97 protein-coding genes and 2 pseudogenes (1 of these 99 running past the window's edge) are annotated in these 115,343 nt (G+C 40.8%); 54 read left to right on the forward strand and 45 right to left on the reverse strand.

Annotated features, from left to right (window positions below):
* The first annotated feature begins 366 nt into the window (after positions 1–366).
* From RMY00_RS24080 to RMY00_RS24090, 3 genes are all read left to right on the forward strand, one after another.
* Positions 367–504, forward strand: a complete 138-nt coding sequence (locus tag RMY00_RS24080) for a hypothetical protein (protein WP_322649958.1) — start codon at positions 367–369, stop codon at positions 502–504.
* Between the two features lie 315 nt (positions 505–819).
* A complete protein-coding gene (locus tag RMY00_RS24085) occupies positions 820–1,077 on the forward strand; it encodes a DUF2281 domain-containing protein (RefSeq protein WP_322649959.1) in 258 nt (85 codons plus the stop codon).
* On the forward strand, positions 1,077–1,445 hold the full coding sequence (locus RMY00_RS24090) for a type II toxin-antitoxin system VapC family toxin (RefSeq protein ID WP_322649960.1): 369 nt from the start codon (positions 1,077–1,079) through the stop codon (positions 1,443–1,445). Before RMY00_RS24085 ends, RMY00_RS24090 begins: the two co-directional genes overlap by 1 nt.
* Before the next feature lie 40 nt (positions 1,446–1,485).
* On the opposite strand, the gene RMY00_RS24095 is transcribed toward RMY00_RS24090, so the two are convergent.
* Together RMY00_RS24095 and RMY00_RS24100 are read right to left on the reverse strand one after the other, a co-directional pair.
* Positions 1,486–2,100 carry a type II toxin-antitoxin system PemK/MazF family toxin gene (locus RMY00_RS24095; RefSeq protein ID WP_322649961.1) on the reverse strand — a complete coding sequence of 205 codons (615 nt, stop codon included), beginning with the start codon at positions 2,098–2,100 and terminating at the stop codon, positions 1,486–1,488.
* Positions 2,101–2,109: 9 nt separating this feature from the next.
* Positions 2,110–2,595: a type II toxin-antitoxin system antitoxin SocA domain-containing protein gene (locus RMY00_RS24100; protein WP_322649962.1), complete on the reverse strand. Its 486-nt coding sequence runs from the start codon at positions 2,593–2,595 to the stop codon at positions 2,110–2,112.
* A 510-nt stretch (positions 2,596–3,105) separates the two neighbouring features.
* On the opposite strand from RMY00_RS24100, the gene RMY00_RS24105 reads away from it, so the two are divergent.
* The 4 genes and pseudogenes from RMY00_RS24105 to ylqF all read left to right on the forward strand — a co-directional run bounded on the left by RMY00_RS24105 (position 3,106) and on the right by ylqF (position 4,903).
* Complete coding sequence (locus tag RMY00_RS24105; protein ID WP_322649963.1) at positions 3,106–3,429, forward strand: DUF3370 family protein; 324 nt, start codon at positions 3,106–3,108, stop codon at positions 3,427–3,429.
* Positions 3,396–3,548: pseudogene (locus tag RMY00_RS24110) on the forward strand (DUF3370 family protein); the annotation flags it as partial. The gene RMY00_RS24105 and the pseudogene RMY00_RS24110, both read left to right, overlap by 34 nt.
* 31 nt (positions 3,549–3,579) lie before the next feature.
* Positions 3,580–3,990 carry a VOC family protein gene (locus tag RMY00_RS24115; RefSeq protein WP_322649964.1) on the forward strand — a complete coding sequence of 137 codons (411 nt, stop codon included), beginning with the start codon at positions 3,580–3,582 and terminating at the stop codon, positions 3,988–3,990.
* A gap of 31 nt (positions 3,991–4,021) precedes the next feature.
* Positions 4,022–4,903, forward strand: coding sequence for a ribosome biogenesis GTPase YlqF (ylqF, locus tag RMY00_RS24120; RefSeq protein ID WP_322649965.1), 882 nt, complete (start codon positions 4,022–4,024; stop codon positions 4,901–4,903).
* Positions 4,904–4,924: 21 nt separating this feature from the next.
* Here the strand turns inward: ylqF and RMY00_RS24125 are convergent, their stop codons facing one another.
* Positions 4,925–6,409 (reverse strand): VanZ family protein, encoded by a 1,485-nt coding sequence (locus tag RMY00_RS24125; RefSeq protein WP_322649966.1) that lies wholly within the window; start codon positions 6,407–6,409, stop codon positions 4,925–4,927.
* A gap of 772 nt (positions 6,410–7,181) precedes the next feature.
* Between RMY00_RS24125 and RMY00_RS24130 the strand changes: the two genes are divergently transcribed.
* Both RMY00_RS24130 and RMY00_RS24135 read left to right on the forward strand, forming a co-directional pair.
* The gene (locus RMY00_RS24130) at positions 7,182–8,831 is read left to right on the forward strand and encodes an adenylate/guanylate cyclase domain-containing protein (RefSeq protein WP_322649967.1); all 1,650 of its coding nucleotides are present in this window, start codon (positions 7,182–7,184) and stop codon (positions 8,829–8,831) included.
* Positions 8,832–8,951: 120 nt separating this feature from the next.
* Positions 8,952–12,908 (forward strand): EAL domain-containing protein, encoded by a 3,957-nt coding sequence (locus RMY00_RS24135; protein WP_322649968.1) that lies wholly within the window; start codon positions 8,952–8,954, stop codon positions 12,906–12,908.
* 44 nt (positions 12,909–12,952) lie between these two features.
* Here the strand turns inward: RMY00_RS24135 and RMY00_RS24140 are convergent, their stop codons facing one another.
* The gene (locus RMY00_RS24140) at positions 12,953–13,651 is read right to left on the reverse strand and encodes a Uma2 family endonuclease (RefSeq protein WP_322649969.1); all 699 of its coding nucleotides are present in this window, start codon (positions 13,649–13,651) and stop codon (positions 12,953–12,955) included.
* Between the two features lie 223 nt (positions 13,652–13,874).
* On the opposite strand from RMY00_RS24140, the gene RMY00_RS24145 reads away from it, so the two are divergent.
* Both RMY00_RS24145 and RMY00_RS24150 read left to right on the forward strand, forming a co-directional pair.
* Positions 13,875–15,242 (forward strand): NAD-dependent succinate-semialdehyde dehydrogenase, encoded by a 1,368-nt coding sequence (locus tag RMY00_RS24145; protein ID WP_322649970.1) that lies wholly within the window; start codon positions 13,875–13,877, stop codon positions 15,240–15,242.
* 103 nt (positions 15,243–15,345) lie between these two features.
* Positions 15,346–16,989: an acetolactate synthase large subunit gene (locus tag RMY00_RS24150; protein ID WP_322649971.1), complete on the forward strand. Its 1,644-nt coding sequence runs from the start codon at positions 15,346–15,348 to the stop codon at positions 16,987–16,989.
* A 570-nt stretch (positions 16,990–17,559) separates the two neighbouring features.
* Here the strand turns inward: RMY00_RS24150 and RMY00_RS24155 are convergent.
* The gene (locus RMY00_RS24155) at positions 17,560–17,874 is read right to left on the reverse strand and encodes a hypothetical protein (RefSeq protein WP_322649972.1); all 315 of its coding nucleotides are present in this window, start codon (positions 17,872–17,874) and stop codon (positions 17,560–17,562) included.
* Between the two features lie 445 nt (positions 17,875–18,319).
* On the opposite strand from RMY00_RS24155, the gene RMY00_RS24160 reads away from it, so the two are divergent.
* Positions 18,320–19,402: a class I fructose-bisphosphate aldolase gene (locus tag RMY00_RS24160; protein WP_322649973.1), complete on the forward strand. Its 1,083-nt coding sequence runs from the start codon at positions 18,320–18,322 to the stop codon at positions 19,400–19,402.
* A 107-nt stretch (positions 19,403–19,509) separates the two neighbouring features.
* Here RMY00_RS24160 and RMY00_RS24165 read toward each other — a convergent pair whose 3' ends face one another.
* Entirely contained in the window at positions 19,510–20,178 is a 669-nt protein-coding gene (locus RMY00_RS24165) for a ribonuclease T2 family protein (RefSeq protein ID WP_322649974.1), read from the reverse strand.
* A gap of 216 nt (positions 20,179–20,394) precedes the next feature.
* Between RMY00_RS24165 and RMY00_RS24170 the strand changes: the two genes are divergently transcribed.
* Positions 20,395–21,561 (forward strand): pyridoxal phosphate-dependent aminotransferase, encoded by a 1,167-nt coding sequence (locus RMY00_RS24170; RefSeq protein ID WP_322649975.1) that lies wholly within the window; start codon positions 20,395–20,397, stop codon positions 21,559–21,561.
* Between the two features lie 135 nt (positions 21,562–21,696).
* Here RMY00_RS24170 and RMY00_RS24175 read toward each other — a convergent pair whose 3' ends face one another.
* Positions 21,697–22,077, reverse strand: a complete 381-nt coding sequence (locus RMY00_RS24175; RefSeq protein ID WP_322650076.1) for a transcriptional regulator — start codon at positions 22,075–22,077, stop codon at positions 21,697–21,699.
* A gap of 13 nt (positions 22,078–22,090) precedes the next feature.
* Positions 22,091–22,384: a type II toxin-antitoxin system HigB family toxin gene (locus RMY00_RS24180; protein WP_322649976.1), complete on the reverse strand. Its 294-nt coding sequence runs from the start codon at positions 22,382–22,384 to the stop codon at positions 22,091–22,093.
* A 59-nt stretch (positions 22,385–22,443) separates the two neighbouring features.
* Between RMY00_RS24180 and RMY00_RS24185 the strand changes: the two genes are divergently transcribed.
* Positions 22,444–23,118 carry a hypothetical protein gene (locus tag RMY00_RS24185; RefSeq protein WP_322649977.1) on the forward strand — a complete coding sequence of 225 codons (675 nt, stop codon included), beginning with the start codon at positions 22,444–22,446 and terminating at the stop codon, positions 23,116–23,118.
* On the opposite strand, the gene RMY00_RS24190 is transcribed toward RMY00_RS24185, so the two are convergent.
* The 3 genes from RMY00_RS24190 to RMY00_RS24200 form a co-directional block, all read right to left on the reverse strand.
* Positions 23,099–24,049: a tetratricopeptide repeat protein gene (locus RMY00_RS24190; RefSeq protein WP_322649978.1), complete on the reverse strand. Its 951-nt coding sequence runs from the start codon at positions 24,047–24,049 to the stop codon at positions 23,099–23,101. The two genes, RMY00_RS24185 and RMY00_RS24190, sit on opposite strands and share 20 nt — an antisense overlap.
* Positions 24,050–24,391: 342 nt before the next feature.
* Entirely contained in the window at positions 24,392–24,958 is a 567-nt protein-coding gene (locus RMY00_RS24195; RefSeq protein ID WP_322649979.1) for a Uma2 family endonuclease, read from the reverse strand.
* Between the two features lie 58 nt (positions 24,959–25,016).
* Entirely contained in the window at positions 25,017–26,204 is a 1,188-nt protein-coding gene (locus RMY00_RS24200) for a glycosyltransferase (RefSeq protein WP_322649980.1), read from the reverse strand.
* 798 nt (positions 26,205–27,002) lie between these two features.
* Here RMY00_RS24200 and RMY00_RS24205 point away from each other — a divergent pair.
* From RMY00_RS24205 to RMY00_RS24245, 8 genes are all read left to right on the forward strand, one after another.
* The gene (locus tag RMY00_RS24205) at positions 27,003–28,289 is read left to right on the forward strand and encodes a proton extrusion protein PcxA (protein ID WP_322649981.1); all 1,287 of its coding nucleotides are present in this window, start codon (positions 27,003–27,005) and stop codon (positions 28,287–28,289) included.
* A gap of 90 nt (positions 28,290–28,379) precedes the next feature.
* Positions 28,380–28,862: a hypothetical protein gene (locus tag RMY00_RS24210; RefSeq protein ID WP_322649982.1), complete on the forward strand. Its 483-nt coding sequence runs from the start codon at positions 28,380–28,382 to the stop codon at positions 28,860–28,862.
* Positions 28,863–29,055: 193 nt separating this feature from the next.
* Positions 29,056–29,925, forward strand: coding sequence for a polyphosphate kinase 2 family protein (locus tag RMY00_RS24215; RefSeq protein ID WP_322649983.1), 870 nt, complete (start codon positions 29,056–29,058; stop codon positions 29,923–29,925).
* Positions 29,926–30,063: 138 nt separating this feature from the next.
* Entirely contained in the window at positions 30,064–30,690 is a 627-nt protein-coding gene (locus RMY00_RS24220; RefSeq protein ID WP_322649984.1) for a chemotaxis protein CheB, read from the forward strand.
* A gap of 394 nt (positions 30,691–31,084) precedes the next feature.
* A complete protein-coding gene (locus RMY00_RS24225; protein ID WP_322649985.1) occupies positions 31,085–32,980 on the forward strand; it encodes a CheR family methyltransferase in 1,896 nt (631 codons plus the stop codon).
* A gap of 1,537 nt (positions 32,981–34,517) precedes the next feature.
* Positions 34,518–35,480 carry an orange carotenoid protein N-terminal domain-containing protein gene (locus RMY00_RS24235; RefSeq protein ID WP_322649986.1) on the forward strand — a complete coding sequence of 321 codons (963 nt, stop codon included), beginning with the start codon at positions 34,518–34,520 and terminating at the stop codon, positions 35,478–35,480.
* Between the two features lie 312 nt (positions 35,481–35,792).
* Positions 35,793–36,437, forward strand: a complete 645-nt coding sequence (locus RMY00_RS24240) for a pentapeptide repeat-containing protein (protein ID WP_322649987.1) — start codon at positions 35,793–35,795, stop codon at positions 36,435–36,437.
* 157 nt (positions 36,438–36,594) lie between these two features.
* Positions 36,595–37,287: a hypothetical protein gene (locus tag RMY00_RS24245; protein WP_322649988.1), complete on the forward strand. Its 693-nt coding sequence runs from the start codon at positions 36,595–36,597 to the stop codon at positions 37,285–37,287.
* Positions 37,288–37,696: 409 nt separating this feature from the next.
* Here RMY00_RS24245 and RMY00_RS24250 read toward each other — a convergent pair whose 3' ends face one another.
* The gene (locus tag RMY00_RS24250; RefSeq protein WP_322649989.1) at positions 37,697–38,152 is read right to left on the reverse strand and encodes a nuclear transport factor 2 family protein; all 456 of its coding nucleotides are present in this window, start codon (positions 38,150–38,152) and stop codon (positions 37,697–37,699) included.
* Between the two features lie 165 nt (positions 38,153–38,317).
* On the opposite strand from RMY00_RS24250, the pseudogene RMY00_RS24255 reads away from it, so the two are divergent.
* Positions 38,318–38,905 (forward strand): annotated as a pseudogene (locus RMY00_RS24255) (Uma2 family endonuclease).
* Between the two features lie 518 nt (positions 38,906–39,423).
* Here the strand turns inward: RMY00_RS24255 and RMY00_RS24260 are convergent.
* The gene (locus tag RMY00_RS24260; RefSeq protein ID WP_322649990.1) at positions 39,424–40,320 is read right to left on the reverse strand and encodes an alpha/beta hydrolase; all 897 of its coding nucleotides are present in this window, start codon (positions 40,318–40,320) and stop codon (positions 39,424–39,426) included.
* A gap of 699 nt (positions 40,321–41,019) precedes the next feature.
* Here RMY00_RS24260 and RMY00_RS24265 point away from each other — a divergent pair.
* The gene (locus RMY00_RS24265; protein WP_416212097.1) at positions 41,020–41,598 is read left to right on the forward strand and encodes a hypothetical protein; all 579 of its coding nucleotides are present in this window, start codon (positions 41,020–41,022) and stop codon (positions 41,596–41,598) included.
* Between the two features lie 415 nt (positions 41,599–42,013).
* Complete coding sequence (locus tag RMY00_RS24270) at positions 42,014–42,811, forward strand: armadillo-type fold-containing protein (RefSeq protein WP_322649992.1); 798 nt, start codon at positions 42,014–42,016, stop codon at positions 42,809–42,811.
* 65 nt (positions 42,812–42,876) lie between these two features.
* Here RMY00_RS24270 and ftsE read toward each other — a convergent pair whose 3' ends face one another.
* Entirely contained in the window at positions 42,877–43,623 is a 747-nt protein-coding gene (ftsE, locus tag RMY00_RS24275) for a cell division ATP-binding protein FtsE (RefSeq protein ID WP_322649993.1), read from the reverse strand.
* 259 nt (positions 43,624–43,882) lie between these two features.
* A complete protein-coding gene (locus tag RMY00_RS24280; protein ID WP_322649994.1) occupies positions 43,883–44,638 on the reverse strand; it encodes a WecB/TagA/CpsF family glycosyltransferase in 756 nt (251 codons plus the stop codon).
* 323 nt (positions 44,639–44,961) lie between these two features.
* Between RMY00_RS24280 and RMY00_RS24285 the strand changes: the two genes are divergently transcribed.
* From RMY00_RS24285 to RMY00_RS24295, 3 genes are all read left to right on the forward strand, one after another.
* On the forward strand, positions 44,962–45,681 hold the full coding sequence (locus RMY00_RS24285) for a response regulator transcription factor (protein ID WP_322649995.1): 720 nt from the start codon (positions 44,962–44,964) through the stop codon (positions 45,679–45,681).
* Positions 45,682–45,830: 149 nt separating this feature from the next.
* Complete coding sequence (locus RMY00_RS24290; RefSeq protein WP_322649996.1) at positions 45,831–47,504, forward strand: SpoIIE family protein phosphatase; 1,674 nt, start codon at positions 45,831–45,833, stop codon at positions 47,502–47,504.
* Positions 47,505–47,507: 3 nt separating this feature from the next.
* Positions 47,508–47,933 carry an ATP-binding protein gene (locus RMY00_RS24295; protein WP_229552295.1) on the forward strand — a complete coding sequence of 142 codons (426 nt, stop codon included), beginning with the start codon at positions 47,508–47,510 and terminating at the stop codon, positions 47,931–47,933.
* 98 nt (positions 47,934–48,031) lie between these two features.
* Here RMY00_RS24295 and RMY00_RS24300 read toward each other — a convergent pair whose 3' ends face one another.
* On the reverse strand, positions 48,032–48,451 hold the full coding sequence (locus tag RMY00_RS24300) for a ketosteroid isomerase family protein (protein ID WP_322649997.1): 420 nt from the start codon (positions 48,449–48,451) through the stop codon (positions 48,032–48,034).
* Positions 48,452–48,988: 537 nt separating this feature from the next.
* Here RMY00_RS24300 and queG point away from each other — a divergent pair.
* Both queG and RMY00_RS24310 read left to right on the forward strand, forming a co-directional pair.
* The gene (gene queG / locus RMY00_RS24305; RefSeq protein ID WP_322649998.1) at positions 48,989–49,963 is read left to right on the forward strand and encodes a tRNA epoxyqueuosine(34) reductase QueG; all 975 of its coding nucleotides are present in this window, start codon (positions 48,989–48,991) and stop codon (positions 49,961–49,963) included.
* Entirely contained in the window at positions 49,938–50,576 is a 639-nt protein-coding gene (locus RMY00_RS24310) for an HAD-IA family hydrolase (protein ID WP_322649999.1), read from the forward strand. The genes queG and RMY00_RS24310 overlap by 26 nt, the downstream gene beginning before the upstream one ends.
* 113 nt (positions 50,577–50,689) lie before the next feature.
* Here the strand turns inward: RMY00_RS24310 and RMY00_RS24315 are convergent, their stop codons facing one another.
* Complete coding sequence (locus RMY00_RS24315; protein WP_322650000.1) at positions 50,690–51,064, reverse strand: hypothetical protein; 375 nt, start codon at positions 51,062–51,064, stop codon at positions 50,690–50,692.
* A gap of 222 nt (positions 51,065–51,286) precedes the next feature.
* On the opposite strand from RMY00_RS24315, the gene RMY00_RS24320 reads away from it, so the two are divergent.
* Positions 51,287–51,817 (forward strand): orange carotenoid protein N-terminal domain-containing protein, encoded by a 531-nt coding sequence (locus RMY00_RS24320; protein ID WP_322650001.1) that lies wholly within the window; start codon positions 51,287–51,289, stop codon positions 51,815–51,817.
* Between the two features lie 142 nt (positions 51,818–51,959).
* Here RMY00_RS24320 and RMY00_RS24325 read toward each other — a convergent pair whose 3' ends face one another.
* The gene (locus RMY00_RS24325; RefSeq protein ID WP_322650002.1) at positions 51,960–52,724 is read right to left on the reverse strand and encodes an ABC transporter ATP-binding protein; all 765 of its coding nucleotides are present in this window, start codon (positions 52,722–52,724) and stop codon (positions 51,960–51,962) included.
* 569 nt (positions 52,725–53,293) lie between these two features.
* Here RMY00_RS24325 and RMY00_RS24330 point away from each other — a divergent pair.
* From RMY00_RS24330 to RMY00_RS24345, 4 genes are all read left to right on the forward strand, one after another.
* Complete coding sequence (locus RMY00_RS24330; RefSeq protein ID WP_322650003.1) at positions 53,294–53,896, forward strand: Uma2 family endonuclease; 603 nt, start codon at positions 53,294–53,296, stop codon at positions 53,894–53,896.
* A 926-nt stretch (positions 53,897–54,822) separates the two neighbouring features.
* Entirely contained in the window at positions 54,823–56,292 is a 1,470-nt protein-coding gene (locus RMY00_RS24335) for an efflux RND transporter periplasmic adaptor subunit (RefSeq protein ID WP_322650004.1), read from the forward strand.
* Positions 56,293–56,419: 127 nt separating this feature from the next.
* Positions 56,420–57,637 (forward strand): ABC transporter permease, encoded by a 1,218-nt coding sequence (locus RMY00_RS24340; RefSeq protein WP_322650005.1) that lies wholly within the window; start codon positions 56,420–56,422, stop codon positions 57,635–57,637.
* Positions 57,638–58,287: 650 nt separating this feature from the next.
* A complete protein-coding gene (locus tag RMY00_RS24345) occupies positions 58,288–62,565 on the forward strand; it encodes a filamentous hemagglutinin N-terminal domain-containing protein (RefSeq protein ID WP_322650006.1) in 4,278 nt (1,425 codons plus the stop codon).
* 271 nt (positions 62,566–62,836) lie between these two features.
* On the opposite strand, the gene RMY00_RS24350 is transcribed toward RMY00_RS24345, so the two are convergent.
* The 5 genes from RMY00_RS24350 to RMY00_RS24370 form a co-directional block, all read right to left on the reverse strand.
* Positions 62,837–63,499, reverse strand: coding sequence for a hypothetical protein (locus RMY00_RS24350; RefSeq protein ID WP_322650007.1), 663 nt, complete (start codon positions 63,497–63,499; stop codon positions 62,837–62,839).
* A 45-nt stretch (positions 63,500–63,544) separates the two neighbouring features.
* Positions 63,545–64,570, reverse strand: coding sequence for a glucokinase (locus RMY00_RS24355; protein WP_322650008.1), 1,026 nt, complete (start codon positions 64,568–64,570; stop codon positions 63,545–63,547).
* An 85-nt stretch (positions 64,571–64,655) separates the two neighbouring features.
* Complete coding sequence (locus tag RMY00_RS24360; protein ID WP_322650009.1) at positions 64,656–65,303, reverse strand: histidine phosphatase family protein; 648 nt, start codon at positions 65,301–65,303, stop codon at positions 64,656–64,658.
* 217 nt (positions 65,304–65,520) lie between these two features.
* Positions 65,521–66,084 carry a Uma2 family endonuclease gene (locus tag RMY00_RS24365; RefSeq protein WP_322650010.1) on the reverse strand — a complete coding sequence of 188 codons (564 nt, stop codon included), beginning with the start codon at positions 66,082–66,084 and terminating at the stop codon, positions 65,521–65,523.
* 33 nt (positions 66,085–66,117) lie between these two features.
* A complete protein-coding gene (locus tag RMY00_RS24370; protein ID WP_322650011.1) occupies positions 66,118–66,849 on the reverse strand; it encodes an ABC transporter ATP-binding protein in 732 nt (243 codons plus the stop codon).
* A 160-nt stretch (positions 66,850–67,009) separates the two neighbouring features.
* Here RMY00_RS24370 and RMY00_RS24375 point away from each other — a divergent pair, with 160 nt between their 5' ends.
* The gene (locus tag RMY00_RS24375; RefSeq protein WP_322650012.1) at positions 67,010–67,849 is read left to right on the forward strand and encodes an Rpn family recombination-promoting nuclease/putative transposase; all 840 of its coding nucleotides are present in this window, start codon (positions 67,010–67,012) and stop codon (positions 67,847–67,849) included.
* A 59-nt stretch (positions 67,850–67,908) separates the two neighbouring features.
* Positions 67,909–68,790 (forward strand): Rpn family recombination-promoting nuclease/putative transposase, encoded by an 882-nt coding sequence (locus RMY00_RS24380; RefSeq protein ID WP_322650013.1) that lies wholly within the window; start codon positions 67,909–67,911, stop codon positions 68,788–68,790.
* A 15-nt stretch (positions 68,791–68,805) separates the two neighbouring features.
* Here the strand turns inward: RMY00_RS24380 and RMY00_RS24385 are convergent, their stop codons facing one another.
* Genes RMY00_RS24385 through RMY00_RS24405 form a run of 5 tightly spaced genes read right to left on the reverse strand, consistent with a single transcriptional unit; the run spans position 68,806 to position 73,645 of the window.
* Positions 68,806–69,597, reverse strand: a complete 792-nt coding sequence (locus tag RMY00_RS24385; protein WP_322650014.1) for an ABC transporter ATP-binding protein — start codon at positions 69,595–69,597, stop codon at positions 68,806–68,808.
* Positions 69,598–69,651: 54 nt separating this feature from the next.
* Entirely contained in the window at positions 69,652–70,608 is a 957-nt protein-coding gene (locus tag RMY00_RS24390) for a branched-chain amino acid ABC transporter permease (protein ID WP_322650015.1), read from the reverse strand.
* Positions 70,609–70,657: 49 nt separating this feature from the next.
* Positions 70,658–71,425 carry a Uma2 family endonuclease gene (locus RMY00_RS24395; protein ID WP_322650016.1) on the reverse strand — a complete coding sequence of 256 codons (768 nt, stop codon included), beginning with the start codon at positions 71,423–71,425 and terminating at the stop codon, positions 70,658–70,660.
* Positions 71,426–71,439: 14 nt separating this feature from the next.
* Positions 71,440–72,390, reverse strand: a complete 951-nt coding sequence (locus RMY00_RS24400; RefSeq protein WP_322650017.1) for a branched-chain amino acid ABC transporter permease — start codon at positions 72,388–72,390, stop codon at positions 71,440–71,442.
* A gap of 7 nt (positions 72,391–72,397) precedes the next feature.
* Entirely contained in the window at positions 72,398–73,645 is a 1,248-nt protein-coding gene (locus tag RMY00_RS24405) for an ABC transporter substrate-binding protein (RefSeq protein ID WP_322650018.1), read from the reverse strand.
* Positions 73,646–74,305: 660 nt separating this feature from the next.
* On the opposite strand from RMY00_RS24405, the gene RMY00_RS24410 reads away from it, so the two are divergent.
* Positions 74,306–75,322: a hypothetical protein gene (locus RMY00_RS24410; protein ID WP_322650019.1), complete on the forward strand. Its 1,017-nt coding sequence runs from the start codon at positions 74,306–74,308 to the stop codon at positions 75,320–75,322.
* Between the two features lie 145 nt (positions 75,323–75,467).
* Here the strand turns inward: RMY00_RS24410 and RMY00_RS24415 are convergent, their stop codons facing one another.
* The 3 genes from RMY00_RS24415 to RMY00_RS24425 all read right to left on the reverse strand — a co-directional run bounded on the left by RMY00_RS24415 (position 75,468) and on the right by RMY00_RS24425 (position 77,478).
* Positions 75,468–75,794, reverse strand: a complete 327-nt coding sequence (locus RMY00_RS24415) for a DUF6464 family protein (protein ID WP_322650020.1) — start codon at positions 75,792–75,794, stop codon at positions 75,468–75,470.
* Between the two features lie 224 nt (positions 75,795–76,018).
* On the reverse strand, positions 76,019–76,513 hold the full coding sequence (locus tag RMY00_RS24420; RefSeq protein WP_322650021.1) for a hypothetical protein: 495 nt from the start codon (positions 76,511–76,513) through the stop codon (positions 76,019–76,021).
* Between the two features lie 347 nt (positions 76,514–76,860).
* Positions 76,861–77,478, reverse strand: a complete 618-nt coding sequence (locus tag RMY00_RS24425; RefSeq protein WP_322650022.1) for an isochorismatase family protein — start codon at positions 77,476–77,478, stop codon at positions 76,861–76,863.
* A 119-nt stretch (positions 77,479–77,597) separates the two neighbouring features.
* On the opposite strand from RMY00_RS24425, the gene RMY00_RS24430 reads away from it, so the two are divergent.
* Together RMY00_RS24430 and RMY00_RS24435 are read left to right on the forward strand one after the other, a co-directional pair.
* The gene (locus RMY00_RS24430; RefSeq protein WP_322650023.1) at positions 77,598–77,951 is read left to right on the forward strand and encodes a helix-turn-helix domain-containing protein; all 354 of its coding nucleotides are present in this window, start codon (positions 77,598–77,600) and stop codon (positions 77,949–77,951) included.
* A gap of 214 nt (positions 77,952–78,165) precedes the next feature.
* The gene (locus RMY00_RS24435; RefSeq protein ID WP_322650024.1) at positions 78,166–78,627 is read left to right on the forward strand and encodes a GNAT family N-acetyltransferase; all 462 of its coding nucleotides are present in this window, start codon (positions 78,166–78,168) and stop codon (positions 78,625–78,627) included.
* Positions 78,628–78,733: 106 nt separating this feature from the next.
* Here RMY00_RS24435 and RMY00_RS24440 read toward each other — a convergent pair whose 3' ends face one another.
* Positions 78,734–79,351 (reverse strand): Uma2 family endonuclease, encoded by a 618-nt coding sequence (locus RMY00_RS24440; protein ID WP_322650025.1) that lies wholly within the window; start codon positions 79,349–79,351, stop codon positions 78,734–78,736.
* A gap of 433 nt (positions 79,352–79,784) precedes the next feature.
* Complete coding sequence (locus tag RMY00_RS24445) at positions 79,785–80,840, reverse strand: 1-acyl-sn-glycerol-3-phosphate acyltransferase (protein ID WP_322650026.1); 1,056 nt, start codon at positions 80,838–80,840, stop codon at positions 79,785–79,787.
* 490 nt (positions 80,841–81,330) lie between these two features.
* On the opposite strand from RMY00_RS24445, the gene RMY00_RS24450 reads away from it, so the two are divergent.
* Together RMY00_RS24450 and RMY00_RS24455 are read left to right on the forward strand one after the other, a co-directional pair.
* On the forward strand, positions 81,331–81,585 hold the full coding sequence (locus RMY00_RS24450) for a helix-turn-helix domain-containing protein (RefSeq protein ID WP_322650027.1): 255 nt from the start codon (positions 81,331–81,333) through the stop codon (positions 81,583–81,585).
* Position 81,586: 1 nt separating this feature from the next.
* Positions 81,587–85,261 (forward strand): PAS domain S-box protein, encoded by a 3,675-nt coding sequence (locus RMY00_RS24455; RefSeq protein ID WP_322650028.1) that lies wholly within the window; start codon positions 81,587–81,589, stop codon positions 85,259–85,261.
* Positions 85,262–85,353: 92 nt separating this feature from the next.
* Here the strand turns inward: RMY00_RS24455 and RMY00_RS24460 are convergent, their stop codons facing one another.
* From RMY00_RS24460 to RMY00_RS24475, 4 genes are all read right to left on the reverse strand, one after another.
* The gene (locus RMY00_RS24460) at positions 85,354–85,905 is read right to left on the reverse strand and encodes a hypothetical protein (protein ID WP_322650029.1); all 552 of its coding nucleotides are present in this window, start codon (positions 85,903–85,905) and stop codon (positions 85,354–85,356) included.
* A 315-nt stretch (positions 85,906–86,220) separates the two neighbouring features.
* Positions 86,221–87,453 (reverse strand): aspartate aminotransferase, encoded by a 1,233-nt coding sequence (locus RMY00_RS24465; protein WP_322650030.1) that lies wholly within the window; start codon positions 87,451–87,453, stop codon positions 86,221–86,223.
* Positions 87,450–88,640 (reverse strand): iron-containing alcohol dehydrogenase family protein, encoded by a 1,191-nt coding sequence (locus RMY00_RS24470; RefSeq protein WP_322650031.1) that lies wholly within the window; start codon positions 88,638–88,640, stop codon positions 87,450–87,452. Before RMY00_RS24470 ends, RMY00_RS24465 begins: the two co-directional genes overlap by 4 nt.
* Positions 88,641–89,283: 643 nt before the next feature.
* Positions 89,284–89,805, reverse strand: a complete 522-nt coding sequence (locus RMY00_RS24475; protein WP_322650032.1) for a Ycf51 family protein — start codon at positions 89,803–89,805, stop codon at positions 89,284–89,286.
* Positions 89,806–89,969: 164 nt separating this feature from the next.
* On the opposite strand from RMY00_RS24475, the gene RMY00_RS24480 reads away from it, so the two are divergent.
* Both RMY00_RS24480 and RMY00_RS24485 read left to right on the forward strand, forming a co-directional pair.
* Positions 89,970–90,146, forward strand: a complete 177-nt coding sequence (locus RMY00_RS24480; protein WP_322650033.1) for a DUF6888 family protein — start codon at positions 89,970–89,972, stop codon at positions 90,144–90,146.
* Positions 90,139–90,327 carry a DUF6887 family protein gene (locus RMY00_RS24485; RefSeq protein ID WP_100897830.1) on the forward strand — a complete coding sequence of 63 codons (189 nt, stop codon included), beginning with the start codon at positions 90,139–90,141 and terminating at the stop codon, positions 90,325–90,327. Before RMY00_RS24480 ends, RMY00_RS24485 begins: the two co-directional genes overlap by 8 nt.
* A gap of 111 nt (positions 90,328–90,438) precedes the next feature.
* On the opposite strand, the gene RMY00_RS24490 is transcribed toward RMY00_RS24485, so the two are convergent.
* The 3 genes from RMY00_RS24490 to RMY00_RS24500 all read right to left on the reverse strand — a co-directional run bounded on the left by RMY00_RS24490 (position 90,439) and on the right by RMY00_RS24500 (position 93,450).
* Positions 90,439–90,951, reverse strand: coding sequence for a hypothetical protein (locus RMY00_RS24490; RefSeq protein ID WP_322650034.1), 513 nt, complete (start codon positions 90,949–90,951; stop codon positions 90,439–90,441).
* 292 nt (positions 90,952–91,243) lie between these two features.
* On the reverse strand, positions 91,244–92,626 hold the full coding sequence (locus RMY00_RS24495) for an O-antigen ligase family protein (protein WP_322650035.1): 1,383 nt from the start codon (positions 92,624–92,626) through the stop codon (positions 91,244–91,246).
* Positions 92,608–93,450: a YaaW family protein gene (locus tag RMY00_RS24500; RefSeq protein ID WP_322650036.1), complete on the reverse strand. Its 843-nt coding sequence runs from the start codon at positions 93,448–93,450 to the stop codon at positions 92,608–92,610. Before RMY00_RS24500 ends, RMY00_RS24495 begins: the two co-directional genes overlap by 19 nt.
* Before the next feature lie 144 nt (positions 93,451–93,594).
* Here RMY00_RS24500 and RMY00_RS24505 point away from each other — a divergent pair, with 144 nt between their 5' ends.
* From RMY00_RS24505 to RMY00_RS24525, 5 genes are all read left to right on the forward strand, one after another.
* A complete protein-coding gene (locus RMY00_RS24505) occupies positions 93,595–94,659 on the forward strand; it encodes an NAD(P)/FAD-dependent oxidoreductase (protein ID WP_322650037.1) in 1,065 nt (354 codons plus the stop codon).
* Positions 94,660–95,414: 755 nt separating this feature from the next.
* On the forward strand, positions 95,415–95,819 hold the full coding sequence (locus RMY00_RS24510) for a VOC family protein (protein ID WP_322650038.1): 405 nt from the start codon (positions 95,415–95,417) through the stop codon (positions 95,817–95,819).
* Positions 95,820–96,401: 582 nt separating this feature from the next.
* Complete coding sequence (locus RMY00_RS24515; protein ID WP_322650039.1) at positions 96,402–97,322, forward strand: bestrophin family protein; 921 nt, start codon at positions 96,402–96,404, stop codon at positions 97,320–97,322.
* Positions 97,323–97,444: 122 nt separating this feature from the next.
* On the forward strand, positions 97,445–98,281 hold the full coding sequence (locus RMY00_RS24520; RefSeq protein WP_322650077.1) for an alpha/beta hydrolase: 837 nt from the start codon (positions 97,445–97,447) through the stop codon (positions 98,279–98,281).
* Positions 98,282–98,434: 153 nt separating this feature from the next.
* On the forward strand, positions 98,435–100,159 hold the full coding sequence (locus RMY00_RS24525; protein ID WP_322650040.1) for a serine/threonine-protein kinase: 1,725 nt from the start codon (positions 98,435–98,437) through the stop codon (positions 100,157–100,159).
* A 100-nt stretch (positions 100,160–100,259) separates the two neighbouring features.
* On the opposite strand, the gene RMY00_RS24530 is transcribed toward RMY00_RS24525, so the two are convergent.
* The 4 genes from RMY00_RS24530 to RMY00_RS24545 all read right to left on the reverse strand — a co-directional run bounded on the left by RMY00_RS24530 (position 100,260) and on the right by RMY00_RS24545 (position 105,113).
* Complete coding sequence (locus tag RMY00_RS24530) at positions 100,260–101,048, reverse strand: ABC transporter permease (protein ID WP_322650041.1); 789 nt, start codon at positions 101,046–101,048, stop codon at positions 100,260–100,262.
* A 64-nt stretch (positions 101,049–101,112) separates the two neighbouring features.
* On the reverse strand, positions 101,113–102,093 hold the full coding sequence (locus RMY00_RS24535; RefSeq protein ID WP_322650042.1) for an ATP-binding cassette domain-containing protein: 981 nt from the start codon (positions 102,091–102,093) through the stop codon (positions 101,113–101,115).
* A gap of 101 nt (positions 102,094–102,194) precedes the next feature.
* A complete protein-coding gene (locus tag RMY00_RS24540) occupies positions 102,195–103,841 on the reverse strand; it encodes an AarF/ABC1/UbiB kinase family protein (protein WP_322650078.1) in 1,647 nt (548 codons plus the stop codon).
* Between the two features lie 207 nt (positions 103,842–104,048).
* The gene (locus RMY00_RS24545) at positions 104,049–105,113 is read right to left on the reverse strand and encodes a mannose-1-phosphate guanylyltransferase (RefSeq protein WP_322650043.1); all 1,065 of its coding nucleotides are present in this window, start codon (positions 105,111–105,113) and stop codon (positions 104,049–104,051) included.
* 115 nt (positions 105,114–105,228) lie between these two features.
* Here RMY00_RS24545 and RMY00_RS24550 point away from each other — a divergent pair, with 115 nt between their 5' ends.
* Together RMY00_RS24550 and RMY00_RS24555 are read left to right on the forward strand one after the other, a co-directional pair.
* Positions 105,229–106,749 (forward strand): LCP family protein, encoded by a 1,521-nt coding sequence (locus RMY00_RS24550; RefSeq protein ID WP_322650044.1) that lies wholly within the window; start codon positions 105,229–105,231, stop codon positions 106,747–106,749.
* A gap of 85 nt (positions 106,750–106,834) precedes the next feature.
* Entirely contained in the window at positions 106,835–107,341 is a 507-nt protein-coding gene (locus RMY00_RS24555) for a pentapeptide repeat-containing protein (protein ID WP_322650045.1), read from the forward strand.
* A 33-nt stretch (positions 107,342–107,374) separates the two neighbouring features.
* On the opposite strand, the gene RMY00_RS24560 is transcribed toward RMY00_RS24555, so the two are convergent.
* A complete protein-coding gene (locus RMY00_RS24560; RefSeq protein WP_322650046.1) occupies positions 107,375–110,392 on the reverse strand; it encodes a GAF domain-containing protein in 3,018 nt (1,005 codons plus the stop codon).
* A gap of 432 nt (positions 110,393–110,824) precedes the next feature.
* On the opposite strand from RMY00_RS24560, the gene murJ reads away from it, so the two are divergent.
* The 3 genes from murJ to RMY00_RS24575 all read left to right on the forward strand — a co-directional run.
* The gene (gene murJ / locus RMY00_RS24565) at positions 110,825–112,429 is read left to right on the forward strand and encodes a murein biosynthesis integral membrane protein MurJ (RefSeq protein ID WP_322650047.1); all 1,605 of its coding nucleotides are present in this window, start codon (positions 110,825–110,827) and stop codon (positions 112,427–112,429) included.
* Positions 112,430–112,723: 294 nt separating this feature from the next.
* Entirely contained in the window at positions 112,724–112,840 is a 117-nt protein-coding gene (locus RMY00_RS24570) for a photosystem II reaction center protein I (protein WP_015114068.1), read from the forward strand.
* 197 nt (positions 112,841–113,037) lie between these two features.
* Positions 113,038–115,343 carry the 5' portion of a DUF3769 domain-containing protein gene (locus RMY00_RS24575; protein ID WP_322650048.1) on the forward strand. The gene runs 541 nt beyond the window's last position, so the window shows 2,306 of its 2,847 coding nt (coding positions 1–2,306); it begins with the start codon at positions 113,038–113,040; its stop codon lies off the right edge, out of view.

Raw genomic sequence — 115,343 nt, forward strand, 5'->3', positions numbered from 1 at the left:
TTTGTTATTTCGGAGTACTCATTTGTTATTTCGGAGTACTCATTTGTTATTTCGGCGTGTCCATAACGCACCATACGAAAGAATGTCACTGAAATAACGTGGATTTAGATCCCCGACTTCTTGAAGAAGTCGGGGATCTGAGCCTCAACTTTTGCTTAAGTAAGTGACATTCTACCCTATGAAACTACTAAAAGAGTTGAAACCTCTGCTGGTCATACTTGTGTGTACACCCTAGCCTACAAGGAGAGAGGCTTTAAGGCTTACTTCCCAACGCTAGTAGAGAAGGGGTTGGGGGTTAGGTCTGGTAAAATTGTGATTCACACAACTGAAAACTGCTGTAAGCGTCAAGGAGAAAGTGTAAAATTAATGTCTGATAGAACTAAAAATCAGATTATTCATATTTTAGAACAGTTAACCAGTGACTATCAAACCACAAAATCAGAACGCGAGGGAATCGCCGCCAATTTTCCCACATCTCATTATGAGTTTTCGATTTTAGAATAACTTAAACTATTAACAGTTAATATCAGAGGATATGCCAGTCAAATTCAAGTCAAGGGTGAGATAGAAAATCAACAGCAAGCAATTGATAACTTAAATCACCTGGCAGTTTTTGATGTTCCTGCTGTTGCTCAATTTTACTTTGGTAGTAATGGAGAATATCAGGGTACAAAAGCTTATTTACGGATGTTAGACTATTTACGCTTGCTGATTATTGAGTATTTAAGTTTGTCTGCAATGACTATTAGAGTGTAAGTTGCTAAAATTTAAATCAACTATATCTGTTTTCTCATTTTTATTTTTATCCAGGATACAGCAATGACTCAAGCAATTGATAAGCAACAAATGATAATTGATGAATTGAAAAAGTTATCTCCTGATAAGCAACAAGAGGTATTAAATTTTATTGAGTTTTTGCAGTTTAAGGATATGCAAAAGCAGGAGACACTTAAGGATAAGGAGGAGGAAAAAGAAGTTTCATTTTTAGAAGCCGCTAAGGAGTTTATTGGATGTGTTGATGGAGGCCCAGGAGATTTGGCGACTAATAAAAAGTATTTAGAAGGGTTCGGCAGGTAGTGAAGCAAAATATCATTATTGATACTGGCCCCCTAGTTGCTTTAATTAATAATCGGGAACAATATCATAGTTGGGCTACTAAAGAAGTCGCTAATCTAGCTTACCCTTTCTTTACTTGTGAAGCAGTAATTACTGAGGCGTGTTTTATACTGCAAAATTTTTATGGTGGTGAAGATGCTGTAATGGAATTAGTTAGTAGTAGTAATATTCAAATTTCATTTCGTCTCAGTGATGAAATAGGAACGGTTAGAGAGTTGCTGAAACGGTATCAGAATGTGCCAATGTCTTTAGCTGATGCGTGTTTAGTGAGAATGAATGAGTTGATTAATGTTTTATGTATGCCTATCTTCCTAATTGGGAAGAGTTAGAGATAAAATTACAGAAAAATTGTCAGCAATGACTACTGATTTACGAGCGGCCTAAATTATTTATTAATTCTTCTATGGCTCTATTTTTTGTATTTTCGTCAGGCAGAAAATAAAAAACTTTTTGTAAAAGCTCTATAGTTGCATTTTGAGCAAACCAATCATCACTAGGATTGTCTAGAATATTTAAAAAATACTTTAAACGCTGCTCTATAGCATCTTTATCTGCTTTAGCTAGTTGTCCCATGCGTTCCAACCAATTTCCTGCTGAGTCTTTGAAGCAATTAGCATCAACAGTACACAGTTGATGAACCAGGACATAAGAATTTTTCTCAAGACCGTTTTGGCTAGTTGGGTTAATTGGATACGTTGTTGGTAAACCGTTAGATGTTGTTTGTGAGGTTAGAGGAATAACAGAAAAAGTTGCTATATAACCTGACTCATCCTGAAACTGATCACCTGTCCAAACTACATAAGGATGCGTTCCTCTAAAAACTCTACTAGAATTGATGTTTTCAGTGCAAGAGATAGTCTGACATTGTACTTCACCTGGCTCATCCAAATCATAAATATGAGTGTGTCCAACTCTGCAACGTAGAGATACCCTATAGGGATTAATAAAATAGATCCAACCTTGTCTAGGTTTTTGTCCAGCCACCTGATAATCCTAATTGCCTAATTCATTGATTAATCTATCTCTTTCTGCTTGTAAGTTAAGTTTAACTTTTTCTTCAGGTCTGTGGGTATCTTTTACTTCCATCATGGGAGCAGTGTTATATACATACTCTAGTAACTGAGTAAGTTTATCTTGTCCTGCACCAGCCCATTCTCTCCTAATATTATCCAGTACTAACGTCAAACTTATAGGCAATTCTAAATCATCTACATTACCTGCTTGGGCACCAAGTTTGATAAGTATTGTATCTCCCTGAGATTCTTGAGATATTTCTTTACCATCCATTTGATTTAAAGTATTATCTATATCCTCATTCCAAGGGCCATAGTAATAATAACGCCAATCTAAATGTGTCAGCTGCTTTGCTGTCCATTTGACAGAGTAAAGATCAGCTAAATACAAAAACTTTATTAGCTGTGTTTTTGTAATATAACCTTTTGTCGCGTAGACAAAATATTTTATGAGCTTCTCCAACATCGTTCTCTCTCTTTGCTAACTCCCATAAGACTTTTGTCTAAATTTAATAAATATTAATAGATAAAATCATTCCATTAATAACTCTACTGTTTGAGAGCTTTTCATGGATTGATATCGCTTTATTATAGTGAGTTGTATTCAGCCCTTGACACTTTCAGGTTTGGATGCCAAGATGAATAGTTCTTATGTACTATCTATTTTAGTACATGATGCAGTTTATGTAATCACAAAATTTGTAACTAGCATTTAATCTGTTGGTGACAGTTAATAAAAGTGTTGTGGGTAGGTAGACAGCCTTCTGCAACTTTATCATTTCTTTGACGGGCAAAAACACTACAGACATAACCCATCTTTCAACCTTACTCACGGTTAGGACACTTTGCTCCCAAGTGTAATTTCTGGCGATGTCTGCGACGGGCTATGCTTACGCACGATCGGAAATTCCCTTCAAGGAACTTGTAGTAATAATTTCCAATCTTTGACACTACAGCTTTCTTAATGCTTAAATTTATGCTGGCTAAATTCCCATTATCTGTATTCACACTTTTATTAGGATTTGCCATAACTCAAAACTTTGGATGTACAACTCAAAAAGATAATTCAGCGATCGCTCAAACTTCACCGAAGCCAACGCCTCAAGAAATTGTGCAACCAGGAGAAGTTCTGGCTCTACCAGGTAAGTTGGATAACATACCCGTTTTTAACAGCAATAGCCCAGAATGGATTAAAATTGAAGGTATTTTACTTTCTTTCGTGGTCTACGCTACTTTGATGGCCAAGGTCAACAAAAGACACGCTATGTACATCTATGGCACAGAACTGGTCAGGTGTTAGAAACATTGGTGCAGCTTATACTTCCACCTTCAACTAAGCGAATAGTACAGGTAGATGTAATTTATCCACCAGATTCGACACTACCGCAAGTCCTGAGTGTAAGAACTTTAGAAAAGTGATCTCAAAAAAATCAAATAACTTAAGGCTTATATGGTTTTCCAGTACACTAACGCATTTGTCACCATAGCATCGGTTAATTGTGAGGAGTTAGTGAATTTCTATACTAGATTTCTGGAGCAAAAGCCAGTTATTTTGATTCCAAATATCTATGCTGAGTTTAATTTAGTTGGTATGCGATTAGGTATTTTTAAACCTAAGAACACAAATGAATCAGAATTTGAAGCGATGTCTGACGACAAGCCACTTTGGGTTTACGCCAAAAGTAAGATAAGTTTGTGTTTAGAGGTGAGTAATTTAGAAGATGCGATCGCTCACCTAACAACATTAGGTTATCCCCCACCAGGAGACATTTCCATTGCTTCCCACGGCAGAGAAATTTATGCCTATGATCCTGATGGTAATCGGATAATTTTACATCAAGCCCCAGTGAATGATAATTAATAAGTGATAATAATTTATTTGGTAATTGATTATGGCTATAACTCAAAACTATAGATTAAACCTGATTCAATGGTATCCGGGTCACATTGCGAAAGCTGAAAGGAAGCTCAAAGAACAGCTGAAGCGGGTAGATGTGGTGTTTGAAGTACGAGACGCACGGATTCCCTTAGCGACTCACCATCCCCAAATCGGTGAGTGGGTGGAGGGTAAGACACGGGTGTTGATACTTAACCGAGTAGATATGATTACGCCGCAAATGCGATCGCTGTGGATAGATTGGTTTAAACGTCAAGGAGAAGTCCCTTATTTTACCAACGCTCAACATGGTAAAGGTATAGCAGAAGTGGCACGGGCAGCACAAGCTGCTGGAGTAGAACTTAATAAAAGAAGAAGCGATCGCGGCATGTTACCCCGTCCAGTGCGAGCTGTGGTGATTGGTTTTCCCAATGTCGGAAAATCAGCTTTGATTAACCGCCTGTTGGGACGGCGAGTAGTAGAAAGTGCAGCTCGTCCTGGGGTGACGCGCCAACTGCGCTGGGTGCGAATTTCCGAACATTTAGAATTGCTAGATGCTCCTGGTGTCATCCCTTTAAGATTAGAAGACCAAGATGCAGCATTGAAATTAGCCATTTGTGATGATATCGGTGAAGCCTCTTACGATAACCAGCTAGTAGCAGCAGCCCTAGTGGATTTACTCAACTATTTGGAAGCTGTAGCCACAGATTTGTTACCTAAGAAACCATTAGAGTCTCGTTACCAACTCGACTCGACATCAGACACCGGAGATACCTATTTGCACGCCTTGGCGGAGCATCGTTACAAAGGTGATATAGAGCGAGCAGCAAGGCAACTTTTAACAGATTTTCGCAAGGGTTCGTTAGGTGAAATTAGTTTAGAATTACCTCCTAATTAAATAAGGATAAAAGAAAATTTGTTAATTTCTCATTTTTAATCGAGCAGCCCGCATCCTTAAAATCAACATAGTTCCTCCTGTAAATAGCATACCCAGTAACAAGGTTTTTAGACTAAGATTTTTTCCGCTCTCACTTACTAAAATACCTTCCAATACTAGAGAAGGTATTAATATCCCTCCATAAATCAAGAAATTAGAAAGTATCAATTTTCTTTTTGCTAGAAGAGTTAATATCGTTAAGCCAAACCCTAGAGGAATAAAAGTTAGCGCATAGTAAAAAATTTTCTGATTTTTAGGCATTAATTCCAATAAATTCAAAGAGTAAAAATTCTGTAAATTATCTACATATACTTGGATAGTTGCTCTGGAATAAGTGATGACTATATGGTGAAGTTTAGTGTCTTTAAAAATATTAGGTATATTCAGTCTTAAATCTGCTCCATTTTCTCCAGTTATCGGCGTTCGTAATCGTAAATCTAAGTCATTTCCCTGCTGTCCTAGTGTCAAATTGCGACGTAGGGAAGTGCCGGAAATTGAAATAATACGGGCAGGGCCAAACTGCTCTAAGTTAGTAGTAGCAAGGGTAGTACTAAGTGTAAATTCAGATGTTTTACTAATTCTTTTGCTGAGAGTTGTGACAGGAGTAGCTGTTTGTAGCCAATGACTAGAACTCAAAAAAACACCTTTACCTTCTTGAGCGTCTGAAGGCTGTCCTTGCCACAATAGTTCTGGCAATTGTCCAGTCTGTTCTTTATAGCAACATTTTCCTTTAAATTGATAATTCGCTATTAAAGAATTACCAAGATTATTAAAGTAACTGGAATCAGCTAATCCTTGTACTACCCCATTTTTCGAGATGGCTCGATCAGCAATATAAATTTCAGATATGTATCCTTGCCAAGGTCTATCTCTCGTCTGCTCGTTCCCAATCAGTAGGGGATAATTTCTATCCCAATTACTCAAAATTATCGTATTTTGCCACAACAGCGAAATCAGGAATGTTAAAAATATATATCCAATAAAAAATATTATTATCTGTTTATTTGAGCGGCTAGCTCTACTATTTTCTATCTGTGCAATAGTTTTTTTAAAGCTTTGATTATTCCATAGGTAAAAACAAATGAAACCAATAAATCCACCAATACTATTGTTCATAATATCTGATGGAGTAGGCATTCTTGAAGGTAGAAATATTTGCAATCCTTCAACTGTAAACGATAAGCTAGCACTTACCAAAGTAACTATGAAAACTTGTACTCCTGTTTTTATCTTTCTTTTCTGCAAGAGTCTAGTCAAGCCAAACCCTAAAGGCATAAACAGCAAAAAATTATTTACTTGGTCTTGAAAATTACTAGCATTGTTAAAATTAGCAAAAAACTTTGGGATGGAAAAACTATCTGGGATGGAAAAATTAAATGGATAAAGTGTAGCTAATAGTACTAAAACAATGCTGATGATGACAATCAGTAAATTAAATATTTGAGCGGAAACTGGGTATTTATTCATAAGTTATTCTGTGATTACTATGACTACTAATGGATAGCAATAAAGTTACTTTCAATATATAGTATTGAACAAAGCCGTTAAAACAAGCCGATGCTAGACACTTTTAACAAGCGTGTATTGTAACTTTATTATTGTCCTAAGTTTTCTGTCCGTTACTATATCAATGATTGTTGAGAGTAAGTAACTAAAAACTTTTCTTACTGTTTTGCCCTAAGTATGAATTATTAATTACCACTAATAGATGCTTAAAGCTACTTTTGAACTGCACACAATATCAACGCTGCTTTTATATTATTTACTAGTAGATAATTATGAGCAGTAAATTATGAAGAAATCATCAAGGTATTCTAAAAACTACATATAGTTGGGTTTGGGTTTAAGTTGACACTAATGGCGGATATACGCTCTTACTGAGGGTTTTATCAAGAAAGGCAGGAGGTGAAGCAGTGCGGTTTGGATAAGAAGATACTCTCGTCTGCGGCAGCGCCCTTAAAAAGGGGTAAAGGAGGAGAAAATTAGCCTTGTAATTTATCGGGGGTTGGAGGGATCTTTGCAGGGTAAACAGCCGCAATCTGAACTTACCGTACTGGCTCACAAAATTGAAAATTTGCGAACTGAATCTCCAGCAAAGTTGTCTCTTTCAATGTAATATCTGTCACATGCAGTTGTCGGAATGCAGTTAACAGTGTCATAAAGAAAAGGTGAAGGTTAACCTGTAGTGTATAACTTACCTTAGAGTTGCTTGCACCTCTAGCTTCGATGGATCACACTCATGACTGAACTGACGCTACGCCTACAAGAGGGAGATACCGAGACAACGATCGCAGTTGATCAAGATATATTCACAATTGGCCGTTTGCCGGAATGTAACCTGTACTTACCTTTTGCTGGAGTATCTCGCAACCATGCCCGCTTGATGAAAACAGCTGAAGGTGTGTGGACTATTGAGGATCTGGGCAGCAAAAACGGGACGCAAGTAAATAAATATCTTGTTAACTTCCCCCAAGAGTTACATCACGGCGATATCGTTTGGCTGGGCAATGTTAGCCTGGTAGTGCTGCTCACAAGCCCGATTTCACAACCGACAGGGCATCATGGAACTTCGGATATTAATGAACAAAGAACAATCCTTCACAATGTCGAACAATTACAACAGCAATGGATCGCAGCCGATAGCAAAGATGGCAACATCAATAATAAAGACAAAACCATTGCCCGTCTCAAAGACTTAGTGGACATAGCGAAAAATCTTTGTGCGGCGGCATCTATAGAAGAAATTTTTTCTCAGGTGCAGCAAGTGGTTTTTCGTTACCTTGATAGTATTGATCGCTTGGCATTATTAATTGATGTTAATGGTTGCGGTCAATTAGAATTAGTTAATTCTGCTACTAGAAATATTTCCCAACAAAAACATCTCCCCTCTGATGGAAGTTGGATTAGTCGTAGTATCTGTCAAAAGGTATTTGACGAAAAAGTTGTTATTCAAACAGCCGATACCCAGCAGGATGAACGGTTTGCTAGTGAACAGAGTATTTTGGTTAAAGGCATTCGCAGCGCGATGGCAGTGCCTTTATGGGATGAAAATAAAGTTGTGGGCGTATTGTATGCCGATGCTAATCTTTCTTCTTACCATTGGGCAAATGAAGGCGAAGAAGAACTCAGCTTTTTTTCAGCTTTAGCAAACATTGTAGCTTCTAGCGTCCAGCGTTGGTTACTGGTAGAGAAACTCAAAACTGAAGAAATGATTCGTCACCGACTAGAACGCTATCATTCTCCAGCCGTTGTGCAGCAGTTGATCTCTGTAGGTGCATTACCGGGTGGTCGTTTAGCTCCCACCGAGAGCGAAATCAGTATTTTGTTTGCAGATTTGGTTGGCTTTACAGCAATTTCTGAACGGTTAACACCAACAGCGATCGCTCAATTATTAAATAATTTATTTGAAGAAATGCTAAAAGAAGTTTTTACTTGGGGCGGCACTTTAGATAAATATATTGGCGATTGTATTATGGCATTTTTTGGCGCTCCAGAACCGCAACCAGATCACGCCGATCGCGCTGTTAATGCTGCTAAAGGAATGCTGACTCGTCTGGAACATCTTAATGCCAACGGTTTTTGGCACGAACCCCTTCAATTACGTATTGCGATTAATAGCGGTAAGGCTGTTGTAGGAGATGTCGGTAGTTCCCAAAGGGTAGATTATACGGCATTAGGCGCGACGATTAATCTTGCTGCTCGGATGGAAGCAGTTTGTCCTCCTAGTGAATGCGTGATTAGTGAAGCCACTCATAAAATGCTTTCACTGCCTTCAGACTTTGAAGAAATGGGAGATTATCGTTTCAAAGGTATTGAGCGATTAGTTAAAGTTTATCAGACAAAATTGCAGCCAATGCCAACAATTCTTACTCCATTTATTAATCTTTAATTTGAATATGGCGACTTCAAATATTTGTTGAATCACCTTCAATGGCAATTTGAGTAATTTTGTGCCAAGAAGGGAATACTGAGTATAAATGAAAAATAATATTGTGCAATCAGGAAGGCTATGGCTGATTCATCCGCTTTAAAAATGATTGCTAAAGCGCCCCAAATCATGGTATTGTTCACTGGAGGGTTCAGTGCCATTTTGGGATTTTTGGTGATGCTTGCGTGGCATACTCACTTCAGTGCCATCATTCAAGTCCTGCCAAATTCGCCTCCCATGCGCTACAACACTGCTCTAGCGTTTTTCTTCAATGGCTGGGCATTGCTGACTCTAATCAAAAAGTGGCGACTACTTGCAGCCGGATTTAGCTTAGTGGTTGTTCTGATTGGTGGCTTGACTTTAGCACAATATATCTTTCAGGTAAACTTTGGTATCGACCAACTTTTTATACAGGACTATCTGACAAACAATCTTCTTACTTCTACCGAAACTTTAGGGAGCGATAAATCTATCCACCAATTTGTGATTAAAGTTGGTACTCCCTTACCTGGCCGCCCTTCTCTGAATACAGCACTAGCTTTTACTCTATTAGGTATAGCATCGCTATGCTTATCTCTAGTCAAGATGAGCAAACGTTTATTAATTGTTGCTGGATTGTTATCAGCAGGAGCGATCGCCATTGCACTTGTAGCATTATTCGGCTACGTTAGCGGTCTAGAAACAGCTTACAAATACAAAGGGGGATATCTAACAGGTGTAGCACTTCCAACAGGGCTGGGTTTGCTGATGATTGGGGTTAGCGTCCAACTTTTAGCTTTTGAGGGAATCGATCGCCTACCACGATGGTTTCCCCTGAGTATTGGTTTTGGAGTTTTGACTGCAAATCTATTACTTTGGCAAGCGATAAATAGTTGGAACAATATACTTGTTAAGCAGCTATCAAATACTAGCCCAAAAGTTCAATTGCTACTATCTCCGGTAGCCCAGCTAGTGCTGGTAGAAGGACTGTTCTTAAGCTTACTGGTGACGCTAGTTTTCTATTTTTCTCAACTTACCCAAAAACAAGCAGCGCGGTTGAAACTGACGAATAATGACTTGCTAAAGTCTAACTCATTACTTCAGGCAACCTTAGAATCTACAGCTGATGGTATTTTGGTTCTTAATGCTCAGGGAATAAAAATTAACTTCAATACTCAATTTCTTGAGATGTGGCAAGTTCCAGACTCAGTTATTAAAGCGATGAAATGGGGACAGGATCAGCCAATATTGTTATTTATTGCTAGTCAACTCCAAGATCCAGAAGCGTTTTTGGAAGCGACTAATCAAATGCTTAACCGCCCAGAGAAGGAGACTTACGATATTTGCCAATTTCAAGATGGGCGAGTTTTTGAATTATATACTCGTCCGCAGTGGATTAGCGATCGCCCCATCGGACGAGTTTTCAGCTTTCGGGACATCACGAAGCGGATACAGGGAGAAGCCGCTCTCCAAAAAAGTGAAGAAAGGCTAAAACTCGCATTGGAAGGTTCTGGCGATGGTTTATGGGACTGGAAAATTTCTACTGGCGAAGTTTATTTGAGTCCCCTCTGGCTGGAAATGCTAGGATACAGCGTCGGAGAACTCCCAGGTCATGTTAGGACTTGGGAGCGGTTGATTCATCCAGAAGACCAGCCTTGGGTAATGGAAACCTTGAATGCTCATCTTCAAGATAGTTCCCATGCTTATAACTTTGATTATCGAGTCTTGACTAAATCCGGCCAGTGGAAATGGATTGCCAATTACGCAAAGGTTGTCACACGGGATGAAGATGGGAACCCACTGCGGATGACAGGGACTCATCGAGACATTAACGATCGCAAACAAGCACAAGAGCAACTCCGCTTCCTGAAAACAATCGCATTTGCGATCGCCGAGTCCCCAAATTTCAACTCGGCATTAGGGCAAGTTTTGCAATTAGTCTGTCAAACAACTCATTGGGACTATGGCGAAGCCTGGATTCCTTCTGCGAATAGTCATGTTTTACAGTGTAGTTCAGCTTGGTACATCAATGACCATGAGCATGAGAATCATCTACCCCAAATCGAGGAATTTCGGGCGGTGAGTGAAAAATTGACCTTTGCTTTAGGCGTTGGTTTACCTGGAAGAGTGTGGGCATCACAGCAACCAGAGTGGCATGAAGATATTTCCAAACAACCAGAAACTATTTTTCTCCGTCAAGATACAGCTTTAGAAAATGACATCAAAGCTGGGTTGGGAATTCCTGTGGTTGTCAACCAGCAAGTTCTGGCAGTGCTAGTATTTTTTAAGTTGGCAATTGCCACTCAGGATAAGCAGACGGTAGAAAATATTTCAGCTATTGCTGCCCAATTGGGTTTATTGCTGCAACGTAAACAAATGGAAGAAGAACTCTTTCATGAAAAAGAATTAGCGCAAGTTACGTTACATTCTATTGGTGACGGGGTGATCACTACAGATGCAGCTGGCAAAATTGAGTATTTCAACCCCGTTGCTGAAATGCTCACAGGTTGGAGTCAGCAACAAGCAAAAGGTTTACCATTAAAAGAAGTCTTTAGAATTTTCCATGAAACCACGCGAGAACCAGCAGAAAATCCGGTAGAAAAAGCTTTAAAATCAGGGCAGATCGTCGGTCTAGCAAATCACACAGTTTTAATTACCCGTGACAACAAAGAAATTGCTATTGATGACTCTGCTGCACCAATTCGCGATCGCTACAATCAAATTGTCGGTGTAGTTATGGTGTTTCATGATGTTAGCCAAAACCGTAGCCTCTCCCGTCAACTCTCTTGGCAAGCAAGCCACGATTTCTTAACGGGGCTAGTCAATCGCTACGAATTTGAACAATGTTTAGAACAAGCGGTGAGCAACGCCAAAACACACAACCTAGAACACGCTTTGTGCTATCTGGATTTGGATCAATTCAAAATTGTCAACGATACCTGTGGTCATGCGGCTGGTGATGAACTTTTACGGCAAATCACAAGACTATTGCAAACTAAGATCCGTCAAACAGACGTATTAGCTAGACTAGGCGGCGATGAATTTGGCGCATTGCTTTACCAATGTTCTTTAGAGCAAGCTATGCGGATTGCTAATATTTGGCGCGAAACTATTCAAGAGTTTCGGTTTATTTGGCAAGACAGTATTTTTTCTATTGGAGCCAGTATTGGGTTAGTAAAAATTAATGCAATTAGTGATAACAGAGCCAGTCTGTTGAGCTACGCAGATGCCGCTTGCTATGCTGCTAAAAATAAGGGACGTAATCGCGTTCATATTTTTCAGCTTGACGATGAAGAACTTTTACAACAGCGTGGAGAAATGCAGTGGGTTTCACGGATTACCAAGGCGCTAGCAGAAAATCGTTTTTGCTTATATTCCCAAGCCATTACAGCGATCGCTCCCACAGAAACACAGGAAACTCATTACGAAATCTTGCTGCGCTTGAGAGATGAGAAGGGAAATTTAGTTGTACCGATGGCATTTATTCCGGCAGCTGAACGCTACAATCTGATGCCGACAATTGATCGCTGGGTGATCGAAACCCTGTTTAAGTCTTGGTCATTAACAGAACATCATAGTAAAGCTATTTATGCCATCAATCTTTCAGGCACTAGTATCAACGACGATCAGTTTATTAGCTTTTTGCGTGAGCAATTTCCATTGTATCAAGTTCCACCACAGTCAATTTGCTTTGAAATTACCGAAACCGTAGCGATCGCTAACTTAACAAAAGCCAGTCAGTTTATTAGCGAACTCCAGGGCTGGGGCTGCCATATTGCCTTAGATGATTTTGGTAGTGGTATGTCCTCTTTTGCCTATCTTAAAACCCTCCCAGTAGACTATTTGAAAATTGATGGCGGATTTATTAAGAACATTATCGAGAATTCTGTAGATGATGCAATGGTGGAAGCGATTAACCGCATTGGGCATGTAATGGGGATAAAAACAATCGCTGAGTTTGTCGAAAATGATGCTATCTTACAACGACTCAAACAACTTGGAGTCGATTACGCTCAAGGTTATGGAGTGGGGAAACCAAGTCCATTAATATTTACTTAAAGCTTAATGGTGAATCGTGAATGGGAATAATTACGAATTACGAATTACCTGATGCCAACTTGAAAAATTTGCTCTGCGGTCAAATTCAACTCTGGAAAAGTTGACGACTCGATTCGGTCATCTCCTCGAAATTTACTAATACGATACTCACCTTCTTCTAAAGAGCAAACCAAAAGAGTAGGTTGTTTAGGTTTGCCAATAAATTCTCTACCACCCAATGCACCATAATCTACAATCCAATATTCAGGAATTCCCATTTCTTCTCTTCGAGACGCTACGCGAACATAGTCAGCGTATTTTTTCAGATAATCATCACGCCAGTTTGTACTTACCCTTACGGGTTCGTCAGTTGCTTCAACGTGGGGAACCCGCGCAACGCACTGACTTACTACCTCAATTACTAAAGGAATTGATGCTGCTTGAGTAACAGTTGATTCTTTTTTCCACCGAGGTTCATTAACTAAATTAGGGAGATTTAAAAGTAATACATCTGGCGAATAAGCTGATTCGTTTTCAAGTGGTTTAACTAATACTGTTTTTGGTATACCATACCGCAGTCCGAGGCGACTATATTCTAAAGTTATTTTTGTAGATAAAAATACAATAATCTCTTCATGGTCGCCTGTTGGTTGGGGCATTTCTATTACTACTCCATCATATAGTTCGTAACGTTGTCCTGTGTTATCTGGATATTTAGCAACAAATTCATCAAATGTAACTACTTTGCGTAAGACTTGAGTCATAGCTTGATTCCTCGATTGTGCTATAACAACTTCAATTGGATTTAATTTATCAATATTAATACTTATTGATTAGTATAGTTTAGTTCAATTAAAGTTGCGAAATTGTAATATTGGGCAGCTAATTCTTAGCTAAAAGATTAGAATTTGGGTAGTAGCTTCCTCAATTTATATGTATAACATTAGGAAGCCAGCTTCAAGCTATTTTTTAACGGGAGGTCAGGTAATGGCGATCGCCACCATTAATCCCGCCACTGGGGAAACGCTCAAAACCTTTGAGCCACTCAATGATGCAGAAATTGCCGCTAAACTCGATTTAGCTAATCAGACTTTTGAAAAGTATCGTCAGACAAATTTCTCTGAGCGATCGCACTGGCTTTCAAAAGCTGCTGATATTTTAGAGCAAGACAAAGCAGAATTTGCTAAGTTAATGACTCTAGAAATGGGTAAGCCATTTAAAGCTGCGATCGCGGAAGTCGAAAAATGTGCCGTCGTCTGCCGCTATTATGCCGAACATGCCCCTGATTTTTTGGCTGATGTCAGTATAAAAACGGATGCCAGCCAGAGTTTTATACGTTATCAACCAATGGGTGCGATTCTCGCGGTGATGCCGTGGAATTTCCCCTTTTGGCAAGTGTTCCGCTTTGCTGCACCAGCGCTAATGGCGGGAAATGTCGGTTTACTCAAACATGCTTCCAACGTGCCGCAGTGCGCCTTGGCAATTGAAGATATTATCCGACGGGCAGGTTTTCCTGAAGGTGCGTTTCAAACTCTATTAATAGGCGCTGCTAAAGTTGCCGATTTAATGGCTGATGACCGCATAAAAGCTGCTACCTTGACCGGAAGCGAACCAGCAGGTGCATCCCTCGCCGCCGCCGCCGGTAAACAAATCAAAAAAACCGTTTTGGAATTAGGAGGAAGTGACCCGTTTATTGTGTTAGAAAGTGCTGACTTAGAGACAGCAGTTGTCACAGCTACTACAGCGCGGATGTTGAATAACGGGCAATCATGTATTGCAGCGAAACGTTTTATTGTCGTAGAAGCGATCGCAGACAAATTTGAAAAATTACTTTTAGAAAAATTTGAGGCGCTCAAAGTTGGCGATCCCATGCAACCAGATACCGATTTAGGCCCATTGGCAACTCCTGGTATTCTCCAGGATTTAGATCAACAAGTTCAAAATGCTATTAACAGTGGTGGTAAAGTCCTCACCGGTGGAAATCCTTTATCAGATCGTTCTGGAAACTTTTATCCACCAACGATTATCATAGATATCCCGCCTGAAGCACCAATTGCCAAAGAAGAATTCTTTGGCCCGGTAGCCTTGTTATTCCGGGTTCCAGATATCGATACTGCCATTAAACTCGCTAATGACATCCCCTTTGGCTTAGGTGCAAGTGCTTGGACAACCAACAACCAAGAGAGCGATCGCTTGGTTGAGGAAATTGAAGCAGGTGCCGTGTTTATTAACAGTATGGTCAAATCCGATCCTCGGTTGCCCTTTGGTGGCATCAAGCGTTCTGGATATGGCAGAGAATTGAGTATCCAGGGTATACATGAGTTTGTCAATCTTAAAACCGTGTGGGTTAAATGATTAGTCATTGGTCATTGGTCATTGGTCATTAGCCAAAAAAATGACAAATGACTAATGACGAAGGACAAAGGACAAATGACTAAATAAATAGTTAGGAAATAAAATGAATACAGCAGAATTATTGGTGCAGTGCCTAGAAAATGAAGGAGTGCAATATATTTTTGGACTCCCTGGCGAAGAAAACCTGCACGTTTTGGAAGCACTAAAACATTCTTCGATTAAATTTATTACAACTCGTCATGAACAGGGTGCAGCATTTATGGCGGATGTCTACGGACGCCTGACAGGAAAAGCCGGAGTATGTCTTTCTACTCTTGGCCCTGGGGCAACCAACTTGATGACTGGGGTAGCAGATGCTAACCTCGATGGTGCGCCCTTAGTGGCGATTACCGGTCAAGTGGGAACAGATAGAATGCATATTGAATCCCATCAATATTTAGATTTGGTGGCAATGTTTGCACCTGTTACCAAGTGGAACAAGCAGATTGTACGACCGAGTATTACACCAGAAGTAGTCCGGAAAGCATTTAAGCGATCGCAATCTGAAAAACCTGGTGCAGTTCACATCGATTTACCAGAAAATATTGCTGCTATGCCCGTCGAAGGCAAACCTTTGCGTAAGGATAATAGCGAAAAAACTTATGCATCTTTTGCTAGCATTCGGGCCGCCGCCGCCGCAATTTGCCAAGCAGTAAACCCATTAATCTTAGTAGGAAATGGGGCAATTCGCGCTCAGGCAAGTGATGCTGTAACACAATTTGCCACATTGCTGAATATACCTGTTGCTAATACCTTCATGGGTAAAGGTGTGATTCCCTACACACATCAATTAGCTTTGTGGTCAGTGGGATTACAGCAAAGAGATTACATTACTTGTGGCTTTGATAACACAGATTTAGTAATTGCGATCGGCTATGATTTGATTGAGTTTTCCCCCAAAAAATGGAATCGTAATGGTGAAATTCCCATTGTGCATATTGGGGTAAGTCCGGCGGAAATTGATAGTAGTTATATTCCCAACGCCGAAGTTGTGGGAGATATTTCAGATTCCCTCTATGAAATCTTAAAATTAGCAGACAGACAAGGTAAACCCGATCCTTTTGCCATTAGCTTAAGATCAGAGATTCGGGCTGATTACGAACAGTACGCCCATGATGACGGATTTCCGATTAAGCCGCAAAAGTTAATTTATGACTTACGGCAAGTGATGGGCCCAGATGATATCGTCATCTCAGATGTTGGCGCACATAAGATGTGGATGGCCCGTCATTATCATTGCCATAGCCCTAATACTTGCATTATTTCTAACGGCTTTGCGGCTATGGGTATTGCCATTCCCGGCGCTTTAGCAGCAAAACTCGTTCATCCTAAGCGCAAAGTTGTTGCTGTAACAGGCGATGGCGGCTTTATGATGAATTCCCAAGAATTAGAAACAGCCTTGCGTGTCGGTACATCTTTTGTCACCATAATTTTCAATGATGGTGGCTATGGATTAATTGAGTGGAAGCAAGAAAATCAATTTGGCAAAGGAAACTCATCTTTTGTACATTTCAGTAATCCTGATTTTGTCAAATTAGCCGAAAGCATGGGTTTAAAAGGCTACCGAGTTGAATCGGCTTTAGATTTGATTCCGGTACTCAAAGAAGCCCTCGCTCAAGATGTGCCCGCCGTGATAGATTGTCCCGTAGATTATCGAGAGAATCACCGCTTCAGTCAAAAAGCCGGCGAGTTGAGTTGTGCGTTGTAAAAATTAGAGACGCGATTAATCGCGTCTGTACAAGAGTTAGGAGTTAGAAGTTATTTATTATTCCTAATTCCTTTAGTGTTTTGTTAGGGTGCGTTACGCTATAGGCTAACGCACCGCTTTACTTCACTTCATTTCATTTATAGAGATATTTCTTTTTCTTCTCCTTCTTCGTGTCCTTCTCTGACGAGACGCTGCGCGAATGCATCCTTAGTGGTTCGTTAAAAAACTACGAGTATCAAAGACTCATTCACGAGTATCAAAGACTCGTTCACGAGTATCAAAGGCTCGTTCACGAGTATCAAAGACTCGTAGGGGACTTCCAGAAAATAAATTATCCAATTTACTCAGATCATATTTTTCTTTCTCCCCCAGCAAGAACTGCTCCCTGCCCCCCTGCCTACACCACGATAGAATATTTTTTTAGTTGGAAGTCTCTAGAGCAAAATATATTATGCCCCTACAATGATTTTGAATCCTAGAAGTTAGTACAGTGGTGCGTTACGCCAAAGGCTAACGCACCCTACTAAAAATAGAAGTTAGAATATACGTACATCAGGCTTAGGTGGATCTTTACCGCTTGTGCTGGCGTAATTGCTCTACTATATAGTCTTCCAATTCTTGCCTTTCTCTCTTACTGGCATTTCGTTGATAAGTTCTTCCTGTTTCTTGCATAAACTTGCGTTTCTCGTTTAGAGAAGATTTGATACCTCCAGTGCCTTGCAGCTTTTGCTGTAATTCTTCCCAAGTCTTTTCACCTACACTTTCGCCTAGTTTTACTAGTACCTTTGGTAGTAATGTTTTTGCCTCTCTTTGAAAATCTTCTTCTGTCTCAAGGGAAGCTAAATCTATATTGCTGAAGTCGATATCGATTTGAAACTTACTCATAGAATTATCTTGTTCTTTTAACTATTATTACCACTATAGGGGGAAGATAGGTTTTACTTTACTGCCAATGCTAGTACAGTATGGCGTAAATCCAGATACCATCTAAATTAACAAGGACAAGCTGCTTTAAGCAAATTACCCTTGTCAATGATTGCAGGAAGGAACTCTGTTAAAGACCATCAACATACATTGGATAAAAATTCTGCTCTTGAGTGTGCTATTATCACCTTGCATCTTTGTTAAAAAATCATTTGTTTGGGATAAAACGCAAATTCTGACGATTAAATCTCACGTTTAATCAGTAAAATAAGTTTTTACAAGTGATTTCAGATTGCTAGATCATAAGGTTTTTAAATATAGTTAATACCTGCACAGCCAGGTTAGGAATATTAAAAATGCTATCTTAAAGGCAAAGGTCATTTGCTCAATTATTGAGGAAAAAACTATGACTACAGCGCTCATAGAGGCTAATTCTATCGAGTCATTGCTAGGTAAAGAGGCTGAAGACTTGCTTACCTACAAAGCAAAAGTTCCTACTGATTTACTACATTTGCCTGGGCCAGACTTTGTAGATCGCATCTGGCTCAACAGCGATCGCAACCCGCAAGTAATACGTAATCTTCAATTACTTTATTCTACTGGTCGTCTTGCATATACTGGGTATCTGTCTATTTTACCGGTAGACCAAGGGATTGAACACTCAGCAGGTGCGTCTTTTGCGCCCAATCCGATTTACTTTGACCCAGAAAATATTATCAGGCTAGCGATCGCCGCAGGTTGCAATGCGGTTGCTACCACTTTGGGGACATTAGGTATCGTTTCGCGCAAGTATGCCCACAAAATCCCCTTTATTGCCAAAATCAACCACAACGAATTGCTAACTTTCCCCAATCAATTTGACCAGGTATTGTTTGCTGATGTAGAACAAGCTTGGAATTTAGGAGCAGCTGCCGTTGGTGCAACAATTTACTTTGGTTCAGAGCATTCTACCAGACAAATTCAGGAAATCAGCAAAGCTTTTAAACGCGCCCATGAACTGGGGATGGTGACAATTCTCTGGTGCTATCTGCGGAACAATGCTTTTAAGCAAGATAAAGATTATCACCTTGCGGCTGACCTCACCGGACAGGCGAATCATTTGGGTGTGACGATTGAAGCCGACATTATCAAACAAAAGTTAGCTGAAAATAACAATGGTTACGGAGCAATTGCTAAAGCTACTGGCAAGAGTTACGGCAAAACCGATGAGCGGATTTACACAGAATTGACAACCGATCACCCAATTGATTTAGCTCGTTACCAGGTACTAAATTGCTACGCTGGGCGTGTAGGACTGATTAATTCTGGTGGCGCGACTGGTAAAAATGACTTCGCAGAAGCAGTTCGCACGGCTGTAATTAATAAACGCGCTGGTGGTTCAGGATTAATTTCTGGGCGAAAGACCTTCCAACGCCCCTTTGAAGAAGGTGTAAAACTGTTTCATGCCATTCAAGATGTTTATTTGTCGCCAGATGTGACGATAGCTTAGGGAGTGGGGAGTGGGAAAGAGGCAGAGGGGCAGGGTGCGGGGGGCAGAGGGGAAAATTCTTCTCCCCTGCTCCCTGCTCCCTTGCTTCTTCCCCTGCCTCCCCATTCTTATCTAACGTTTCTCAATAAGAAATCTGGCTGACCACAACTTTTTCGCGATCGCTTCAAAATCTCGGCGCTACAAATACTAGGTTCGCCGTTTTTGGAATAACAAAAGAAGACTTCTTGCAAAAATCTTCCTGAACCAGAACAAAAAGGTGCTATACCATCAGCAGTAATTTGATTATTCGCGCTCACAAATGAATTTTTAAAATTTGTAATTGTGGTACGCACGGGTTTATTAGGGCGATTGTAAGCTGCGGGAATAGCGATCGCATCTTTTAAATTTTTACTCAATGCCAAGTATTCCGCAGGAGTTTTCCCCGAACAAGTACCATGTTTTTCCCATTCATGATCGTAAAGTTTATTACTAGGATATAAATTGGGAAATTGCCGCCTTACTTCCGATGGTAATTTTTGTGTGGAACAATTAGCGGGATAACCAGTTTGATACTGTGGCCACAAACCATGTAGTACAAAACCAAGTTTCTTTCCAGAACCGCACTGCTGTTGGTCACGGCTACCATTTGCTGCACAATAATCCGGCGACCAAGAGAGTGTCAGTACATAAAAATCAAATTTGCCTGGAGTACCGCGATTTTGAGCAACAGCAGCATTAGGTATAAAAAGACTAGTAATTAACAGAGAAGATGTGACAAAAAGTTTCTTAATCTGCATATAAACAATTAATTTATTCTAAAAGTAAAGTTATACATAATACATGGTTAAGAGTCAAGAGATGAAACCACTTCGCGGAGTTATTAGTCATTAGTAACTCTCCCTTGCTCCCTTATCTCCCCACTCCCCAATTCCTAACGAATTCAGAAAAGCAAATCTTGGTAGGAATTCTGGGATATCCTTAGATTAGTGAAAGATTTGCCAAAAATAGTAAGAATGAAGCTGGCAGCAAGAGTAAGTCAGGTAACACCTTCATTAACCTTAGCGATCGCAGCCAAGGCTAAGGCACTGAAGGCGGAAGGAATAGATGTTTGTAGTTTTAGTGCTGGAGAACCAGATTTTGATACTCCAGCGCATATTAAAGCCGCAGCAGTCAAAGCTTTGGAAGAAGGCAAAACCAAGTATGGTGCAGCAGCCGGAGAACCAAAGTTAAGGGAAGCGATCGCCCATAAGCTTAAAATTGATAACGGTCTTGATTACAAGTCAGAGAATGTCATCGTCACCAATGGCGGTAAGCATTCTCTGTACAACTTAATCGTGGCATTGATCGATCCAGGCGATGAAGTCATCATCCCCGCACCTTACTGGCTAAGTTATCCAGAAATGGTGACATTAGTCGGCGGAGTTTCCAAAATTGTCCCTACAGATGCAAGTACGGGCTATAAAATTACTCCCGAACAACTCCGTAAAGCCATCACCCCCAAGACAAAGTTATTTATCCTCAACTCTCCATCTAATCCTACGGGGATGGTTTACACGCCAGATGAAATCAAAGCACTGGCGCAGGTAGTAGTTGATGCAGATATCTTTGTCGTCTCTGATGAGATTTACGAAAAGATTCTCTACGACGGTGCAGAACATATCAGCATCGGTTCTCTTGGGAAGGAAATTTTTGACCGCACTTTGATTAGTAATGGGTTTGCGAAAGCTTATTCTATGACTGGGTGGCGTCTCGGCTATTTAGCGGGGCCTGTGGAAATCATTAAAGCAGCGAGTTCCATCCAAGGACATAGTACATCTAACGTGTGTACCTTTGCCCAATATGGTGCGATCGCAGCCCTACAAAGTCCTCAAGATTGTGTCGAAGAAATGCGCCAAGCCTTCGCCAAACGCCGACAGGTAATGTTAGACAGACTCAACGCCATTCCCGGATTGAGTACTGCAAAACCAGATGGCGCTTTTTATCTGTTTCCTGATATCAGCAAAACCGGTCTAAAATCTTTAGAATTTTGTGACGCTTTGCTAGAAAAACATCAAGTTGCAGTTATTCCCGGAATTGCTTTTGGCGCTGATGACAACATTCGCCTTTCCTACGCCACAGATATGGCGACGATTGAAAAGGGAATGGATAGATTAGAGAAATTTGTCAAGTCGCGTATTTAGTTAGTTGTCATTTGTGAGGAGAATTTAGCAACTCTCCAATTTTTCACTCCACCTTTTCCGATTCAGAAGAAAGGGTGGAGTTCATTTTTAAACCCGAAGTTCCGAGTTCTGAAATTTAAATTAATTCCAGTACCATCAAGCTGAATTTTGCATCAAAGAGTATGGTTGAATCAAAATCTGTACCGGAATCCCCAATTGTTGATGCAAACCTCGAATCATCTCCAAGGTTAGCGCCTGCTTGCGATGCAAAATGTCGGCAATTTCTGCTTTACTGCCAATAACAGGCTCTAATTCATCTACAGACAACCCACGAGATTCGAGATAATATAAGATTGCTTCAATAGGATCTGGTGCTTCAATTGGGTAATGCCTTTGCTCGTATGCTTCCACCAGCGTAGTTAAAACTTCCAATCGGTCAGACTCTGGTGTATTTAGTTCTGCATCAAACAATTTTTCAATTTCATCAAGCGCAGCACGATAATCAGCTTCGGTGCGAATTGGACGAGTTTCAAGCATAGGTATTACTGTCTCAGAAACTTGTTGCATCTACGTTATCGTATTCTTTATGCGTTCCCAGAAAACGAATAAAAATAATTCCAATATCATAACGAATGTAAACAATTAAGCAGTAATCATTACCTTTGATATTAAAAACAACACGATTATTAGCAATAATACTGGCATTGCGATAAGTACTTTTGATATCTGCCGGACTATCCCATTCTGCACGAGCTGCTTCATCAAACCAAGCCTTTAATGACTGTTCGGCATCGGGATATGCTTCCCAAAATTTTCGTAACGTGCTGCGGGCAATGATTCGCATAATCAGGTAATTACAGCGTTACGATACATAAATATACTTAAAATCTTTACCAATGACAAATGACAACTGAACGTCACCGTCCCCCGATACTTAAACCAAATGAATTCTACACATTCCGCAGCTATTTCCAAATGAAATTCGCTCCTGCTGATATTTTGCGGGAATTAGGAGTAACTTTAACTAAATCTTCAATCAATTTACCTGTCGCTGCTTCAGAATTACTGACTCGACTACTAGATTTACACCAACGCCTAGAAGAAGCGATCGCTCGTGTTAGTCTAACTAGTGAAGCCGCTAGACGAGAGGTACTAATTGCACCCATTTTATTAGAAGTAGCGCACATCACAAAAGCAATAGTTAATATTGAGTACCCTATTGAAGTAAACCAGTATCTTAGAGGTGACTTAGACTACTATCTTCAGTCAAAACACAATATCTTAGTGGTAGAAGCAAAACAAGCAGACTTAACACGGGGATTTACCCAGTTAGCAACAGAGTTGATTGCTTTAGATACATGGGTAGAATCAGATGAGCCAATTTTGTATGGTGCTGTGACTACTGGGGATATTTGGCAGTTTGGTAGTTTTGATCGTCAAGAACGGAAAGTAACTCAAGATTTAATGTTGTATCGCGTGCCAACTGATTTAGAAATTTTGATGCAGATTTTAGTGGGAATTTTGATACAAAGCGAAACAGATGCGACGCCTCAAGCATCTACTTCTGAAGTTGGTTGATGATTTCCAGTGTTTTTTGGTGATCCTCTATTTTTCCTTGGTGTTTAAAAATATCTGCGGCTTGCTGGAAGTCAGTAATTGCCCCCTTTTTATCTCCCAATTCAGAGCGGGTAATACCCCGGTTGTAGTAGACTAGGGCATCATTAGGATTAATCCGCAAAGCTTGGTTGTAATCTTCCATTGCCCCCTTGTTATCTCCCAATTGTGCGCGGGCAAGACCCCGGTTGCTGTAAGCTTTGGCATAGTTGGGATTAATCCGCAAAGCTTGGTTGAAATCTTCCATTGCCCCCTTTTGATCTCCCAATTGGGCACGGACAACACTCAAGTTGGTGTAAGCTTCTGCATAGTTGGGATTAATTCGCAAAGCTTGGTTGTAATCTTCTATTGCCCCCTTGTTATCTCCCAAATCAGCGCGGACATTTCCCCGGTTATAGTAAGTTTCGGCATGGTTAGGATCAATCTGCAAAGCTTGGTTGTAATCTTCCATTGCCCCCTTTTTATCTCCCAAATCATCGCGGACAACACCCCGATTGTAGTAGGTTGAGGCATCATTGGGATTAATCCGCAAAGCTTGATTGTAATCTTCCATTGCCCCTTTTTCATCTCCCAATTTAGAGCGGGCAACACCTCGGTTGATGTAGGCTAGGGCATATTTAGGATTGAGGCGGATTGCTTCAGTATAAGCTGCGATCGCTCCTTGCAAATCTCCTTTCTTTATCTTATCCAAACCCTGATTAAAGAAGTCTTCAGCCGTGAGTATCGCAACTTTTAAAGCATCACTTAGACCAATTCCCAATAATTTTATGTCGATAGCATAACTGGGCTGATTAATAGTTACAGTAGTGGTAAATGTAGTCAAGGCTCCTATGGCAAAGGTTTTTGCAACCTCTATCGACAATTGAGGAAACAAGAATTCTCTTATAAATAACATAAAGAATAAATGTTATTGTTGAGTGATTATACAAAATAATACAGGTACTAAATAAGTTAACTCTCTATTCTTGGCGCTCTTGGCGTACTTGGTGAACCAGCGCTGTAGGCGGGTTTCCCACCGTAGGCGACTGGTGAACCCGAAGGGCGGTTCGTTTAATATTCTATGCATCTTCATATAGAATTGGTATAAGCATCACAATATGTAAAATAGTCCATTACGCTACTGAACATTTTTTAATTGCAAGTCTTTTAACCTGATGTTCAGTGTTCAGGGTTCTCAGCCTTATGTTTTGTGTTCCGATCTTGAAGTTCTGAATTGTAAGCTCGAAGTTTCGCGCATTCATACAAATAACCGCGCTACAGTGCAAACAAAATTCGGTAACAGAGGTGAAGATAAGTCATCTGTTGCGAATAATGTTGCCACTAATTTCAGAACTGCTTTTTCTCGGCGATACACTTCAACCTGTTGTAATTGCCAGTTCAAAATCCAATATTCTTGAACTCCTCTAGAAGCGTATAATTTTAGCTTAACTTCCCGGTCGCGTCGCTCGTTTTGTACTCCAGGAGAAAGTACTTCTACAACCAGTTCTGGCGCTCCTGTTAAATGTCCTTCATTATCAAGTAAAATGGCAAGGCGTTCTTTACTTACCCAAACCACATCGGGAATAACATTATCTGCATCAGTAAAAATAATTCCTGGTGTTGGCACAGTCTCACCAAGACCTGTTGAGAGTGACCAATCTCTTAATTCTCCACAAATATTTGCTGTGGCTTTCTGATGTCCCCAATGCGGTGCCCTAGTCACAAATAATTCTCCATCGATAATTTCATAGCGATTACCGTTATCTGGCAACAACTCTAAATCTGCACTTGTCCAACGTACCTGTTCATAAATACTTTGACTCATCCGAACCCCTTAAATATTGAGAATAATGTCATTTGTCATTTGCTAATGCCCCTTACCTTTACATTAACTCCATTTCCTGCAAACCTTGGCGCAGTCTCTTCGCCTCTTCGGGATTATATCTTTCGTGAAGGGCGATCGCTTTTCTAAAAGCTGTTAAACTATCTTGATGATTGCCAACTTTCAGCAACACTACTCCTAAATTTTGATAGGCTTCGGCATAGTTGGGATTTAAGGCGATCGCATTTTGATAATATGCGATCGCATCTGTAAATAAACCCAAGGCTTTAAATATCATCGCCAAATTATAATGTCCAAAAACAAAATTAGGGTCAATTTTCAAAGTTGTGGCGTAAGCAGTTTTCGCACCTTTTAAATCTCCTGCTGCTTTGAGTAAGTTACCCAAGTTAATGTATACTCCTAGTTTGAGCATGGGGTAAATTGGCAATTTGATCGCAGCTTGATAATGAGAAATAGCCTGTGGGAATTTTTGCAACCTACTGTAAGCAATGCCTAAATGATAGTGGAGTTCATATAAAATATCGTAGTTTTCTTCAGCAGTAGTAATTCCATGTCTGAGCAACTCCATACCTTGGGTAATTTTCCCAGTTTCCACATACAATGCCCCTAATTTACTGCAAACATAGGGATCATCAGGATGAGTAGCGAGAAACCCTTCCATTGCTGTAGCTGCTTTGGCATATTTGTTATTTTGAGCGATCGCACTTTTTTGATATCCTATGTGTAAAAGTGCCACTCCTGGTAAATAACCTACTTGCCAATGAGGTTCTTTGGCTATAATTGCTGATACGCTATCATCCACTAAGGCATGATAAGGACGGTCAAAGCGAATATCTGGATGATTGCGAAACAGCCTGGAAACCAGAGAATAGGGAGATTGTTCTGCACCAATTTCGTGGCGAACGAGGTTAATGAGCAGGTATTCGTCTCTTGCGATCGCTTCTCGCAACTGCGGTACAATTGTTGGTGCGAGAGTTTCATCAGCATCTAATACCAGAATCCAATCACCAGTAACATATTTTAGAGCTGCATTGCGAGCAGCACTGAAGTCATTACACCATTTAAAATGATAGACTTTCGCACCGAGTTGTTGAGCAATATTCGGAGTGCGATCAATAGAGCCTGTATCCAAGACTACCATTTCATCTACCACTTTTCGGACACTGCTCAGGCATTTAGGCAGTGTTGCTGCTTCATTTTTCACAATCATGCACAGACTGAGTTTCATATTGTCAATAGATTCTGGTTCAAATTTTTTGCTTGTAATGACCAACTTTTATTTTGTGCCGATATAGCATCAGACCATCATAAGGCGAGTTTTTGACAAAGGACAGTTATTTGTCAAGAGTTACTCTCCCACTCTTTCTATTCCATACTGTTTTATCCCAAAGACTTGCTCAGAGCATCGCAAGAGACGGAGTATGCACCAATGACTACTTAATCAAAAATCTTCAAGTTTTACAAATAAAGGCAGAGGGCAGATGGCAGATGGCAGAAGGGAAGAAAAAGATAAATAAAAACTTTAGTTCTGGGTTTAAAGCCCAGTTTAAACAAAGATGTTTTTCGAGGCGCGCAGCGCGAGGAAAAACAGCGTCCTTGCTTCAATCCCACTATGAGTAAGGGTGGGTTCCTTCTGCCCTCTGCCCTTGTACTTCTGCCTTCTGAATTGTTAGACAAGTTAACTGAAACTAACTCAAGATATATTTTAGTTTTTTGACAATATTTCTAAATAAGGCTAAAAAATCTTAACAGGCTAAGTCTCTACAAAGCTTGCTATATTAAGCTGTAAAGTGTAATTTTGTATTCATGTCACACTAGTCTTTACCGATAATGGCGATCCGAGTCGATTTAAAATTATAGAAAATCGCCCCTTCCATGTACCTAATCCTCTAAATACGTCTACACTCAAAATAATAAAGTTATCTAATATATTTATGGTTAATGATTAATAAGATTTTAAACTAGATGTTACCCTTTTTTAATGTTTATATAACTATTATACGCATTATATAGAGAATCATATATAATGAAAAACCCCTTCGGCAGAACAGCAAATTTATTTCGCCAAAATCTTAAAGATTATTTGCGATCGCTTAACGTTTGGTTTTTAGATACACCAGAAAGGGCACTCTTAGAAGCTCAACAAGCCGCTCAGAGAATTAAAAACATTGAAATAGAACATTTTGACGGCAAAAAAATATCTTCACAATCAGTAAATTATACTGAAAATGTGATGTCTTATTGGCAAGGATACCTCGATAAGAATTTAACTATTATCAAATTAAGACTTATAGAGTTTCGTCTTAGTCGCAAAATTTTAAATCTCTCCAATTCTGTATTGTTAGAAAATCTCAAAATTATTGATGAAGTTGTAGAGAGGTACGCTGTAAAAGATGAAATAATTAGCAACAATGCGTTAATCTCAATTTCTCAACCACTACAGGTTAACCAGAGCGAAGTCAACAAACAGTTATCATCTAATCTTAATCAGACCCAACCTCAACCTCCATATCAACAAGCTAGATTACTATCGAGGTCTATGGGTCAAAAACTGAATAGAATCAAAATAGATTTTGTACCGCAGACCGAAGAAGAGTTTATTAGAAATCACCGACTTTCTAAAAATAGAACAAAAATTTCTATTAGATTTATATTAACGTTAATTATTGTACCATTTTTAACCCAACAATTATCTAAAAACTTTTTAGTATATCCCATATTAGAAAAAAACAGAGAAATCAGTATAAATCAAGTTTTTCTAAATTCTGATATGGAAAAAGAAGCTCTCCATGAATTACATCATTATCAACAAATCTTAAAGTTTGAATATTTTCTAAATCAAGCACCACCAATTTCTTCAGAAGCAATAACAGAAAAGATAAAAGATAGAGCCATTGAGATAGCTGAGGAATTTCACATAAAACAGAATAGTGTTATTAGTAATGTATTCGCTGATTTAATATCACTAATTTCTTTTAGTATAATTATCATCATAAGCAAAAAAGAAATTGTGCTTGTAAAATCTTTTCTAGATAATATTGTTTATGGACTAAGTGATAGTGCTAAGGCTTTTTTAATCATTCTCTCTACAGATTTATTTGTAGGATTTCACTCACCAGAAGGGTGGGAGGTTATTCTTGAAGGATTAGCAGAACATTTAGGGCTACCGGGCAATAAAACCATAGTATTTTTCTTTATTGCTACATTTCCGGTAATTTTAAACACTATCTTTAAATACTGGATATTTAGTTATCTGAGTCGCTTATCTCCGTCGGCATTAGCTACATTAAAAGAGATGGACGAGGGTAATTGATAATTGCTAATTCGTAATTCGTAATTATTTTGGCGTATTTGTCTCTTGATTCGCTAGGCTATGTATATCCTGGTTCTTCTAAAGTGTACTATGGATTTTGAAAGCAAAGCTAATGCCCCAACTCCTACAGACAACATAGATTTTGCTCAACCAACTACTAGCCGTAAGCCGTTAGAATTGCTGCGAGATACTGAGGCTTTGCTACGCCGCCCAACCGTAGCAACACTGTCGCTGATTTTGCCACCAAAACTGAGCAATAAATTCCATGCGGCGTCATCTTTGGCAGACGATTCTTTTAAGGAATTGGCAGAAATTGACCTAGACAATATTAGTGATTTTGAACTGCGACATGCACGAATTGGTATTGGCTTAAGCTTTGTTGGTTTTGGGGCGCTAATGATATTAGTACTGCTGCTGTACTTAAACACGTTGCGTCCAGAACTCAGGGCGGGTGAGCAAATTCGGCAGTACTGGTATCAATATGTTTGGTTTGTCAGTTTGGGTGTTGCAGGGATGTTTATGTTGGGACGTGAAGCGATGCGTCCTATGCCAAGGCGACGGAAATCAAAATAGCAAGTGCTGAGTAAAAGTAATTCGTAACAGCCTACGGGTTCGCGTAGCGTGTTACAGACTGACACTGCACCTATTTTGCTTGAGAATAGGGGTACGCCTATGTCATTAAGTTTTATAACAGGAATTTAGAAAGAATCACAAAGCTTGCCGATGATTGAAGAGGGACTTAAACTCTCAGAATTGGTTAAAACTTATGAATCACGATGCTTTCATTGTTCCACCAGGTTCAAAGATTTCTCTGAAAAAAAACTATGATCCAGCCTATAAGACTGAGTTTCATGAAAAAGCTGATGCTGCAACTAAATTACAGGCAGATATTGAACGATTAGCAAATTACCAAAATATTCTCTACGCTCAAAATACATATTCCTTGTTGATTATTTTTCAGGCAATGGATGCTGCTGGTAAAGATAGCACAATTAAACATGTGACCTCTGGTGTAAATCCGCAAGGATTTCAGGTGTTTAGTTTCAAGGGGCCCAGTGCGGAAGAATTAGACCATGACTATCTGTGGCGAACAACTAAGGCTTTACCAGAAAGAGGTCGAATTGGAATATTCAACCGTTCATACTATGAAGAAGTGCTAGTAGTTCGCGTCCATCCAGAAATGCTGAAAAAACAACAACTTCCCCACTTACCTGAAGGGAATAAAATATGGAAGCAGCGTTTTAAAGAAATTAATAACTTTGAAAAATATTTGGTAAATAATGGTATTATTGTCCTGAAGTTTTTTCTCAATGTTTCAAAAGCAGAGCAGAAGAAACGCTTCTTACAACGGATTGATTTTCCTGAAAAAAATTGGAAGTTTTCAGATAGCGATGCCCGAGAACGAGCTTTTTGGGATGATTATATGAATGCTTATGAAGAAGTTTTTAATAATACTAGTACTAAATGGGCCCCGTGGTATATTATTCCAGCCGATCGCAAATGGTTTACACGACTGACTGTTGCCAATATCATCTGCACAAAATTAGAAGAACTAAATCTGCAATACCCAACAGTTAGTGAGGAACATAAACAGCAACTTTTACAGGCAAAACGCATTTTAGAACAGGAGGATTGAGTTATCTATTTAATAAAAAAAAGGTAAAAGTAACATAAATATACTGTGTAATGGATTTAAATTTAAAATTTATCTTTAAATTTATTAATAATTTTTGTAATCAAAGAAATTTGTCTGAATAGTGACAGCCAAAAAATCATGACTCAGATGGCAGAAAATGCCAAAAATCATCTACCTCACTTTCATAATGCTGCCTTTGATATTGTGGCGATCGCAGCCTCCGCAGGAGGTTTAACTGCTTTAATTAAAGTGTTATCGACTCTACCTCCAGAATTTACAGCCGCGATCGCTATTGTGCAACACCTCGCACCCGAACATCCGTCGTTCATGGCAGAAATTCTCAGTCGGCGCACGGCTATTAAAGTCAAACAGGCACAAGAGGGAGATTGCCTTACCCCAGGAACGGCTTACATTGCTCCACCTAATCATCACTTGTTGGTTAACGGTGATGGCACTCTTTCCTTATCACAGTCGGAATCAGTACATTTTTTACGTCCCTCGGCTGACCTATTATTTAAATCGGTTGCAGCCACTTATAAAAATAGAGCCATCGGTGTTGTGCTAACTGGAACGGGTAGTGACGGCGCGATGGGAGTAGAAGCGATTAAGAAAATGGGCGGTATCATCATTGTTCAAGACACAAAAACCGCCGAATTTTCTGGGATGCCTTCCGCCGCAATTCAAACTGGCAACGTAGATTTTATTCTCCCCCTCGATGAAATTTCCAGCACCCTAGTAACTTTAGTCATGGGAGAATTTTACTAAGCTGAGGGGCTGAAGAATATATTTTAAAATGCAACTTGGTGTCAACATAGTTTAAGTTATATCTTGCACCTGCCACTTTCCCACTAGGAATAAATTCTCTGGCTAGTAGCGTAAGTTTACTAGGCGTGGACTCCAATCCTTCCTTATTCAGTCTTCTTTGGAAGACTTTAGCCATAAGCCTCAGAACTAATTCTGAGGCAGTTGTTGGGACTGGTGCAAGTTTTAAATTAACGTCATTAATGAGGCTTAGAACTCCTTTAATGAGCCTTTGATACTCATTAATGAGCCTTTAATACTCATTAATGAGGCTTAGAACTTCTTTAATGAGTCTTTGATACTCGCAGACGCAGTTCATAACTCCACTCATTTGCCCCCAGCCCACTGCCCCTACCCTATGACTTCCCCAGAAAAAGACCCCGAATTTGAAAATTTACTAGTTTATCTCAGACAAAGCCGGGGATTCGATTTTACAGGCTATAAGCGCTCAACTTTGATGCGTCGCGTATGCAGGCGAATGCAGTCATTGAGCGTAGAGAACTTTGGAGATTATCTAGACTACTTAGAAGTTGATCCAGAAGAATTCAATTATCTTTTCAACACTATCCTAATTAACGTCACCGCTTTTTTTCGAGATTCCTCAGCTTGGCAATATCTAGCAGAGCAAGTGTTGCCTAATCTGATTAAAAATAAAAAAAGTTCTGACCAAATCCGCATCTGGAGCGCTGGTTGTGCTTCTGGGGAAGAAGCTTATACCCTGGCAATGTTGATGGCTGAAATATTGGGAGCAGAGGAATTTCGCCAACGAGTGAAAATCTATGCCACAGATGTAGATGAAGAGGCTCTCAATCAGGCACGTCTTGCTACGTATTCAGCAAAAGAAATTCAGGCTGTGCCAGATCAACTGCGACAGAAATACTTTGAGGTTGTTGGGAACCGCTATGTCTTCCGCCAAGACTTGCGCCGCTCAGTAATTTTTGGTCGCCACGATCTGCTTCAAGATGCACCCATTTCGCGCTTAGATTTGCTGGTTAGCCGCAATACCATGATGTATTTTAATTCTGAGACTCAAGGACGAATTCTCGCCCGGTTTCATTTTGCACTAACTGATGCAGGCTATCTGTTTTTGGGAAAAGCGGAGATGCTATTAATGCATTCGAGTCTGTTTACGCCACTAGACTTAAAAAACCGGATATTTACTAAGGTATCGTCGGTTAATATCCGCAATCGTCTCTTAATTATGACAAATTCAGTAGATGACGAATCTAGTAGCCGTTTGTCTCGACATCTCCGGTTGCGAGATATGGGTTTTGACACAGCCCCAATCGCCCAAGTAGTCATTGATCACAATGGAACTTTGGTGCTGGTGAATGAGCAAGCGCGGAATTTATTTGCCCTTTCTCTCAGAGATTTAGCTCGTCCCTTCCAAGATTTGGAACTTTCCTATCGGCCAATTGAGTTACGATCGCTAATTGAACGGGCTTATAATGAACGCCGCCCCATCACCCTGACAAATGTAGAGCGTTATTTATCCAATACAGAAACCCAATATCTGGATGTGCGGATTACGCCTTTGCAAGACACCGACACCAATTTTTTAGGTGTAAGCATCGCTTTTCATGATGTCACCCGTTACATTAAACTCCAAGAGGCGCTGCAACGCTCCCGACAGGAATTAGAAACTACTAACGAAGAACTGCAATCCACCAACGAAGAATTAGAAACTACCAACGAAGAACTCCAATCTACTAACGAAGAATTAGAAACTACCAACGAAGAACTCCAATCTACTAACGAAGAATTGGAGACGATGAATGAAGAATTACAATCTACCAATGAAGAATTACAGACAATTAATAACGAGTTGAGCGAGCGCACCACAGAACTGAATCGTACTAATGTTTTCCTGATCTCTATTCTCAAAAGTCTCCAAACTGGAATAGTAGTAATTGATGGCAGCTTTAATATATCAATTTGGAATTACATGGTAGAAGATTTATGGGGCTTGCGAACTGATGAAGTTTTAGGACAGTCTATCTTCAGCCTAGACATTGGGCTACCCGTCGAGCAGTTGCGATCGCCCATTCGCGACTCCCTATCTGGGAAAAAACAGTTTCAAGAAATGATCCTCGATGCTACCAATCGTCGGGGTAGGCAAATAAAATGTTACCTGGCGATTACTCCATTGCTTGGCATCGAAATGCAGGGAGCAGTTTTGATGATGGCAGATGTGGAAAGCGTCAGCAGTATAATTTCTATTCAAGGAGTGGAAGAACGAAGGCAGCAGGATTAAAAAAGGCAGGGGGAAAAAGGGTTTTAACCTTGTTTATTTCTCTTGACATAAGTTTGCTTTTATTGTGCCGACTTACTACTAGACTGTGGCGAGATTTGCCTACTTTTAACAATGGGATTTTGTCTCTTGTTTGCTTGTATAGTTAATTTCGCCGATTAATTGCACACTGATTTTTATTAGTTAATTGCAAAATTGGGCTTGATATAAGTACAGTAACAGTTCGATTTGCTGTATGAGAATCTAGACCAGACTTTAAAAGTTGATTTATCAATATCCTTCTATTTTGGATTACATAGGTTTTACTTTGAACTGCAAGATATTTGGAAACAAGTTGTGCTACTTCTATACCTACATATCCACAATACCGTGACAAATTGGGAAGCTTCATAAATCCAATCAACATCAAACTTTTTCCAAAGCTAAAGAAAGTTTTTTATAGGCATCGAAAATAAGTCCTGGTATTCAAATCCAAGACCTCAATTGAAGTTACTACACACTAAAATGAACAAACTCGATCATCCCAATTGGCTGAAGTAAATCACCCAAAGAATTCCAATTACCTCAATAACGATTAAGAGGTTAGTGAAAAACCAGCCCTTTGTCATCTTGACCGACAGTGAAAAACAATAACCACGCTTGATTTACATTAATGATTTTAAAGTTTTTGAAATCAGGTCTAGAAACGAGTGAGCCAATTAAATATTTTCTAGGATAATTAAAATCAGTTTTTATAAGTTTGACTCTAAATTGTTTTATTTGTCAACTGAAGAAAATTTGTAAATCTAAAGTGTTTCTCTATAGGCTCAAACCCTGTCTGTGGAGTTTCATCAACAGAAATTTTGTATCATTTTTTTATTGTTTGTAAATTAATATAGATTATTGCAAATATGTTTTTGCAAATAATTGACATAAAAGAAAAGTAGTGAAAGCCGTACTAAGCAAGTAGGGTATTTTGGATTTGTGCAAGAAGTAGGCAATGTTTACAAAGGCCTATAACGCTCGAACGCGAACAGGGGCGATCGCACAAGAAGACTCGGTTTAGTTTCTTTAAAAGATGCGATCGCTTCAGTTAAAGATTATCTATCAAAATTTGATGCGTGTAGAGCCGTGTAATGTCTACGACAGGCTATTTGGCGTCGCTGTTGGAAGTTAATACGCACAAAGCCACCAATTATGCATAACCTGTTTTAAGTAAAACTTATGTTTTTTATAAACAGAAATTATAGATTAATAACTGAGAAAGTATTGCTTATTTGTAACGAAATTGTTATGTTTCTTTACATAAAGATACAAAAGCACCTAAATGCGTTAAACCACTGTTGATCAAGGTTTTGTAGATAACTATGCAGTTAAGCCTGCAATGTGCTTTGCCGAGTATCCATCAACGGCAAGAAAATCGCTATGCCTTTGCTAAAGCGATGTCTACGCCAATACTGCTAAGTACCTTTGTTAACAGCTAGACGCATTTACCTTCCGTCTTTACACATTTGATTTTCACATTCGATACAACTGTAATTTTCTTTTGGGAACATCTGCTATGTCTTTTACCATCCAGTCGGCTCAAAGTATTTTTCCCGGCACCCTAGTTGCTGACATTGTTCCAACTGTTGTTGAATCATTCTCTCAGCTCAATGCTGAAGATCAACTAGCATTACTCTGGTTTGCCTATACCGAGATGGGTAGAAGTATTACGGTTGCCGCTCCAGGAGCAGCTAACATGATCCTTGCACAAGGCTTACTCGAACAAATTAAACAGATGCCTTTTGAGGCTCAAACGCAAGTCATGTACGATTTGGCTAACCGTGCTGATACTCCCCTGTGCCGTTCCTATGCATCCTTCACCGTGAACATCAAGTTGGGCTTCTGGTATCAGTTAGGAGAATGGATGGCTCAGGGAATCGTTGCTCCTATCCCAGAAGGCTACAAGCTTTCTCTTAAAGCTGCTGATGTGTTGCAAGCAATCCGCAATGCTGATTCAGGTCAACAAATCACCATTCTACGAAATACTGTAATTAACATGGGATTCGACCCGAATGCTCCTGGTAGTTACAAAAAAGTATCAGAACCTGTGGCTCCACCCACAGCACCAGCATTTCGGACTAAAGTCACTATTGAAGGTATCAACGACGCTACAGTGTTGGGCTATATCAATAACATGAATGCCAATGACTTTGATGCTGCGGTTGCTCTGTTTCGCTCAGAAGGTGCTTTGCAACCTCCCTTTGAAAGACCGATTGTTGGTCAAGATGCAATCCGCGCTTATATGCGTGAAGAATGCCAAGGATTAAAGATGATCCCAGAGCGTGGTATATCTGAGCCAGTGGAAGATGGCTATACACAAGTTAAAGTCACAGGCAAAGTGCAAACCCCTTGGTTCGGCGCCAGTGTTGGGATGAATATTGCATGGCGGTTTTTGATAGATCCCCAAGGCAAAATCTTTTTTGTAGCGATTGACTTACTTGCTTCTCCGAAAGAACTGCTCAACCTAGTACGTAAATAAACCACTCTTTTAGAGGCACGGCAGTGCCGTGCCTCTATGAAAAACTTGAAGGAGCAACACCGCTAGCGTTCGCGTAGCGTCTCGTAGAGAAGCGGTAGCGACTCATCGAGCGTCATACTCAATATGCTTAAACAAAAAAGGGCTTATTTGGTATTTTCGTTGTGCGATCGCTCTTGAAAGCAACCGATACCATCGGCAATATTGTAAAAGATTGTTAAACAGTTTTAAGGTTAGTGCGGAGTTATTAAAAATCTCCGAATGAGAGCTATTTTCAGCAATTATCGATTAGATACTGTAATTTTCAGGTGAGAAATGGAGAGTTGGAAGGCAGGGTGTATGGATGCTGATGAACTTCTCAAACGCTATTGTGCAGGAGAGAGAAATTTCCCTGAAGTAAGCCTGCACTTAGTTAACCTCAGCGAGGTGTGTTTAGCTGGAATCAATTTGAATCGAGCTAACTTGACTAATGCGGCTTTATCACAGTCCAACCTGCGCCAAGCAAACCTGATCGAAGCCAATTTGACTGCGGCGGTTCTCTGGCGAACCGACTTCAGTGGAGCAAATATGATTTTGGCAAACCTCAAGGCTGCTAATCTGATACGGGCAACTCTTAGAAAAGTGGACTTGCACAAGGCATCTTTAACGAAAGCAGATTTGCGTTTAGCAGACTTGCGCTATGCCAACCTTAGTAATGCAAACTTGGCTGGGGCAGACTTGCGTTATGCCAACTTTACTGGTGCAAACTTGTCTGGGACAAATCTTAGTAGTGCAAACCTGACTGGGGCAAACTTGAGCAATACATATCTAAGTCATACCAATCTTGCCAAAGCTATTTTGTACAAAACTGATCTAAGTTATGTTGATTTCACGGAAGTAGACTTGACCGGGGTGGATCTGCGCTACTGCTTATTGAACGGAGTCATCTTAACTGAACGAAGCTTAATCGAAGCGGGTTAACTATCGCTGCTGTCTCATTAAAAATCCAAAATTTAAAAATCAGTCTTTTTTCAAGGCAATTTTAAATCTACTTTTTTTACTTGTTAATATTTAAATAACAATACCTCTTTGGATAGAGTAACAGCTTCTTCCATCTACCGATAGTAATAGATTATCAATGAGTTTTTTCAATTTATCTGAGCCGCTCCTCCGTGAAAAACAGCAAGAGCTAGATTTTCAAGATATTCAAGGTCTACTGTGTCTAAACTACCAAATTGGAAATTTCATCCTCTTCTCAAAGTTTTATACTCGCGTTGATCAAGCATTTATTCTCTGGGGACTCATTTCATCCGGGATTTTTGTAACCGCCCAGTTTCTACCCATTAGCTGGAGTAGTCAGGCGATTTTGTGGTCAGTGCTTACCTTATTCGGTGCGATCGGCATGGTAAGTTTAACTTGGTTTTGGGCAACTGTAGAACAGCTACGCTGGGTTGTTTATAGCTGGGGGATCTTAATCCTAGCGGGTTTAATCCTGACTGATCTAAGCATTTTTTTGGGATGGGGAGAGGTCTTGATCCGTCTGTGTCCACTATGGTTAGGATTAAGCGCTATCGGATACTTTTGCACCGGCGTAGGAATGCGTTCACGCACATTTCTTCTGATGGGGTTTATTCATTTACTGGGAATCATAGTTTTACCCTACTGCGGTGTCATGCAGTTTCTCTCAACGGGGCTAATTATGACCGTTAGTTTACTGTTACTAGCGGAATTACAGTGGGATATGCAATCTTCAAGTGATTACAAGCAATTAACACCACAACAAAAGCAGTTTAACCAAGAACAGTCCCAACGACGTCAAATGAGCAGCTAAAGTTATACAGAATTAAAACATTACTTTAGATAAGCTTGAACAATATAGCTCTCTCTTTTGGCTAGCTAGTATTTCTACCCTAGAGGAGGAGTTTTCCACTCAACTGTTAGCTATTGTAATAAATGAAAACAGACAACACTGTATGGGTGTTATGCCGCTGTGACCCATTATCGAACATCGAAGGAGAGCGACCGCAGATGTTTGAACAGTGTAAATTAAATGCGTTGACGGTGTGGAGTTTTTGTCGCTTCCTCCACTTCATTAGCACCAAGGGAAGGTTAAATTCTTCATCAGAGCGGTCTGAGGTGGTAAACGTCTTGTGTTTTTTATCTTACAAATTGATTTTGACACTCCAATCTCCTTAATTGGTTTTGAATTAAGGAGATTTTGACTATTACCGCTAGTGCAATTATCTGTTATTGGGCGTTTGTGTGTCAAAATATTCACGCCAACGACTAATTTGACCATCCCTAAAATCTACAACAATTACGTCATCAGCTTTGTTACGACGACCTGTCGCCTTTTCCGTATCTTCGTAGTACCACTCTACTGCTGCCTGGTTTGCTGCAATAATAATCCGTTGGATGACTATTTTTACATCTGAGTACTGTTGTTTAAAATGAGTAACTCCTTCTCGAATTCTTTCTTGTCCCCGCCAGCATTGACCAGGCACGATTAGTTCTCCATCAACCGTAAACAATTGTGCAAGGGTATCGACATCTTGAGCAACCCATGCATCTTTAGCTTTTTCTATTAATATCTGGATATCTTCTTGGTTCATAGACTGACTGGCAAATAAAGGTGCGCTAAAAGTTAAGCTAACAAATATAATTCCTAACACTAGCCATCGAGATAACCAAAGCATCTGGATTTCTATTCCCAAGGGTTCTAAACAAATCTATTTGGGTAAAGCTGCACCGAATAGGTAGACAAATTTATTTAATTAGGTAAAGTGCGATCGCCATCACCTCATCATGCGATCGCTCTCCACACAACACTACACTATAAATTAAGATGGTCACAATAGTCTATGAACACCACGACAACCACTTTCCCTTCTACACTAAAATTGAAAATTGACTTGACTGATGAGCAATTTTTCCAGATGTGTCAGAAAAACCGCGATTATCGATTTGAGCGTACAGCATCAGGGGAATTATTAATTATGCCACCTACAGGTAGTGATACTGGCAACCGTAACTTTGATATGGTTGTTGAGTTAGGAATCTGGAATAAACAGACTAAATTAGGCAAAGGTTTTGACTCCTCAAGTGGCTTCACCTTACCTAATGGTGCAGAACGTTCTCCTGATGTTTCTTGGGTAAAAATTGAGCGGTGGAATGCTTGAACCCTAGAACAACAAGAAAAATTTGCCCCAATTTGTCCAGATTTTGTAGTAGAGTTGCGTTCTCGTACTGATTCCTTGAAAGAATTGCAAGATAAAATGCAGGAATATATCGAAAATGGCGCTCAATTAGGCTGGTTAATCGACCGAAAAAACAAGCGAGTAGAAATTTCTTGTCCAGGTAAAGATGTAGAGATATTAGACAATCCTGTTAGTTTATCAGGAGAAAATGTACTACCTGGATTTGTGTTGCATTTAGAGCAAATTATCTAGCTTTATCGATTAGGATACACATGACGCATTTCAAAGCGACTTTCTTCCCAAAGTAGTAGCAAAGGCTGTTTAGCAGCATCTAATTGAGCTTACGAGAAAGAGATTTTCCCATTTTCAATAATCCAAATAAATGTCCGAGTTATTAAATCTGCCTTTAAACTATTCTCGTATTCACAATTATTTATTCTTGCTATTTGCTATCTAAGCAATCTATAGCATGTTTAAAAGTCAAATTTTTCCAGTCTGTGAAATTGTTAGAAATTTCTTCTTGCCTATTCGTCCAATCAATTTTACGTAAATTTCCTATAATATAGTCTATGCCTCTTATAGACGAATCAGTATTACGCACCAGATTTGTATAGGCTTGGTAATATGGTTTCAAGAGCGCAGAAGCAATACTTTCTACATATAATAATAGCGCTTTCCGCATGGATAAGGTACAGAAATAAATAATACAGATACTCGTAGGGGCGCACAGCCATCTATGCGCCCCTACTGATGTATTATTGAAAAAAGCACTAATTAAGCAAAGGCAAAAATTGGCGGATTAACCCAATTGTCACTGCTGGTAACTCTAACTGCGGTGTTAACCCCACATCTTCCAACTGTTGAAAAAATCGGATCGCTTGGGGATTAATTTCGGCAAGGCGGCGACCAACTGAGGGGCCTGTAAATTCCGATCTTTGTCCCCAAATAATGGCGGTGGGAGTGGTCAGTTGTTGAATGTAAAGGGATAAATCAAAGCATAAATCGCCACGGACAAAAGAGAGTGCTGCATACTCAGCATTAGGCTGTTGGGCAGATTGTAAATAAGCATCTACAATTTCCTGGTACACTCGATTAGATTGAGCAAATTGCCGTTGTTCTAAGAAACTGCGAATACCTCCACTGGTGGCTACTCCAGTGCTGTAAAGTAAACGGTCAACAAAGGGAACGCTAATTAACTGGGCGAAAAAGCTACGAGAGTAGTCTTCGCCAAAGTCGGAAAGTCCGGCTGGTGTAGTGAGAATTAAAGACTTGAATAAATCAGGATGATCTGATGCTACTCGAATTGTAAAGGCTGCGGTCAAAGAAGAAGCGATCGCTGTTACTGGCCCGGTACAAGTCTGCTCGAAAAACTCCCGAATCGTGGTTAAATAATCTTCAATCTTATAACTCCGTGCCGGATGCTCAGACCTACCCCAACCGATTAAATCTGGCGCAATTACCCGATATTCGGCGGCAAAAGCCGGATATACTTTTGACCACTCATAAGCAGAAGACCCACCACCAAAGGCGTGCAGAAACACTAAAGTTTCCCGATCATCTTTTGTTGTAAAATTGTCCTGCCAAGGCGATCCAGTGGCTGTATAATATACCATCCTACCTAGAGAGGTATTTATAGAGCGTTGTTCAAATCCTTGTGGTTGAAACATAAGTACTTTTTGTTGACTGTAGTAATTAAGTAACTTAAGTAATAAACTAAACTAGTAGACACCTGTACACGGAGAAAGCGTTTGATAATTTATCCGCGTCACAAAAGTAAGTGAATAAGCTTATTCCTTCAATGTATCGGATGATATTACTACTCGCTGTCTTGGTCATTAGTCACTAATCATTAGTGCCCCCTTAGCGAAAATCGTGAAAAAAGTACTAATGAATAATAACTAATGATTTCTTGACTAGATTTATCCACGGCTTGAAGCTGTAGGATGAGTTAACGCATCTCCTTTGGTCACCTCAGAATACTTACTTATTTAGTTCAAACTCCTCACTCATTGTTATTATCGGCGAACCAATCACTTTAAGACTTCTTCCTAGCATCAGATTAAGTAGATATAAAATTACTGGATTACTTATAAAGATTTGGTGATTTTTTTTCCTAACAAAAAGTGACTGAGCCTTGAATTTACTGTATTACAAGGGTTTGCCGTGGTAGCAAGGATCACTAAGCCAGTAATAAAACATAAGTTTTTATGGTAGCCTATGAAGAAACTCATAAATAATTTTGAGCGTCAATAAGATTCAAAATGCTTATTTTAACAAGCTATTAATTCTAGTTAAACATGTAGAAAAATAGCTTTTGATGTATTAGTAAATTTATTTATTATCTAGTAATGGTAAGGCGGGATGTCATGGTACAGGCTACTCTTCAATTAAATAAACTACCAACGATTGAAGACGCTAAATTTGCGCTTGACTTTAATATACAAAATGAAATTAAAGTTTCAGCTTGGGGGGATCAGGTGGAGTCAGCTATTGACGCTGGCAGAGTGAGTGTACCTACTTGTATTTGTTTAGACTTAGAAGACTTAAAGTGTTTTGAACCAGTAGAGCGCCAGTATGAACGCTGGGGAGTAATTTTTCACAATTCTATAGCAATACAGCCATCAAATCCAGCATTTCCAGCCTATTCAGGGCTAACAGTTTTAATGGGAGCGCCCAAAAGCGGATTCTTAGAGGCTACTTTCTTGCAGCCGGTTAATTCGGTTAGCGCCTTTGTCACTAGTTCGCAACGGCTAGTGCTTTCCGCCTACGATCGCGATCGCCAACTCATCGCTCAAACTGTACTACCAAGCGCCAATCTTGCCAATTCAGACTCGGGAATTTCCCCCAATACCTTATTATCTATAACTGGGGATAACATTTACAGCGTTACCTTTTGTGCTTTTGATGGGCAATTTACCCTTGATAACTTTCGTTTTTGTCTTTAAAAATCCTTTATGAAAAAAAGTTAGGTTTAAAACCTCGCTCCTTGTGGGCGAAAAAATCCTTGTATCCCAAGGCAGGTGGAAACCCCACCTGAAGGGTCTGGCCGTATTTAATTTTGTTAGCACAGCGTAAAGCCTCTCGTAGAGAAGGCTTTACGCTGTGCTAACGGCATGGCTTCGCTTAGAGCGAGTCCGCGTTCGCTTTTAGCGTCTCGTAGAGAGCGTCATTTTAAATTTTGAATTGATTCATGCCCTTGCTCTGAGCCATTTAAAATGGTATCTTGATTTCCGCCGTGCTGTACTAGTCTACTATGCTGCCCTTAAAAACCGGGCATTTTGTGGTTTGGGTCTTCACCCTTTCTTCAACTGTAGTAAAACTTATACAATAGTTAATTTCGTAATCAAGTAGGTAAACACTGTGGCACAGGCTTCGTCTTCTTGGCAGCAATTGATCAACCAGATCCCCAATTGGAAGTGGTTGCATCCATTGTTCAAGACAAAGGGAGCAACAAAGCAGCAAACATTTAAGCACTTCTCTGGGCCTGGAGGCTTTCTTGGGTTCTTAACAATTGTCGTCGCCATGTTGTTATGGAACTGGATGCTGTTATTGGCTCTCTCAATCGGCGTTGGGATAATGGTATTGGTTTACTCAATGCAGGAGTGGGACTGGCAATTACACTGGTCTAAAATACGTAAGTTCTTAAACAGTTCAAATCGTCGGTTAGTCTTAGCAGTCATAAGTGGTGGTCTTGCTACTGTCACTACTTACATGGCCGCTGCTATTTGGGTTGATTCTTACAGTTCCTGGATTGCTGCTGGTGCTATTGTGCAAGGCGTGGGAACACTGTTAACTTTAATTTTATTGGTCTGGCAAATTGTCAACTTCTATGAAAATCGAGAAGAAGACCACCTCGATCAGTTGTTGGTAAATTTAACAGAAAAAGATCCATTAAAACGGATGATTGCCCTACGTCAACTAACTAAAATCATCAGCCGTAAGCGAGTTGATTCTTCAGTGCAGCAAGATATTGTGGAATGCTTGCAACTCCTACTCAGTCGAGAAGAAGAAGTTGCGATCAGAGAGGCAGCTTTTAAGAGTTTACAAGCCTGCGATGACCTCCGGTCGGTCAAAGACCATCGCTTACAAGTTCTACCCCCCAAAACAGCAACAACTTTCACACCCGTATCAGCCAAAGTCAAGCACCACGTTTTTTAGTCATTGGTCATTTGTCATTTGTTGTTCTCCCCTGCTCCCAATGCCCAATGCCCCATGCCCAATGCTTATTTTCGAGACAACTGTCCATTGCGAACTTGCACTACCGGATGATTGCATCGCCGTAACAATTGTTCATCGTGGGTAGTAACAATTACTGTAGCTCCAAAGGAATTTAACTTCTGGAGAATCTGAATCACTTGCCAGGAATTATCTGGATCGAGATTTCCTGTTGGCTCATCCGCCAAAAGTAGGGGTGGTGTACCAACGATCGCACGAGCAATACTCACCCGTTGTTGCTCTCCCCCAGACAGTTGATCTGGAAAGCAGTCAGCTTTACTCAGCAAACCTACCAACTTCAAGGTTGGTTTTAAGCGTCGTTGAATTTCTTTACGAGTATACCCTTGAGCTTGCAGGACAAAAGTCACATTTTCCGCTACTGTTCGCTGGGTAATCAGTTTGTAGTCTTGAAACACAATGCCAATCCGTCGCCGTAATAATGACAAGCGATCGCCTCGTAAACCCGCTACATTACATCCATCAACAATCACTTCTCCCTGCGTCGCTAACTCTTGGCCATACAGCAGTTTCAAGAGCGTTGATTTACCAGAACCACTTGGCCCTGTGATAAACAGAAATTCTCCCTTTTTTACCTCAAGGTTCGCATTTAACAAGGCGTGAGTGCCATTAGTATAAGTCTTGCTTACAGATTGCAATTGCACCTTGACAGTAGTATTACTAACATGCTGTTGAGTTTTATTGTCCTCTGTATGAACGGATTTATCTGTTTTAACTTGAGTTGTTAATACTGGCATTGTTAAATTTTCCTTATCCCCACAACCAAATAGCTTAGGGGTTTAGATTAGCTTATTCCTATCAAAAATAAGGATTCCCAGGTTTTGCCTGGGAATTGAAAATTTAACAAAGAAAATTTAAATTTTTTGAAGACTTTAATACTAACTAAGTAATAGCACTCAGAATTGGGCATTAGGCATTGGACACGGGGACACTCTTACACAGAGATAGTATTTGATCTTTTTCTGCGCCACGTCTCCTTATCCCCATGTCCCACTCTCAACTAATTGCACCCCTTGCTGTCAAACGATAAACAAAAGCTTTCACAGCAAACGCTGGCAAAGCCAACATCCGCCGCCAACGCCAAGGTTCTTGATAAAGCCGATACAACCATTCCAAATTATTATTTCCTAACCAGGCGGGAGCGCGAGTTTTAGTTCCCGACCAAATATCAAAACTACCACCAACACCAATCCAAATTGCATGAGGACACAAATGGCGGTTTTCGGCAATCCATAACTCTTGACGTGGCACTCCCAAACCGACAAAAATCACTTGTGGCTGCAATTGAGCCAGAGTTTCTCGCAATTGTGCCTCTTCTTCTGGGGAATGGTAGCCTGAGTGAGTTCCTACTATACTCAAATCTGGAATTTGATGCTGCCAAAAATCTGCCGCAGCTAAGGCTACTCCAGGCGCTCCTCCATAGAAAAAAACCTTTGCCCCTGTCTTCTGTTGCCCGATTTCTTGCAAAAGTTTTTCTGCTAGTTCAATCCCCGGAAAACGCTGCACTTTTTGCCATAACAGCCATCGCAAATACAGAACAACCCCGGCTCCATCTGGAATCACTAGTTCAGCATTTTTAATTACTTGAGCTAGGATTTGATTCTGCTCTGCCTGCATAGTCATTTCTGCATTGAGCGTTACTACATGAATTCCTTTGCCTGCACCCAGGCATTCTAATAACCAGCCTGGATAGTTGGCCATCACATGAACTGGTATTCCTAACACTGAAAATGCTTCATTGCCTTTAGACATAACCTATTCTGGATTAACCTCACACCAGATTTACTTGAATGTTAAGTTTATCAAATTTTTTATATTAGAACTTAAGCACGAGAGATTCCCATTGCCCTGCAACAATAGAAAGCATAACTAATTAGTCTTGAGCGCTTGTAATTGGGCTGAACCAGCCCAAATTTAATTGTTGAAGTGTAATATTCTACTAAGTATAAAACGCTCAACTCGTAACTCTGGTTCCGGGAACAGAAACCCCCACTATACTACTTTGCAGTTAGTGTGGGAGTATATCACGAAACTCGACTTTCTGGTTAAGGTAGTGTAACGGTCTGAAGTTGGCTATGAGTAAAATTCGTATCGCTCTGATTGAAGATCATGACCTAACTCGTGTAGGTATTCGGACAGCACTACTGCAAAAAGATGACATTGAAGTTGTAGGTGAAGCTGCCAATGCTGCTGAGGGGATAAAGATGTTAAAAATGGTACAACCAGATATTGCTATTGTAGATATTGGTTTACCAGATAAAGATGGCATTGAACTGACACGGGAGGTAAAATCTAGTGCTAATGGACAGCAGCTATTAACAAAGGTGTTAATTTTGACGCTGCGGGATAACAAAGAAGCTGTATTAGCAGCTTTTGCGGCTGGTGCAGACTCTTACTGTATGAAAGATATCAAGTTTGATAATTTGCTGGAAGCAATAAGAGTAACTTACAATGGCAACGCTTGGATCGATCCTGCGATCGCTCGGATTGTATTACAACAAGCGCAACAAAATCCGCAAAAGTTGGAATCAGCTTTTGTAGATACTAAGACCATTGCCTCTAACCCTGATTATGTCGAGAATTTAGAAGGAATTCAACCTTACACCCTGACAGAAAGGGAATTGGAAGTGCTACAGTTGATTGTCGAAGGTTGTAGTAATGCAGTAATTGCTGAAAGGCTTTATATCACTGTTGGGACTGTTAAAACTCACGTTCGCAACATTTTGAATAAGCTATGTGCCGATGACCGTACCCAAGCAGCAGTCCGCGCCTTGCGTTCTGGGTTAGTAGGATAAGGTTAAATTGAGTGAACAGTTATCAAGTTTTAAAACACTGATAACTGATAGCTTTTGAAAATGATTAGTTATTAATTTTTTGTTGATTCTCAGGTGGGATAAAAATTATATTATCTCGCCATTCAAATATGTGAAAAATAAAGTTAAATATGGCGGATATTGGGGTGGACAAACTTAAGCTCATGGTGGTAGATGATGAGCCAGATAACTTAGATTTACTCTACCGTACTTTTAGGCGAGATTTTCAAGTATATAAAGCCAATCATGCTTCTGGCGCTCTGGAACTCTTGGATCAGTTTGGTGAAATGGCGGTGATTATTTCTGACCAAAGAATGCCAGAAATGAATGGCACTGAATTTTTTAGTCGCACCGTAGAGCGTTTTCCAGACACGATTCGGATTTTGTTAACTGGTTTTACCGATGTCGAAGATTTGGTGGATGCAATTAACTCTGGTCAGGTATTTAAGTACATTACCAAACCCTGGAATCCTGAACGACTCAGAGCCTTAGTTGAGCAAGCCACTGATACATATCGTCTAGTTAAAAAGCGCACCCAAGAGTTGGGTCGGGCCCTACAGCGAGAATCTTTGTTTAATGCTGTAACAACGGCAATTCGAGAGTCTCTAGACTACGACAGTATGCTGCAAAAAATTGTCGTAACTATTGGACAAACATTTGAAGCTAGCAATTGTTTGCTTAGACCAGTAGAGGGCGATCGCCTCACACGAGACGAGTTTTTATACCGCGATCCAAAATACGATGTATCAGATTGCTTCTTCGACCCCAGTGTTTTAACTGAAAAAGTGCTGGAAACCCGTCATTATCAACTTGCTCAAGATGTATATGAGGGTAATCCTTCTCACCACCTAGTTGTGCCACTTAGCTATCAGCAGCATTTATTAGCTGTGCTGGTTCTCCACCAATGGGGACGCGATCGCCCTTGGCAAGACGAAGACATCCAACTAATTGCAGGTGTTGCCGAACAAGCAGCCTTAGCCCTATCTCAAGCAAAACTCTACCAGCGCCTCCAAGAAAAACAACAGCAAATTCATAATGAGTTGGAGGTAGCCCGCCAAATTCAATACAACTTGCTACGTCAAACTTTACCTGACATTAAAGGTGTGAAAGTACAAGCCTGCTGTTACCCAGCGCGGGAAGTAGGAGGCGATTTTTTTGAAGTTTTTGTCCATCCCAAAGGCGATTTGTGGTTGGCAGTGGGTGATGTCTCTGGAAAGGGTGTCCCAGCTGCTTTATTTATGGCTAGTGTTATTTCAGTTTTGCGCCGAGAATTATCTCAAGAAGCACCAGCCGAGCCAAATGTGGTCATGCAGAACCTCAACCACGCTCTCAGTGAAGACTTAATTAGCAACAATTATTTCATCACTCTTGTGTTAGCCTGTTATACCCCTAGTACTAAGGAACTTGTCTACACTAATGCTGGTCATATTTATCCACTGTTATGGTCACGTCAAGGTGCTTTAAGCGACAATCCCAATTACCTAAAAGTTCGCAGCGTTCCTTTAGGGATCTTGCCTAAGTGGCAGGCACAGTCTGGTCGCTTGGTTCTCGCTGCTGGAGACACATTATTGCTGGCCAGCGATGGAATTACAGAAGCTACAGTATCAAATAATTTTGCTTTCTCAGGAAAAACCGAGTCTGGCGTTGACCCGGTTAACCGTTCTATGCTGAATCAAGATGGTCTTTGGCAACTCTTGCAACAAGAGCAACAACCGCTTTCTCTTAACCATTTACTAGCCCGCATCCAGGCAGACAACAACGTTCAAGAAGATGATCAAACTATACTTTCACTGGAGATTTTGTAAGTAATGAAAAGTGAGCTTCACGTACCAAGTGACTTAAGTTTTCTTAATATTGTCGAAACCTGGCTGCTGGGATGTTTGAAAATCCAGCTAGGAGAATCTGTAGACTGGTCACGACAATCAAGCCGTTTGAGGCTGGCTTTAGTAGAAGCCTACTCAAATGCAGTCCGTCATGCCCATAAGGACAAACCAAATTTACCGATTCTACTACGTTTGGAAGTTAAAAATCGGGATCTTGCCCTCGAAGTTTGGGACTACGGCGAAGGCTTTGATATGTCTGACTACTATGCTCCAAACCCGATGGAAAAACAAGAAGGTGGTTATGGTTGGCTAATTATGAATCGTCTGATGGATAAAGTAGACTATCAGTTGCAAATTGATGGTGCCAACTGTCTAAAGTTAGAAGCTACTTTACCCGAATTAGTGAAATAGACAAAAGTTATTGTTTTTTAAGTAATGTGTTATGTGAATTTACTGTATTGGATTTTGTTTGGGGTAGGATCAAACATTACCTAAGCTATTATACTTGTTTACGAGTTTTCACGACGTAAAGAAAGTAACTCTTGGGGAGAAGCTAAAAGTTTGATTTTAGTATATGAAATTTGCCGTTGTTGGTTGAGGATGAATAACCACAAGACATTCACACTACACCACGAAGTTTGTGCTTTGCCTGTTACTTGGACTTGAATCGTAGCGTTTTCTGAAGCTTCAGCTATTCCCGTGTTGGGATAAGCTTTAATGTTTTGGCCTTCTTGTTTTAAGTAGGCTGCGATCGCATGTGTTCCCACAATATCAGATTCAAATGGTGGACGCATCACACCATCTTGGGCAAACAAGGCAGCTGTTGCCTCAAATTCTCCTGCATTTAAGGTTTCAAAATAACGCAGTACACTTGTTTCTGTAATTCCTTCAATCTGGAATTCTTCTTTCAACTGTTCAACAGAGGTCACGTCGCTTCGCTCCGAATTCAAAATTTAAAATTAACAATCTCCATAAGTTTCTTTATGGAGTTGTATTATTTTTTACGTTTATCGTAAAAATATTTGTATATGCTACCTAAATATTAATTTCAATACAAAAATAGCTAAAAAGAAACCTGCTGTTGAGATAGATTGCCACATTTGTATAAATCTTCCTGACGATGGTAGAGATGTTGCAATATAGCGGTTCTCAATTGCATGGGAATACAGACCACTCGTAGGGGCACAGCATTGCTGTGCATATAGCATGTTTTGATTCCAAACGAAAACCCCTATAAAAAAATTTATATTAGTCAGTCGGCGCAATAAAAGCAAACTGTGTGAAGAATAGTAAACAAGGCTCAAACCCTTTTTTCCCCAGCAAGAACTGCGCTCTATTCCCTGCCTTATCCCAACGATAATTATTTATACCCATTGCTGAGAATAAGCAACAAATGTTAATCAAAGGTATTTACTACGTAATGTAAAATTAAATCGCCTTTATTTAGGCAAAATCTAGATAAAAAAATGAATCAGTATTCCGTAACAAGCAGCAATATTGTGAAAGAGAAAGCCAGCGAGTTGGGCTTTCACAAGGTTGGAATTGCTGCTGTAGATAAGGTAGATACCATAGAAGCGCAGAGGTTACAAGCATGGATTGAACTGGGTTATCACGCTGATATGGAATGGATGGCTAACCCAAAACGCCAGGATATTCGCTTAGTTATGCCAGAAGCGCGATCGCTAGTGTGTGTGGCGCTAAATTACTATACGCCACATCAACGTCCCGAAGGCGAGGAATACGCCAAAATTTCTCGTTATGGCTGGGGAAGAGATTATCACAAGGTAATGCATAAAAAACTTAAGCAGCTAGCCAGATGGTTAGAATCACTTGGTGAAGGTGTATTAGCTCGTTATTATGCAGACACTGGCCCGGTGCAAGATAAAGTGTTAGCTCAACTTGCCGGAATTGGTTGGATTGCCAAAAATGGTAATGTGATTACACGGGAATATGGCTCTTGGGTATTTTTGGGAGAAGTGTTGACTAATTTGGAATTAGAGAGCGATCGCCCTCATACAGAACACTGCGGTAGTTGTACTCGTTGTCTTCAGGCTTGTCCTACGGGTGCAATTACTCAGCCTTTTGTCGTCGATGCCAATCGTTGTATTGCTTATCACACGATTGAAAATCGGGCAAAGGAATTGCCAGAGACAGTAATACTCAATTTGCAAGGCTGGGTTGCTGGTTGTGATATTTGCCAAGATGTTTGTCCTTGGAATCAACGTTTTGCTAACACAACTGATATTGAAGAGTTTCAGCCAAATCCTGCGAATATTGCCCCCCACCTGCTAGAATTAGCCCAAATCTCAGATCAGGAGTGGGATAAACGATTTCCAGCATCTGCCTTGCGGCGGATTAAGCCAGAAATGTTACGACGCAACGCCCTAGCTAATCTTGACGCATCCAGGCGAAATAATGACCCCGAAAGTAATTATTTTTGATTTTGATGGCACTATTGCTGATACAGTAGATGCCCTTGTAAGTATTGCCAATCGTCTAGCTGTAGACTTTGGTTTTAGACACATAAGCCCAGAGCAATTATCCTTCCTTAAAAACTTAACATCTAGGGAAATCATTAAATACTCAGGAGTTTCTCTATTTAAGATACCTTTTTTAGTTAAAAAAGTTAAAGGAGAATTAAAAAACAAAATCCCAGAATTAAAGCCAATTCCGGGAATTAAAGAAGCATTAACTGAACTTCAGAATGAAGGATATAAATTGGGAATTATCACTTCTAATTCTAAAGACAATGTTACGCAATTCCTGACAATTAATGATTTAAATCACTTATTTGATTTTATCTACTCAGGAATTACGATTTTTGGTAAAACAACCATAATAAATAATGTATTAAGGCAAAATCAACTCCAACCTCAAGAAGTGATTTATGTTGGAGATGAAACCAGAGATATCGAAGCATCAAAGAAAGCAAACATCCAAGTGATTGCAGTAACTTGGGGCTTTAATTCACCGGAAGTACTAGCCAAGCAAAATCCAGATTATTTAATTCAGCGACCTAGCGAACTACTAGAAGTGATGAATAATGGTCATTAGTCATTAGTCATTAGTCATTGGTCATCTCAAGTATTGGTGATTCACTAAAACAGTAGGGTGGGCCATATATATCAATGCCCACCCTACAAAATAGCAAAATATCAGGGGAAAACTTAATTTTTCCGTTCACCCTTTTCCAAAGCTTGTTCTACTAGATCATCACTGACATTAGTTACACCCTCAGTCTTAGAATTCCCAACTTCCTTGGCTAACTCTGCATAATCATCAGGATTACCAGTTGGCTGCGTTTGAGTTTTTGTCTCTACTGGTTTAGAGGTTTTATATTGAGGTGCAGTGGCTGCATCGGCTGCTGCTGCGCCTTCACCTGTGCGATCAACTTCACTAACGCTGAATTGTTGTGCAGTTGCATAATCAGCATCAAAATCGACGTTTGGCGCATTTTCTTCACCACTAGCTATGCTATCGGCAGCTAATTGAGCATCATGGGTGGGAGCTTCATTAACATTGGGCTTTATTTCATCAGGCATAATTAAAATCCTTAAGTTAAATTTTTTATTGCTTACTTGAAAGAGCATAACAAAGTAATTAACTCTTTACTTGCTCCCAAGGGAGAGGCTTTACCTCTATTAAAAGATAGATTCAAGCTGCAATTTGAAATTAATATAACTCTTTCTCTTGATAGTAGAATCCGATGCTCAAACTTTGGTAAGCCTTAGTTTAGTGTGTAAAATTTCTTTGGAAATAAAATTATGACTGCAAGTTACGATAAAGATATTTCTCAAGCCCAGAGCAATGAATCTCAAAATTTGGTAGATGCGTTTAATAAGTTGGATACCGATGCAAAATTAGCCTGGTTCTATTTAGTTTATAAAAAAATGGGTGATTCTATCACACCAGCTGCTCCTGCTGCGGCGGAACCTGAGTTAGCACCACTTCTGCTAGGAGATTATTTTGAGTTATCAGATGAACAACAATTAGATATTATGCGGGATATAGTTAACCGCAAAGATACAGAATATTCCCGCGCTTATGGGGCGATAAAAGAAAACAATCAGCTGTTAGTTTGGTATGCTTGGGCAGTAGCTATGGGGGATAAGGTGGTTGACTTACCAGCTAGCTATAAACCAACTAAGGCAATTACTGATCTGGTTTCCCAAATTGAAAAATTAGATTTTGACGAGCAAATTTCGGTGTTTCGGACAATATCTGGTGAAGTGGGTTACACCGATGTTAAGCCAATTGAGACGCAAGCAGAAACTGGAAAAACGTCAAGTTTGTAATCGTCACTGGCGACTACCGCAAGGCGAAAGTCAAAAATCACGTATGCTTTAATTATGGGCTTTTTGGCTGTGAAGTCGCTATTGCATAAACTCTCGTTCGCCTACCCTGTGAGAAAGCCAAGGGTAGGTGGACTTTAATAAGCTATGACATAGCAACGCTACTTAAGTCAGATGGTGTCAGATTGGAGTGTACTACTTGACCATCACGGAACCAAACGATGCGCTGGGTTTGACGAGCAACTTCTGGTTCATGAGTTACCATGACAACAGTAATTCCACTAGCATTGAGTTCGCTAAAAATATCTAAGACTTCTTGGGTTGTGCGCGAATCAAGTGCGCCTGTGGGTTCATCGGCTAAGAGTACTACGGGATGATTAACGATCGCCCGCGCGATCGCGACTCGTTGTTGTTGTCCACCAGATAGTTGAGTTGGTTTGTTGTTGAGGCGATTTGCTAAACCTACCTTTGTCAAAGCTTCGATGGCGCGATCGCTTCTTTCTTTTGGGTTTACACTAGCATATACCATTGGCAACATCACGTTTTCTAGGGCTGTTAATTGGGGCAACAAATGGAATTGTTGAAACACAAACCCCAGCTTTTTATTACGGATGTGTGCCAATGAGCGATCGTCCATTTGAGCTACATCAAGGTTATCTAAGTAATAATGTCCGTCTGTGGGACGGTCGAGACAACCGATAATATTCATGGCTGTGGATTTACCAGAACCAGAAGGCCCCATGATTGCACAATATTCGCCCTGTTCCACGATTAGGTTGACATCATTTAGCGCTCGTACTTCTGTTTCACCACTACCATAAATTTTAAAAATGTTTTCTAGTCGAATGATTGCTGGTTTTGGTACAGCATTAGGAAATAGGGAATCGGTAATTGTAATAGTGTTTGCCATAAAAAAATAAGTAATCTGGGACTGAGAAGAGAGTAATTTATTATACAATTTTGGATTTTGGATTTTGGATTTTAGATTGTGAACACCAGTGCATCTCGTAAAGAAAGAGTTGCTGGTAATTGCTTTGAGCGCTCCATCTATTGTAATTACTGCTCAAATTAGTATTATCTAATTATTACTATAGTAACCACTATTACAAGATAAATTATCGGGTTGTTGTTGCGCTCGTCGTGCTGTTGAGAACAAACTTCGTGATCTCAGCACGGAGGATATCACCTAAATCTGCGATCGCAACCACAGAGGTTTTTGTTTGGAAATTACTAGCTGCAAATTCCTAACGTAAAATGCAAAGAAGCACCTAACAACTTTTGGATGCTACTTTGGAAATAATCAGAAGAGAAATTATTTTAGTCTTCTGTAACATTTGGGTTCTATAGGACTAATGTTTGATTTCTGAAAAAGCTCGGTACAAATTAAAAGCCTAATTCCCTATTCCCTACTCCCCACTCCCCGCCCACGGAGATAATTTCAAAAATCAAATACGATTCCTATAGTTTAAAGACGGAACAATGACACAAGCCAACTTATCCCAAACTTTAGCCGTCAATATTCCACCCACACTTACACTCACAGTTACCCATGAGCAGTTTGTTCAGTTAGCACTGGTTAACCGAGATTTACAATTAGAACGAACTGCTACGGGAGAGTTGATTGTTATACCACCAACCGGCAGCGATACAGGGAAGCGAAACTTTGACATTGCCGGACAACTTTGGTTATGGAACCGTCAAACAAAATTAGGTGTAGCTTTTGACTCATCTACTGGGTTTTATTTACCTAATGGGAGCGATCGCTCTCCTGATGCTGCTTGGATACGTCAAGAAAGATGGGATGCTCTGACTCTAGAACAGCAAGAAATTTTTGCTCCAATTTGCCCTGATTTCGTACTAGAACTACGTTCTAAAAATGACTCCATAGAAAAGTTACGCGCCAAAATGAGAGAATATATAGAAAATGGCGCTTGCTTAGGTTGGTTAATTGACCGGAAAAATCAAAAGGTAGAAATTTATCGCCCAAGTCGGGATGTAGAAGTTTTGAATAAACCAGCAAATCTGTCAGGGGAAGATATTTTACCTGGGTTTGTGTTGGATTTAACCGAAGTATGGAGTTGACCGAAGAGGCAGGAGCAGGGGAGGCAGGGGGAGCAGGGGAAGCAGGGGAAGCAGGGGGAGAGAAAAAACTGAACTGTATTGGGTTTTACCCCACCTTAACCACTGCTTGAATTCAATAAACGACTACCCGAATTCAATAAACGACCACCCGAATTCAATAAACGACCACCCGAATTCAATAAACGACTACCCGAATTCAATAAACGACTATCCGAATTCAATAAACGACTACCCGAATTTAATAAACGACTACCCGAATTCAATAAACGACCACCTAAATTCAACGAAGAGGCAGGGGGCAGGGAGCGAGGGAAAATTACCCCTGACTCCTGCCGTAGAATGAAGGGGGAAACATGTTCTTACGTTCCCCACTTCAAAAAGCGTGGTTCTCGAACTGATTGGGTTGAATTCCCTTTCTGTTCTATAAAGCTTAATTTCTCGAACCGCCAAGACGCCAAGAGCGCCGAGAATTCGTAGAGTGTGCGTAAGTCCTAATATTATTTATTGCGTAAATTCTCAAAACCTTACCTGAAAGCTGATTTACTAAGGTCTCGCTTTGTAGTCTGCTGAAGAAATTTGACTGTGGCTAAAGTCACCCATTCAGGTGAGGACATACAGATATGTAACACGTATTATGAAGGAAGATTAAGCAACTATGAAGCTAACTATGCGTCTAGTTGTTAGTTTATTAATAAAGATTTAATCGAAAAATTTTAACAACACCGTATTCCTGCACTTGCCCTTTAATATTTATGTCCGCTCAATTAAGCATAGTTAAGAGGAAGCCCCAACCACTCCCCATAAGCGCGGAGGGGAGCAAAAGCGTAGCTGTTTGCTCTGAAGGGGTGGTTTTACTATGGGCAGCTAGGCATCATCAATATAACTACAGGCTACTCCCATAAAACAAGATTTATAGGCTTCTAGATATGGCTACCTACATAGAAATTCCTGTTGTTGGCAAAGTTAAACATCCATTACGCTGGCTGATGGGGCTGATAGCAGGGGGTGTCTTGGTTGTTGGTACAGCCACAACTTATACTCTGGTAAATCAAGGGGCAAATAAAGAAGACATTGCTCAATTAACTGTGCCAGTAGCAGCGAAAAATGTCACGTTGCGGATTACAGCTAGTGGCAAAGTCGTGCCAGTTCAGACCGTAAATATTAGTCCGAAAAATCCTGGAGTGCTGTCGCAATTATATGTCCAACAAGGCGATCGCATTCAACAAGGGCAAATTCTCGCCCGCATGGATAGCGCAGGTATTGAGGCTCAAAGGAGCCAGTACCGTGCTAATTTAGCCCAAAGTCAAGCACAACTAGCCGAAGCCCTTGCTGGTAGTCGTCCTCAAGAAATTGCTCAAGCAAAGGCGCGGTTAGCACAAGCTCAAGCCCAACTAACTCAAGCTAAAGTCGGTAATCGTCCCCAAGAAATTGCTCAAGCTCAATCCCAAGTGGATGCGGCTCAAGCTAAGGTGAATTACACCAATGAACAGATAAAGCGTTATCAATATCTATATCAACAGGGAGCAGAGAAAAAACAATTATTCGATCAAGCCCTCAGTGAAGACAAAAGTGCTAGAGCCAATTTAGAAGAAGCTAAAAAAAGATTGTCGCTAGTCCAAAGTGGTAGTCGGACTGAAGAAATTGCCCAACGTCAAGCAGCAGTTAATGAAGCACGGGCAGCATTGATACTGTTAGAAGATGGGACTCGTTCTGAAGAAATTGTCCAGCGTCAAGCAGCTGTTGAAGCGGCTAAGGCTCAGTTGAAGGGTGTGCAAGTGCAGTTGGAAGATACAATTATTCGCGCTCCTCTTTCGGGAATTGTTACCCAAAAGTATGCCGATCCTGGGGCGTTTGTTACACCCACAACTTCTGCTTCTACTAGTGCATCGGCAACTTCTAGTTCAATTGTCGCCGTAGCACGGGGGTTAGAAATATTAGCTCAAGTTCCTGAAGCCGATCTTGGCAGAATTAAACCCGGACAACAGGTGGAAATTGTCGCTGATGCTTATCCCGATCAAGTTTTTAAAGGTCATGTGCGCCTAATTGCTCCAGAAGCAGTAGTGGAACAAGGTGTGACATCCTTCCAGGTGCGGGTTGCTTTGGATACTGGTGCAGATAAACTACGTTCTGGCTTAAATGTGGATCTTACCTTTCTTGGCGATCGCGTCAATAATGCCTTGGTGTTACCAACGGTGTCAATCGTCACCGAAAAGGGTCGAACTGGTGTACTTGTACCTGATGCAAAGAATAAACCCCAATTCCGCGAAGTAACAATTGGGGCGCAAATTCAAAACCAAACTCAGATTTTAGATGGAGTTAAAGAAGGCGATCGCATTTTTGTTAATCCACCTAAAGACTACAAAATTGAGAAGGCGAAAGAACAACAAAATAAATAATCCCAAATTGCGATAAGCAAGTTCGTAGTAAAGACTTTAGTCTTTATTTTTTCAACACTTTAGTGCTGACTACAAACCCTAATAACTCGAACAGCCTTTTAATAAAAACTTTTAATCCAAAATTGGCATGAATTTTTTAGAAAGTATTCAAATGGCGGGGAAAACCCTGTTGTCGAATAAGCTGCGTAGCGCCCTCACTATGCTGGGTATAGTTATTGGCAATGCCTCAGTGATTGCCATGATTGGCATTGGCGAAGGTGGGCAAAAATACGTTAATAAACAACTGGAGTCATTAGGGCCAAATGTGCTTTTTATACTGCCAGGTAATCGAGAGACTCAGCGTATATCTTTTGAAGTACCAAAAAATTTGGTGTTACAAGATGCGGAAGCGATCGCCTCTCAAGTACCAACAGTAGTAGGAGTTGCGCCGGAGTTAAACAGGAGACAAGTAGTTGTATACCGCAACAGAAACACCGATGTTAACATTATTGGTACAACTCCGAGCTTTCTATCAGTGCGGGATTTTGAAACTGATAAAGGCAGGTTTTTCTCTGAGGTAGACATTAAACGAAGTAACCAAGTTGTTGTGTTAGGTGGAGACTTAGCAGAAAAACTATTCGGTAATAGTAACGCTATCGGTCAACAATTACGCATTGGAAATACCAGCTTTCAAGTTATTGGCACATTAATAACCAAAGGTTCCAGCGTGGGAGCAGATTATGATGATGCTGCTTTAATACCAATCACGACTTCAGCAAACCGACTTGTGGGAAAGAATTCTCCCTATGGGATCGCCTTAGATTATTTTGTCGCTGCTGCTCGTGATTCAGAAAGTGTGGATGCAGCAGAATTTCAAATTACTAATTTACTGCGTTTACGGCACAAAATTAATGGTGAAGACGACTTTACTATCCGTTCTCAAAAGGATGCTTTACAAACTGTCGGTCAAATCACAAGTGCATTGACAATTATGTTAGCTGCGATCGCTGGGATATCTTTGTTTGTTGGCGGCATTGGGATCATGAATATTATGCTTGTCTCCGTTACCGAACGCACCCAAGAAATCGGATTGAGAAAAGCGATCGGGGCAACTGAGCAAGATATTTTGCTACAGTTCATTATTGAGGCTGTAATAGTTTCCGCAGCTGGCGGTTTAGTTGGGACTGCGGTTGGCGTCAGTGGCATTCTATTAGTGGGAGCCTTGACTCCTTTAGAAGCGGCACTTTCTCCAGCAGCGATCGCTATGGCAGTTGGTGTCTCTGGTGGTATCGGTTTATTCTTTGGTGTTGTTCCTGCACGTCGCGCTGCCAAACTCGACCCAATTGTAGCTTTGAGAAGTGCTTAGTGAGCAACAAGCTTATCGCAAGCCACCCCATCCCTATGCCTAATCGTATCCAGTTCTTATCGGATTTATAACTCCTCTTTCCGTATGAAAGAATCATAATTCTGTCCTCCGTAAAAAGCGCCGTGGATGATTACCCGATCGGGTTCTACGGAAAAAGTGATTGTTATACCAATTTAAATGGTGTTTAGGGCAGATAGAGCATCGAGGATGAAGAAATACCCAGTAATGGACATAATCACTTCAGGTGTTAACTCAGACTCCAATACCCAGAAATTCAGCAGCTTCGGTTTTGTTCATTTTTTTAGCTCAGATACTAGTATCGCCAAAATCATAGCTCTTTTGGCGACTGCTGGCGGAGGCTCGTGTCGGGTGCGACGCTACCTGGATTTCTCAGTAATGAAATTGAGCATTTCATTATGTAAAGTCTTGTAAAAATAACTCACTTTTGCATAAAACTCGCCAGGGTAAGCCAGAGATAAAGTTAGCAAACTTTTGGAATGCCAAATCAATAAAAGGGGCTTTGATTAAGATAATTACGTCGAATTAATTAAATGCAGTTGGCTTGCAAAACATTGCTAGCAAGCACATTCTACAGGATTACAACGCCGGAAAAAAAGACTAGTTACGCGGTGGATTTATTGGAGAGTGCTATGTCAGGAATAACTCAAGATTTGCGGTGTTGGTGTACTAGTTTGGTGATGGGAGGTGTGTTAATTGCTTCTTTGCAAGAGCATGTCTTTGCCCAAATTACCCCAGATAGTACCTTGCCTAATAATTCTGTCGTTACCCTAGATGGGAACACACTCAATATCACAGGGGGAACACAAGCAGGAAGTAATTTGTTTCACAGCTTTAAGGAGTTTTCTGTACCTACTGGTGGTACTGCTTCCTTTAATAATGCTGTTAATATTCAAAATATTATCAGTCGGGTAACGGGTGGGTCAGCTTCTAATATTGATGGATTAATCCGAGCCAACGGCACAGCCAACCTATTTCTGATTAATCCCAATGGCATTATCTTTGGACAGAATGCACGATTAGATATTGGTGGTTCATTTTTAGCAACCACAGCCAGCAGTTTCAAATGGAGCGATGGTAGCACCTTCAGTGCCACCAATCCCCAACCTCCCTCTGAGTTACTAGCAATCAATCCTTCCGCACTGTTTTTTAATCAACTACAAGTTGCCAGAATTGAGAACAGGTCAACCACCGATGCAGGAAATAATCTTCAAGGGCTGAGAGTCCCAGATGGGCGAAGTTTGGTGTTAGTGGGTGGAGATATCGTCCTTGATGGTGGCTCCTTGAATGCGGCGGGTGGACGAGTGGAATTAGCAGGAGTCTCTGGTAATGGGACTGTGAAACTAAATGTTGATAGTCAGAACTTAAGTTTAAGCATCCCTAATGGTGTACCAAGAGCCGATATCTCTTTGAGCAATGGCGCACTTGTGGATGTGCGTGCTGGTGTGGGAGGCTCGATTACGGTCAATGCTCAGAATTTAGAGTTAAAAGGAAAAAGTCAAATTGTTGCTGGAATTAAGTCAGGTTTGAGTACAGTAACAGCTACAGCAGGAGATATCAATATTAATGCTACTGATACTGTCTCCTTTGATAACAGTTACGCCAGAAACAATGTAGAACAGACAGGTGTAAGCAAAGCAGGAGGTATAGAAATTACCACAGGCTCGTTAGAAGTTACCAATGGTGCTGTACTTTCGGCAAGTACCTTTGGAAAAGGAGATGCGGGCAGTGTCACGATTACTGCCACTGATGGTATTAAGTTTGATGGAATTAATAGTGGTGCATTCAGCACAGTGCAACCGGAAGCGGAGGGCAAAGCCAAGGGTGTAGCGATTACAACAGGCTCATTAGCAGTTACTAATGGTGCCGTACTTAGTGCCAGTACCTCTGGAAAAGGGGATGCGGGCAGTGTCAACATTACCGCTACTGATAGTATCAAGTTTGATGGATGGGGGAGTCAGGCAGGAAGCTTAGTCGCCCCGGAAGCGGAGGGCAAAGCCGGCGGTGTAACGATTACCACTGATTCGTTAGCAGTTACCAATGGTGCCCGACTTGATGCCAGTACCTTCGGAAAAGGGGATGCTGGTAGTATCAACATTACCGCTACTGATAGTATCAACTTTGATGGATTGGGTAGTGGGGCATTCAGCTCAGTGGAATCTGAAGCGGAGGGCAAAGCCGGCGGTGTAACGATTACTACTGGTTCATTAGCAGTTACCAATAATGCCTTCCTTGATGCCAGTACTTCTGGAAAAGGGGATGCTGGCAGTGTCAACATTACCGCCACTGATAGTGTCAACTTTGATGGATTTGGGAGTGAGGCAAGAAGCCGAGTCAACTATGGAGCCGAAGGCAAAGCCGGGGGTGTAACGATTACTACCGGTTCGTTAGCCCTCACCAATGGTGCCCGACTTAATGCCAGTACTTCTGGAAAAAGGGATGCGGGCAGTGTCAACATTACCGCCACTGATATTGTCAAGTTTGATGGATGGGGGAGTGGTGCATTCAGCACAGTTGCTTATGGAGAGGGCAAAGCTGGGGGTGTAACGATTATCACTGATTCATTAGCAGTTACCAATGGTGCCCGACTTGACACCAGTACTCTTGGAAAAGGGGAGGCGGGCAGTGTCAACATTAACGCCACTGATAGTATCAAGTTTGATGGATTGGGGAGTGGGGCATTCAGCGCAGTTTTCTCTGGAGAGGGCAAAGCCGGAGGTGTAACGATTACCACCGGGTCATTAGAAGTTACTGATGGTGCCTCCCTTAGTGCCAGTACCTATGGAAAAGGGAATGCGGGCAGTGTCAACATTACCGCCACTGATAGTGTCAAGTTTGATGGATCGTGGAGTGAGGCAGCAAGCGTAGTCGCCTGGGGAGCAGAGGGCAAAGCCGGGGGTGTAACCATTACTACTGGTTCATTAGAAGTCACCAATGGTGCCCAACTTAATGCCAGTACTTCTGGAAAAGGGGATGCGGGCAGTGTCAACATTACCGCCACTGATATTGTCAAGTTTGATGGATCGGGGAGTGGTGCAAAAAGCCGAGTCTTCTCTCAAGCAGAGGGCAAAGCCGGGGGTGTAACCATTACTACTGGTTCATTAGAAGTCACCAATGATGCCCAACTTGATGCCAGTACTTCTGGAAAAGGGGATGCTGGCAGTGTCAACATTACCGCCACTAATACCATCAAGTTTGATGGATCGGGGAGTGAGGCAACAAGCCGAGTCAACTATGGAGCCGAGGGTAAAGCCGGGGGTGTAACCATTACCACAAGCTCGTTAGAACTGACTAATGGTGCTGAACTTAGTGCCAGTACCTCTGGAAAAGGGGATGCAGGCAGTGTCAACATTACCGCTACTGATAGTATCAAGTTTGATGGAAGTTCCAATGGTGCAAAAAGCCAAGTCAACCCTGGAGCCGAGGGCAAAGCCGGAAACGTATCAATTTACACTGGCTTGTTAGAAGTTACCAATGGTGCCCAAATAAGTGCCAGTACCTTTGGAAAAGGGGATGCTGGTAGTGTCAACATTACTGCCACTGATGGTATCAAGTTGGAGGGATCGGGTAGTGGGGCATTCAGCTCAGTGGAATCTGAAGCGGAGGGCAAAGCCGGCGGTGTAACGATTACCACTGATTCGTTAGCAGTTACCAATGGTGCCCAACTTAATGCCAGTACTTTTGGAAAAGGAGATGCTGGTAGTGTCAACATTACCGCCACTGATGGTATCAACTTTGATGGTTCGGGTAGTGGGGCATCTAGCTCAGTGCAACCTGAAGCAGAGGGCAAAGCCGGCGGTGTAACGATTACTACTGGTTCATTAGCAGTTACCAATGGTGCCCAAATAAATACAAGTACTTATGGAAAAGGGGATGCTGGCAGTGTCAACATTACTGCTAACACTTTTGAAGCAAGCAATGGTGGTCAAGTATCTACCATAACTTCTGGTCAATTCCAGGCAGGTAATATCATATTCAAAGTCAAAGACAAAATCACCCTCTCTGGTTCTCTAACTGGTCTATTTGCCCATACCCTGGAAGGTTCAACTGGCAATGGAGGTAGTATATTCATAGACCCCAGAATCATGACCATTCGAGATGGTGCTTTCATAGCTGTTGGTAGTCAAGGAAAAGGTATTGGCGGTGATATCCATCTCACAGCAGGCTTCCTCACACTAGATGGAGGCACAATCTCTGCCAGAACTCGTAGTAGTAATGGTGGTAATATCACCCTTAACCTGCAAGACTTATTATTACTACGCAATGGCAGTCTAATATCCACCACTGCTGGCCTTGAGCAGTTTGGTGGTAATGGTGGGGACATCATCATCAATACTCCTAACGGCTTCATCGTCGCTGTCCCAAGAGAAAATAGCGACATTACCGCTAATGCTTACACTGGCATTGGTGGAAGAGTAGATATTCAAGCCTTTGGTATTTATGGCATTCAACCCCGCTCTAGCCCAACTTCTCTGAGTGACATTACCGCTAGTTCTGAGTTTGGTATAAACGGCACTGTAGAACTTAACACACCTGATGTAGACCCTAACAATGGCAACATCAACCTGCCAACAATACCAGTTGACACCGAAGTAGCACAGACCTGTCAAGCTGGTGGAACTTTTGCTAAGAGCAGTTTTACAATCACTGGACGCGGTGGTTTACCACCTAATCCGACAACAGATATTCTAACTCCTGACCTAGTGCATGTAGATTTAGTGGCTCTCAAACCCAGCACCAGAGAAGACAAGATTCCACCTGTTACTATCAACCCTACCGCTACACCAAAACCCATTGTAGAGGCTACTGGGTGGGTGATAAATGCCAAAGGTGAGTTGGAACTTACAGCGAATGCACCCACCACACCTCATGGTTCATGGCAGAACCCTGTATCTTGCCGTTCTTCTTAGATGTTACTGTTCACTAAACATCGCACACCCCGTACCACCAACTGGTGCAGATATTTAGCATTGTTTTAGAAAAAAGATGCACTAATATTTGATGTACCTCATTCACCTCGAAATCGCTGTATATATAACGTTTTGGCACGATGACCCCTATATTGCAATACGCTTGGGTTAAGAAATTTATCCGTTAAGGCAGGCTGTTCTTGAGCAGGGGATGCTGGCGTTGCAGGGGGAGAGAAAAAAGCTTAACTGAAATTTAAACGTGAGAATAAATCTAAAATCCAAAATTGCGTGGCTTTTTCAAAACTACATGGAAAGAATTTAAATATCCCGTAATGGTTTTAGCTAATGTTTTTTGCTGTTTTTTTGTAGTTATTGCCATTACTTGATATAATCTTCCTTCGGCAACATACATTCTACTTCTAGTAATTTTCCCTCCAGAATTGATATACTCAATTTCTTTACCAGGATGATTATTAGAACTACGAATATTTCTTTGACTAATTAAATTACTTTTTGTAGTCTTTAAAGCCATATCTCGTGCATTATTAAGTAAAGCTTGGGGATCAGTTACTTGACCATAACTATAAGGAAAATCATTGTAAGCAACTACATAAGCTACTTGCTGTTTTGGTGGTTGAGCGACAAATATTTGTAAGGTAATTTCCCCCATGTAAGTTTTTTGGTATTGAATATTTCTATTGGGGTTTCCCGGCATCAAAATACTAAAGCGTCCATCTGGTGCAGTGTATAACTTCCATTTTGGCTGCACGGGTTGAGAAACCTTTGGTTTAACAACAGTCGCCGGAGGTTTGGGTTGAGAAACCTTTGGTTTGACAACAGGCGTGGTAGGTTTGGGTTGACGTGCTTCCACAAAAACAGAGCCACCACAAACGAGTGTGGCGGCGATTAGTGGCAACAGACTTTTAATTGTCATATTTTTTGCCTTTTGAGATGCCGATCTCACTGATGATGCTAGCTGTTATAACCTAGCAGCACATAAAGCAGCACCTATTAGCCCCACTTGTGGGTTGAGGATAATATACACGGGGATCTCTTCAAGGAGGCGGCGCATCCTGCCTTTTTGGGTGAAATTTAATAAGAAATCGTTGTTTTGAATTAAGGGCAGGATTTTGGGCGCAATTCCACCAGCAATATATAAACCACCATAAGGTAGGAGTTTCAGGGCAAGATTGCCAGCTTCTGCACCGTAAGCCTCTACAAATAATTGCAAAGTTTGTTCACAGAGGCGATCGCGTTTTTCTAGTGCAGCTTTACCAATGACAGCACCAGGATCAACACTTTTCTCTTCTTGTCCGGCTTCTTGTTCCCAAGTTCTAACGACTTGGGCAATATCTGGTGATTCGGCGGCAATTTTGCGATCGCGCAGAAATTGGTAAATTGCCACAATTCCCATTCCAGAAACCACGCGTTCTACAGAAACGCGTTGGATATCATGTTTACCCAACAGGTATTTCAACAATTGAAACTCGATCTCGTTTCGAGGGGCAAAGTCAGCGTGTCCACCTTCTGAGGGAAAAACTTGATAGTGGTTTCCCTGCTTAATTAAAAACCCTTGCCCTAAGCCAGTACCAGCACCAATAATTCCAATAGGGGTTTCGGGTTGAGGTTTGCCAGCTTGCAATGTCAGCAAGTCTTCTTTTTGTAAACCTGAAATGCCATAGCCAACGGCGGCGAAGTCGTTAATTAAAGAAATATGCGGGATACCCAATTCTTCTTCTAAACGTTCGGTATCTAGGAACCAGGCTAAATTGGTGAGTTTGGCAGTATTTTTGACAATGGGGCCTGCGATCGCAAAACAAGCCTTTTCTGGTATGGATGTATTAGCTTTGACCAAAAACTGCTGCACTATCGGTACTAAATCAGGAAAATCAGCACTGTGGTAACTTTCCTGATAAATAGTATGTATTGCTGATGAGTCTGATGTTTCAACCAATTGCAGAATAGTTTTCGTACCGCCGATGTCTCCTGCTAGTAACAAAGTCATAGAATTTATTGGTGAATTAAATTACTTTTTTTGTAAGATATACCCAACCTAGCAGAAGTCATGAACGCAAATCTCTATCAGAAGTTTAAGCAAATCGAATAACTTCTTCTATGTGGGTTAAATGGGAAGTATCTCCTTTTAGTTCTAATAACCATTCTGGATCTTCGCGTACCACTTTTACTAAGGAACATAAAGAAGCTTTAACTTCTGTTTTAGCAATTTCGCCTACTAACCCCATTGCTCCGCCCAACACAGATGCACCATGTGCCACTAGTAGGATATCCTCTGGGAAGAACTCAGTAGCTAAACATCTCGCAGTTTGCCCAGAACGTTCTCGCACTTTTTCGTGAGTTTCAGGATATTTGGCGGCGATGCGGGAAGTGTAACTGGTGTCAATTCTAGGGAATAACTTTGCTAATGCTGGAGTTGAGAGTCTTTCGGGTTCTTCTGTCATCCAAACTGGATTTAGCCATTCACTCAAGCCTGTTTCGAGTTTGATTGGTAAGTTGAGCATTTCTGCAACTGCGTTTGCCGTTTGTACGGTTCGCAGGAAAGGAGAAGCGAAAATATGTCCAATCTTTTCTCCTTTCAATCGTCTAGCTAACTGTTGTGCCTGCACCATACCATCATCAGACAAGGGCGGATCATAGCGTCGTTCGGCGGTGAGGAACCAATCAGGGTTTACGAAGTCGAGGCGGTTAGCGTGTCTTGCTATCCAAACTATTTGACTCATGGGTTTAATTATTCCGGTGAATAGAATTCGCCGCTAAACAAATATATAGATATCTGCAAGGAGGGCTGCAAATATTAATATATGACAAAAATCGTAATAATATTTAATAATAATAATGATTAGGAAAAGTTATAAATGCTATCAATGTAGTTTTACTTAAAGCCTTTTTAGCCAAGTGTCTAAAGCAATATCGACTATAGTAATTTGCTGAAATTGCTTACAACTTCAACCATCCAAATAATTGCCCTACAGTTAACTGAAGATCATTAACTAAATCGGGAACTGGTAATATTTCTTGGTCTTCTTGTAAAAGTTCTGGTTGCTGCTTTGGTGGATAGATTAAAACAGAGCGATCGCCTGGATCAATTAACCAACCTAAACGACTACCATGTTTTAAACAATGTAGAATATTTCCGGTTACTTTAGTCTGGCTTTGATCTAGCGACAGAATCTCAATTGTCCAGTCTGGATAAGTCTTGAAGACATTAGCTACATCTCCACCTTCATCTATGGGAATCCGTTCCCAAGCAAACACAGCTACATCAGGTACAATTGAACGTCCGCCAAAAGTACACCGCAGTTCTGGAAATGCAAGGGCAATTTTTTGAGGTTTAGCTACAGAATTGATATTACTGACTAATTCACCCTGAAGAATACTATGTTTTCCTTGAGGCATGGGCTTTTGAATAATTTGACCATTGATGTATTCTGAGCTAGGCTTTGTTTCTGGTAGTTTCAAAAATTCTTCTAAGGTTAGGGGTTTAGTTGCTGATTTTACCATGTGCTTGTACCTTCCAAATTTTCATGTAATGAATTATCCTAAATAAGCTTTTTTAACTCGCTCATCACTAATTAATTCTGATGCTGCACCCGTTAAAGTTATAGAACCAGCTTCCAAAACATAGCCGCGATCGGCAATTTGTAGAGCCAAATTCGCGTTTTGTTCAACTAACAAAATAGTCACGCCTGTAGCCCGGAGATTTTCAATAATCGAGAAGATTTCCCGGACGATCGCAGGTGCTAAACCTAAGCTAGGCTCGTCTAAAAGTAATAGCTGTGGTTTACTCATGACAGCACGAGCGATCGCTAGCATTTGTTGTTCACCACCACTGAGGGTTCCTGCTAGTTGATTGCGTCTTTGTGATAGGCGTGGAAATAGCTCAAATTGACGCTGGATATCTGCTTTTACCTCAGCTTGATTGGAGCGAATATAAGCACCTAAAAGCAAATTATCAAATACTGTTTGCCGCGCTAATACTCTGCGTCCTTCAGGACAATGAGCGATACCAAGTTGGACAACTTCGTGAGTTTGGCGGCGGTTAATATTATGTCCATTATAGATAATTACGCCACTTTTAGGATTAACTACTTTAGATATGGCACGGAGTGTAGTAGTTTTACCAGCACCATTAGCACCAATTAGAGTAACTACCTCGCCTTTTTGAATAATTAAATTAATCTTTTTTAGAGCTTGGATGCCGCCATAATTAACATCAAGTTCTTGAATTTCTAAAATTGTATAGTTTGGCTTACTATCGGCTTTCATCGGCGGTTTACATCCAGAAATGTTGATTCAAAACCTAAGATACATCAATCATACATTTCTTAAAACAGTGCGTAGACATTGCTGCAACTTCAAACCAACGCCATAATACCGCAATCTTTATGATGTACCATTAATTACTGATAAATATATCAAACGTCCTGTGGCAAAAGTAGCAGATATTGGTAGCAAACGACTTATTAATTTAGCTCCCGACGCATGGGTAAAGTGGGTGACTCAGCGTCCTGAAGTCGTGGCGAAAGAAATTCTCGGCTCTGAGTTTCACTGGATTAGCCGCGAAACAGATGTGTTGGTGAAAGCATACAGTGCTACTCATGGAGATTTTCTGGTACTTAACGAACTACAGTTGCGTTACACGGCACAGATGCCTCTACGGATGAGAGCCTATGCTGCCTTGGCACAAGAACGCTATCAATTGCCAACTTACCCAGTACTAATCAACATTTTACCGCCACCATCTAACTTAACTATTGTCAATAGTTACGAGCAGGAATTTTTGGGATTACGTGCTATCCAAGATTATCGCGTGATTAATTTGTGGGAAATCGATGCTGAAACAGTATTTGAGCAATCACTACCATCCTTGCTACCCTTCGTGCCAATCCTGCGAGGAGGGGGAGAAGTATCAGTTGTGCAACGCGCATTACAGGCGCTAAGAGCAGATGCAGAGTTGAACGAGTTAGAATCATTGCTGGCATTTTTTGCTAGCTTTGTGTTAGACACGCCTTTAGTGCAACAAATCATGAGGTGGGATATGGCAGTATTGCGAGAATCGCCTTGGTATCAGGAAATTGAGCAAAGAGGTATTCAGCAGGGTGCGCGACGGCAGCTAATCCGAGTATTGGAACAACGCTTTGGCGAAATTCCTCATGAAGTGGAAATAAGGCTTGAGGGCGAGAGTGTGGAACAATTAGAAAGCTTAATGGATAGCGCGATCGCAGTGAATTCTTTAGATGAATTTATCCAAAGTTTGTCTACATGAATTCCATAGAAAATTTCAAGTTACCATAAATCTCACTTATTGAGTGCATCTATACCTTAATGACGAAGCCTGCTGATGTTAGTACTAAAAAATTAATCAGCCTCGCACCCAATAACTGGGTAAGATGGGTAACCCAGATTCCTGATGTTGTTGCTGGGGAAATTCTAAATAGTGAATTCCAGTGGATTAGCCGGGAAAGTGATGTTTTAATCCGTGTCAGTAGTCCCCAACATGGAGAATTTTTGCTTCTCAACGAATTGCAATTACGCTATCAATCCCAAATGCCGCGTCGGATGCGTGCTTATGCTGCATTAGCAGAAGAAAAATATAACTTACCAATATATCCTGTTCTCATCAATATTCTTAAAACTGGTAACAACGAAATACCCACAAGCTTTACATCAAATATTGCAGGATTACGGGCAATACAAGATTATCGGGTAATTAACCTGTGGGAAATTGATGTGAATATTGCTTTTCAACAACCCTTACCATCCTTACTGCCATTTGTACCCATTCTCAAAGGTGGTGAAAATGAATCTATTATTAGAGAAGCATTGCAAATTCTCCGTGCTGATGAACAACTTAACCAACTGGAAACAGTTCTAGCTTTTTTTGCTACGTTTGTTTTAGAGAATACGCTCGTTCAAGAAATCATGAGGTGGGATATGTCCGTATTACGTGAATCACCTTGGTATCAAGAAATTTTACGCGAAGGAGAAGCACGCGGGGAAGCACGAGGGAAAGCAAGCGGGGAAGTAAGCGGGGAACTGCGAGGAATACTTTCTGCGATTGAAATTAATTTAGAGTTGAAATTCAGCGATCGCGGCTTAAATTTGATGCCACAAATTAACCAGATTCAAGATTTAGAGCGTTTGAAAACAATTTTACGGAATATTGTAACTGCAAATACTATTGAGGAATTGCAACAGATTTTGTAATTCTCAAGTTAGTTATCATTCATTTCCCAAATAAGCTTCAATTACAGCCGGATCGTTTCTAACTACAGATGGTTCACCCAATGCAATCAATTGCCCAAAATCTAATACTGCAATGCGATCGCACAAACCCATAACTAAGGGTACATGGTGTTCTATAAGGATGATCGTTAAATTGAAGCGATCGCGCAGGCTACGGATAAATTCACTGAGTTGCTGTTTTTCGTTGGGGTTCATCCCCGCCGCAGGTTCATCGAGAAGTAAGACTTGGGGTTGTAATGCTAAAGCGCGGGCAATTTCTAAGCGACGTTGATCACCGTAGGCGAAGTTTTTGGCTTTTTCATGGGCGCGATCGCTTAATCCTACCAAATCCAATAAATCTAAAGCTTTCTGCTTAGTTTTAAGTTCTTCTCTAGGTGCTGGTGGTAATCCCAAAACTCCTGTAATCATATTACTTTTAGTGTGTAAATGCCGGGCAATTATCACATTTTCTAACGCCGATAATTCCCCAAATAAACGGATATTTTGAAAGGTACGGGCGATACCTAAAGCAGCAATTTGATGAGGACGCAGTTGGGAAATTTCTGCACCTTGATAAATTAATTTCCCGCCAGAAGGGGGAATGAAAGCAGTAATCAAATTAAACAGTGTTGTTTTGCCAGCACCATTAGGGCCAATCAATCCAAAAATCTCATGTTTATTTACACTAAAAGATACATTATTTACCGCCACTAAACCACCAAAACGGCGAGTCAATGCTATTGCTTCTAAGACAATACTGCTGTTAGCTTCTGGAATACTATGTGACATTTTTGCATATTATTATGAATATAAAACTGAAGCAATAACTCTCTAAAACTTTTCTTACTTCGCGCCCTTTGCGTCTTTCGCAGTTCGTTTATTCATGATTTTCCGTTTTTGAAAAATATCTGGAGTAATTAGCCCTTGCGGGAAAAATATTGTACCTACTACTATTAAAAAACCAAAAATAATTAATCTCCCATCGCGCAAAAATTGTGCTAGCCAATTAGGTAAACCAGCAGTATCAGCTAAACTTCGCAGAATCTCTGGTAAGGCTGTAAATACCATACCTCCAACTACCGAACCTAAAAAAGTTCTTGAACCACCAATCAAAACAAAAGTTAAATATATAATACTAGAATCAAAAGTACCTTGACGAGCATTCCAGGTATTAAGGAAGTGGGCGCTAATTGCACCTACAACTCCTGCAAGTATAGCCCCTAGTGTAAACGCCAAAACTTTGTAATAAGTAGGATCAATTCCCATTGCACCCGCAGCTAATTCATCTTCGCGGATAGCAATAAAAGCTCTTCCTACACGGATGCGTTCTAAACGATAAAACAGCACCATACTAATTAATAGTAAGGGCAAAGCAATCCATAAATATTCAATTGGTGTTTGGAAAGGTTGAGGAATGCCAAAAATTCCCACAGCACCGCCTGTAATATCTAGATTGAGAGAGATAACGCGCAGAACTTCTACAAAAGCGATAGTAGCGATCGCTAAATAAATTCCTCGCAATCTCAACGCTGGAATTCCTACTATTACACCCAAAAAACCACAAATTACACCAGCAATTAACATCTCCAATAACAATAATGGAATGGGAAATAAACTACTGCTAGATGTAAAAACCTTTGTGGATAAAATTGCTGCAATATACCCACCTAAAGCATAAAACCCTGGACTAGCTAAAGACAATTGTCCTGTCATTAGCGGTAAGTAAAGCGATAATCCTATTAGCGCCCCCAATACCATAGAGACAATTAGAGAACCATAAGTAGCGAAAAAATCAGCCATTTTAAAAAATTTTGATTAAGCTTAATTAAACTATCGCTTTTATAACCTATTAAGCTGTTAATATTTGATCTGCTGTCAGCGCCAGTTCGGGAAAAGTTCGTGATACAATTCGTTCTGAACCTCTAAAAAGTGTCCGTTGATATTTTCCCTCAGCATCTAATAGAAAAACAAATACAGCCGGAACTTTTGGATTTCCCAAATATTCTCTTAGCCCAATTGCCAAATAATCTACAATCCAATATTCTGTAATACCTAAACGTTGATACTCATCCAATTTATCAATGTAGTCATCTTCCCAATTGGTTGATGTTACTTCTACAGCTAACTGGATAGGTTCTTCAAGTGCAGAGTAAGCAGAACGATTTGAGCGCCATGTATCTTTATCTATGACACTTACATCAAGCTTACGCCCTTGTTCTACTTCATTAGCAGTTATAGTTTTAAAGACTGCTGTATTATTAACTACATAATTTAAGTTTAGTCGCCTAATTTCATCATTGAAACCAAACAATATAAAATTGGCGACATCATCATGATTTCTAGTTGCACGCACCTCTACACCCGGATTTCTCACCACATCTCGAATAAGTCTGCGCTTGAGCAGGGGAGCAGGGGAGCAGGGGAGCAGAGGAGAGTTCAATGTGCCTTGTTCTTTCCCCTCTGCACCTCTGCCCCTCTGCCCCTCTGCCCAATATCCCCTCAAGCTTGTGAGAAATGCGGGTACAATTTCTCTATCTACAAGTTCATATAAACCTTCTTCTGGACACTGTTCTAAAAATTGCTCAAAAGTTAGTTTTTGTCTGGTGTATGTTTTCATCGTGCTACGTCTATTTAAACTTTTTGAATAAACCGCCGCCCTAGCAAACCTTGGGGTCTAACTAATAGCATAATAAACAAAATTCCAAATGCTACTGCGTCTTTATATCCAGAGAATTCCGAAGGAACAAACGCCTCGACTAATCCAATTACTAAGCCTCCCACCACTGCACCGGGAATACTACCTAAACCACCTAAGACAATTACCGCTAAACCGCGCAAACCAAAAGCAATGCCGAAATATGGCCCTGCAATACTAACACTAGAAGCAACTAGAGTTCCTGCCAATCCTGCTAAAAAACTGCTGATGAAGAATGTTAGGATGATAAAGCGATCGCTATTAATTCCTAACAAACTAGCTGTAGTTGGATCTTCTGCGATCGCTTGCATTGCCTTACCATATTTAGTTCGATTAATAAAATAGGTAAGAATTGCCACAATTACAACTGATACAGCAAAAATTACCACTTGAACGCTGCGAATCGGAATTGGATTTTCTGGAGTACCAAAATTAATCGCAGGTGGCAAATTACCGTAAGTATTTGCGGGGTATGTGTAACTTTCCGCGCCTACTAAATACTGAATTAAATTTACAATTACTACTCCTACCCCCAAGCTAGAAACAACAGTTAGCAAGGGATCAGATCCCTGACGGCGCAAAGGTTGAAAAGCCACCCGTTCCATCACTACCCCTACTAATCCTGCCAAGGTACTTGCTAAAATCAAAGCTATAGCAAATGGTAATTTTATCGGCAAGGCTGCATTAGCTAGTAAGCCGTTAAACCCAAAGTTACCACCTATGAGTGCATAAGTGAAATATGCACCCAAGGTAAAAATCGCGCCATGAGCTAAATTAATGATGCCCAAAATAGAATAAACTAAGGTATATCCCAATGCAAAAATTGCATAGATACTACCGATAGATAATCCGTTCAAAAATTGTTGCAGAAATAGAGTTATATCCATAGTGCAACTATTTTATAAATACGAATTTTCCAGTGTTTCCATCTTTATCCATCTTAATTTGGGCGACGTAAAATTCTTTTTGAATTACATCACCGACTGGTGTAAAAGCAATTTCACCTAAAGGAGTATCATACTTTCCAGCTAGTATTTCCTTGTTCAATTCTGTCCGCAGTTTATCAAGAGGTAATGTGCTGATTTTGGTTTTCTTATCCAACGCTCTCAGAGCTTCAACATATACCTGCACCGCAGCAAAAGATTGACCAGTAAATTGGGCTGGTTCTTTCTTATATTGCTCAATATAGGTTTGGCGAAATACCTTATTAATCTCACCAGGATATTCAGGACTGTAAGCTTGGGCAATCAGCACACCATCGCAAAGTGCTTTACACACTGATAAAACATTTGGTGTATTTAGACCATTACCACCAATAATTATGCCTTTATAACCCAGTTCTCGCAGTTGTCGCACTAAGTTACCACCATCAGCAGCTAATCCCGAAATAATTACCAAATCTGGTTTTAAGTTAATTGCATTGGTAGCTTGGGCTTGGAAGTCTGTATCAGTAGTTTGGAACTTTTGAACTGTTACTAATTCTAGTCCTTGTTCTTTTACTGCTTTTTGAAAAATCTCCGTTTCCGATTTATTAAATGCATCATTTTGGGCGTAAAAAACTGCGACTTTTTTAATTTGAGGATTCTGCTTGAGTGCAGCTTTCAGCGAATTAGGAGCAACTATAGAGACGGGGGCAGATACACGGGCTACATAATCACCGATTTCTGGAATTCCTTTTGCGGTATTTGATGCACCAATAACTGGGACTTTAGCACGTTCGGCGATGGGGTCAGCACTAAAAGCTTGCTGTGATAAAGTAGGCCCAACAATACCGACAACTTTATCTTTGTTAATTAAAGTTTGAAAAGCGTTAATTGCTCCAGCTTCATCACCGCTAGTATCTTGAGTTACCAATTTAATCGGAGTGCCATTAATACCGCCTTTACTGTTGAAATACTTCTCGGCAATTCTGGCTCCCACAAATCCCTCTTGACCAAGTAATGCTACGTTGCTAGTTTGTGCTAAGGCAATACCGATGGGAATAGCACCCGATGTAGTCGTAGTCTGGGCGGTGTTAGTTGTAGTGTTATTTGTAGTACTATCTGGAGAATTTGCCACAGAGCCACCGCCACCACCACAGCCTGTTAGTAGTAAAGCGCAAGTTGATAATAATGCTGTTGTCTGAGCGATCGCGTTGTTCATCGTTAGAGAATCATGTAGTTATTAGATATTCGGCAAAAGCTTATAGTAATTTTCATCATCTGCAAAGAAATGACGCAGATTTCCACTTTTGCACGAATTATATTAAATCATTCTTATTTGACCATGCGAACACAAATATTCAAAGTGTTTGTAAATACAAATTATAATTAGCCATGATTTTATCATTCCCAGGTCAAACTTGGGAATCGTTAAGCGTCAGCGCCCTCAGGTGTCAGATGTTCGAGTCAAACTTAAGAGTCTATTTATAAAGTAAGTATTAAAGTAGGGTGTGTTACGGCTATGCAAAAATTTGGGACTTTGAAAGAGTACAGATTAGCCGTAACACACCATGTATTTCGGTGCGTTAAGCGTTATAACGCACCCTACAATTTAAGGTTTACTTTATAAATTATCTCTTAATCTAACGGCTGATAAGAGCAATTCTATCCCACAAATGTTCTGAGTTTGAAGTGGCTATGTAAAGGATTGTAACTGATTTCTGTAACTTTTAGAATTGAAACTGAATCAGAAATAGGTACGTGGTTTCATCGTACAATACCAGCCAAACTGAAATAAAAATTCAGGAATTAAAACTTTACATCTGTCTAAATCTTTCCAACAAACACAAGAGCAGTATTAAGGAGGAAAACATTAGATTTTATGAAAAAGAAATTTACAATTTTAGCAGGCACAACATCGGTAATTTTATCTCTGGTAAGCCAACCAGTTCTTGCAGCTTGGAGTGGACCTCAATATCTGGGAGGTGTATACTCCTCAGATCCTAGTTGCACTTCTTTAGGTATAAATCAGGCGATCTGTGCTGGTCTAGGAACTGATCGTGCACTTTATGTGAATCGGTTTAATGGCAGTTCGTGGAGTGGACCTCAATATCTGGGAGGTGTATACTCTTCAGATCCTAGTTGTACTTCATTAGGTATAAATCAGGCGATATGTGCTGGTCTAGGAACCGATAATGCACTTTATGTGAATCGGTTTAATGGTAGTTCGTGGAGTGGACCTCAATATCTGGGAGGTGTATACTCCTCAAATCCTAGTTGTACTCGCTTAGGTTCAAATCAGGCGATCTGTGCCGGTCTAGGAACTGATAATGCACTTTATGTGAATCGGTTTAATGGCAGTTCGTGGAGTGGACCTCAATATCTGGGAGGTGTATACTCTTCAGATCCTAGTTGTACTTCATTAGGTATAAATCAGGCGATATGTGCTGGTCTAGGAACCGATAATGCACTTTATGTGAATCGGTTTAATGGTAGTTCATGGAGTGGACCTCAATATCAGGGAGGTGTATACTCCTCAAATCCTAGTTGTACTCGCTTAGGTTCAAATCAGGCAATCTGTGCCGGTCTAGGAACCGATAATGCACTTTATGTGAATCGGTTTAATGGTAGTTCGTGGAGTGGACCTCAATATCAGGGAGGTGTATACTCTTCAGATCCTAGTTGTACTTCCTTAGGTATAAATCAGGCGCTCTGTGCTGGTCTAGGAACTGATCGTGCACTTTATGTGAATCGGTTTAATGGCAGTTCGTGGAGTGGACCTCAATATCTGGGAGGTGTATACTCCTCAAATCCTAGTTGTACTCGCTTAGGTTCAAATCAGGCGATCTGTGCTGGTCTAGGAACTGATAATGCACTTTATATTAATGCTGGCCCATAGTTACAGAAGTTTTTCTCTAGGGTAAAGGGTAGGCTTAGTTTAGGACATCAGTTAACGAACACTTTGATAAATTGCTCTCTCCAGTTATGCCCTTCCCCTTCTTCAGTAATTTAAGATTTTTTGAGTATTAGGCAGGTAAAATTTATCAAGCCCTTTTTTCGCTACCAGCTAATTCCTTAGGTTCGTAGTGACGACAACCATTACATGGGCCTTGGGGATTGACAGCACAACGCATGTAGCCAGATCGGGCATTAAATTTGCAGCTGATATCGCCAATCAGATAACCCACCCCTTCTAAATAATAGCGATCGCCTTCTACAGGTCTGATGTTTTGTCGTCCCTGCATCGGTGGAAAATTCATGGCTGCTTGCCTCATTCGTAAGCGCGATCGCGCATGGGTTTTGCGGATCGCCCACAAAGAAATCAGGGACGGTAAAAAACCAACGGCAATCACTAAAAGTGTCTTTAACACCTTCTTTTTACCTCTTCTGTGCGCTGATTGATTGTCCCTGATGTTGCACTCTGGTTTTACGGAAGTGCAAATATTAGGGCAGGCTTGCCTACTTCCTACCACAGTTTGTAGCAATTAGCAATGGTAATGTGGTGAGTAATTTTGAGGAAAAATTTCCTTCTGCCACTTCAATCAGCATAACTGTTAAAACCTCAGAGGTGATCTGCCGTTGAATGTTGATAATTTTAAGATTTGTTGACTAATACCTTTTTGAAGAAGTGTTTTATGTCAGGTTTAGCCCCGTTCTTGTTTTTTCTGTGTCGCTGCGATGCTAATCTTTTTTTGGTTTGCTGACGAAGTTGCTGTGCTAGCAGTGCGGCTTCCCTTTCATTTTGGAGTAAATCAACTTTTCGCGTTGTCAAAATAAATGATTTGTTAGACTTTCGTTTCACCCAAGGGACGCTAACTGCGAAATACTGACAAATATTCTTGCATAGCTCCTTTATCAAGAGTGGGCAACGTTTTTGAGTATTCAATGTGTTAGCGATCGCTTTCAACTCTAATATCGCTGCTTCTAACTCTTGTGCCATCTGATTGATACGTTCGACTTGGGTTATAAAACGCTCCCGTTCACTGATGATTTTTTTTTCTTGGGGTTGCAGTGGCAATATAGGAGTAATTACAGATGTAGGCTGGAACAGCAAAATGGGCTTTTTGTCCGTATCTTGGATTTTTTTCATACTACCTCAAGCAAGGCTAGCTGACTTTTAAAGCATTTTAGCAGCTAATTAGTATATTTGTACTATATTAAGTGTGATACCTAAAAAGAGAAGCAATCGCAAAGGTTTAGAATTGCCGCAATACTTGTCGGTTAAGGGGAAAGAAAAAACCTTTAACCTTTTCCCCAAACCCAATTCCGAGTTGAAAATCCAAAACCCGAGCAGTATTGAGGATTGCCGCGCTTTGCTTGCTTCTGACTAAGTATTAAAGAATTTCTAGTAAAAAAAAATCCCATCGCAAGGTAGCACACCTGTGCTACCGTACAGACGGACAAATTAATTTGGGATAATTATTTTTTGGAAGTCCCTTAATATGGAGTGCTAGTGCCTTCAATAAACTCAGGGGGTAGCACATCATTAAACAATAATTGTTGTAACTCGACACCTTCGGGACGGCTCCAATCCTTAACCAACTCAGCAATCAAAGTGATTGTAGCAGTTAGCACAACTCCAGAATCACGCATCCGTTGCCGTGCTAAATCTTCAGAGAGATAGAATGGTGAACCAGAAGCATCCATAACTGCTTGAACACTGTAGCCCTCGCGCACTGCGCTGATAGCCGGATAAACTAAGCAAACGTCCGTAGTTACGCCAGCCATAATTAAATTACTACGATTTGTATCTTTGACTGCTTGAACAAAGTTCTTATCGTCCCAAGCATTTACAATGCCTGCACGCTTGATTCTTAACTCGTAAGCTTCAGGTAGGCTTTGTGCTAAAGCAGTCATCAGCAAACCTTGAAATCGATCTTCTTGGCTACTTGTCAAAACCACAGGTATCTTAAGTACCTTTGCTACTTTTGCAAGTGCAAGAGTATTCTTCTCTACCTCAGTCAGAGGCAAGTTCTTGATCAGCTTCATAGTGCCAACTTGATGATCAATCAGAAGCATAGCCGAGTTTTCTTGAGTGAAGTCAGAAAATTTCATTGTGCTGTTTTCCTAGTTGACCGTTGATATAATCTCAGAAATCTCTAGACTTCATTCTGAAACGAACATCAAGCATTGCACAAGTAGGAACACAAGTGTACGTAGCATCTATCCTAAACATGGCTCAATCACCTCAAATCCTCAACTCACATCCTTATTTACGGCAGACACTTGAACTAGTTTCTAACAAATGGGTTACGGCAATCATCTACGTTTTATCCCAAGGTACGAAACGCTATGGTGAGTTGCATAGAGAAATTGGAAACGTTTCACAACGAATGCTAACCCGTACTCTGCGTGATTTGGAGAGAGATGGTCTTGTGAAGCGTAAAGTTTATCCTACTAATCCTCCCACAGTAGAGTATTCCTTGACATCGTTGGGAGAAACGTTGGTTGAACCACTTCGGCTATTATGCCAGTGGTCAATAAATCACTTTCATGAAGTAGAAACTGCCAGAGAAAATAAAAAGTAAAAACAATCATATAGACAGATTAATTATTATTGTTCGATTTCTCAAACACTTTTGGAAAAGCTTTCACAATTAAGAAACTCTTGATTATTTTATTTGTAGATTTCTCTTTATATTCTGTTATATATCCGAAAATCATTGTACTCGTAAGCTAATTTAGATCCGCCAGGGATGATAATATTTTTAATATAGTTATTTGTGATTAATTATCTTATTTATGAAATTAAGAATATACGAAATAGCTGATACCGAAGAAATTATGAAATTGTTCTACGACACTATTCATGAAGTGAATATTCACGATTATACACAAGAACAGGTTGATGCTTGGGCACCAGCAAATATGGATATTGACGTATGGATTAAAGGTTTAGGAAGTAAGTTTACTTATGTAGCAGAAGAACAAGGTAAAATTATTGGTTTTGGGGAATTAGAGGCTAATGGACATATTGACCGTTTTTACTGTCATAAAGATTTTCAAAGAAAAGGGATTGGTAAGAAAATCTTAGAACAGCTTGAATCAAAAGCAAAGTCTTTGGGAATTGAAAAGTTATTTGTAGAAGTTAGTATTACAGCCAAACCTTTTTTTGAAAGACATCATTTTATTGTTATGAAACAGCAAGAAGTAGAACGTAGAGGGCAAAAACTAATAAATTTTATTATGGAAAAATCAATTTAATAATTAACCTGAATTCGGTTTAAGGACTTTGAGATAAAAGACATTCCATCCAATACTTGTCGGGTTTTGGGAAAAAGAGAAAGAAAAAGTATAGATAAAAAATGCTCTAAAAAGCACCATTTAAAATCTGATTAGCAGTCAAGTTGAAATCTGGAAAAGTAGGGGATATAATACGTTCCGAATTCCTAAATTGAGCAACTTGATATTCTTCTTCAACTAAATGATAAATAGAAATGGTTGGTTGTTTGGGATTACCAATAAACTTTCTGGCTCCTAAGGCTGCATAATCAACTATCCAATATTCAGGAATTTTCATTGCTTCGTAATTCCCTAATTTGGTATAATAATCATCTTCCCAGTTTGTACTTACAACCTCGACGATCAAAGGAATGGATTCACTTTGAGTCACAGTAGATTCTTTTTCCCACAATTCTTCATTTGGCAAATTAGCATCGTTGATTAATACGATATCTGGCAAGTAACCTGATGATTTTCTCCGTGGTTTTACTAAAGCTGTTTTGGGGATAAAGTATGGTAGTTTCAAGCGCTTATATTCAACGGTAATTTCTCCTGCTAAAAATTCCGTAACTTTTTCATGCTTTCCACTCGGTTGAGACATTTCTACAATTATCCCATCGTGTAATTCGTACCGTTTTCCGGTGTTTTCCGGCAGCCACGCAATAAATTCTTCAAAAGTCAATAGTTTGGGTAAAGCTTGAGCCATATCAAAACCTCCGCTTGTTTTGACTTTACCATTACCAATGGAAAACCCCGCCGTCTATTTTCTCGCGGTGATAAGGAATATCGTGATGTTGGTTATGAATCAATACGGTTCAGTTAAGGCTAAAACTCTTTGTCAAACTCAATTTTTTTAACGAACCGCCAAGGACGCCAAGAACGCAGAGAGAAGAAAGAAATGCTTAACTGAACTGTATTGGGTTATGAATGTCGTGATTTTAGCCAAAACAATAAAATTGCCTCTCACCTACCCGCAGGGAGGGCAAACTTTGCCTATGTAGATGCGTTTATGCAGTGTGCAGCAGGCAATTTCATTCGCTTGGGCTTAAGTTGACACTTGCGCTGCGCTTCCGTGCAAGACACTTTGCGAACGCGCACCAGGCAAAGAAGCTCAAAAATCAAATCAGATTGCTATAGGATTAAATTTCTCTCAATAACTGATTAATTTTAATTTGCAGTTTTTCCCGTAATTGTTGTGCCTGCCGATAAGTTATTTTACGCTCTTTGTTTGAATGGTTGTGCAATTGTGCTGGTTCCAAAGGCTGAATAAAGTAATGCAGGCGAGTTCTCATTGCCCAAACTCCCATTGACGGAAACAGAATTAAGGCAAGCATTAAAGGCGAGATAGGAAAAAAGGGTAATTTGATTAGCTTTTGTAATTTTTTGAAATTAATAGCCCAAGGATGTAAAGATTCACTACCGATGCAAACTACTGGCAGAATAGGAATTTGATAGCGATCGCTCAATTTAATAAAACTCACATCAAACTTTTCTAGTTGATAGCGTTTCCTCCAACCTTTCCCAAGGCCGCGGATACCTTCAGGTGCATATAAGAGAATTTTACCTTGGGCGATCGCTATAGACGTTGGCACAGCGATCGCTGCTTCAAAATCATCTAATTCGGCTCGCACACCACCCAAAACCTGCGACCATTTAGGTGGTAGCCACCAAATTATCCAAGGATGTTCAAACAATGTAGGACTTGCTACGGGTTGTATTACCCATCCTCTAGCTTTACTTAATAAATAACCCAAGGTCAAAAAATCCCAAGGAAAACTCATCCCTGCGTGGTTCATTGCCACAATCAATGGCCCTGTTTGCGGCAAGTTTTCAACTTGTTGTAATTCTCCACGAAAATAGTATTCGACAATGGGGGCAAGAACTTCTTTGCGAAAAGCTTGTTGATATTTGGGATCAAATTCACTAACTTCTGTTCGAGGTGAACGAAAACCAAGACGCAACCAACGACTCAGCAGCGCCAGATAAAATCCGCCAGGAATTAAAAATAATCCATATTCAAGCCAATTCCAACCGTCTGGATCGGTATGATAGTGCTGCCAATGACGGTTAAATATAATCAGCCAGCCTGGAGGATACCAAAGACAAAACCAATCAAACCAGCTAAATATATAGCCTTTAACTGGTGCATTTTCTAGCTGAGTCTTTAGGAGGTTTTCAGAGTGTTGATTTGTCAAAACTAATGATATTAATTAAACACAAAATAAATTTTATTTAATTTATTATAGCTTTATAGATTTACTATTGGGATATTACTGTGTAAGTAAATTTAACTACATGTTTTGTAAATAGTATTTAAGTATGTTATGAAGCATGAATATACAATACATCAGGCATAGATTTTTAGCAATGCATAAACCTTTAAAATTTTTATGATTTTTCATAATTATACTATCTTGGCATTACGCACCTAAAAAAATTTAATTTTTATTTTATAGTTAGCTAATACAGTTATTTTGTCTCAACAATTTTTTGTCGCACACCTTAAAACAGTTAACATTTATCAGAAGTATGGCGAGGACTTAAATCATTGAACAGTAATTAATCAAAACTGATAAGTAATATTAGTATTCAGCCAAAAGATGAAATTGATAATAACTAATGATAGTTTAAATTCTTCCTCAAGTTGGAGACAAATGGCGAGACATCTGTCTTACTCTGCCTATTATGGAACTAGGAAAATCACTAAAAATCTCAGATTTAATCCGTGAACTTCGGCAGCAGCTCGATCTCTCTCAGGAAAAGTTTGCAGCCAAGTTGGGAGTTTCTCTGCGAACAGTTAATCGCTGGGAGAATGGATCTTCAGTGCCTTCACAGATGGCACTAAAGCTAATTCAAGAAATGTTACAGAAAATGGGCGAACCAGGCAAAAGACTACTGACCGAGTATCTCCTAAAGGCGGAGCAACGGGAGGACTCTTAAGATGATGGTCAAAGTACTCGAAAAAATTTTGATGATGCGCTCTTGGTTACTAACATACAGCGTGATGATTTTGGCAGTCATAGCGGCGCTGCTATTGACGCGACTGTTGTTGCCAGTCTTCGATCCGAGCGTATTTACATTATTTTATGCTGCCGTGGCAATCAGTGCCTGGTATGGTGGCATGAAATTTGGAGTACTAGCGATCGCTCTTTCTGTTACAACTGCTTTCTATTTTTTAATCGAGCCAGTCTACTCGTTCGATTTCCTCAGCCCGAACGTCTTGGTACAATTAACCTCGTTCTCACTAGTATCTTTCTTAATTACCGCCCTCTCTTCAGAGTTGCGAACTGCTAGACGTAAAGCAGAGACGAGCCTAAAGTTGTTGCAAAATAGCGAAATGCGGTTTAGCCGACTGGCAGAATCCAACATCATTGGAGTTATCGTAACTGATATGAGCAACGGCTCGATCGTGGAAGCCAATGATGCTTTTCTGAAGATGGTCGGCTATACCCGAAAAGACTTTGACGCTAACCAAATAAACTGGCGCGAGATTACCCCAAACGAATATCTTTTATTGAGTGAGCGTTCAGTAGAAGAACTCAGAACAACCGGAGTATGTAAACCCTTTGAGAAGGAATATATCTGCAAAAATGGCGATCGCATTCCCGTTCTGATCGGTTCTGTTGTCGTAGGAGATACTCAAGAAACGGTCATTGGCTTCGTTGTTGATTTGAGCGAACGCAAACAAGCCCAAGCGGCATTACAGCAAGCCAATGAGCGGAACACACGCACTCTAGAAAACATGAGTGATGCATTTATTACTTTAGACCGGGACTGGCGAATCATCTATCAAAATGCCGAGGCAGAGCGAATTAACCGCAAATTCCGGACAGAGATTATCGGTAAGTCGCACTGGGAGGAATGGCCCTTATCAGTGGGCACTAATGTAGACCATCAGTACCGAAGGGCGATGGCAGAACAGATTCCCGTCCACTTTGAGCATCACTACTACTTGCCGTCTAAGTATGACCTGTGGCTGGAGATTCACGCCTACCCTTGTGAAGATGGTCTTGATGTTTTCTTCCGTGATATCAGCCAACGTAAGCAAGTAGAGAAGGCAGTCCGAGCAAGTGAAGAACGCCTTAAGAGTTTTTTCCAAGCGAATATAGTTGGTATTCTCTTTGGTGATGTGAATGGTATGGTCACTGAAGCCAACGACGAGTTCTTGCGAATAGTCGGCTATACCCAAGCAGATATCCAGTCAGGCAGACTACGCTGGACTGATATCACGCCTCCAGAGTACCAATATTTAGATGAACTGGCTATTGCTGAGGCAACAGCGAAGGGAACCTGTACTCCTTATGAGAAGGAATGCATTCGCAAAGATGGTTCCAGTGTGCCGGTTGTAGTTGGCTACTCTGTCTTAGGTGAATCTCAACAGAACTTAGTTGCATTCATTCTTGATATTAGCGATCTCCAGCAAGTTAAAAAAGCGCTGAGTCAGAGTCAAGAGCAATTTCAAGCTTTTATGGATAATATTCCCGCCGCAGCGTGGATTACGAATGCAGACGGACGTGTACTTTATCTCAGTCCAACTTATCTAAGTACATTCGATGTAGCAATCAATAGGGCGATTAATAAAAATATTTTTGACTTGTATCCAGCCCAAATTGCTCAACCGTTCCTTGATAACATTAGAATGGTTGCCCAGACAAATCAGGTTCTTGAAGCGATCGAGTCTGCTCCACGCACAGATGGCACACTCGGCGAATTTTTAGTATATAAGTTTCCCATTGCCGATGCATCTGGGCAACGTCTGGTAGGAGGGGTTGCAGTTGACATCACCGAACGCGAACGCATCCTTCGTGAACGCCAGCTTGCAGAACAAGCCTTGCAAGATCGCAGTGAAAGACTCAAACTGCTCTCTGAAACAACCAGCGATTTGCTTTCAACCGAGCGCCCCTTAGATTTAATGAACAGCTTGTTTAGCAAACTCTCGGCGCAGATGGATTTGCATTTTTACTTCCACTATTTAATTGAGACGCACGAAAGTAAGCAGAAACTTCGGTTAGTAGGCTGGAACGGTATTACTGATGAAGTATTTCAAGCAATTCAATATCTAGAATTTAATCAAGGAATTTGCGGACAAGTGGCGCAAGAATGCCATCAAATCGTCCTCAATGATGTGCCGCACTCTACCTATCCCAATGCCGACATCCTCAAAGCTTTGCGAATCACAGCTTATGCAGGTCAACCATTAATTGCTCAAGGAAAGCTGCTTGGTGTCCTCTCCTTTGCCAGTCGCACTCGTACCCATTTTACTTCTGGGGAAATTGCCCTGCTACAAGCGACCTCCGATCAGGTGGCGGTTGCTCTGGAACGCGCTCAGTTGATGGATTCGTTACAGCAGCAAAAAGAGCAATTAGTCCAAGCTAATCGGATCAAAGATGAATTTTTGGCGGTTCTTTCCCACGAACTTCGCACACCGTTAAACCCGATCCTGGGATGGTCGAAGTTACTGCAAACCAAAAAGTATGATGAAGTAACCACCACTCGCGCTCTCCAAACCATTGAGCGCAATGCCAAGCTTCAGACTCAACTAATTGAAGATTTGTTGGATGTCTCTCGCATTTTGCAAGGTAAACTTAGTCTGAATATTGCTCCTGTGAATCTGGAAACTGCGATCGTATCTGCAATAGAAACTGTCCGTCTAGCTGCCCAAGCCAAATCTATCAATTTGCGATTTACAATTTTAGACTTCGGATTACAAAATCCTCATAGAAATTTAGATATCAATTTTAACAACCAAACTGACAATCTAAAATCCCAAATCCAAGTTGCGCTTCCGCCGTCCGAAAGGTACGATCCAAAATTCCTAGTAACAGGTGATTCAGGTCGCTTGCAGCAAGTTATCTGGAACCTACTCTCCAATGCTATTAAGTTTACGCCCCAAGGTGGACAGGTAGAAATCAGTTTACAGTCTGTTGGTTCTCAGGCTGAACTTCGAGTCAGTGATACGGGTAAGGGAATTAGCCCAGATTTTTTACCATTCGTATTTGACTACTTCCGACAAGCTGATGGCGCAACTACCAGAAAATTCGGCGGACTGGGATTAGGATTAGCTATTGTCCGTCACATCGTAGAGCTACATGGCGGCACAGTTAAGGCTGAAAGTTTGGGCGAAGAACAGGGAGCAACCTTTACAGTCATGCTACCTCTAATGAAGACTCATTTTAATAGCCATCAAATTGATAGACAACTTGATGATTCGTCCAATCTAGATGGAGTGAAAGTTCTCCTTGTAGATGATGAACGTGATACGCGAGAGTTAATTGCTTTTATTTTGGAGCAGTCTGGCGCGGTAGTAACTCAGGCTGCATCTGCTATAGAGGCACTACGAATTATGCCTGAGTTCCAGCCAAATCTGCTGTTAAGCGACATTGGAATGCCGGAAGTAGACGGCTATATGCTGATACGTCGAATCAGAGCTATGTCACCAGAACAAGGAGGGACAATTCCAGCGATCGCCCTTACAGCTTATGCAGCTGAGGCTGATTCCCAACAGGCTATCGCCGCCGGATTTGAGCAGCATATCACCAAGCCTGTGGAACCAGCTAAGTTACTTCAAGCGATCGCTAACTTAATTTATAGTTGTAGCAATCTGGAAGCTACTTAATAAAAACTCATCAAAATTAATGAGACAGAACACTAAGGCGATCGGGAACTGATTTGTAAGGAATAAGGAAGGGTAAAGTTTTTAACTAATGATTAATTTTGAGAATTTACTTCACTTTTGCTTAACCAAATCACTAAATCATCTGCATAAATTTCTATCTCACTTACTAAAGTTTTGACATACAGAAGTCCATCACTAATCTTTAAATCTGTGATTGGATACCATGAATCTCTTGCCTGGATTAAAATATCCAATGGAATTCCTCGTTGTAAAGTATTTTTGCGATATTTCCACCAAGCTTGCCATAAAAACACAGATTTAGTACATTGCAACTTATAGTCTTTAGGTATTTCGCAGTGTTGATAGTGATAGAAACCACTACTATCTATGTTTCCTTTCAGGAGATAATTAGATTCTGGTAAAGCTTGATTTAGTAATTCCCAATGGGATGAGTTAGACAGAATCAAGAATTCCGTTTGTGTAGTATTTAATCGGGCAGTAGCAATTACGCCCTCAGTCTTTGTTGCCAGACGGTTAGTATTATAAACTGTTTGTGCTGCTAAAGAACGATTTGCCAATAAAATATCTTTTTTCTGAATAGAGTTGGATACAAACTCTCGAACTAAATCTAAATCAGACAACATAAATTTGCTTATACTAAATCCACTAGTGTTGTGAGTTATATAACACTCTGTATTTAGTAATTACACTGTTGTTGTCGTCAATCAGGATAATTTTCAACTTAATTTATACTGACTTCGTAGTTGCGTAAAAGCTGTATTTTTCCTGCGGCAGGCTACGCCTACGCACCAATTAAGTGTGCAAAAATATACGGCAATGCTTGCCATTTTGGAAAAAATCACTCGTCCAAAATGCCAAAGTCACCGCAGGATTGATGTGTGCGCCAAACACGACTAGCAATCCTTTTAGTCATGTAATGTTGGGTTGCCTTCCTCTAATCAACTAACTAGATCGGCGATCGCTTCTGAAGTAGAAACTACGCTTTCAGGTTGATAACGGATGCCAGCTTGCTTAAAGCGATGTAAAGCTTCACCCAAGCGATCGCAGTCGGCAATCAAACTGATCCTGACATAACCCTCACCTGCAACCCCAAAGGCATTACCTGGAGTCAGAACAACGCCAGTTTGCTGTAACACATTCAAGGCAAAATCCGTAGAACCCATACCTACAGGACATTTCACCCAAAGATACATAGTCGCCTTGGTTTTGGGTATATCCCAACCCAACTCTCCTAACCCTTGAATCAGGAAATCGCGGCGGGTACGGTAGCGTTGTTGTACTTCGTGTAAATACACATCTGGCAATTGCAAAGCGGTTTCGGCTGCTGTTTGTAATGCGGCAAAAATGCCATAATCTAAGTTAGTTTTGAGTGTCCGTAAACCTTGAATTACATGGCGATTACCCACTACAAACCCAACCCGCCAACCAGCCATATTATAAGTTTTAGATAAGGTATGAAATTCCACACCAATTTCTTTCGCGCCGGGAATTTCTAGCAAGCTAGTGGGTTGATAACCATCAAAAGCTAACTCGGCATAACACAAATCATGCACCAGCAAAATTTCATATTTGCGGGCGAAGGCGACGATTTCTTCAAAAAATTCGCGGGGGGCTGTGGCAGCAGTGGGATTGCTAGGATAGTTGAAATAGAGAATTTTGGCAAGTCTAGCAACCTCATCTGGAATTGCAGCTAAATCAATTAACCAATCATTTTCTGGTTTGAGGATCAAACTGTGGATTTTCCCGCCTGCGATCGCAGGCCCCCGAAAATGGGCGGGATAGGCTGGGGAAGGAACTAGAACTAAATCGCCAGGGTTAACGTAGGCGATCGCTAAATGAGTTAAACCTTCTTTAGAACCGAGTAGGGGTAAAGCTTCACTATCAGGATCGAGAACCACACCATAACGCCGATCATACCAGTTGGTAATCGCCTTGCGGAAACTAGCAGTCCCCTCAAAAGGGGGATAACCATGATTAGCAGTATTTTTTAAAGCAGCGATCGCAGCTTCTACAACTGGTGCTGGTGTTGCACCATCGGGGTTTCCCATACCCAAATCAATTAAATCTAATCCTTGTTCCCGTGCTTTAGCTTTTAGTTCATCTAAACGGGCAAATACATAGGGTGGTAGTTTTTGTATACGTTCTGCTGGGACAATCCAATTTAAACTCATGCTTCAACCTCGTCACTGATTCCCTTGGGCGAAACTCGATTCATATCTCTACTATCTATGGGTGCAGTGGTAGAAACCATTGCCGCCATTAACTGTTCTGGCGCGACTTTAAACGGTAGTCGGTGGATATCAGAATTAGGAATTAGGGCAATTTCGGCGGCTGTTTGCAACTCGCCTAATGTAATATTGCCCAATCCCAGATCACTTAATTTTTGTGGCAGTCCAATTTCTGTGTAGAACTTTAACAACTGTTGTCGTGCTGATGCTGCTAGTTGATTGCCTTGTAGCATTTCTTCTAAACGCAGTTGTACCAAAATTCCAAAAGCAACTTTTTCGCCATGAATACTGCCATGTCCTGAAATGTGCGTTAAACCATTATGCACGGCATGGGCCGCAACTGTGCGACACTGCGCTCCTCCCAGTCCTCCAACTACCCCAGCTAATAAAACAGTCGCGTCTACGACTTCTCGCCAAACTTCACTACCTGGTTCTTTCAGGGCAGGGGTTGACTTTTGCAACAAAATATCTCGCAAAACTCGCGCTTGTTGCACCGCCGCAATAATTAAAGTGTCTTGCAAATGCCCACTGCTAACCGAGGCTTCATACCACTTAGCGATCGCATCACCAATTCCAGCTACTAAAGTCCGTTGTGGTGCAGTTTTAATCAAGTCATAATCAAGTATCAATAAATCGGGACAACGAGACAGCCCCACATCGTAAAGAAATGCCCCCTCTTCGGAATAAACATTCGACAGGGCACTCCAAGCTGCACAGGTAGATCCTGATGTTGGAATTGTCACCACTGGTAACTGTAACTGATGCGCGACTAATTTCGCTGTATCTAACGCTTTGCCACCGCCAACACCGATAATTACATCAGCTTTATGTTCTTTTGCTTTCTTCTGTAAAGATTTCAGGCTAGCTTCACAGCAATCTGCACTGTATGACGCTTGGGCAGTATGTAACTGTTGCGTTTCTAAAACTGGGAGCAAATTTTTTTGGCTGATGGCGAGAGTAGAATCACCTGCCACAACTAAGGGACGACTTCCCAAACAGGCGATCTCTGCTGCGGCTGCTTGCAACACCCCAGAACCACGGATTACCTTTGCTGGGGCAACTGTGAGGGTAAATAATGAACTAGAGGTTTGAGTAGACAAAGAAGGTTGAGTAGAAATTTGATTAGACATATAATCTAGTTTGCCAAAACCTTGATATTTCTTAATCTAATAGACTGGTGACAAGGAATGCTTGTTGCCAAACTGCTTTTTGGATGGCTCCAACCTTACACCCGACTCATTTGGATTTGAGCCAAGCAATAAACTAGAAAGGTAGTTTCACGAAGTTGCTTGAATCTATAATGCCCATTAGCCTGAAATTCCGAACTATCAAAGTTTTGAATAACCGTATAATTAATTAACATTACCATTCTCAGATTCTCAAGAAAAGAGATTGAGAACTGAATAATCTAGTCAATGGTCATTCCAGCTATGGATAGGTGTTTAGGGACGAACATTTAGCTCTACGCTCCGACAGCTAATTCATTTGCTGCAAAAACTTGTAAAAATGTCAACAGTGGTAATTAAGATAAAAACTGACAAATCATAATTGCCAGTACCCACTGCCGTCGCGCTAATTAACTTTTTCCCAAAGTGTCACCACTAAAAGTGTGAATATCTTAATCTAAAAATAACCATAAATGTATCGGTAAATACAAAATAAATTATGTCATCCTGGTAACAGGTAAATTATTATCAAAGAAGGCAGGGAGAGTAAGGAGATGAGGGAGATGAGAAAGTATTTTCTTCCCCTACTCCCCCTGCCCCCTGCCCCTTAAGCCGTAGATTTTGGCAATTGGGCGAATTTTTCTGTGTAAATTTCGACTGCGATTACAGAATTTTCACGAGAAACGAGCGATCGCTTGGCTTCACCCAAGTAAACTGGTACAGAAGTTCCTGGTTCTGGGTGGATAATGGTACGAGCGCGAACAGTCAACTTGTCCTCTTCCCGTGTACCTGAGCGACCAGAAGAAAACAGATTACTAACTGCTTGACGTAAAGTTGCATCTAATTGGGTGGGTGTAATTTGGGGTGATGTGGCAATCACCGCTTGTGTTGACCCATTATCATAAACTAAAGTGTAATGGGCTGCTCCTGGAATCACAGTCCGACTCAAGGGGACTATGGAGAGTGCAAATAAACCAGCCGTCACCACCAGCATAAAGCCAGTTGTACCCACCAGGCGAAAGCGGAGGCCCCATTTGAGAATAAAAGCCAAAACTGTTAAGGCAGCAAATAGCAAAGTAGCTATACCTGACCATTGGGTGTACTGAAGAAAGTTAGCTGTTGTGAACATAAGGTTGGTTATGGATGCGTCTTTTTTTCGTTACCGACACACCTATTTTACCGAGAGCTTACACCATACTGCTTATCGTAGTCTTTAATGCCAATCAGAATATTGGGTGCTATCGCAGTCATAATAAAGTTTAAACTTGGGTTTAGCCTAAGTTGAGCGGTGAAATGGAGCCAACCTCAGAACAATTGAAACAGTTATACCGAGTCTTGACTTGGCTAACACGAATGTATCTCCCGGTTTATTTAGTTATCTTAGATGAGCGAACAAATAACATCGTAGTAATAGCAGGTGAAGAAACAGTTGTTGTAATTAATCTAGAAGCAGAGGTTGATTATGAATAAGCCTAACTTTAGAGAAATGACACGCAAGCAATTGCGAGATTATATCTTACAAAATCGTGGCGATAGTGAAGCAATTCACGCCCTAGCATTACACGTTCAGTCTAATGGCAAACGTCTCAATTCAGTAGATGAACTACAACAAGTTATCCAAGAAAAACGTAACCAAGGGTTAGAGCCATAGTTAAAAAATACATCATTACTCTGTTAGGGAGCAATGCGATTTTATTAGGTTGTAGATAATAAAGCTGGGAAAGAAATTACTTAACCCACTTTCTCTGTTTCTTCAGTTTTTCTAGAATAGTATTGGCTCACCAGAGATAATATGGGAACTTTTAGATGTCTGCAACCTAGTTTGAACACTATCAATGATTGCTAGCCAATCGGCATCTCTGTTCCATTCAGAACGAATTCTGATTTTAGTCGCCGCGTCGTAGAGGTTACAAAAAACCACATTCTCTTTTCCAGCAATTGCAGCGATAATTAGGGGCTTGGAAAAGTCCTGGACACATGATACAGCTAAAAGGAAAGTTTTAGCAAAGTTCGTTTCTATCCCAGTCCTAACAACATAAATTTCATCTGCTCTAACAACGATATCTAATTTAATGTTGTCCTTTTCTCTAAATTCTTTCGTCGTTAATTTAAGTTCGGATATATAGCCAGTTAGCCCTGTTTGTTGTACAGGTATAGTTTTATCATTATCGTAGTTATACCACAAGTAAGATTCCCCGTTTAATTCTCCGCTTTTCACATACAAATAAATAGGTTCTGGCGGGTTACAAAGACCTAATTTCATTTCAGCAACCATGTTTTACATTCCTTTATAAAAGGTCAAATTATTTCAGATATTCTGTAAAATCAACAGGTTTTAAAATTGTGTTGAACTTAAGAAAAATAATAAATATATATACAAAAGGGCATCTACAAGAGATGCCCGTCATGCAGGAAAACCCCAAAGGGTTGTCCCTACACCTTCCCAACAATCAGCAACAGTAACTAATGAGGTATTAGTTACACTCACAGACGTGAATATAGTAATCTTATTAACTTGAAACTCTAAATGTCCCCAGTGCATACACTGAAAATAAAATGATGGATATTTAAAGTTGCTGTCTGTCATTTCTTGACTCATTTGGATGAGATGCAAGCCTATCATGTAGGTTATAACGATATACTACTCCACAAACAGCAGCCAAAATTAACCATGAAAACGCATTCAAACGAAAATCGAATATGATTACATCCACTGTATTCAATAGAACCCACCCAACAAAAGCCAGAAGATAACTGAAAAATATCAATCTGTCTTCTTGATTTATATATTTTGACTTTCGGAATAATTGGATACCTCTAATCAAAATCCAAGCGAGTAAGCCAAAAAATAACAGAGTACTGGGAAAACCAGTTTCAGCAGATAACATCAAAAACAAGTTATGGGGATGACCTAAGCTAGTATGCATCTGCGCTTTGTAGAATGTACTAAAACTATGTAATCCCCAGCCAGTCCAAGGATGTTCCTGAGCTAAAGACCAGGCAAACTGCCACTGAGTTTTTCGCATTAAAGCGACTGGTCTATCTGGATACATGTCATCATTTAACCTTGCCCAAAAGAAGGCAGGAACGTACTGACGAAAAAATTGAGCGACTGGTGAGGGAGCAAAAGCTGCCAAAAGTACACTAGAGATGATCGCAGCGACACCACCCACAAGAATGCGCCAACCTTGGTAGAGTGCATAAGCTAAACAGGCAAAAATAGCGATCGCCCACCCATTACGCGAGTTGGTAAAAATTAAGGTGATGAAATTTGTAATCATCGCCACGGTTAGGAAAAGAAAGGGGAGTGGGGAGTGGGGAGTGGGGAGATGGAAGGGAAATGACTGTTTATTTTTGATTCTTAGTTGCTGATAGTTTTCTACCCACAACCCTAAATTAAGAATGAAAATTATCGCTAGATAAGCTCCGAAGGTGTTAGCGTGCAAGAAGAGTGAGGCGATGCGACCTGGCGGATTTCCTCCTGGTACGATTATCCAATTTAACACAACCCATAAAATCTCTAAATTCAAACTCCAGCCCAAAAATAACTGCCCCAAGCCGATAATTATTAGGGGCATAGAACCGATCACCAAAACCCAAGCCATTTGCCGCAATTGGGCAAATGTTTGAATCAGGGCGCTATGGGCAACAAAAAGTAAAAAGAAGGGTAATAAATTAAATAAGCCGAGGAAAGCTAATGTCTTACCATCGGCAAACCCAGCACTGATGATTAGTAAGACACTCAAAAGGGCAAATCCCCAGTTGAGGGGACGGCGACTAATTTGGCGGGATTGTTTCAACCAAGTTATTAATGATACAAAACCGATAGTCACAGCCCCCACTAAAGGACTCAATGGGAAGATTAACAGTGCCCATAGAGAGTAGTTCCAAGCAGATTGCCAACGAGACTTAAAATAGTCAAAAACCTTGTTCAAGCTGGCTCCCAACATTCCTCACGAGTGAGGCGAATTTGAGCTAAGGTGAAAATAGTCGGTATGATCCGACCGTAGTTAGTAGCGATCGCTCTCCACCCTAAATCTGCAAAAAACCAAGTCCACATTAGCGGCCCAATCACAGCAAACATAGTGCGGGCTGCTCCATAACGAGCTGCGCTCATAGTCATACCCCGTCGAGCCATTTGCATACTTACATAGCTTTGAAATTGCGTTGTAGCTGCTTCTGAGCCTGTAATAGCCGCTTGTTTGGCTACTTCATAAGTAGCAAAGTGGATGGCAAATTGACGGGCAATTTGCTTAAGTACAAATGGCTGGAGTATGGAAGTAACAGCGATCGCACTACCGCCTTTGAAAAGTAACCCTAAAGGGTCACGTTGCAATAAAAGTGGTAGCGGTTCTTTTAGTTCTGATTTGACAAGCTGACGCTGCACCTGTAAAGTCAATTTTTGCTTTTCCTGTTCAGGCAGTTTTTTCCACACCTGTCCTAGCAGATGCAAAAATACTTCTGCTTCTAAATCAATGGTTGGCAGCTGATTAGAATAGGGAATTTTTAGATATTTACATACGTGAACTAACGCTTCTCGGTAAGTTACCTGGCCTGTGCGTCCCCGCAATACTGTCATTCCGTCTGCCGCCAAAAAGCGAAAGCGACCCTCTAGTGCATCTAGCCAAGCTTTGCGGTCTTGGCTTTGTACTTCAATGGGTTCGGGTGTGTGTACATAGTCTAGGGGATTGAACTTACGACTAAATAAAATTGCTGTTAAATCTTGCAATTCTTCTTCGGTTGCTAACTCTAGCGCCGCCCTCATTTCATCCAATTTCCGTTCCTCCCTTCTATGCAGCTTTGTGTACCTTATTCTACTATTAGCTTTCAGCAGTCATTAGTAGTAATTTTGTCCTTTGATAATAACGAATAACTAATGACTAATAACTAATAACCAATGACTAGGGACTATTGACTCATGACTGATATTGCAGTGATTGGTGCCGGAATAGCCGGTTTAGTCTGCGCCCAGCAGTTAAGTCAAGCTGGATATTCGGTGCTAGTGGTGGAAAAGTCCCGTGGTTTTGGAGGGCGGCTGGCTACACGCCGCTTGCATGGAACTTGCGCGGATCATGGGGCTTGTTACCTGAAGCCAAAGGGTGAATTATTTAGACGTTTTGTGGAGATATTGCGATCGCGCCATATCCTCGAAGTTTGGACAGAGGAGGTTTACGAACTCACCGCAGGCGTTCCTTTATCTGAACCCAAAAACCGCAGTCCGCGTTATGTTGCACCTGAAGGAATGAGTGCGATCGCTAAATCCCTCGCCCCAGGTTTAGAAATATTACTGAATCAGCGTGTCATCGCTATTACCCCAACTCCGGAAAATAGTTGGCGTTTGACTCTCGAATCTAGTAATGAAGAACTAGCTGCAAAAGCTTTAGTCGTCGCCATTCCTGCACCCCAAGCCGTGATGCTGTTAGAACCTTTGGGTGAAAGTGTATTAGATGCAGTCTTTCTTGATAATTTGCGTTCTGTGGAATTTTACCCTTCGATTAGTGCGATTGCTGGATATTTTCCCACATCCCAACCCTTCCCTGAGTGGAAAGCTCTAACTTTTGTAGATGATGCTGATTTAGCATGGATTGGTTTGGATAGTAGCAAACGTCCTAACCCTCAGCAACCACATTTTGTGGTGCAAAGTAGTGCTGATTTTGCTCAACGCCATTTAGAGTCCCAGGATTTACAACCTGTTGGACAGCTTATGTTGCAACGAGCAGCTGAATCTCTTTCCCTTCCTTGGCTGAATACACCCGAATGGATGCAAGTACATCGTTGGCGTTATGCCTTTCCTAGCCGTCCTTGGCAGGAAGCTTTTTTGTCTGCCGGAACTCCCTTACCTTTAGTTTGCTGTGGTGATTGGTGTGGCGGCAATCTTGCCGAAGGTGCGATGCTTTCTGGATTAGCTGCTGCTGATGAAATTAATCATCAGTTGCGTCATCTACCTTTAGATCATGTGAATTTTCTAAACGTTTTTGTCTGATCCCTTCATCTGTCGCTAGACTGATTTTGCCGTCTAGCGAGTCGCTATTTTTCTAGTTACTAAGTCAATCGGCAGTGTGTTGGAAATACTTGCGATGTTTTCGTAGGCGTGGGATTGGTTAATATTTTTTTACGTATATTCCTTTTGAGGTGTAAACTTTGACCATTACTAGGTTCAAAGATATTTTTATTTAATATACAACTAAATAAGTATTTATATGTAGATGCGAGCGTACTTTGATTTAGTCAAAATTGGGGGTGCGATCGCTTATAAACCTATAAACTGTAATAATGAAAAAACTCCAGAAATATTTGTGGCAAATCTGGAGCCAGGAAAGATACGCATTTACCTATACCAAATTTTCACCTTAAGAGAATCCTACGTCATCAGGGTATACACCCAAATGTAGATAAAAGTCTATGAGGACAAACCACTGTACTTCTCGTTTACCAACTTTTTTTATTGGAAGTAACGCAAAACAGCCCCAGTTAATCTGAGGCTGTTTTGCAAGAGTTGTTTGGCAGGAGGGGTACATCAATAACTGATGCCCCATATTTAGATATAAATAATTCAGTATACATTCCTATTCAGCCGTGTTTTGGCATATCCGGATGATTTGGAAAATTGCCATCGATTTTCAAAAAGAAACTCCAGATGCCTTAAGCGCATCTGGAGTAGTAACAGGTTTCTAACATCAATTAATTGTGACCGATGCGATCGCCCGATGTCCTTAGGGTATATACTCAAATGTATTTATGTCTGTTCATCCGCAAATCGACGAGCAAATTACCTTCTTTTATACGCACAATCTCAATGTATCTAGAGAATTCTACGAGCAAAAACTCGGTTTGGAGTTATGGCTCGATCAAGGAAACTGTCATATTTATACTGTCAGTGGTTCTGGATACTTAGGTTTGTGTCAAACAAGCGAAATATCAGCTCCTCCACCCGACAAGCAATCAAGTGTCATTTTTACCTTGGTAACACAGGAGGTAGATGAGTGGTTTGAATATCTTAAAGAACGTGGCGTTGAATTTGAAAAACCACCTACACTAAATGAAAAGTACAACATTTACCACTGTTTTTTACGCGATCCCAGTGGTTATTTAATTGAAATTCAACGTTTTGAGACTACTAACAAAAAAGACATAACTAAATAAGTTATGTCTAAAGGTGTAATTTACAGGGCAGGATTTGTATCTGAACTTTTCACAGTATCTGGAAAACCCTCTCTTTTTAGGCTACGGTGTACACACGGTAGCCTAAAAAGAGAAACTTTAATATTTCCTCTTTCCCGCACCAGAAAGGGGATTATGAGGTTAGGTTTTTCGTAAGTTTTTCCACATCACCTAAATCGTCAGGATTTATACAGGTTAAAACTTTTTGATTTATTGGGGTTGCTGACCGATAGCCATATACTTTTTCTTTTATCAATTTATCGGCGTGAGGCGCGGGGTTTATGCAGCTACCGAGAAATATTTACATTTCATTACAATTAACCGCAATCGCTTTTGACTTTTACATAAAAAAGACAATACGCTTGGGATCAGCCTCCCCTAAATACTTCAGCAGATTGTAACAGAAGGTAAGATACAATTATTACCGCCAGGATATCCTGTGATGGCAACAGTATTTATTACAGTATCCTCTCTGCCAATTGTGCTATTACTATAGTTATTATTTTTAAAGTATCGATATTTTATCTATCGGTTCAGTAAATATTCTCTTAGGGTGACGACTACATGACAGCCGAAAAACTCACATGGCTACGCCTAAAATTACAACTGAAAGGTTCAGTTTTGAAAGCAATTTACAAACATGTTTTATGGTGTGGAGCTTTCGGCTTTCTGATTTCTCTACTTTACCATTTTAAGATGCCTGTATCCCAACCTATTTTAGGGAGTGTTATTCCTAGTATCGTTTTAGGTTTGTTACTTGTGTTTCGTACCAATACTGCTTATGAGCGATTTTGGGAAGGGAGAAAATGCTGGGGTTCTTTAGTAAATAACATCCGAAACTTGGCTCGGCAAATTTGGGTATCAATTGATGAAATTTCACCAGAAGATAAAGAAAATAAAATTACAGCATTAAATTTATTGGTAGCTTTTGCCGTAACAACTAAATTACATTTGCGTGGAGAAACAGTTAATAGTGAGTTAGAAGATTTAATGCCATCTAGTAAGTATATAAAACTGAAGATTATGAATAATCCCCCCATAGAGGTTGCTTTTTGGATAGGAGATTATTTACAGGAGCAGTATGATCGCAATTGCCTTAATAGCTACCAGTTGGCATCTATGCAAGAATTATTGAATAGTCTTGTAGATAATTTAGGTGCTTGCGAACGTATTTTAAAAACACCTATGCCATTAGCTTATTCCATTCATCTAAAGCAATTATTGTTACTATATTGTTTCCTGTTTCCATTTCAAATAGTGCAAAGTCTGGGTTGGTGGACAGGTTTAATTGCTGCTTTCGTTGGTTTTACAGTATTTGGTATTGAAGCCATCGGTTTGGAGATAGAAAACCCCTTTGGTTACGACCCTAACGACTTACCTTTAGATGCGATTTGCCAGACAATGAAACGCAATATTGACGATTTAATTACTCTGACTCCAAATGCGCGATCGCATCGAGGTAATTTGACCTATGAGAAAAGTTAAGATTGGGGAATAATAACTCACAAGGCTTTGTTATCTTTGTCAAGTCCCATCTGGTCGCGTCCATCTTCTTTCGCAGTAATATATAAACGCGAAACTATCTCTTCATTGGTGGATGTGCAATGATGCCTGTACGTCAAACATTATCAAAGCCTGATATTCAACTTTCTTACTTAGAGTGGAACCAAGGGCAAGAACCTTTACTACTGTTACACGGCTTAGGCGACCATGCTGTAGTGTGGTCTAGTTTAGGAGATTACCTAGCGGCAGACTACCACATAGTTGCACCAGATATGCGTGGACACGGGCAAAGTAGTAAGCCTGAGAAAGATTATAGCTTTGAAAGTGCGATCGCAGACCTCGAAGCACTAATGGATCATCTCGGATGGACATCTGCCCATATTGTCAGCCACTCGTGGACAGGCAAATTAGCCGCCATCTGGGCAAGGCAAAACCCAAAGCGTTTACGGAGTATAATTCTAGTCGATCCAATTTTTATCTGGAAAATGCCCAGCCTTTTCAGGGTAACTTTTCCCATGCTGTATCGCTTCTTGCCTTTTCTCAAAAGCATGGGCCCCTTTGCTAGTTATGAAGAAGCAAAACAACAAGCACAGCAGTTAAAGCAATATCAAGGATGGAGTTCTTTACAGCAGCAAGTCTTCCAAGCAGGAATAGAACAAAAACTTGATGGTAGTTGGGGCAGCAAATTCACTATAGCCGCCCGCGACGGGATTTTTGAAGCAGTAATGCAAGTACCTGGTTTTACAATTCCTCTTGACACTCCTGCCATCTTCATCCAGCCAGAACAAGGCTTGAACCGCCAAGATTGGCAAATTAAACCATACAAAACCTATCTTAAAAACTTACGCATCTGTCAAGTTCCCGGCAACCATTGGCCGTTTTTGACACAATCAGAGGCATTTAACCAAACTGTAGCAGCTTTCTTGGCAGAACACAGATAGAAAATCAATTATTGGACGGGATTATCATACAGCAACAGAAGAATTAATAGGAGTGATGTCTGGCGAGATTGGGCATGGCGCATTGAGCATTAGTTATTCCCCCCATCTCTCTCATCTCTCCATTCCCGATTCCCCACTCCCCACTTCCCACTCATGAGCCTTTGTATCAATCCCGTTTGTCCTAAACCAAACCACCCGGATAATCATCAAAACCGCTTTTGTCAAAGTTGTGGTTCCCATTTGGAATTGCTAGGGCGTTATCGGGTGATGAGCCTGTTGAGTGACAAAACAGGATTTAGTAAAGTTTATGAAGCTTATGAACAAGATACCCCTAAAATCCTCAAGATACTCAAAGAGGATTTATCAGGGGACGCTAAAGCAGTAGAACTATTTCAGCAAGAAGTAACCGTATTAGGACAACTTAAGCATCCCGGCATTCCCAAAGAAGATAGTTACTTCCAATATCAAACCCGAAATGGTTTAGTGTTGCATTGCATTGCAATGGAAAAAATCGATGGATACAACTTAGAACAATGGTTAAAGCAGCAGCAGAATTATCCTATTTCGCAGGAACAAGCTGTAGCTTGGTTAAAACAATTGGTAGAAATTTTGGATTTAGTGCATAGTAAACAGTACCTGCATCGAGATATTAAGCCATCTAATATCATGATTAGATCCCCCCTTGGTAAGGGCTGGGGGGATTTGATACTAATTGATTTTGGCACTGCCACTGAAATTGATAGAACCTACCCAGATAAACTCAACAACGGCGACGGAATGACAGCACTTATGTCATCTGGCTACAGCGCTCCAGAACAAATGAATGCTCAAGCAGTACCGCAATCAGATTTCTTTGCCTTGGGGCGCACATTTATATTTTTACTCACGGGATACCATCCTTTAGATATGTATGATATGCAGCAAAATTTATTGCACTGGCAAAATCATACTATCCATATCTCACCCTTACTATTGAACTTAATTGATTGGCTCACAGCGCCAGCTATAGAAAAACGTCCCGCTAATGCCCAAGAGATTTTACAACGCTTAGAAGAAATTGAAAACCAACTAACAGAAACTACTCCTGAAAATATTAATTTAGTAAAGGATAGTAATATCGAACAATTGCCACCACTAATTACTAAAACTTCATTTGCTCCACATAAACAGCTAGAAGAATTACCTCTACTGAAATTTTTTGTAGCACTGCTAGTGATATTAGGATTGATTAGTATAGTGGCTTTAGCAACGCGGACATCAAAATTTTCTGTAAGGCAAAATTATGGGCAATACCCAGAAAAAAAAGGTAACATTGATTATTTTCCTTATAAAGAAGGTAAGGATAGTCAGGGGAGGGTAGCCGAATTTAATATAGCTGTTTTATCAGTAGAATATAAATGGCTTTTAGGTAGCAATTTTCAAATTAAATATAATGATGAAATTATTAGTCTTGACCTTTTAAATTTAAAATTAGAACAAGAACGTATACAGAATATAATGCAAGACCCTAGTGAGATTATCTCTGTAGGCACAGTTTCTTGTAAAGGCAATATAGAAGTTCAACAGCGAATGGCTCTAGAACGTTCTAAACAAATACAATTTTTCGTAAAAAAATTGTTGATTAATACACCAAGTATTAAAGGTTATCGTTTATTAAATTTAGGACAATTTCAACGGAGTGATTGTCAGGCAAATCAGGATTTAACTAAATATCAGAGAAGTATTATAATCATTGGTGTCAAAAAACTATCACCAGGTGTAATTCTTGATGAAGCATTACGGAATAGGTTAGAAAAGAAGCCTTTTGCTGATTTTAAGTTAGAAGATTATTCTTTGGGAACGGCAGAAAAGTTTAAGACAATACCGAGTAATTTATAAAATCTCTAGCAAATAAAATATATTAGTGCATAGGCTTAATCCATCGTAGATATCGCCACTTTACTCGTAAACTACAACTGTGCTCATCTACATCCTTTATTTAAGCTCCCATCCCAGAGTAACGCTTTAAACCTGCACGCCAAAGAAAGCGATTCGCACCCAAAAACACTAATATCCATCCCACTATTGACCCAAATCCTCGCCCTATATCTACGGGTAGCCCTACCAAAAGACTCGCAGGAAAATTAATCAAATAGGGAAAAGGTGTAAACATCACTATTTTTTGCATAGGTTCTGGAAAAAGCTCTAAAGGTGCTATCAAACCAGATAAAAATAGATAAAATAACAACCAAAAATTTTCTAAAGCGCTAGCCCGTTCTGTCCAAAAGGCAAACATGGCAAAGGTGTACTGAATCGTAAACCGCAAAGCAAAAGCTAACATCGCTGCCAATGTAAACAGCAAAAACCTACTCAAACTTGGTACCCAAAAAGCTTGGGGATAAAGAATAAAAAATAATCCCACTAATAGAAAAGCAAACATTAGCCGAGCAAATCTTTCAGAAACATGACGTGCAACATGATGCCATACTGGGTCGAGTGGTTGCAGCAACTTGGGCGAAAGCTTGCCTTCCACTACCTCTGCTTCAAAGTCCCAAATTACCCAGACAACTGTTAATTGTCTCACGATGAAAACTGTGATAAAGTAACGAGCAAAATCCACAGGTGATAGCCCAAACTGCCCGCCTTGTGCTGCCTGTATCCAGATACCCATAAGAATAATCGGCAAAGACCCAGCCAAAATCCATAAGATTAGTTCTGCTCGATACTCAACCATATAGGCATAGTATACTGATAGCAAAGTTAAGGCTTTTCTAATTATCCGCTTCATTTATTCACTTCTCGCTACAAAAGTTACTTAGAATTCTTTACAGACGTGATTAATCGCGTCTCTACTACACGACACCTGCCTGAAAAACTCGTCCAATAACTTCTTCTACAGGCGGTTCAGTAACTGTTAAATCAATTACCTCCAAATCCGTCAAAATCTTAGAAACGGTGCGGGTGAGCGCCTCTCTAGATACCATAAAATGCACCGATCGCCCTTCTGAGTGTTGCACATCACCATAGGTCATAAGTTTTTCTATCGGTAGAGGTTGGGCTAACTCTATATGAACTTCCCGGTATGGGGCAAAACGTTCTAGTAGTCCATCTAAACTACCGTCATACATTAGCCTTCCCTCGTGAATCAACAGCACTCGTTGACACAAAGCTGTGATATCAGCCATGTAATGACTCGTCAACAGCACTGTAGCTTGATAACGCTGATTGTAATCGCGCAAAAAATCGCGCACCGCTACCTGAGCATTTACATCTAGTCCCAGCGTTGGTTCATCTAGAAATAATACGTGGGGACGATGCAAAAGTGCTGCTAGCAATTCTGCCTTCATCCGTTCACCCAAAGATAGCTTCCGTACTGGTTGAGTAAGCTTACCTTCTAGGGAAAGCATCTCTGTTAGTTCTCCTACCCGCCGTTGGAACTCTTTATCAGAGATGTTATATACAGCAGCATTAATTTTCAAAGAATCCAGTGCTGGCAAGTCCCAAATTAACTGCTGCTTTTGCCCCATTACCAAGGTAATTTTTTGCAAAAATGCTTCTTTGCGATGAAACGGAATTTGTCCAGCAACTTTGACTGTACCGCTAGAGGGATGAATCAGCCCCGTGAGCATTTTGAGTGTGGTAGTTTTACCAGCACCATTTGGGCCCAAAAACCCCACTACTTCACCAGGGGCAATTTCAAAGGAAACATCCTGAACTGCTTTAATTGTGCGGTAGGTGCGGCGAAAAAAGTGGCTGATTGTACCTTTGATACCCGGACTTTTAACTGCCACTGGATAAGATTTACTCAGATTTTCAGCAATGATAATTGACATATTTTTTTTGTTAGAAATTAAATTTTAGATTGCGGCATGAGCGCTCAGTCGAAGGCTTTTTCCTTCAATCCAAAATCCAAAATTCAAAATCTAAAATGGTTTTACCGTAAACGTCCTGATCGCAATGTACTAATAATTAACCACAAACCCAATAAACTAGCGACTGCAAACAGGGTGGTACTTAAAAAAGATAGCTGTGTTGTCTGCGCTCTGGTGGAAATAATTGCTGCACCCATAATCAGCGAACCTACTAATATACTAAAAGATAGTCGGTTCGCTGCATCGTCCATAGTACGCCGCACACCATCTAACCCCCGCAGCGATAAATTCCACTGTAAGGTTTCCGAGGTAACTCGGTCTAATAATAGTTCTATTTGGCGGGGAGATTGGAGAGACAGACTTTTAATATCTAAGGCTGTCCGTAATAGCGATCGCACTGGATTATCGCCCAGTAATTGCCGACGAAACAAGTCTGTAATTAATGGTTTAACTTCATCAAAAAAGTTAAGCTCCGGGTTAAATGTCCGCGCTACACCCTCTAAATTCGCTAGGGTTTTCGCATACAAACCCATATTGCTAGGTAATCTAATTTTATTGTTGCGGGCAACTTGTAATACTTCATAAATTATCTGACTGAAGTTGATTTGCGTTAGGCTGACATTGTGATATTTTCGCAACATGCGATCGTAATCATTTTCTAAGCGCGACAAAATTACTGGTTGAGCAGAATCTGAGAGTTGCAAAGTTAATTGAGCGCACCTTTGAGCATCTAAATCAACGATCGCTAACAACATTTCTGTTAATATCTGCTGTGTACGGGGATCAAGTCTTCCCACCATGCCACAGTCTAAGAGGGCAACACGACCATCTTTGAGATAAAACAAGTTTCCCGGATGGGGATCGGCGTGAAAAAAGCCATCAATATATAGTTGTTGAAAAAATACCCGAAATAACAAAGTAGTTATTTCTTTACGCTTTTCAGCAGAGTCTTTAACGTTAGGGTCACTATCTAAATCCGCCGCTAGGAACGGCACTCCATCCAGCCATTCCATCACCAGTAATTTTGCTGTAGTTAATTCCCAGTTAATTTCCGCAACCACTATTTGCGTGGGATCATACCAGCGACTTTTAGATAAATTGCGTCGCAATTGGTCTGTAAAACCCGCTTCCCGTGTAAAATCTAACTCGGCTTCTAGAGCTTTGGTAAATTCTTCGGCGATGGATTTAATTTCGTATGTTTGCCCAAATTCAGTCCGCGCTACTAAATCGGCAATACCTTGAATTAAAGCAATATCTTGGGCAATGGTCAGATCAATTCCTGGACGTTGCACTTTCAGAGCAACTTCTCGACCATCTATTAATGTAGCTCGATGTGTCTGAGCAATTGATCCTGCTGCTACTGGAATCGGGTTAACTGTGCTGAAGGTTTCTGCTAGTGGAAGTTTTAATTCTTTACGGAGGATTATTTCTATTTCTGACCAAGGAACTGGTGGTACTTCGTCTTGTAGGGTTGATAGTTCCTCAATGTAGGAGGCGTTCAGTAAATCTGGACGCGTAGACATTAGCTGGCCAAGTTTGACGTAAACTGGCCCCAAGTCTACCAGGATATTTTTTAAAACCGCAGGTGTAGGTAGCTGGGGTTCATCAGCTTTGCCACCAGTAAGTAACCTTCGCATATAGTCCCAGCCATTGCGAAGGAATACTTCAAGAATTTCTCGTTGACGGGGAACAGTTTGGGTGAGGAACATTTTTGAGAGTGGGGAGTGGGGAGTGGGGAGTGAGTGGGGAGCAGGGGAGGCAGGGGGAGCAGGGGAGGCAGGGGAAGATGAAGTATTGATTCTTGACCAATGCCCAATGCCCCATGCCCAATGCCCCATTTCAAATTGCTCTGCTTTTCGACAGTCAAGTTATAATGGAAAAATAGGCTTTTTCGCCTCTACCAAGGGTTTTAACTTTTATAGCAGGTCGGTAAATCGGGAATCGCTTTGGAGAATTTTAAGGATCTGCTTGATTTCCTGGGTACGTTCTTTTTTAACAACGAGGGTGACATTGCGATCGCGCACAATCACCACGTCCTCTAAACCAATTGTAACAACTACATCCTCTGGATTTGAGGCGTAAATAATCGCCCCTTGCGTATCTAGCCCTACGTGCGTAGCCAGTTCCACATTGGGAGTCTCTTCTGTTTTCAGTAAGCGTTCGATCGCATTCCAATCTCCTAAATCATCCCAACCAAAATCAACTGGCAAAACGTATGCTAGAGTTGTCTTTTCCATTAGCGCATAGTCTATACTCTTCTTAGGCAACTGGGGATAGATATCAGGGCCATGTTGTTCTAAAGGTTCGATAATTTCTGGTGCATGGGCATGTAGTTCCTTGAGAACAACCCCTGCCCGAAAAACGAACATTCCACTATTCCAGCTAAAGCGTCCCGTAGATAAAAAAGTTTCTGCCGTTTCCCGGTCGGGCTTTTCAGTAAAACGGTTGACGTGATAAGCTGGCAACTCATTAAAGCTACCTATTTTTTCACCTTGTTCAATGTAACCGTAACCGGTTGATGGAAAAGTAGGCTTGATCCCCAGTGTAACGATCGCTGCTGTGCTTGCTGCTAGTTGCGTAGCCGCGCTTAATGTGCGTGCAAACGCCTCTTGATCAGCAATCCAGTGGTCAGCAGGGAAAAAGCCAATCACAGCGTCTTCTCCATAGCGCTGTTTGATTTCTAAACTTGTCCAAGCAACGGCTGCGGCGGTGTCTCTTCCTTCCGACTCAATCAATAAATTCTGAGATGGTAGTTCAGGTAATTGTTGTCTTACCCCTTCAGCTATCTGATTAGAAGTAATTACCCACAAGGAATCCCACCCGTTACCGAGTTCAATCAATCGATCGGCGGTTGCTTGTAATAAACTTCTAGAGCTACCATCAAGACTTAAAAATTGCTTGGGTCGGTCTTTGCGACTCAGGGGCCAAAAACGTTCACCTTTACCACCAGCAAGGATTACGGGGAACAATAAAGTATTCATGTTGTCATACACGCCTACCGAAGAACATTACAAGTTTACAGTGAGCTTTTCCACTGGCAATATTTGTAGCTTGGATTAACATACTTTTAGGGAGTGGTTGAGTGGGGAGATAATTGTGATAAAACAAGTCGAATGGTCAGAAAATCCGTTGACATCTCAGCAAGTTGCAGAATTTCAAACTGACGTGCGATCGCAGCAACTTCAACGAACAGAAAATCAAGTAACACCAGCACAAGTAGAGGATTTAAAGGAGGAGAATGTCGAACTAAACCCGCCAGCGAATCCTAACCGTAGCGTTGTCGAATCAGTGGGGGCAATTCCCAATCAGCTTTATGAGAGACTGGGCTTAACCATGCCTCGATGGCTGTTGTGGATCATGACGGTTGTCATCGGCATCATCTTATCTGGTTTACTGGTATCAACCTTAGCGCTGTGGACTCCGTTGTGGAGCAATCTAGATCGAACAGATGAAGATTTAGGAACTACTGCTAAAGACGAGATAAAAATTCCATTACCAGGGGAGTTATGGAGCAAACTTTCCCAGTACAGCCTTTCACGACCCATGAATATTTTAATTATGGGGATTGAACCAGTTAGCGGTACTGTTGACGGTTCACCAGAAAGCTTTGCTGGGAAAAGCGACACCATGCTGCTAGTAAGGCTCAATCCTAGTGAAAAATCTGTACGGGTGCTTTCCATTCCCAAAGATACGATGATCGCCATCCCAGAAAAGGGAGAAAAGGGTTTAACTAAGGTATCTGATGCTAATGCCAAAGGCGGCCCAGTCTTGGCTGCACGGGTAGTTAGCCGTACCTTAAACAATGCCCCAATTGATCGCTATATCCGTATTTCTACTAGTGGCTTACGGCAATTAGTCGATCAGTTAGGCGGAGTAGAGGTATTTGTTCCCAAGTCAATGGAATATAAAGACTCTAGCAGTCGGCTGTCGATTAATTTAGTTAGTGGCTGGCAAACCCTCAACGGCGAACAAGCAGAACAGTTTGTCCGATTCCGCGAACCAGGTTTGGGAGATTTACCGAGAGTGCAGCGTCAGCAAGCACTAACAGCAGCATTGCTGCAACGCTTAAATAGTCCTACCGTCTTACCCAGGTTGCCTCAATTAACTCGCTTGATGCGAAAATACTTTGATACCAACCTGAAGATGGAAGAAATGATGGCGTTGGTGAATTTCGGCCTCAACTTGGATCGAGATAATTTCCAAATGACCGTGTTGCCTGGTACGTTTAGCCGTTTTAGCAAAGACCCTGATAGCTATTGGCTAAATATGACTGGACAACAGAGCCTGTTGAATGATTATGTTGGGGTAAATGTACCTGGTCTAAAACCAGATATGCGCCAGGTTCCTAACCTCAAAATTGCTATTCAAAATGCTTCCAATCAACCTCAGCTAACTGAAAAAGTTATTGCTTATCTGAAACAGAAAGGCTTTACTAATATTTACAAAGTGCCTGATTGGCCAGATACCCAACGTCAAACTCAGATCGTTGTCCAAAAAGGCAACCGACGAGTTGGAGTTGATTTGCAAAAAGTCTTAGGCTTGGGTCAAATTGAGGTAGCGGCGATTGGTGATTTAGAATCTGATCTCACTATTCGGATTGGTAAAGATTGGAAATAGTCAAGAGTCATTAGTCATTAGTCATGAGTCATTGGTTAAATGACAAGCGGCTAATGACAAAAGACTGGTGATAAAAAATAAAGTTATGAAAAAGATTTTACTGCGCTTTTTGGGTTTGATTGTAATTTTAATACTGGCATTTGGGTGGGTAATACTTAATCCCAAACCGGCTTTTGCTCAGATAAATACAATCAATTACAACAATATAAATTTAGAAAATCGTGATTTTTCTCATGCTGATTTAGCAGGTGTGACATTTGTAGCAGCAGAAATGCGGGGGACGAATTTTCAAGGAGCGAATTTAACTAATGCAATTCTCACTAAAGGAGTTTTGTTAAAGGCAAATTTGGAGGGTGCGAATCTGACCGGCGCTTTAGTTGATCGCGTCACTATGGATAGTGCTAACCTGAAAAATGCCATTTTTACGGAAGCAACTTTGACCCGCAGCCGTTTTTTTGATGCCGAAATTACAGGCGCTGATTTTACCGACGCTTTAATTGACCGTTATCAAGTGTCGCTAATGTGTGAAAGGGCCGATGGGGTAAACCCGGTTACGGGTATGTCAACGCGAGATAGTTTGGGGTGTAAGTAAAAAATCTCAACGTTGAGCATAGAAATAGAGATATCAATTATCCGTGGGAATTTCAATTAAAAACTCTGTTCCTTCTCCTGGTTTAGAAGAACATTTAATCTGACCATGATGTTTTTCAACTATTATTTGATGGCTGATAGATAATCCTAACCCCGTACCTTTACCTGGTGCTTTGGTAGTGAAGAAGGGATCAAACATATGCGATCGCACCTCTTCTGGAATTCCCAGACCATTATCAGCTATTCTAATTACAATCTGGTTATTAACGGTTTGCGTACTAATCCAGATAGTTAAGGGTATTTTTGGACACCTTTGAGATAAATTCAAATACCTTTGCTGTATAGTTTTAAACTTTTCCTCTAATGCATCAATACTGTTACTTAGAAGATTCATAAACACTTGATTTAATTGTGCTGGATAGCATTCGAGCAAACGTAAAGTAGCATATTCTTTCACAATTTCAATAGCTGGGCGTTCATTATTGTTTTTGAGCCGATGCCCTAAGATTAGCAAAGTACTATCCAATCCTTCATGAATGTCTACTGGCTTCAATTCAGCCTCATCTGTACGAGAAAAGTTACGCAGTGATAAAACAATCTCACAAATTCGCTCTGTGCCTACTTTCATAGACTCAAGGGTTTTAGGTAAATCTTCGATAAGAAAATCCAAATCAGTCTTGTCAATTTGCTGTTGAAAAGTTGGCAAAAGGGAGGAATTTTGACGGTAAAGTTTTACTACCTTTAGCAATTCTTGAGTATATTCATTTAAATGGATAAGATTACCGAAAATAAAACTCACAGGATTATTGATTTCATGAGCGACTCCAGCAAGTAGTTGTCCTAATCCTGCCATTTTTTCACCCTGAATTAACCGGGTCTGAGTTTGTTTTAATTCTTGCAGAGCTTGAGTAAGTTCTAAAGTTTGACGTTTAGTTTGTTCGAGTAATTCTGCCTGCTGAATCGCAATTCCCAGTTGCACTCCTACTTGAGCCAGTAAATTAATTTCTTCCTCTTTCCAATAACGCGGTTGCGAATTTTGATAAGCAACTAATAATCCCCATAATTTTTCACCTTCCCGAATTGGGACAAAGGTTTCGTTACGCGGAAGTTCGTTATCATCGTCTGTGTCCTCAAAAGTTTCTATAATCATTGGTTGAGCTTGTAAAACAGGTTTCCAACCATCTTTAAAAGAATCTGCTACAAATTTACCGCTCCAATCTGAGTTGAAACGGTAGATTGCAACTCGCTCGACTTCGAGCAACTCTCGCACAGCGTGAGTAGTGGTTCTAAAAATAGTTTTAATATCAAGTGACTGACGGATTTTATCAATAGTTGCAGCCAGCAATTCTTGCCGTTCCATTGCTTTCTCCCTTTCAGTAGCTTCTGCTAACTGGACAACCTGCATTTGAACTTGCTTTAAATAAGAATCTTGTTTTAATGCCACTCCCAATTGCTCGGCTATTTGACTAGCAAATTCAATTTCAGAGGGTTGCCATTGACGAGGAGCGGTGCATTGATGAATACACAGCAATCCCCAAAGTTCACCTTTTTTCAATAGAGGTGCGATCATATTTGCTCGCACTTGAAATTTTTCTAAGATTTGAACGTAGCAACCGGGAAACTTTCCTTGATAAATGTCAGCGATCGCATTTACTCGACCCTGTGCATAAAGGTGGGCAAAGTTTTCACCGAAGCAATAATCATAAACTTTTTCTGCGATTACCGAGTTACACTCAGCTACAACATCCTCAGAAATAAATTCTCCTTCCCAATCTTTTTGAGGATCAAAACGAAAGACTGCAACTCTGTCTGCTTGCAGCATTTTCCGTGCCTCGGTGACAGTAGTTTGGAAGATTGTATCTAAATCTAAAGACTCCCGAATTCGAGTAATCACACTAGTTAATGTCTTTTGTTGCTCTGCTTGGTACTGAGCGTATGCCAGCAACTTATGATGTCGCACTGCTACACCAATTTGTGTGCCGATTTTGCTCAGTGATCCGACTTCATAAGATTGCCACTGTCTGGGTGAAGAATTTTGGTAAGCAGCAATGACTCCCCAAAGTTTGTCTCCTTGGAGAATCGGAGCAGTTGCAAAGGCTTTTGCCTGAAATTGCTCCAATAGGGTTACATGACAGTTTGTTAATCCGGCTTGGTAAATATCATTGGCTGTAAATGTCTGGTTGTGAGCGTAACGTCCACCTTGCGTCTGTTGTAAATAAGTATCAGCGATCGCAGGCTCAACACCAACTAAAGGAGTCCAGCCTTCTGCCAACGATTCAGCAACGAAGTTACCACTCCAATCGTCATTAAAGCTAAAAATTGCAACTCGATCAGCTTGCAGCAGGTGGCGTATTTCTTGAGTTGTTGTTTTAAATATAGTTTCAATATCAAGGGGTGAGCGAATTTCATCGACAATCCGAGCAATTACTTGGTCGCGTTGAGCCGCTTGAGCCAATTCTGCGGCTTGCAATTGGACTTCATTGAGGTGCTTCGCTTGTTGAATCGCAACGGTAAGATGGTCAGCAATTTGACGAATAAACTCAATTTCTGATTCTTTCCAGTCACGAGCCTTACTGCACTGATGAATGCAAAGCAATCCCCACAATTCCTTTTGGCGCAATAGAGGGACAACGAGGTTGGCCTTTACCTGAAATTTACTCAAAAATGCTATATGACAATCACTCAGTCCCGCCTTGTAAATATCTGCTACTGCTTGCACTCTACCTTGTTGATAACTCGAAGCAAATTGTTCTCCAAAGCAGTGGTCGTAAACTTTTATTGCCAGTGCTGAGTTCCAGTCAAGTGCAACATCCTCAGAAACAAATTCTCCCTCCCAGTTTTTTTCTTGGTCAAACTGGAAGACTGCCACACGATCAGCATTTAGCAACTGACGCATTTGTGTAACGGTAGTTTGAAAAATTGTTTCTAAGTCAAGAGACTCCCGAATTCGGACAATTACACTCGCCAGAGCCTTTTGTTGGTCTAGTTGTTCTTGAAGTTGAGCGTTTGACAAAAGAAGTTGATTGTCCGTGAAATTTGAATTGGGTTCCATTGCTCTGGATTATGTCGTTTAATGATTCCTCATACCAACTTCATGAAGTTAAAAGGTGCCAAAAATATGACAAACTGCAAATTTTTGCAGTGTTCAATAATTTCTCAGAAGATGGTTATTGTTATAGTTCCCCTTTCTTTCTCTATCCTCATAATGGGTTAAAAAATAATTTTGGTTTGTACACAATAAAGGATATGACTAAGTGAGTGTTGCCGGAAGAAATCAAAAAAGAACTGATCCCCCTGCTCACTCTGTGATTTTATTTGGAAGTCCTTTGAGCGATCGTGCCAATATCCACCGTAGGATGCCCAAAGGGCTGTAGGGCGAAACCATGTAAAATAAGTAATTTATCAAAATTTACCTGACAGATTACGGAATTTCAGGTTAAATGTTTTAAAGTATGCACTCTGCAAGAGTTGTCGGGTAATATTCGTGACACAACAAGACCAAAAACCCTCTCGTTCTTTCGCTGGAATTGCTGGCATTGTTGCCGCAGCCACCTTAATTAGTAAAGTCTTCGGTTTAGTGCGGCAGCAAGCGATCGCTGCCGCTTTTGGTGTTGGTGCTGCTGCCACCGCCTATAGTTATGCCTATATTATCCCTGGCTTTCTATTGATATTACTCGGTGGTGTTAATGGGCCATTACACAGTGCAGTTGTCAGCGTTTTAGCCAAGCGGCGGCGAGAAGAAGCGGCTCCCCTAGTGGAAACCGTAACAACTCTGGTAGCTGGATCGCTATTAGTAGTGACAATTGCTCAAGTTTTATTTGCAGATGCGATCGTTGATTTAGTCGGTCATGGTTTGGAAGCGACAACTAGAGCGATCGCAATTCAACAACTCCGCATTATGGCACCAATGGCTTTATTTGCCGGATTAATTGGCATTGGCTTTGGCACTCTCAATACAGCCAATCAATATTGGTTACTCTCCATTAGTCCCTTATTATCCAGTATTACCGTTGTTGCCGGTCTTGGTATCTTGGCTATGCAACTGGGCAAAGACATTATTAAGCCGGAGTACGCTTTAATCGGTGGAATGGTTTTAGCTTGGGGAACCTTGGCAGGTGCAGTTCTCCAGTGGTTAGTGCAGCTAATTGTCCAATGGCGGTTAGGACTAGGCACATTACGCCTGCGGTTTGATTTTAAATCCCCAGGCGTTCAAGAAGTCATTAAAATCATGACTCCGGCAACAGTTTCCTCTGGAATGATGCCAATTAATGTTGCCACTGACCTTTATTTTGCCAGTCCTATTCCTGGTGCGGCGGCAGGATTTAACTATGCGAATCTACTAGTACAGACTCCGTTAGGGATTATTTCTAATATCATTTTACTGCCCCTGTTACCGATATTTGCCAAACTTGCTGACCCCGAAAATTGGTCAGATTTAAAGTTACGTATTCGCCAAGGACTGCTACTTACTGCCTTCACCATGCTACCGCTAGGGGCGCTGATGGTGTCGTTATCAGTACCTATTGTACAGGTGGTATATGAGCGCGGTGCTTTCAAGCCAGATGCCACACAGCTAGTTTCATCCTTGCTAGTAGCTTATGGAATTGGGATGTTTGCCTATTTGGGACGTGATGTTTTGGTGCGGGTGTTCTACGCTTTAGGTGATGGACAGACACCTTTTCGCATCAGTATTTTTAACATTTTGCTCAACATCATATTAGATTGGTTTTTCGTTAAACCTTTTGGCGCTCCCGGTTTGGTGTTAGCAACGGTGGGTGTAAATTGTAGCTCAATGTTAATGCTGTTATGGTTGCTTGATCGCAAGCTCAATGGTTTACCTTGGCGTGAATGGAGTTTGCCGATTTTGGGTTTGACTGCGGGTAGTTTGGTAGCTGGGATAGCAAGCTATGGGACTTTGGTTGCTTCTCAACAATTGCTGGGTAAAACGGGTTTACTGATTTTGGTGTTGCAGTTGTGTATATCAGGCTTCGTGGGGATTGCAGTGTTTGCTGCGATCGCTTCATCAATGAAAATACCAGAGGTGAATAGTTTTATATCTCGTCTACGTCAGCGCTTTTTGAAAAAATAACTGTTATCTGAAGAAACTTTTGCCGTTAGTTAACGTCACAATAAACGTTACAAGAATAACCAGTCTCTGAGCTATTTCTTAAGGGCATCTAAAAGTCAGACAAATGACATTTTGCACCATTATTAATAAACTTAGGGTAGGCAGTGCTAGTCCCTAATCTCCAAGTCGCCAGTCCCAAGTCCCCAGAGTCCTCTCAAAAGGGACGAGATTTGGGTAATATAAAGTAGCTATCTTTTCTGCATGGCAGATCCTGAAAGAAAAGCTTTCTTTGTCTTACCCCTTGGAGATATTTCTATGCTGACTTTAAAAATCGCTGTTTATATTGTTGTTGCCTTCTTCGTCACTATCTTCGTCTTCGGATTTTTGTCAAACGATCCAGCTCGTAACCCCGGCCGTCGGGACTTAGAGTAAAAGGGCGATAAATCATCCGCGACTTTAGAAGGCGGAAGATACTAAACCCCACGGAAACTTACTAAACTTTCGCCTAGTAAGTTTCCTCCTCAAAGTGGCTTGCTACCGGTAGCAGAAGGCGACAGTCGGAAGGCAAAATGTATATTTAATCCTTCCCTCCGTCATTTGGCTGTTTGTTAGCCCGATTATGCTCAAATATGCTTCATCCAGTTCTGCCGCCTGATCCGCCTTTTATCCTCGAATCTTTACAAGCTGTAAATCCCGCCTCATCTGCTAGTCATACAAATTTTCTTTCAGGTGTAGATACTGGAATACACGAAAAGATAGACAAATCCAAACAGCCCAAGGATTTGGCTCAGTTAGCAATTGCGGGTAAAACCAAGAGCGATCCCCCATTGCCAACTCCGATCAACTCAACTCAAAATCACTTGGTAGTTGCCGAAACTCCCTCTGTACCCCATTCACCAGAAATTTCGCCCATCAACAGTTCTGGAACTGCTGCACCTTTGGGGCGATCGCTGATCGTTGGTTATCCCACGCAGGAGGTTAAAACCTCTAATTACCGAAAGAAAGAAGACACAAAAACAAGTCCGAGTGTCAACGTTCAGCGCTCGGAACTTCTGCTAAGAGCGGCGTTACGCAAGCAGGAGACGCAAAGAGAAACCACTACGTTGCCAAAGAAAGTTGGAGCGGAGACTTCCTCTGTAAACTTAAAATTTGAACCTTCTCAAAAACTTGGTGAGCGAGCGCCAACTCTCAACTTTAGTAGAGAAAAACAAACCTTTTTGGATGCTAGCTTTAGCTATAAAGTTTCCCAAAAACCCCAACTTGCCCAGTCTTTGCGTCCTCTCCAAACTGTTCCAAGTGCTACATACAGCAACAAAATCGAATCCAAAGCGGGAATCTTAGCACAGAAGTTAACCCCGCAAAAACAGCAAAGTGATATTACTTCAATACAGTCTTCAGGAAGAGACAATATCTCTGAATCTGCTGCTGATCTTGCACCGAGTTCTCAATCAGTACAAAATTTTATAAAATTCACGTCTCGTAAACTGACAAACCAACTCTCATCGCCCATCACTGTAGGATTCAAGTCCCAAGCCCAACAACAAGCTCAAGCACCAACGCCTACACCAGATGGCAACACCATTAATCAGCCGCAAAGTCAACCATTTGATACAACTGCGCCAGCTAAACCGAGAATTGTAGAAGTCACTTCAGATCGGCAAGAGTATGACGAGCAACGGCGAATTATTACGGCTGTTGGTAATGTAGTTGTGCGATTTGATGGGGCGGTGGTGGATGCCGATCGCCTGCAAGTAAATCTAGACAACTTGATTGCTGCTGGGTTCGGCAATGTAACTTTAACACGGGGCGATCAGGTACTGCGCGGACAACGCTTTACTTATAACTTTGTTCAAGATAGTGGAGAACTGCTAAATGGTAGAGGAGAAATTTATGTACCCTCAGCACAAACAGATTTTGCTTTTTCATCCACGGGTGTAACTGCTGGTGGAGTTCCAAGACGTCCACCGAGCGATCGCATTAGAGCCAATCAACCTCTTTCCGGTGTGAGCAGCCCTGGAGGAATTGATGTAAACATAGGTGGTCAGGCAAATGCTAGCAACATCGCGCCTCCGAAAACAGGGGGTGTAGTGAATCGGCTCAGGTTTGAAGCTGAACACATTGACTTTTATCCCCAAGGCTGGCAAGCAAGGGATGTTCGCCTCACCAACGATCCTTTTTCGCCCCCAGAACTAGAGTTACGGGCAAATACAGTAACTCTGACGCGAGAATCACCCTTGGTAGACCGCATCAGGACACAGAATCAGCGTTTGGTATTTGATCGAAGCGTCTCTTTACCAATTCCGGTGAATGAGCGAACTATTGACCGCCGGGAGCGGGACGTTACACCTGCAATAGCTTCCCCTGGTTATGATGGAAAAGATCGGGGTGGTTTGTATATTGAGCGTGGCTTTCCAGTCATTGATACAGAGAATACACGCTGGACAATTACGCCTCAGTTGTTAATACAAAGAACTGTACAAGAAGGCACGGGTGATTTAGGCGCACTGTTTGCTGTCAAGACAAAGATAAATTCTGTTTTGAATCCAAGAGCAGTCATTGACGGGACTGGGGAATTAACTAGTTTTGACTTGAACAAGGTAGAAGATAATTTGCGGGCGAGGTTAGGATTGCGCCAGATATTAGGGACTTCCCTTCCCCATGTTTTGAATCTGGAGTATAGCTACCGCGAGCGTTTTTACAACGGTACCCTCGGTTTTCAAACCGTCCAGAGCAGTCTTGGCGGCATTATTACCTCTCCTGTAATTCCTTTAGGCAAAAGTGGCATCAACCTCACCTATCAGGGAAGCGCTCGATATATCGATGCCAATACCGATCGCCAAGACTTACTAAAACCAGTGCGAGAAAACGATCGCATCTCACTAGGTCGTTTACAAGGCAGCGCTTCCCTTAGTACTGGGCTGTTGCTGTGGCAGGG

Source organism: Nostoc sp. ChiVER01, assembly GCF_034531155.1.
GTDB lineage: Bacteria > Cyanobacteriota > Cyanobacteriia > Cyanobacteriales > Nostocaceae > Nostoc.

Excerpts from the sequence above, each read along its gene's own strand:
- RMY00_RS24080 (WP_322649958.1), top strand. The coding sequence starts at position 367 with ATGTCTGATAGAACTAAAAATCAGATTATTCATATTTTAGAACAGTTA.
- RMY00_RS24085 (WP_322649959.1), top strand. The coding sequence starts at position 820 with ATGACTCAAGCAATTGATAAGCAACAAATGATAATTGATGAATTGAAA.
- RMY00_RS24100 (WP_322649962.1), bottom strand. The coding sequence starts at position 2,595 with ATGTTGGAGAAGCTCATAAAATATTTTGTCTACGCGACAAAAGGTTAT.
- RMY00_RS24105 (WP_322649963.1), top strand. The coding sequence starts at position 3,106 with ATGCTGGCTAAATTCCCATTATCTGTATTCACACTTTTATTAGGATTT.
- RMY00_RS24115 (WP_322649964.1), top strand. The coding sequence starts at position 3,580 with ATGGTTTTCCAGTACACTAACGCATTTGTCACCATAGCATCGGTTAAT.
- ylqF (WP_322649965.1), top strand. The coding sequence starts at position 4,022 with ATGGCTATAACTCAAAACTATAGATTAAACCTGATTCAATGGTATCCG.
- RMY00_RS24125 (WP_322649966.1), bottom strand. The coding sequence starts at position 6,409 with ATGAATAAATACCCAGTTTCCGCTCAAATATTTAATTTACTGATTGTC.
- RMY00_RS24130 (WP_322649967.1), top strand. The coding sequence starts at position 7,182 with ATGACTGAACTGACGCTACGCCTACAAGAGGGAGATACCGAGACAACG.
- RMY00_RS24135 (WP_322649968.1), top strand. The coding sequence starts at position 8,952 with ATGGCTGATTCATCCGCTTTAAAAATGATTGCTAAAGCGCCCCAAATC.
- RMY00_RS24140 (WP_322649969.1), bottom strand. The coding sequence starts at position 13,651 with ATGACTCAAGTCTTACGCAAAGTAGTTACATTTGATGAATTTGTTGCT.
- RMY00_RS24145 (WP_322649970.1), top strand. The coding sequence starts at position 13,875 with ATGGCGATCGCCACCATTAATCCCGCCACTGGGGAAACGCTCAAAACC.
- RMY00_RS24150 (WP_322649971.1), top strand. The coding sequence starts at position 15,346 with ATGAATACAGCAGAATTATTGGTGCAGTGCCTAGAAAATGAAGGAGTG.
- RMY00_RS24155 (WP_322649972.1), bottom strand. The coding sequence starts at position 17,874 with ATGAGTAAGTTTCAAATCGATATCGACTTCAGCAATATAGATTTAGCT.
- RMY00_RS24160 (WP_322649973.1), top strand. The coding sequence starts at position 18,320 with ATGACTACAGCGCTCATAGAGGCTAATTCTATCGAGTCATTGCTAGGT.
- RMY00_RS24165 (WP_322649974.1), bottom strand. The coding sequence starts at position 20,178 with ATGCAGATTAAGAAACTTTTTGTCACATCTTCTCTGTTAATTACTAGT.
- RMY00_RS24170 (WP_322649975.1), top strand. The coding sequence starts at position 20,395 with ATGAAGCTGGCAGCAAGAGTAAGTCAGGTAACACCTTCATTAACCTTA.
- RMY00_RS24175 (WP_322650076.1), bottom strand. The coding sequence starts at position 22,077 with ATGCTTGAAACTCGTCCAATTCGCACCGAAGCTGATTATCGTGCTGCG.
- RMY00_RS24180 (WP_322649976.1), bottom strand. The coding sequence starts at position 22,384 with ATGCGAATCATTGCCCGCAGCACGTTACGAAAATTTTGGGAAGCATAT.
- RMY00_RS24185 (WP_322649977.1), top strand. The coding sequence starts at position 22,444 with ATGACAACTGAACGTCACCGTCCCCCGATACTTAAACCAAATGAATTC.
- RMY00_RS24190 (WP_322649978.1), bottom strand. The coding sequence starts at position 24,049 with ATGTTATTTATAAGAGAATTCTTGTTTCCTCAATTGTCGATAGAGGTT.
- RMY00_RS24195 (WP_322649979.1), bottom strand. The coding sequence starts at position 24,958 with ATGAGTCAAAGTATTTATGAACAGGTACGTTGGACAAGTGCAGATTTA.
- RMY00_RS24200 (WP_322649980.1), bottom strand. The coding sequence starts at position 26,204 with ATGAAACTCAGTCTGTGCATGATTGTGAAAAATGAAGCAGCAACACTG.
- RMY00_RS24205 (WP_322649981.1), top strand. The coding sequence starts at position 27,003 with ATGAAAAACCCCTTCGGCAGAACAGCAAATTTATTTCGCCAAAATCTT.
- RMY00_RS24210 (WP_322649982.1), top strand. The coding sequence starts at position 28,380 with ATGGATTTTGAAAGCAAAGCTAATGCCCCAACTCCTACAGACAACATA.
- RMY00_RS24215 (WP_322649983.1), top strand. The coding sequence starts at position 29,056 with ATGAATCACGATGCTTTCATTGTTCCACCAGGTTCAAAGATTTCTCTG.
- RMY00_RS24220 (WP_322649984.1), top strand. The coding sequence starts at position 30,064 with ATGACTCAGATGGCAGAAAATGCCAAAAATCATCTACCTCACTTTCAT.
- RMY00_RS24225 (WP_322649985.1), top strand. The coding sequence starts at position 31,085 with ATGACTTCCCCAGAAAAAGACCCCGAATTTGAAAATTTACTAGTTTAT.
- RMY00_RS24235 (WP_322649986.1), top strand. The coding sequence starts at position 34,518 with ATGTCTTTTACCATCCAGTCGGCTCAAAGTATTTTTCCCGGCACCCTA.
- RMY00_RS24240 (WP_322649987.1), top strand. The coding sequence starts at position 35,793 with ATGGAGAGTTGGAAGGCAGGGTGTATGGATGCTGATGAACTTCTCAAA.
- RMY00_RS24245 (WP_322649988.1), top strand. The coding sequence starts at position 36,595 with ATGAGTTTTTTCAATTTATCTGAGCCGCTCCTCCGTGAAAAACAGCAA.
- RMY00_RS24250 (WP_322649989.1), bottom strand. The coding sequence starts at position 38,152 with ATGCTTTGGTTATCTCGATGGCTAGTGTTAGGAATTATATTTGTTAGC.
- RMY00_RS24260 (WP_322649990.1), bottom strand. The coding sequence starts at position 40,320 with ATGTTTCAACCACAAGGATTTGAACAACGCTCTATAAATACCTCTCTA.
- RMY00_RS24265 (WP_416212097.1), top strand. The coding sequence starts at position 41,020 with ATGGTACAGGCTACTCTTCAATTAAATAAACTACCAACGATTGAAGAC.
- ftsE (WP_322649993.1), bottom strand. The coding sequence starts at position 43,623 with ATGCCAGTATTAACAACTCAAGTTAAAACAGATAAATCCGTTCATACA.
- RMY00_RS24280 (WP_322649994.1), bottom strand. The coding sequence starts at position 44,638 with ATGTCTAAAGGCAATGAAGCATTTTCAGTGTTAGGAATACCAGTTCAT.
- RMY00_RS24285 (WP_322649995.1), top strand. The coding sequence starts at position 44,962 with ATGAGTAAAATTCGTATCGCTCTGATTGAAGATCATGACCTAACTCGT.
- RMY00_RS24290 (WP_322649996.1), top strand. The coding sequence starts at position 45,831 with ATGGCGGATATTGGGGTGGACAAACTTAAGCTCATGGTGGTAGATGAT.
- RMY00_RS24295 (WP_229552295.1), top strand. The coding sequence starts at position 47,508 with ATGAAAAGTGAGCTTCACGTACCAAGTGACTTAAGTTTTCTTAATATT.
- queG (WP_322649998.1), top strand. The coding sequence starts at position 48,989 with ATGAATCAGTATTCCGTAACAAGCAGCAATATTGTGAAAGAGAAAGCC.
- RMY00_RS24310 (WP_322649999.1), top strand. The coding sequence starts at position 49,938 with ATGACCCCGAAAGTAATTATTTTTGATTTTGATGGCACTATTGCTGAT.
- RMY00_RS24315 (WP_322650000.1), bottom strand. The coding sequence starts at position 51,064 with ATGCCTGATGAAATAAAGCCCAATGTTAATGAAGCTCCCACCCATGAT.
- RMY00_RS24320 (WP_322650001.1), top strand. The coding sequence starts at position 51,287 with ATGACTGCAAGTTACGATAAAGATATTTCTCAAGCCCAGAGCAATGAA.
- RMY00_RS24325 (WP_322650002.1), bottom strand. The coding sequence starts at position 52,724 with ATGGCAAACACTATTACAATTACCGATTCCCTATTTCCTAATGCTGTA.
- RMY00_RS24330 (WP_322650003.1), top strand. The coding sequence starts at position 53,294 with ATGACACAAGCCAACTTATCCCAAACTTTAGCCGTCAATATTCCACCC.
- RMY00_RS24335 (WP_322650004.1), top strand. The coding sequence starts at position 54,823 with ATGGCTACCTACATAGAAATTCCTGTTGTTGGCAAAGTTAAACATCCA.
- RMY00_RS24340 (WP_322650005.1), top strand. The coding sequence starts at position 56,420 with ATGAATTTTTTAGAAAGTATTCAAATGGCGGGGAAAACCCTGTTGTCG.
- RMY00_RS24345 (WP_322650006.1), top strand. The coding sequence starts at position 58,288 with ATGTCAGGAATAACTCAAGATTTGCGGTGTTGGTGTACTAGTTTGGTG.
- RMY00_RS24350 (WP_322650007.1), bottom strand. The coding sequence starts at position 63,499 with ATGACAATTAAAAGTCTGTTGCCACTAATCGCCGCCACACTCGTTTGT.
- RMY00_RS24355 (WP_322650008.1), bottom strand. The coding sequence starts at position 64,570 with ATGACTTTGTTACTAGCAGGAGACATCGGCGGTACGAAAACTATTCTG.
- RMY00_RS24360 (WP_322650009.1), bottom strand. The coding sequence starts at position 65,303 with ATGAGTCAAATAGTTTGGATAGCAAGACACGCTAACCGCCTCGACTTC.
- RMY00_RS24365 (WP_322650010.1), bottom strand. The coding sequence starts at position 66,084 with ATGGTAAAATCAGCAACTAAACCCCTAACCTTAGAAGAATTTTTGAAA.
- RMY00_RS24370 (WP_322650011.1), bottom strand. The coding sequence starts at position 66,849 with ATGAAAGCCGATAGTAAGCCAAACTATACAATTTTAGAAATTCAAGAA.
- RMY00_RS24380 (WP_322650013.1), top strand. The coding sequence starts at position 67,909 with ATGACGAAGCCTGCTGATGTTAGTACTAAAAAATTAATCAGCCTCGCA.
- RMY00_RS24385 (WP_322650014.1), bottom strand. The coding sequence starts at position 69,597 with ATGTCACATAGTATTCCAGAAGCTAACAGCAGTATTGTCTTAGAAGCA.
- RMY00_RS24390 (WP_322650015.1), bottom strand. The coding sequence starts at position 70,608 with ATGGCTGATTTTTTCGCTACTTATGGTTCTCTAATTGTCTCTATGGTA.
- RMY00_RS24395 (WP_322650016.1), bottom strand. The coding sequence starts at position 71,425 with ATGAAAACATACACCAGACAAAAACTAACTTTTGAGCAATTTTTAGAA.
- RMY00_RS24400 (WP_322650017.1), bottom strand. The coding sequence starts at position 72,390 with ATGGATATAACTCTATTTCTGCAACAATTTTTGAACGGATTATCTATC.
- RMY00_RS24405 (WP_322650018.1), bottom strand. The coding sequence starts at position 73,645 with ATGAACAACGCGATCGCTCAGACAACAGCATTATTATCAACTTGCGCT.
- RMY00_RS24410 (WP_322650019.1), top strand. The coding sequence starts at position 74,306 with ATGAAAAAGAAATTTACAATTTTAGCAGGCACAACATCGGTAATTTTA.
- RMY00_RS24420 (WP_322650021.1), bottom strand. The coding sequence starts at position 76,513 with ATGAAAAAAATCCAAGATACGGACAAAAAGCCCATTTTGCTGTTCCAG.
- RMY00_RS24425 (WP_322650022.1), bottom strand. The coding sequence starts at position 77,478 with ATGAAATTTTCTGACTTCACTCAAGAAAACTCGGCTATGCTTCTGATT.
- RMY00_RS24430 (WP_322650023.1), top strand. The coding sequence starts at position 77,598 with ATGGCTCAATCACCTCAAATCCTCAACTCACATCCTTATTTACGGCAG.
- RMY00_RS24435 (WP_322650024.1), top strand. The coding sequence starts at position 78,166 with ATGAAATTAAGAATATACGAAATAGCTGATACCGAAGAAATTATGAAA.
- RMY00_RS24440 (WP_322650025.1), bottom strand. The coding sequence starts at position 79,351 with ATGGCTCAAGCTTTACCCAAACTATTGACTTTTGAAGAATTTATTGCG.
- RMY00_RS24450 (WP_322650027.1), top strand. The coding sequence starts at position 81,331 with ATGGAACTAGGAAAATCACTAAAAATCTCAGATTTAATCCGTGAACTT.
- RMY00_RS24455 (WP_322650028.1), top strand. The coding sequence starts at position 81,587 with ATGATGGTCAAAGTACTCGAAAAAATTTTGATGATGCGCTCTTGGTTA.
- RMY00_RS24460 (WP_322650029.1), bottom strand. The coding sequence starts at position 85,905 with ATGTTGTCTGATTTAGATTTAGTTCGAGAGTTTGTATCCAACTCTATT.
- RMY00_RS24465 (WP_322650030.1), bottom strand. The coding sequence starts at position 87,453 with ATGAGTTTAAATTGGATTGTCCCAGCAGAACGTATACAAAAACTACCA.
- RMY00_RS24470 (WP_322650031.1), bottom strand. The coding sequence starts at position 88,640 with ATGTCTAATCAAATTTCTACTCAACCTTCTTTGTCTACTCAAACCTCT.
- RMY00_RS24475 (WP_322650032.1), bottom strand. The coding sequence starts at position 89,805 with ATGTTCACAACAGCTAACTTTCTTCAGTACACCCAATGGTCAGGTATA.
- RMY00_RS24480 (WP_322650033.1), top strand. The coding sequence starts at position 89,970 with ATGGAGCCAACCTCAGAACAATTGAAACAGTTATACCGAGTCTTGACT.
- RMY00_RS24485 (WP_100897830.1), top strand. The coding sequence starts at position 90,139 with ATGAATAAGCCTAACTTTAGAGAAATGACACGCAAGCAATTGCGAGAT.
- RMY00_RS24490 (WP_322650034.1), bottom strand. The coding sequence starts at position 90,951 with ATGGTTGCTGAAATGAAATTAGGTCTTTGTAACCCGCCAGAACCTATT.
- RMY00_RS24495 (WP_322650035.1), bottom strand. The coding sequence starts at position 92,626 with ATGTTGGGAGCCAGCTTGAACAAGGTTTTTGACTATTTTAAGTCTCGT.
- RMY00_RS24505 (WP_322650037.1), top strand. The coding sequence starts at position 93,595 with ATGACTGATATTGCAGTGATTGGTGCCGGAATAGCCGGTTTAGTCTGC.
- RMY00_RS24510 (WP_322650038.1), top strand. The coding sequence starts at position 95,415 with ATGTCTGTTCATCCGCAAATCGACGAGCAAATTACCTTCTTTTATACG.
- RMY00_RS24515 (WP_322650039.1), top strand. The coding sequence starts at position 96,402 with ATGACAGCCGAAAAACTCACATGGCTACGCCTAAAATTACAACTGAAA.
- RMY00_RS24520 (WP_322650077.1), top strand. The coding sequence starts at position 97,445 with ATGCCTGTACGTCAAACATTATCAAAGCCTGATATTCAACTTTCTTAC.
- RMY00_RS24525 (WP_322650040.1), top strand. The coding sequence starts at position 98,435 with ATGAGCCTTTGTATCAATCCCGTTTGTCCTAAACCAAACCACCCGGAT.
- RMY00_RS24530 (WP_322650041.1), bottom strand. The coding sequence starts at position 101,048 with ATGAAGCGGATAATTAGAAAAGCCTTAACTTTGCTATCAGTATACTAT.
- RMY00_RS24535 (WP_322650042.1), bottom strand. The coding sequence starts at position 102,093 with ATGTCAATTATCATTGCTGAAAATCTGAGTAAATCTTATCCAGTGGCA.
- RMY00_RS24540 (WP_322650078.1), bottom strand. The coding sequence starts at position 103,841 with ATGTTCCTCACCCAAACTGTTCCCCGTCAACGAGAAATTCTTGAAGTA.
- RMY00_RS24545 (WP_322650043.1), bottom strand. The coding sequence starts at position 105,113 with ATGAATACTTTATTGTTCCCCGTAATCCTTGCTGGTGGTAAAGGTGAA.
- RMY00_RS24555 (WP_322650045.1), top strand. The coding sequence starts at position 106,835 with ATGAAAAAGATTTTACTGCGCTTTTTGGGTTTGATTGTAATTTTAATA.
- RMY00_RS24560 (WP_322650046.1), bottom strand. The coding sequence starts at position 110,392 with ATGGAACCCAATTCAAATTTCACGGACAATCAACTTCTTTTGTCAAAC.
- RMY00_RS24570 (WP_015114068.1), top strand. The coding sequence starts at position 112,724 with ATGCTGACTTTAAAAATCGCTGTTTATATTGTTGTTGCCTTCTTCGTC.